This window comes from Halalkalibacter sp. HAAS-P014, assembly GCF_056619965.1.
In genome coordinates this window covers 1-114,779 of sequence record NZ_JBWQTV010000001.1, presented here as the reverse complement: position 1 = coordinate 114,779, position 114,779 = coordinate 1, and the positions used below count along the sequence as shown (strand labels likewise).

The following is a 114,779-nucleotide window of genomic DNA, read 5'->3' as shown; positions in this document are numbered from 1 at the left end:
CTGCTAAAATTTCTGTTACAATTGGTTTCTTAAAACGGTTGCTGCTTATTAGTTCCTTCTTCGACCTTTCGGCTAATTCTTTTTGATAATCATGATGATAAAAGATGGCCGTACGGTACTGTGGCCCTCTGTCATGAAATTGTCCTTCCGAATCAGTCGGGTCTATTTGAGGCCAGTATAATGTAAGTAATTTCTCAAACGGAAACGTTGCAGGGTCGTATGTAATTTGAACTACTTCATAATGGCCACTATCACCTTTCTTTACTTGCTCATACGTAGGCTTTTCAATATGTCCTCCCATAAAGCCTGATTCTACTTTTATAATACCTGGTAATTCATCAAAAGGCTGAACCATACACCAGAAACATCCTCCAGCAAATGTAGCTTTTTCAAAATTTATGTCAGTCATACTATTCCCCTTCCTTTCAAAAATATTTTCTCTCTTAATGTAAATAAAAAATCTGTGATCATTGATTCCCTTCTTCCAACCTGTCTCTTACCATTTTATTTGTTTCAACGAACCGATTTACAACGTACAAACTGTTTCTAGGCTATAGTCTAAGCAATGTGAGGGCTAATGAATAGTATAAAAGTGGATTTTCAAGTTAAAGGAGGCCAATAATATGCATTACCATCAAAATGTAAGCCATCAAGCTCAAGAACATAACCGCCCACAAATGGTGACTGGTGTCGATCCATTCATGATCCAGACCTTGCAATCATTGGTAAGTTCAAATGTAGTTATTCAAACAACAGAAGGACTTGTTCGAGGTGTCATTGCCGATGTCAAAGCTGACCATGTCGTTGTCGATGTCAAAAATTGCCCGTTTTTTGTTCGAATTCAACAAATAGTATGGGTTAAACCTTCCATTTACAGAGAAGAAGACTAATATAGGTGAGGAAAGAGGATGATTCAAAGGCGATAATTTGTCTTTTGTCATCCTCTTTTATTTTATTCCTTACTAAAAGCAACATTGTAGTAACTTTTACTAAATAACCCTATTCTTCTCTATTTTTGTTCCTCATAGACAAAATCAATCTCATCATTTTTCCGACTATACTTCACTTTTAAGTCAAGATTTTTAAAGTACCAAAGGTCCTCTTCCTCCACAAAGAAAGTAATACCATCGATTTCTTGCTTTGCACCAATAATAGTCGGAGAATCCTGACTAATCCCTAAAGAAAATCCACTTTGGATAGAACCACATCCACCATACCTGGCGAAGAAGCGTATGAATTCCCCTTTTCCTTCTAATCCAAATTCATCTTTAAACCACTGTAATGCAGGCTTAGTAATTTGTATATTCATTATGTATGTCACTCCCTATTTTCACACAGCCATTGTTCTGTATACATCACATCATATCAATTCTAATAACAAAAAGTCTACGAAAGACTTTTACTAACCTCAATATGCATGACCGACAAAAAGTTTCCTTGTGTAAACTTTTTGTCGGTCATGCATATTATATATAAAAAAGAAATGGAGGGTTTCTGATGAGTATAACAAAAAAAACGTTATATTATGCCTACATTTTCAATAAAATCGGTTTACTAACAGAGGATCAGAAATCACAATTAGAACAAACATTATTAAAAAAATAAAAACACCGTAAAAGAGGCGAATTGAAAAAAACGCCTCTTACTTTTTATGAATTCACATAACTAATTGGTCAATTGTTTCAACTAGCTCAACAATTTCTGGTTTACTAATTTGACCATTCGCTCCAACTTTTTCGCCTTTATGATATAAATCAGTTGTAATAAGAGAAGAAAACACAATAACAGGTATTTGTTGAAGTAACTGATTTTCTTTTATTCTCTTTGTTAAATGATGTCCATCCATAAGTGGCATTTCAATATCCGTGATCACCAAGTCGACTTCACTTTCAATTTCTTGAGCAGTTAACGCATCCAAAAATTCCCATGCTTGTTTGCCGTTTTCAAAAAATTGAAGACGTTCATACCCAGCTTCTGTCAATGTATCTTGTAAGAGCTTTCGAAGAATGGCAGAATCTTCAGCTATTACGATTTTTTTAGCTGAGCGTTCCCTTGGTCCTAGGGCTTTGATTTTTTCAACACTTAAACCCGACTCTGGACTAATATCCACGACTATTTTCTCGAAATCTAATAACAAAGCCATCTCCTCTTCCATTTTCACAATGCCAATTGTGTGACCTATAGTGCCTTGAGAGAGCTCGCTCGGTTTTTCAATCTGCTCCCAAGATATCCGGTGAATACGAGAAACACTGTGAACATGAAACGCAACCTTCAGTTTATTTAATTCAGCAATAATAAATTTATCTTGTTCGGGATGGTCTGATTCTGGTAAGTTTAATACTTTTGCTAGGTTTACAACGGGCATCACTTCTTGACGTAACCGAATTACTCCTTCGACATGTTCATGATCATTTGGAGTAACTGTAACCGGAAGAGGATTAATAATTTCCCGAACCTTTAACACATTTATACCAAATGTACCTTTCCCAACTTTAAACATGACAATCTCCAATTCATTTGTACCACTTTCTAATAATATATTATTCCGATTTATTTGTTCCATTTTATTCCTCCATCTCAGATCACAACTAGAAACCTATAGCTAATTACCTATATTTTATATACTAGTACCCCTTTCGGCAAGAACATTTTAAAATTGTCAAATTTACTCAAACAAAAATAAAGGTGATTCCAACACATGGAATCACCTCATTTAACTAAATATTGATTGTCACATCATTTTGTTCTCGTAAAGAAGTAATTAACTTGTCCATTTCTAACTGATACTCGATTTCATCCCGTACATCTTCTAATAATGGTAACTCTGTATTGTCCTCTTCGGCAGCTGCTACTGCCTCATCGTAAAAAGCTTGTATTTCCTCATCTGTAACTTCAATTTCTGCTACTTTTTGATCGATAAACTTACCACTTTTTACACTTTCAGAAACCATAGAACGAATCTCATCCATCTCTATACCTTGAGCTTCCATTAATTCTTCAAGTTGCTCTTCCGATTCAAGTCCATATTGCGCAACAAAATCTTCCATTCCTTGATCAACTTCTTCTTCAGATGCTTCAATTCCTTCACTTTGCACAGCCTGATTAATTAAAGTTGAGTTGATAATTTGATCAAGAACTAAACCTTTGCGCGCTTCCATATACTCCTGACCTTCAGCACTCTCTAGATCAATGCCTCTCATAACAAGTTGCATTGCTTCGTTCTCAATCATTTCTACATACATTTCTTTTTCTATCTCTTCACCGTTAACGACCGCAATTACATCTGGAATCTCATCAGTGTCAATCATTGATTCCATTTCTTGTTCTGTGCCGTCTAGCTGTGGTTCTTCTTCAGTTGTATCGTCTCCTCCACAAGCAGCTAATCCAAACGCTAGCGCACAAACTCCAAATCCCATTACTAATTTTTTCAAACCCATCAAACCCCTTTCTTTATCTCGAAAACCTTTCGCTATTGTAACATAAAAGAAATGGGATTTCACCGGAGAAGCCCGTTGTATCACACACTTGAGCTAAACATGTTTTAAATTATGAAAACTTGTGAAAGAAGTCGTCCACTTCTGCTACCGTTATTCTCAATCGTTAGCTTTCGGCACAACAACTATTTGAGAAACTATGTAAAATGAATAAAAAAAGAAGAGATTATCTCATAATTAGGGAACAAACCCATTTTTAAGACAATCTCTTCTTTTATTAACAACAATCCTGTTCACTACCTAGCATAACAAGACCTGCTCCATTTTCTGACTCTTGGTAATCAAGTGTCAAATCTTTCACCTGTTCTATAAGGTCTTTCTCTATTGCTACATTTATGCCATTTATGACTTGTTGATGATCTGATTCTGCTGGCTCATCCAGAGCTAGCCCTAATTTAGGACCTCCTCAACCCATGCCAGCAAACACTACACGGATCGTATTTAATCCATGTTCACTCATCGTTTCTTCAATTACCATTTTCGCTTGATCTGTAATCTTCAATTTGTTCACCTCTCTTTACTTGAAACTCATTATACTAGAACTACATAAAAAAATCACATGACTCGATTAATAAATTGCTCAAAATTTTCCCGTAAAAATTTATTGACTAGAGATGATGGATAATGCTTTTCTAATTCTTCTACTAAATATATATAGTCACCACTATTCCGAAGTTGCTGTACATAAGTAGATATTCCATCAAAATCAGAACCAAATCCAATATAATCACAAGCTCCAATACTACATAAATGGTCTATGTGTTTAAGTATATCCTTAGTCGTTGCATTCTCTTTACTAGTTACAAAATCAGGGCAAAATACAAGACCAATATATCCCTGTTTCTCTACTAATGCATGAATCTGATCATTGTATAAATTTCGTGGATGATCACATATATTACGAGCATTTGAATGAGAGGCTACTGGGTAATCAGCTAATTCCATTACATCCCAAAAGCCTTTTATACTTAAATGAGAAACATCAGTTAATACTTTCTGCTTATTATTAAGACGAACGACCTCTTTGCCTAAAATTGAAAGCCCAGCTCCTCGAGGTTCACCGACTCCATCTGCACAGAGGTTTGCTTGGTTCCAAGTCAGACCAACTGATAGTACTCCTAATTGATGCAAGATAGATAATTTCGTTAGGTCATCACCAATCGCATCTACGCCTTCAAGAGTTAAAACAGCACCAATTTCATCAACCTTCAAATCTAATAGATCTGACCACTGTTTAATATGACGAATCTTTGAATTAGCAGCTAGCACTTCTTCATGAAATAACTCAATTTGTTCCAAAACCACCTGAAACTTCTGATCTTGTTTAATAAATGGTTCTACAAAGATAGCAAACAACTGTACTTTTATATTCCCAGCAACTAACCTTTCGGCATTCGTATCAATTTCGGGAGAATCCTTAAAACTGCGCCCTCGATCTTCCCATAACTTTAATAATGCGTCGCAATGGGTATCAATTATCCCAGTTCTCATAAAATCCCCTCCTTGTGTAAATATAGGCCTTTGCACTGCACCATTATGATTTCTTATTCATACATATATACTAATAATTCATTAAAAAGGGGGTGACAATGTTGTCAGATCAGAATCAAAAACCGTGGTCTAAAAAATTACCTCAAGGCTATCAAGATATTTTGCAATCAATAGACAGTTTTTTTCAAAATACAATGCAACAAATTAATGAAAATCCATTATTTCTTGCACCAATTCCTACAAATATCTTTGAAACAGACAATTCCTTAGTTATTGAAGCTGAGCTCCCTGGTGTTAATAAGAAACAGATTGGTTTAGATATATACCGTCAAGCTGTTAGGATTCAGGTCACACAAGAAGAACAAACGGAATATATTGATGACAAAACTGGATTTACAGAGCGTCAAGGCCAAAGGCATATTAGACAGCGAGTAATTCCTGTACCATTTATTATTCAGGAACAGGATGTTAAAGCAACATATAAAAATGGATTACTACGAATCATTATCCCTAATAACCGTAAACAAATTCCAATTGAATAAGGAGGTCGATTAGAGATGTTTCAACCTAATCAAAATTACAATAGGCCACCGATGCCACCGCAAATGAATCATCAACAGCCCTATCCCCAACATCAACCGATGCACATGAACAACCTCATGCATCATCCACACCAAATGCAACATCCTAACCCAGGAGGTCCAAGACCACAATTTCCTGGACACAATATGCAAATGGGGCATCAGCCATTCGGTTATAAACCGAATAAACCTTCTTTCTTTAAGTCTGCCTTTACAAATGAAGAAGGAAAATTTGATATGAACAAAACCGTTAGTACAGTTGATCAAGTTGTAAAAACTGTTCACCAAGCAACTCCTATTATGAAAACCCTTGGTGGTTTCTTTATAAAAAAATAATGCTACGAGGTAGGACCAAAAGGGAAAACCACCCTTTTGGTCTTTTTTCTCTAGTTATCCTTCGCTGGCGCATTGGCTTCTCTCGTTGCGCGTATCCCTTCGAAAACCACTCAGGTATACTTAAAACCTTGCAGGCGGCTTCGCTCAATGCTACGAGCTAGTACCAAAAGGGAAAACCCCCCTTTTGGTCTTTTTTCTCTAGTTATCCTTCGCTGCGCATTGGCTTCTCTCGTTGCGCGTATCCCTTCGAAAACCACTCAGGTATACTTAAAACCTTGCAACGGCTTCGCTCAATGCTACGAGCTAGTACCAAAAGGGAAAACCCCCCTTTTGGTACTAGCTCTTTAACCGTAAGGCGTATGCTAGGGTTTGGTTGGCGTTGATCATTTTCAATCCTTGTGATGGTACAAAATCAATTTTCACAAATGCCCCGATCTCATCGACCGTTTTCTGATCGTAAACAAAGAATATTCCCTCTACACGTTTGTGTGAATCATTTTCCCTCAGCTCATCCAGAGCGAGGTCATACGCTACCATCGTACTTCATTCAAACGTATCATATGCTCTAACGCGAATAACCTTTTCTTCTATGTCTACCTTCTTAAAGAATTCTATAGCACGTTCCGTTAAAATAATATCCATTTTTTCACTCCTTTCTTACTTATTACTCTTTTATAAAACATTTCATCTCCCATTTTGACAGAATTTGAATAGATCAGTTACTTAAATTCATACTTGGTGTTTTCTTTTGAAAAATAAATAGTCCTAGCGCACCAAAAAATGCACTCAGTGCTATGACATAATACAAGATTGAAATAGATGTTGTATCAATCATATAACCACCAAATAGCGAACCTATAATACCAGCCAACCCAAAGAAAATAGTAATAAATAATACATGTCCTGTAGCTTGAAGCTGTTCAGGAATTAATTTGTTAACTAATTGAAACGCTGCAATGTAGAAAATACCAAATGTTAGGCCGTGCGCTAATTGAACAGGTATAATAAGCCATGGACTTTCAATCATTCCCATTAAAATCCAACGTACTCCATACAAGACCCCTGCAAAAATAACAAACGTTAGTGGCGTCCATTTTTTATACCAATATGCTGTAGTTGCAAATACAATTGCTTCTGCAATCACCCCAACAAACCAAGCCCAACCAATAAGGGCTTCGGGCCCACCTAATTCAACTACATATAACCCGAGGTAAATATCATTTGTCCGATGTGAAACAGAAATAAAAAACACAAATAGCAAAAACAAGAAAAGTCTACGATTCGTTGCAAGTTTCATAGCATCGATAACAGTAACTGGTTTATTCGTACCAGGAACATCTTTAATCGAAAAACCGATGAATAAAGCGATAATTGTCATCATCAAGAAAGGAAACATAATGTTCTCTACACCAATCCATGTTAACACATACCCAACAACAAGCGAAGTAATCGCAAATCCTAGCGATCCCCATAATCGTATTCGTCCAAAACTAATATTCCTATGAATTGAAGTCTTTTGAGCAAGTGAATCTCCTAACGCCGTAGTTGGTGAGACAAAGAAAAATAAAATAAACATCATAACTAAGTAACCAATGTAAGAATTAATAAAAATAAATACAATAGCTGTTAGCACTACTCCTGCTAACGCTATAAGAAGCATTTTCTTTATACTTTTATACTTATCACTCAAGTAACCCCACATCGGTTGTGCAATAATGGTTGCACATGGCCCCACTGCCATCAATAACCCAATTTGTGAACCTGTTAGCTCTTTCGCTTGAAAAAAGACAGGGAAATACCCATTAATAATTGTTATCGTTGAATGTGCAAAAAACAAGTAGGCCATTAAATAATATACAGGTCGAGAGTCCATATATTCCTCCTTACGATTAAAACACATAATAAGGTCCGACCTAACAAGAAGAAGCACAATCATATGCTACGACCTATCATTAGACCAGACCTTATTATTTAGAGTAAACCTTCTTGTTCAAATAAGTAAGTGTAGGGTATATCAAGAAACAAGAACAAATTATCAGAGATTGGATATGAGTAAGTGCGAATACGTTCATCACGTTCGATATCTGTATACAAGTCCGATAGAAATCCTCTTTTTTCAACGTTCATTCGAACAATATTCTCAAGGAAATAAGGACGCCAACTCCAGTTTTTAAATCGACCCTCTTCAATTAAAACCCATTCCTGTTCCTTGTTTTTTTCTGCATTGGAGGATTGTTGAAATCCTTGTGCATCACAAACATAAATACGGAAAGCAAATCGATCACAATCTTTTGCAACTTTTTGGATCATCTCATCGTATGTGTCTTCAGGACTAATCAATTTCATCGTTTGTTTCAATTGCGAAGTTAATTGATTAGTTAACGTAAATTGAGCTTCCATTTTTTTTCGCTCAAACACAATAAAATGTTGGAATTCCTTTTGAATTTTTTCCCTGCAACAATCAGGCTTAACAAAGGAAGCACTAGGAAATTGTAAATAATATCCTTGATAGTAACGTCCTCCATTTCTCCACGAATAATTCAATTGATTAAACGTAGAAATCCCTTCAAAAAGAAGTGTTGCTCCTATTTTCCTTGAAAGCATCGTTAAAGGTTGGTGTACTTCTGAATATAACTGTGGTAACCCATCTTCCATAAAAGAAACATCTACTTTTATAATATTTGGTTTTAACATCGCAATCAAATCTAAATTGCTGCCGTTATGTCCAACATCATCAAGAGCTAGCTTAAACCCAATACTTTGTAGATAATAAAAAAAGTGCTTATTGTCATAAAAGTATTCAACAACCTCGTCTTCCTTTAACTCCAAGACAATTTGCTGAAGTTTGAGCCCTTTTTCCTGATACTTTTCCAAACATTTAGTAAATGTTTCGCCATTATCTCTTAACAATAGCGATGTATCATAGTTAAGAAATAGAATAGTAGATTGATCGGTTTTTAAATATGCGTCAAGAGCAAGTTTCTGGACATGATCGTCAAGTTCCAATCTGTATTCATCAGGAATATTTTTATCTTGAAAAAACCAGCCCAAACTTTTGTTTCCTTCTTCCGTTTGTAACCTAGCTAATACTTCATATCCAACTACCAATTGTTTATCAGCACTCACGATCGGTTGAAAATAAGGAATGACACGTTCTTTATTCATCATGACGTCTAAAGGATCCATCGTTCAACACCTCCACTGAAAGACTTCTACATGCAAAGAACTCTTCCATGTCTAACAGCAGTAACACCGTTCATAGTAGCAACCTTATTATATCATACGTTTTTTCAAATATTGAGAAAAGACAACTAAAAATGTAGGAGCAAAACGTCACGACACACTAAAAAAATGACCATATATTCGTAAAACTTCTACTTGTATAAGATAAGAAGGTAAAACTAAAATCATGTCAAATTTCATCGAATTCTTCCCAAAAAAAGGTGTCTATCAAATGAATTACCTGACTGTTAAACACTATTTCCTGAGTCAGACTTGATAAGACACCCTGTCTACTTTATATTATCTCCCTAAATCATATGGAGTTTCCTGGTACACATAATAGTTTAACCAATTCGAAAAAAGCAAATTAGAATGCGCTCTCCAACGCAATTTCGGTTGATTTTGATCATTATTTTGTGGGAAGTAATTTTCCGGTAGATTAATATTCAAGCCTTTTTCCTTATCTCTTTCATACTCCTCTTGTAATGTACAAACATCATATTCGGAATGACCCATTACAAAAATCTGTTTCCCGTTTTTTGAAGCAACAATGTATACACCCGCTTCATCTGACACGCTCAAAACATCTAAGTCATTCACTTGCTCAATGTCTTCTCTCCTTACATCGGTATGTCTAGAGTGTGGTGCTAAGAATTCATCATCAAATCCACGCAGAAGCTTAACATTTTGCTTTTCAATCGTATGATAGAAGATTCCAAATTTCTTTTCCTCTAAGGAATACTTATTTATCCCGTAATGATGGTACAGACCAGCTTGAGCCCCCCAACAAATATGTAATGTGGAGGTAACGTTGTCAACACTCCAGTCCATAATCATTTTCAGCTCTTCCCAATAATTAACGTCTTCAAACTCAAGTTTCTCAATTGGCGCACCCGTAATAATCATACCGTCATATTTGGTTGACTTTATTTCGTCAAATGTTTTATAAAAAGTAGAAAGATGCTCATGTGATGTATTTTTTGAAACATGAGTGTTCGGATATAAAAAGGACACATCTACTTGTAATGGGCTGTTGCCAAGAAGACGTAATAATTGAGTTTCTGTAGTCTCTTTAATAGGCATTAAATTAAGAATAACTATTTTTAACGGCCTGATATCTTGTGAATAGGCGCGACTCTCATTCATTACAAAAATGTTTTCAGCATTGAGTATTTCTTTTGCGGGTAAGTGATCAGGGATTTTTATTGGCATAATGTACAAACTCCTTTTTTCAATTACATATAGCTTTTAACAATTCATTACCAAAAGTGACTTCTAACATTGTATTTATAATAGTTAATGTTACATACTAAGTTATAATAGAATCATTGCGCTGTGTGAAATTACGTAACATTGCGATAATTTAACTTATCATGAAAAGCGAATTTCTGCAATTATCTTAACACATATAAAAGGGGGGTTTTTCCATGAAAATCCGATTAGAGTGGTATTATTCTCCATTGAAAACGAATCAGGCTTTTTTTATGAAATCTGATTGGATGAGCATTTCTTCTGCGATTCTTTTAAGTGATGACTTAGAAAAAACAGGGCGTTTAAAAAATATAGACTTTTTAGATGAACATGATACAACCTGGAAAAAAAAAGAACTACAAAAATTCCTAAAGCAGTATGAGACTGAACCACATGAACTTCAAGCTTACATTGATGGTGGATACAATGTGGATTCTCGTCTAGCAGGTATAGGAGTAGCAATCTATTATAAGCAAAACCATAAAAACTGGCGTACACGTTTAAATGACACTTACGAACTTCTTGAAGATAATAACGAAGCAGAATATGCTGCTCTTTACAGACTTCTTATCCAACTCGAAGAAATGAATGTACATCATCAAACGGTGAGGATTTATTCGGATTCAATGGTCGTTGTAAGTCAAGCATCGGGAGAATGGCCTTGCTATGAAGACCACTATAATAGTTGGTTAAATCGAATTGACGAATTAGCCAAAAAGCTCGGTTTAAAATTAGAATATGAATTAATTGAGCGAAATCAAAATAAGGAAGCAGATCAATTGGCTACTCAAGCATTAGAGGGAACTAATATAGAAAGTGTGATTGAAAAAGTAAATCAACGTTAATCTCAATACACCTTATCCCTTAAAAAGCTGCTGAGAACTTTACTCTTCTCAACAGCTTTCATAATAACTTCTAAATTAGCCTTTCTGCTAGACGATTTTCTAATCTTGTAACTCCTAACGGTTCTCGTACTCTCCCATATTCTTCATGATGGAAATCCGATCCACCTGTTCGATATAACTGTTTACCAATTTGTTGTTCAATGTCATTACATAGTTTTTCATATCTTTGTACTGCTTCTTGATCATGATCACGGTGGTAAACCTCTATACCATCTAGCCCCCATTCTTTGACCCAATCAAATATATCATCATCTACATCGTAATAAACCGGGTGAGCAACAATCGCAATCCCTCCTGTACGGTGGATCCACTCAATCGCTTCTTTTACAGTCATCTCTTTTGACTTCTCAACATAACCAGGCTGCCCTTCTGCTAAATATCGTTCAAAAGCTTCGGCAACATCATTCACAAAACCTGCTTCAATTAACGCTTTTGCAACATGAGGTCTTCCAATACTACCACCATCAACATGCTTTAAGACAGATTCCGGCTGAATCGCGACCCCTACATTGGCCAAACGTTCAATGATCCTATCCAAACGTTCTCTTCGAAGCTGTTTTTGATTTGCAAGCAACGAGCTCAACTCCGTATTCTGCCAATCAAATTGATAACCTAATATATGAACACTTTTCCCTTTATACTTCGTTGAAAATTCAATGCCAGGAATCACGTGAATTCCATGCTCTTTTCCAGCTTCTAGCGCCTCAGCTACGCCTTCTACACTGTCATGATCTGTTAGGGAAACGATCTCTAAATTAACCTCTTTACACTTTCGCATCAATTCAGAAGGGCTGTACCCACCGTCTGATGCCGTAGAGTGCATATGTAAATCACTATTTTTTTGTAAAGTCATATTCATTCATTCCTTATCAACAAATACTTGCCATGTAACTTGTCCAGTTCGTAAATGATCTGTATAAACTAGCTCATACTTCTTTGAGCCTGGTACCAAAAAGGCCACTTCGCCACGATTGGTACGACCTGGATGCAATTGACCACTAAGAATCCCTTTTGTTTCAAATGAAGTGTCAACACCATAGGCAAAGTTCTCTTCGTCCACTAACGTTATTTTAAATGTTGATACTTCATATACTGAATCACGTTTATTCGATAGCGAGAGGTCTACGATCACGTATTGTTCACCTTCATTATCAGCATGTTCTGTCCGAACACCATTTAATAGGATCTCTATCCCATTTACTTCTCTTAGCTGTTCATCAGCAGATTCTTTAGCAACCGTCTGTGCTTGCGAAGGTACATGCTCCGGGCTCAAGACAACATATACACCGATCATTGAAATAAGGCCAACACATAACACAACCAATAGAAAAATTTTCCTTTTCATCTTTCTCTCTCCTTAACCTATTATCCCTTAAGTCCTAATATAGAGGGATGTAGACACTCGAATTAAGGTATGATGAAATTAGTTGAAATATGACACTTATTTTTTCCACCAAGAATCAAAAATTGTTACAGGCAGCTGCCGTTTATGCTCTGTCTTCTCATAACGGGATTCAATTTGCTTTGCAATTTCAGGATCAATTTGCTTTCCTTCTAGATAATCATCTAAATTATCATAGGTCATTCCTAAAGCAACCTCATCAGGCAATCCGGGCTTACCATCCTCCAAATCAGCTGTTGGTGTTTTTTTATAAAGATGCTCTGGAGCTCCTAGTTCCACCAACAACGATTTTCCTTGCCTTTTGGTTAATCCGTACAATGGCGCAATGTCACATGCACCATCACCATGTTTTGTAAAAAATCCAGTAATGGCTTCTGCTGCATGGTCAGTGCCAATTACTAAGCAACCATAATGGGCAGCAATATCGTATTGTGCTTTCATCCGTTCACGAGCTTTTGTATTACCCTTGTTGAAGTCTGAGAGCTGTTCTCCACCTGTTGCTTTATTAAATGCTTCTACAGACGCATCGACAGCTGTCTTTATATTAACGGTGATAGACTTTGTTGGTTCAATAAAACCAATAGCATCTTGGGCATCCTTTTCATCTTGTTGCTCACCATATGGCAGTCTTACTGAATAAAATGAATACATTTTTTCATCTTGCTCATCATTTAATTCATTAATGGCTAGCTGCGCTAATTTTCCTGCTAAAGTAGAGTCTTGTCCACCGGAAATTCCAAGTACATAACCATTTGCGCCCGTTGAGACTAAGTAGTTTTTTAAAAAATCAACCCTAATACGGATTTGTTCTTTTGGCTCAATGGAAGCTTTTGTTTGTAAATCTGAAATGACAATTGCTTGTGATACCATTTTATTTTCCTCCTATCACTTGTAATTATATTTTTTAAAACATCACATTACTGCTATTAAATGTATTGTCCTAAATTAATTAGTTGGTCCTCCATTCCTTCTTTTTTCAAAATTTCTTTTTGCCTATTGCCTAGTAAATCAAAATGCGGGTACTTATCTCGACGGTGAATCCATTCTGGCTTCAGTCCATATTGCTTTCCCCATTTTTCAAGTTTGCCCAGATCACCACAGGCTACTTTAGTAACCGTCGTACATCCCGGGAAACGTTCGTCTAACCAGAAGTGAGTCAAAAAGGCAATTTCTCCTCGTTGTGCAAGTTGTTTCCATTCTATAAGGTCTCTTCTTTTCAAACCAAACGCCATTCCCATCACCTTATATCTATCATTTGAGTTGATTATAGCATACGTTTCCATCACTTACATTTTTTTCAGACCTAGTCTCCCTAAATTTACGCAACAGTCTTGAAATGACTTGGCATTATTTTTTCAACACATCCCTAATTTCAGCTTCTAAAGAAAAAATCGCTTAGAACAACGGTTCTAAGCGATTTCTTCTTTACTGTTCATCTTGATAGCCATTTTCACGTGCTTGCATTTCATCAGCCATTTCCGCTTCAAACCCTTGAATGCTTTCTTGACGACGCTTGTTTTTGGCTTTTACTGCCTGTTTTTGCTCTTCTGTCATATCAGTGTGAGCGACAGACTCTTCAGCTGCTTCAATGTTATGTTCTGTGTTCTCTTTCATTTGTTGTAGCTTCTCAACATTATCATTGCGATTATCTGGTTTAGCCATTTTCATTACCCCTTTTCTTGTATAAAGTCACTTGCACAAGCTTAGTATGGATAACGAATAAGAGCTTATTCACAGACCCTTATTTTTTCTTTATCTCTTCATATTTCTGAAACAACTCTGGAAGTACTTTCTTGAAAGCAGTCGGTTTGAATGTTTCTTTCTTGACGATAATATGAGTGGTTTTCCCCTCCACACAAACCTCCTCATCTTCATTCACAATTGAATAGCCATAGATCGTTTTAAGACGATCATTCTCTTCAACCCATGTATTAACATACGCTCTATCCCCATAGCGTATAGGCTTTTTATAGGTTGCCGTTAAGTCATATACTGGTGCAAAATAACCTAACTTCTCCATTTCCACATAACTAAACCCTACATCTTCAAGAAATCCACCACGACCTAGTTCAAAATACTTTAAATAGTTAGCGTGGTAAATAACCCCCATCATGTCAGTATCAGCATATAATATTTGAATTTCCCTTTTTGAAATAAACATGTTTCTACTCCCCTCACAATTGCAGTAATTCCACATCTTCCTTTTTTATCGTAATGAGCTGATTTTCTTCGATTTGTTTAGAACCAATTAGTCGTAACGATTGATTTTGTACGAGCTGATCAAATACATCACTAGCAAATCGTCCATTACTAGGATGGCCATCTTTTGCGATTCGTTCTTCTAATGCGATACGTGCTTCATTTTCTAAACGATATCCTGCTTTCTCTGATCGTTTTTCGATCATTTGAATCAACTCTAGTTTTGAATAATCTTCAAAATGAATATGTTTTTTAAAGCGTGAACGTAAACCTGGATTACTATCGAGGGTAACGTCCATTTCTTTCGCATAGCCAGCCAAAACAACAACTAAGTTTTCTTCATGTTCCGTCATTTCTTGAACAAGAGTTGTAATTGCTTCTTTCCCGAAATCAACCTGACCACCCACTATAAGAGAATAAGCCTCATCTATAAATAACACTCCACCTAACGCATCTTTTATTACCTCTTTTGTCTTTTCGGCGGTTTGTCCAACATAACCAGCTACTAGGTCTGCTCTTGAAGCAACGACTAAATGGCCACGCTTAAGTAAACCAATTTCCTTTAACGACCTCGCATATAGCTTAGCAACGGTTGTTTTCCCAGTTCCCGGGTTACCTGTGAATACAGAATGAACTTGCAGCGGCAAGACTTGTAAGCCTCTTTCTCTACGTATCTGTTGGATTTGAACAAATGAGGTGAGTTGCAATAACTCTCTCTTTACTTGTTCAAGGCCTATAAGCTGATCAAGCTCTTTCTTTGCCGATAGTTCTTCAGTTAATTCCTTATTAGCTTGAAAATCTTCTGATTCAAGAAGAATAAAATCGTCTACATGAGCATTTTCAAGAGTCATTTTCGATCCCTTTTCAAAAATAGCATCTAATATAATGTTTTTAATCGCTCTAGCATTTCCAAATGACGAGTCTACTTGGGCCTTTTCAATTCGTTTTTGAAATGCTTTTTTCGCATCACCCGTTAATAGGTAATCATTTTCGATAGCAATGTGCTCTCCAATCTGGAGTAATTCTTCAATTGAATAATTTTCGATTTCAATATGGTTTTGATCAGGAAAACGACTTCGCAGTCCAGGGTTAGCTCGTAAGAAAGTTCTCATTTCTTCTGGATACCCGGCTAGAATAACGGCAAATTTCCCGGCATACTTGCCACTTGTCATTGCAGAAACGAGCGTATCTATTGCTGTTTGACCGTAATCGTTTCCTGCAGCATCCGCTCGTTTTAAGCTATATGCCTCATCTATAAATAAGACGCCACCTAGAGCACGCTCAATCGCTTTGTTTGTATTTTCTTCTGTTTGTCCCACATAAGCACCAACAAGCTGAGTCCGATCAACTTCATATACTTCATCACGCTCTAGTAATCCAAGCTCAAAATAAATTTTTGCCATTAACCTTGCTAAATGCGTTTTCCCAGTACCTGGATTTCCCGTTAGAATCATATTTAGATTGATACCATCTTTTTCATGAAATCCTTGGCGAAGTCGTTCCTTTTGATAATGTAAGAATTGGTAAAGTTTTTGAACTCTCACCTTGACATCGTCGAGTCCTACCATTCGGTTCAACTCTTCTAAAGCTGACTTTTCGTCGCGCTCTTTCTCATTAGCGTGGACGAGCTCACTCCATCTTTCACTAAGTTTCTCGATTTCATTTGTCGCTCTTGTTATTTCTTTAAATTGAGCAGACGAGTAATACACACCGGTTAAGGAATTGGCATACTCTGTTGTCGCAGTCAAAATAGTCGTAAACGGTTCCTTTAAATCTTCCATCAACTGAACGACCATTTCAGATCTATTTCTCAATTCATGATCCTTAAGATGCTCCATTGATACTTTTGTCTCGTTTGAGATTTCTTCATATTGTTCGATATACTTAAAAAACGTTTTGGCTATTTGATTGTATTCTTGAGCAGTCTTCTTTTTTGCTGAACCATGATCCGTCTCTCGAATTGGAGGGAATTTATCCGGAATCCTCACTTTTTTGAAAAAAGCAAATAGCTGTTCGACTTTTAACTCATGTGCTAGAGTATTCGTCTGATCTTCTTCTAAAGAATGATTTGTCCAGCGCTCAACTAAATGATCAACCTTTTTAACACGCTGAAACCTAGCAAGTGCCAATTTCGAAAGCACTCGCGATTTTAAGTTTCCGAATTCTTTATTTTCATTATCAGGTTGTTGAAGTTGTTCGAGTACTTCCCAAGCAGTTGCTTCATTGAATGGTTTCGCTCCTTCATCTACCATGTGAAGCCACTCATTAATGTCTTGAATTGTCCAACGTTTTTGCAACATATTTACACCACTTTCTAATCCACGTTCCTCATTTTATCATCATTGTCCCGTTTTTGCATACGCTGACTTCTCAAGCTTTTTCGCTTTACAGTCGTACCTACATACACACCTGAAATAACAAATATTGCCCCAATGACTGTTGCCATTGTTAATGTTTCATCCAGTACTAATGTTGCCATAAGTACTGCAGAGAGAGGCATTACATTGATGAAAATTGATGCTTTAGCAGCCCCAATTTTTTGGATTCCATAGTAATAAAGGATGAAGCCTATCACCGTCACAAATACACTCATATGCGCAATCGCAAGCCAAGCTGGCAATGTACTTGTAGCAACATGTTCCCAAGGTCGCTCAAACATACTAAACGGGAGTAGAAATAATGTACCAAAGCCTACAGCATATGTAGTTGTAACAATCGAGCTATATTTCCTTAACGCGACTCGCCCAAGTACGCTATACAACGCCCATGTTATAACAGCTCCTAGTAAAACAAAGTCGATTGGCTCAAACTGAAATTGAAAAAAGATCAGCATATTTCCTTCAGTAATAATCGTTACAACCCCAGCAAATGCAAGAAGGAGACCAATTATATTTCGTTTTGTGATCGTCTCTTTTAAAATCAATCCTGATAATAGCATGATCAACATCGGATTCGCTGCAATAAATAACGAACTCTTAATAACAGGAGCATGTTTGCTTGCTAGAAAAAAGCAAATATTATATATGGTAACTCCGGTTAGGCCTAGAATTGCAAACAATAACCAATCCTTTTTTGTTCGCTTTGGGATATTCTTCTCAGCAATCCACATGATCGGAAATAATAACAATGCTGCACCAAAAAAGCGCAAGAATGCAATCGTTGCTGGTTCAAAGCTTTCAATTGCAATTTTGCCCGCTATAAAAGCACTTCCCCATGTACTTGTTGCAAGGATCAACATGCCATAGATCATCCATAGCTTCTTTCTCTCCAATTTTGATTTCCCCTTTTTTCTTTCCATTTTACGCTTTTCCTTCGATAAGCGAAATACCTTTTAATAAACGAAAAGGAGTGCTGCCTTAGTGGCAGTACACTCCTTCTTCCATTACATTTCGCGCATATGTTTCAAGTACTTGACCGTTATCTGCTAGGAAGTCAATCGGATGTTGATCAGTCCAATCCTCATTTACCGACACAACATTGATAAACGTATTCTCTGTTAAAGGTGAGATATAGGAACCACCTTCATAATGAATTTGAACTCTTGCAACATCGTCCGGCTCTTGGATCATCCCAAATGTGACATACGTATTCGAGTACTGCTCATTATGCCAATTGCCACTTTGCACTCGGAACGTTCGGATTTTCTGCTTTTCACTTACAACAGATGTACCACCGATCGTTAACATTGCTGCCGGTAATCTTTTATAGCCCCCATCAACTTTTTCCACTTTTTCGGCGACTAAATCACGCTGATCAACGGTATAAACTACATGAATTTCGTCCTCTACATTTTCTGTAATAAGAACGTCGATGTTTGTATCAGAATAATAAGTTTGGGAGACAGCTTCCTCTATCGAAGTATAAACAGTCTCATCTTGTTCATATCCACCTACCTCCACACTTACCATTAGCCCTATATATAAAACAAAAAGACTTACAGCAAATAAAGAAACTGCTTTCCATAGTCTCAAAAGTTTGATCAAAGTATACATTGCAATACCAAACACAATTACAGCTAAGGCGAACAATAGTAAAGAAGAGATTGAAAACGAAAGATAAATCGCACCAATTCCGACTTGGTCACCGACAAAAAATTGGAGAAGCGAAGTAACATTTTCCGTTTGTAAGGTTTGAGCAACTTCATGAGGTGGTGTTTGTTCTGTCATTAAAGCTGAAATACCAAAAACAAAGAGTGCAATAATCGATTCAATTCGGAAAGACGTAATCACTTTGCTAGGCTGTTTTTGTCTAAAACCAAGTAGCATGTGGTGAAGTCCAAAAACAAGTATTGGTAAGAATAGTAAATGTTTAAATAGCAATAATTGGCCATAACTTAACAACCACGATTGAACATACTCAGGAACAATTGCCGCCATTAAAATAAAACCTGATAAGGTAATCGTTACAACCGCACTAAGCGCGACATAGGAAAACCAGCGATAAAATACTTTTGGTAAACTGTTTCCAACCGAAAACCAAGCGATAATAGAAAGCGTCCCAATCCAAACTGATACTGCTAATAAATGTAGTGTATTTCCCCAAAAGCCAATCCATCCACTAACAGCTGCCCCGTGACTAGCCCAACTAGATAACAAGACTAGAAGGGTAATCATCACTGGAGCAATCCACCTTCTTTTCCATTTGGTGAAAAAGACTGCAACTATTACAGAAACTATTAGAGATAATAGAAACGCATGCCCACTCGAATACTCTAATATAACCGTACTAAACGATTCAAAAAAAGGCATCTCAAATTGAGTATTAAGGGTCCAAATTAATTGAATGATTGGACCGAATGTAAGTACAGGAATAAGTATTAACAGACATCTTATCCATTTTATTGGAATTAAAATCTCAGTATAGACACTCTTTGGTAAAGCTCGTAGAAGAAAGTACCCCATTAATAAGGAGAGAGAGACATATAATAAAAGATTCACCAATGAAGTAATCATTTGCGAACTCGCTTAACCAAATATACGAATAGTGCTAAAAAGGCAATCACACCAATACTAATAACAGGTAGGAGTGACCTATCTTCCGAAGAGGTGGGAACATCTTCATTACCTTGAACCGTCTCTGGTTCTGGTTCTGTGCTGTCAAGTCCCTGTTCATCTCTTTCATTTTCTTCAGTTCGCTCATGATCTTCTTCTACATCTACCACATTATCGGCTTCATACTCCAAAACATCAAAGGTAAAATCACCTTCTGTTTGGTGTGTATCCTCTCCTAGTGCCTTCCATACAACCTGATAACTACCAGGATAAAGAGGCTCTTCTAGATTGATGACGAGCGTAGGACTATTCACAGTGATCTCCTGAATAGAAAGCTCCTGTCCAGTTTCATCAAAAACAGTTGCCGTACTAACCCTTTCAATCCCAGCATTAAATTCTAATACAATTTCCGTTATAGCTTCGGCAACCTCTTCTCCGTCTCCTGGGGTAGAAGTTTCAACGTACGAATGAGCTCCTACATAAATTGGAAAGCCCGTAATTAAAAAGATAAAAAAGATAAACCATTTAAAGGTATTCACATCGATCACCCTTTTTCCTAGTATTCCACTTTGTTTTAACTATTTTAACAGATAAACATCTCTAAGGGAAGATTCGTAATTTTTATCACGTACTCTATCAAAAGATAGGAAATTTTCATAGAAGTGACAAATAAAACAATACAACAATAGTAAAAATATGAGAAAATAGGGGGCGTACAATAGAAAGGAAGGTTCTTATGAGAAAAGGGATTGTTTTACTAAGCTATTTAGCCATAGCAGTTATTATGTACTTCTTTGGAGAAACACTTTTACAGTGGATTAGACAAGGTGGTACGGAATATATGATTATTACAGCGACATTGGCAACATTTTTTGCTTTGTTCCCTATTATTCCTTATCCACTCATCGGAGGGGTGCTTGGGGCTGCATACGGTCCCTTTGCAGGAAGTTTCATTACATGGGTTGGGTCTTCCCTTGCTTCAATTTTAATGTTTTCATTTGTACGGTATGGATACCAAGATTGGGGTAAAAAGTGGCTTTATAAATATCCACGCTTAGCAAAAGTTACGATCATGTTTGAACGCAATGCATTTATGACAATCTTTATCACTAGACTTATTCCGGTAATCCCTTCAATCATTGTTAATATATATTCAGCTTTGAGTCGTGTTTCCTTTTTAAAATATTCAATCGCTTCTTCATTAGGAAAAATTCCTTCAATGATTTTATTTGCTACTGTAGGAAATACGCTCGTTACTAATCCTAGTGACTTACTATATATTTCATTGTTTTATGGTTCATTTTTAGCAATTGTCTATATCTTCTTTCGTTTGTTCAATCGCTACGTCCCGAGAACAAAAGAAAAACTTAGCGAATCGTAAAAACACAAAAGGTTATGTAAGAGAAGGTGGTTTTCAGACACCTTCTCCATCTATGCGTGTATATAGACAATTCTTCGTTTGAACCATTTCACAATAACAAACAAAGCCATTCCAATTATCCCGCCAAGAGTATTTAAAATGAGGTCGTCTACATTGGCAACACGCTGAGTGAATAAAAATTGACTGAGTTCTATGAATAAAGAAACAGTAAAGCTAATTGCAATGACAACGAAGAACATCCGGGCTTTTGTCCAAATAGCCGGGAGCAAAAAACCTAAAGGAATGAATAAAATCACATTCCCTAAAAGAATGCGAACCGGATCTTGCAAACTGGGACTAAAAACAGCAATACGGTAAATACTACGAAATGGAATTAAATTATAGTTTCTACCTCCTGGACCCGCAGGACCGAGTGAAGCCCCATAATTCCAAGCAAATAACGTCACATAAAATAACGCTAGTAAATAACAGAGCAGTAACGATAATAAAATAACTTTCTGATGCCTCATGTTATTGCTTTCCCCCTATGACATCATCTTTCTCCATTATTCCGTTAATTGCTTCTTATGACAAGGATTTTCTATCGACAACTTTCTAATTTAGCAAAAATGGGGCTCTCTCAAAAGGTTGATTTGAGAAAGCCCCTTCAGACTCTTTTATTCTTTTGTATTATCCTTTAGGAGGAACGTAATTGGGCTGTTCAGAGCTCTTTTGCGCCATTTTCTTTCCGTTATTTGCCTTAGACTTTACAGGCTGTGTACCTAAATGATCAGGACGAAATTGAGCAAAATTTGATTTTGTACTTTTCATCAGTAACCCCTCCCTAACCATTATAGTTCCTCTTCAATACTATATTATTCACATTTCAACTTGATTCACTGTTGTTCTCTTTTGCTCCCATTTTTCTTCAAGGCGATCGAGGGCTTCCTTGTCCCTTAGTAACTTTTCTTTGTTTTCTCTAACTAATTCATCAAATGATAATTTTCTGACTCTTCTCATCATAAAACACTCCTTTGCTTTTTAGCATTTTGGTCTAAAAGGAGTGTTTTTATACAATAAAAATTTGAATCTTTACTCTACTTTAGGACTTGTATAGATTTGGCCTGATTCATCCATAGTCATTAAAAAGATCTCTTTATGATTTTTAAATCCATGTTTATGAACTTGCTCACGTAACCAGTCAAGGGTACCAAACTTCTGGACGTTTGCGTCAATAATTCGACCATCTTCGATCAGAACAGAAGTATACCCTTTTGTTGGAACATCCTTTTGCATATCCTTTAGTGTTACACTTTCATAATTTGATTTCTTTATGACACTAATTGAACCATTCATCTCTAGTATTGCGTAGTCAACCTCATTTAAGTCGCTAGCGTTATTAAGGCGTAAATCCATTAAAAAGGCCTCTAATGTAATTTTTGCTTTTCTTAATTCTTTATGCAAGATCTTTCCATGCTTCATCAATATGATTGGCTCATCTTCAATCACACGACGAAAACGTGGTGTTTTTAAAGCGAGCACTGATAATGATAAATGTAACCCAGCTGTTATAGCTGCTGCAGCTGCCGGCCCTGCAAGAGGAAGTTCTCCATCCGTTAATGGCTCACCAAGAATATCACCAATGACCACACCAAAAATGAAATCGAGCGCATCTATAGAACTCATTGACCTTTGCCCTAATATTTTTACAATAAGAAAAATATATACATATACAATAATGGCCCGAATCATATAACCATATACAGGTAATTCTTCAGCACCTTGCCAAAAGTCAAACACTTTCGACTCCTCCGTTCTTTCATCTATACGTTGTAAAAAGAGGTTGTCTCAAAGTTAAGCATCTAACCAAACAAGGTTCAATTCAAAACTATCTATGAGACAACCCCTTTTTATTGAAGATTACTGTTAATTTGATTGATTAAATTGAGGTTCTTCTTGCAAAACTTGTTGATAACGTCCTTCAAGTAGCGTTAAAATATTTTTCTGCTGTTCAGCTAAGTCATTATATAATTGTTGTGCCGACTTATTTTCAGTCTCAAGCGAAAATTGCACTAAACTTGCTTGTACACTTTGTGCTTGTGCAATAGCTTGTTGAAGTTGTGTTTGAACAGTCATCATAAACCTCCTAGGATTATTGATTACGGTTCATCTTCGCAGCTTCTTGTTCAGCGTAAGATTGATACTCTGTTTGTGGTTGGTTCTCTTTTCCATACTTTTTTGCATTATTATTTCTTTGTGCATTTGCATTCCCTCTTTTTTGTCTACCCATTTAACTCGCCTCACTTTCCTGTTGATCATTTTTAGGATGCACATGTTTAAATTCAATATTAGTTTCAGATAAGAAAATTTCGGAATTTGAAAATTTTGGATAAAAAAAAACCTTCTTTCACCAAAAGGTGAAAGAAGGTTCCCCATCATTAATTTGCTAATTTATTACGAAGTACCATTTGTAAGATACCACCGTGACGATAGTAATCCATTTCAACTTCACTATCAAAGCGAACAAGTACTTCAAATTCAGTTTTCTTACCATTGCTATCAGTTGCTACGACTTTCACCATTTCACGTGGCTGTACATCGTTTGTAATTTGAACGTCAAATGACTCTTCTCCAGTTAATCCAAGTGACTCAGCGCTATCGCCATCCTTGAATTGAAGTGGAAGAACACCCATAAGAACTAGGTTACTACGGTGAATACGCTCGTAGCTCTCAGCAATAACTGTTTTAATGCCTAGAAGGTTTGTACCTTTAGCAGCCCAGTCACGAGAGCTTCCCATACCGTAATCTTTACCAGCTAAGATGGCAAGGCCAGTACCGTTTTCTTTGTATTGCATTGCAGCTTCGTAAATAGATGTAACTTCGCCAGTTGGCCAGTAAGTAGTGAAACCACCCTCTGTACCAGGAGCAATTTGGTTACGGATACGAATATTCGCAAAAGTACCTCTCATCATTACTTCATGGTTACCACGACGTGAACCATATGAGTTAAAGTCCTTAGGCTCAACACCTTTAGAAATTAGGTATTTACCTGCAGGCGTATCTTTCCCAATCGCACCCGCTGGTGAAATGTGGTCAGTCGTCACTGTATCACCAAATTTTCCGATAACACGTAAAGCAGATAATGGTTTAATGTCTTCAGGGTCTGGTGATAAGTTCTCAAAGAATGTAGGGTTTGCAATATAAGTTGAATCAGCATCCCATTTATAAAGAGCATCGTCAGTTGTTTCAATTTCATTCCAACGAGGGTTGCTGCTAAATACATTCTCATACTCACGACGGAATAATTCAGGTGTAACTGTTTCTTGTACTACTTTAGCGATTTCGTCAGCAGTTGGCCAAATATCTGCAAAGTATACATCATTGCCATCTTGATCTTTTCCTAAAGAGTCGTTTCTAAGGTCCACATCAACCGTACCTGCAAGTGCATATGCAACAACAAGTGGCGGAGAAGCAAGATAGTTAGCTTTTACTAATGGATGAATACGTCCTTCAAAGTTACGGTTACCTGAAAGAACTGAAGTAACAGTTAAATCATTTGCAGCAACCGCTTCTTCAATTTCATCCTCTAACGGACCTGAGTTACCGATACATGTTGTACAACCGTATCCAACAATGTTAAATCCTAGTTTTTCCATGTATGGAAGTAATCCAGAATCAGTTAAATATCCAGTTACAACTTTTGAACCAGGTGCAAGAGATGTTTTAACGAATTCAGGTACTTCTAACCCTTTTTCAACAGCTTTCTTAGCAACAAGACCTGCTCCAATAAGAACATATGGGTTTGAAGTGTTTGTACAGCTTGTGATCGCAGCGATCGCAATAGAACCTGTGTTCATAACTGTTTCGCGCCCATCTTTGAAGTTTACTTTTACTTCTTTCTTGAATTCATCTTCAGATAAACCAAGGCCTTGTGTTCCTTGTGGAGCGACTACCGCCTCGCGGAACGATTTTTGCATGTCTGATAAAGGAATAAGATCTTGTGGACGCTTAGGACCTGAAAGATTAGCTTCAATTTCACTAAGGTCTACTTCTACTGTATCTGTATAAGTAGGATCTGGTGTTTCCCCTGCTACGTAGAACAAACCATTTGCGCGACAATAAGCCTCTACAAGCTTAATTTGCTCTTCAGAACGACCTGTTAAGCGCATATAGTTAAGTGCTTCAACATCAACTGGGAAGAAACCACAAGTTGCACCGTATTCCGGAGCCATGTTCGAAATTGTTGCACGGTCTGCTAGTGGCATTTCTGCAAGTCCAGGACCAAAGAATTCAACAAATTTCCCTACTACTTTCTTTTCACGTAGTACTTGCGTTACTTTTAATGCCACGTCTGTAGCTGTTGTTCCACTTGGAAGTTCTCCAGTTAATTTAACACCAATAACCTCTGGTACCGGGAAGTACGATGGTTGTCCAAGCATGCCAGCTTCTGCTTCAATACCACCTACACCCCATCCAAGTACACCGATACCGTTAATCATTGTTGTATGTGAGTCAGTACCTACAAGTGTATCCGGGAATGCTACTGTTTCTCCATCTTGTTCAACAGCATGAACAACATTTGCAATGTGCTCAAGGTTTACTTGGTGAACGATACCCGTTGCTGGTGGAACCGCACGATAGTTATCGAACGCTTTCTTTGCCCAGCTAAGGAATTGATAACGTTCTTCGTTACGTTGGAATTCTAAATCCATGTTGAAATTTAAAGAATCCATTGTTCCAGCCTTATCAACTTGTACTGAGTGGTCAATAACTAAGTCTACTGGAATTTCAGGGTTGATTTGGTCAGGATCCCCACCAAGGTCAGCCATTGCTTTACGTAGTGAAGCAAGATCGACAACAGCAGGCACACCTGTAAAGTCTTGAAGAATAACACGTGATGGTTTGAATGGAACATCAATTTCTTTCAGTTCATTCGTTCCCCATTTTGCTAAGTTCTTTACGTGCTCCTCTTTAATTACATATCCATCATATTGACGAAGAACCGATTCTAGTAAAACCTTTACTGAATATGGTAGTTTCGATACATTACCTAAACCCGCATCCTCTAAGGCTTTTAATGAGTAATAATTAATTGTCTTTCCATCCAGAGAAAAGGATGACTTTGCTTTAAACACATCATTTTTTGTTGACATTATGTATACCCTCCTTCACAAGACTATCATACCTTAAATTGTTTTTAATGTCTAAATCAGACCGACTAGACTGTCGGTTTCACAAACGCCGAAAGCGCTTTATACGTTTCGACAAAACAGGCCCTCTTAATAATATCAAAACTTGCGGGAAGAATAAATGTTTTTTTTGAAATTCTTTTAAAAGTGAATCATTTAATAAAAGCTGCTCTTGATTTGAATCAAGAGCATAAATCCTACGAATTAAACAAATCATACACCAATGGGAGGTGTTCTAATGGCAAAGCAAAGACCAAACGAAAAAGACAAACGAGTACTTGAACATAATGCAGCGCACCAAGAGGAAACAGCTAATGAACCATTAACTGAAATGGAACGTTCAAATAACAAAAAAACAAAGAAACGTCAATAAAAAGATTCAAGCTCAGGCCATCGTCCTGAGCTTGAATAAATTATTCATTAACGATTATATTTTTTCTTTTTTCTTTAAAATCTGCCTCATGCGCATTTATATTGCCTACTAATTTTCGAGCTTTCTCAACTGCTTTTCGTCCAGCTTCAATGTCTAGCTGTTTGCTGGAAATTAGCACCTTCATTCCCCCTTGATTAAGCTCGATTATAGGGTATGTTAAACAACCAGCATTATTCGTATACTATGGCCAGTTCCAGAGATACTACACATTAGAGGAGGGATACGACAATGACTGAGCGCAACACTTATAAAGATCAGCGTAGAAACCAACCAAAAAATTCAGGACAACCCGAACCTTTGAGTGGTTCTAAAAAAGTAAAGAAAAAAAATCAAGTAAGTCAATCTAATGGTGAAGGGTAATATCATTAGAAAGAGGTTGACCTTAATAGTCAACCCTCTTTACTTTGTCTTTCTTTGCGAACTTGTCTTCGCTTCTCTCGTTGTTCGAACCGTTCGGGAGCTCCTTCATAATGCCACCATTCTTCTTCAGACTCTGGAATGACTGGGGGAACCACCCTAGGCTTCCCTTCTTGATCAAGAGCGACAAATGTTAAATAGGCTGTGGATGTTAACCGCCGCTCCCCTTTTAGCAAATCTTCAGCTTCTACTTTCACAAACACTTCCATCGACGTTTTTTTCGTGTATGTAATATACCCTTCTAAACAAATAGCTTCCCCTGTCTTTATAGGTGCAATAAAATCTAAGCTATCACTTGAAGCTGTAACAATCATCGAACGCGAATGTCTCATTGCAACAATACTTGCTACCTTATCAATATAGGCCATCACATTTCCGCCAAAAATCGTTCCATGATAGTTCGTGTCTGGGGGCAGCACTAGATCGGTTAACACTGTTTTGGATTCTGAAGCTTTTTTCCCATCCATTCATTACCCTCATTTCTATTCAAATTCTTGCAATCGTTTGTATAGGTCTGCAAATTCATTTTCTTCTATTGTTCGAAAATCAAACGCAATTTGATCATCTATAATTCTCGAGACAACAGAAGGTGTTCCTGTTCTTAATTTATTATGTATCTCATGCGCTTGATAATTGTTATGAGATAGAAGCAAAACCGTCGTGTCTAACTTCACTTCCGGCATCGTTCCTCCACCTACAAAAGAAAAGGAATCTTTCGTATCGGTGGTCCAACCTGAGGATAAGTGCTGAACAAATTTATCAATACGTTGTTGTACTTCTTCTTGCGTTACGAGAATCGACTTAAGCGTTGGTAACGATTCGATGACTGAATCCTCATTCGCATATTCTTTTAGCGTAGCTTCTAGAGCTGCTAAAGTCATCTTATCAACACGTAAAACACGAGCGAGCTGATGTTTCTTTAATCGCTCAATCCATTTTTTCTTCCCTGCAATAATTCCCGCTTGTGGACCTCCTAGAAGTTTGTCACCACTAAATGTAACTAGATCTGCTCCATTTTCTAAAGCCTCTCTGACAGTCGGCTCGTTGCCAATATGATCTTTTTTCAAATCATAGATCGCTCCACTTCCTAAATCTTCATACAACAACAGTTCATGTTTATCAGCAAGTGGTTTTATTTCTGCTATTGGTACATCTTTTGTGAATCCGATTATCTTAAAATTACTTGTGTGAACTTTCATAATCATAGCAGTCTGATCTGTGATCGCATTTTCATAGTCGTAAAAATGCGTTTTGTTTGTCGTCCCTACTTCTACTAAGCGCGCACCACTTTCTTCCATAATCGAAGAAACACGGAATGAACCTCCAATTTCAACCAATTCCCCACGTGAAACAATCACTTCATGTTCATTCGCGAACGCCTTCAAAACAAGGTAAACAGCTGCAGCGTTATTGTTTACGACCATAGCAGCTTCCGCCCCACTTATTTCCTTTACAAGATCTTCAATCAGTTCGTGACGTGAACCTCGTTTACCTTTTTGCAAGTTATACTCTAGATTGGAATATGAATAAGCCGTTTCAACAACTTGTTGAATTGCCTTGTGACTTAGTCGCGCACGCCCGAGATTCGTATGTAACACTGTCCCAGTTGCATTAATCACACGTTGTAATCTAAACGTTGAATGATGACGAAGACGTTCTGTCAAACGAGTGAATATCAAATCAGGAAAAATGAGTGATTGGTTCTCGATTGAAAGTGTTCCATTTAGCACATCTGTCCTAATATCAGCAACCGTCTCTTGTAACCACTCTGTTAATTTTGATTTTGACACAATATCACTTTTTAAAAAATGCATATATCGTTCATCTTGTTGCAACTCATGTATGGCCGGTATTTGTCTTAAGATATTCTGCATATTCATGAACCACCCTTCTTGAACAAAAGGGTGACTCACTAAAGACCTTTCCTCCAAGATACTATTATTTCTTTACGAATAGAAGGAGCGTCTAATGGTGTGAGCCACCTATATTTATTCAGCCATTTCTTTCATTTTAGTAATCACTTCATTTGGGTCAGGGAATGCTCCCGTTTCTTTTTTTGAATAAATTAATTCGTTGTTAACTTTTACTTCGAAGACGCCACCACTACCTGTAAGTAGAGTAACCTCTTTCACCTCTCCACGAAAATGATCAAGAACCTTATCCGCGAAACTCACGGCTTTTGGTGCATAATTTCACATCATGCAAAATTCAACTTCAACGATGTATTCCATTTTCATCAAACTCCTTTACTTTACTTTGTTTTAATTTCTATTGTAGGATAAGATAAGGATTGATGCAAAATAGTTGTTAACCATTCGCATACTACTTGTGTACGAATGTCGAATTATAGGAGGTGTCGTCGTTGGACAAACAAGATCTTGTTCGCCTAACATCTTTCTCAACAAAAGCTGGTTGAGGATGTAAAATTGGTCCAGAAGACCTGACGCAAGTTTTGCGTCATTTACCTAAACAAACACACGATCCCAACTTACTCGTTGGACTCGATACATCAGATGATGCTGGTGCATACAAATTAACGGATGATTTAGCAATGATCCAAACCGTTGACTATTTTACGCCTGTTGTCGATGATGCTTATATGTTTGGACAAATTGCAGCAGCTAATGCTCTCAGTGACGTATACGCTATGGGTGGAAAACCTACAACCGTAATGAATATCGTAGGCTTTCCAATCAAGAAATTACCTCCAGAGATCTTGGCAGATATTTTACGAGGCGCAGCTGATAAAACGAAAGAAGCCGGCGCCATAATTGTTGGTGGACATTCCATCGATGATCAGGAGCCAAAATTTGGATTATCTGTAACAGGACTTGCACACCCAGACCGAATTTTTAAGAACGTCGGTGCAAAACCAAATGATACACTAGTGCTTACAAAGCCAATTGGTGTTGGTATTTTAACGACTGGTATCAAACGCGATGCAGTCACAATGGAACAAGAAGAAGCAGTAACCAATACAATGGCGCTTCTAAACAAACAAGCAGCCGAGCTGTTAGAAGGGTTACATCCGAATGCTGTTACCGACGTAACTGGCTTTGGACTACTTGGACACAGTTACGAAATGGCAAAAGGCAGTGACGTAACATTTGAACTCTCGTTAGATCAAATTCCTATGTTAGATGGGACAATGGAACTCGCTGAAAAAGGGATTATTCCAGGAGGATCAAAAGCTAATGAACGTTGGTTAGAAGGGTGTGTTGAGTACGCTGAGGGCGTGACAAATGTCGAAAGAAGCATTTTATGTGATGCGATCACTTCAGGAGGCTTGTTAATTAGTTTACCTGAAGAAGAAGCTACTCAATATGTTGATGCGATGCATTCAGCAGGTGCTCATGCTACGATCATTGGCAAAGTCACTGAGAAACAAGAAAAACCACTTGTTGTGAAGAAATAAAAAAACGAGGTCTACGGACCTCGTTTTTTTGAATAATCAACTTTGCGCTTGTAATTCCTTTTCAACAGTTTTGACTAATGCTTTATACCCTGACCTTGTTAAATTGTGGTCGGCGTCAATGTAATTATTCTTTACTAACGCTTGTATTGACTGTTCTTCCAAAGAGGTTACAATGGCTTTTACCTCTTCGTTTAAAGCTTGAATTGACGATTGTTGAATTTTATCTGTTTCAATTGAAGCCGCTATTTCCTTTATCGGATCTACTTTTATGAAATACTTCTTCGTTCCAACTAGAGCTTGCTGAAGTTTCGTTTTTACATCCACTAATTCTTGAATGGTATTGGAACGTTCAGATTCCTTCTTTTTAATCTTCTCACGATACGATTGTTTCTCTAACTCATCTAAATCAGCTTTTGTAAATAGCTCTTCTAATAAATGCGTGCGGTCTAGATCAATTTTCTCAAGAGCTTCTTCTTTTTCAATTAGTGCTTTTTCAAAAACCTGCGTTTGCTGTTCCTCAACCTGTTCAACGACTTGTGGCGGATCACTCGTCGGCTGTTTTATTCCTTTTATAGCACTAATTTTTTTATTAACCTGGTAAGCAAATCCTATCAAAAATAAAACAACAAACAACCGAAACATCATTTCATATTGAACAATCGTATATATAAGAACAATCCCCACTACAACCCCAGCAATCGTAAATACATAGTCCGAGAGTTTCTTTGATCGGAAGACCTGATTTACTTTTGTCCGTAATTGATTTTGATTTTGTCGCATCTCTCTTCTCCTCTACCATCTTTTGTTGTAACCTAATCCAATTATATAGAATCAAACGATATTTTATCACAACACCACTATGATAAAGGACCTATTTTTCATCCCGAAAAAGGAGAATCCTGAAAAATATAGCTCTTATTGATAGATTTTCGCAAAAACATGATCATCAACCTCTTCCGGTTCTCCGTCAAATACCAACTTCCCTTCACGAAACGCAATAATTCTTGTTGCAAACTCTTTCGCTAATTGAACATCATGCACATTTATAACAGAGAGTAATTCACGTTCTTCATGTATCCTCTTTAACAATTCGAAAATTCTCTTTGATGTGGTTGGATCCAAACTTGCGACAGGTTCATCTCCAAGCAACAACTTTGGATCCTGCAAGAGCGCTCTCGCTATTCCTACCCGTTGCTTTTGTCCACCACTCAAAGCTTCAACACGCTTGTGTGCATATTTTTCAAGGCCAACTTCAGCAAGGGCATCAAACCCACGCTTTTTTTCTTGTTCCGAAAAGATACCCATTAAATTCTTATAAGCCGGCCTTTTTCCAAACGATCCTGTTAGTGTATTTTGGTATACGGTCATTCGGGGAATTAAATTATAATGTTGAAAAATCATCACCATATCTGATCTTACTTGTCTCATTTTTGCTTCAGAGAGCGTTGTTAACTCAATTCCCTCCAAAGTAATCTGTCCAGAAGTGGGGGGCTGCAAACGATTGATTGCCCGTATAAAAGTCGACTTTCCTGCACCACTTTTTCCTAATACACAAATAAATTCTCCCTTTTTCAACTTCAAATTTATATTAGATAAGGCTTCTTCATCTGCCTTTGGATAACGCACTACTAAATCCGTAATTGTAAGCATGCTACTCCTCCTACCAAGCCCGTTAAACTAAACTGCGCTCATTGTTTCGAGTCATTCCAAAAAGGAAAATCGCCTTTTTGTGTTACAATGGCTCCTCTCGCTGCGCGGCTTCTCTGAAAAAATCACTCAGACCAGCCTTAACTAATTGCAGCGGTTTCGCTCATTGCTTAGAGTCATTCCAAAAAGGAAAACCACCTTTTTGGAATGACTCTTATATAACTCTTGCGCGGATTCGACCTCCGATGAAATCTACAATAATGACCATTATCATGATGAGAATGATATCAAGCGCTACTGCTGTATAGTAAAAACTTTGGAAATGGTTAAACAGCTGTTGTCCGATTCCTCCTCCACCAATAAACCCAAGGATAAGTGATGTCCTGATAGCCACTTCAAATCGGTAGAAATACTGTGACAATACATTCGGCCAGATTTGGGGCAAGATGGAGAAGAAGTGTCCGACCCATTTCGTGGCTCCTACAGAACGCATCGCTTCTTGAGGACCTGTATCGGCAGCTTCAATCAATTCTGATATTAGCTTTCCTAACACTCCGATATTGTGCAAAATTATAGCTAGTACCGCAGCAAATGGACCAAGTCCAAATGACGAAACAAAAATTAAGCCGAATACAATTTCCGGGATTGAACGTAACGCACTCAAGCCACCTCTAACGGAACTATACATGGCAACTGAGCCACTTGTATTTTTCGCGGCTAAAAAACTAAGGGGCAAAGCAACAAGTAATGCTAGAAATGTCCCTAAAAAAGCAATTGCAAGTGTTACAAGGCTATGGTAAGCCATTCTTGGAAAAAGGGACCACTCAATTGGAAAAAAGCGAGTGGTCACCATATCTACAATATTCCCTATTTGCAAGAGCTTTCTCCATTCAAAACCAGTAACATTCATACTCCACCATAAAGCAACAATGATCAGTAGAATATAAATGATATAACGCCTATGAAACCAAACCATAGAAAGGTACCTCTATTCTAGTGTCAGCATATCGAATTCACGAGCTGCTTCTAATACATCTGCATATTGGGTATCATCAGCTTCAACAAAACGAGTTGCACCACCGAAAGTTTCTAAAATATCTTTGTCATCAATTTCATAAAATGCCTCTTGAATTTCTTCAATTTGTTCAGCACTCATTTCACCAGGTACTACCCACGGATATTGATAAAGTTCTTCTGATTGCCAAAGGACTTTAATGTCTTCGCGTAAAGTTCCTCCTTTTTCATCGTCTTCCTTCATTAAAGATTCTAAAATCGCACTGTCAATTGCTCCTGCATCCACAGTTTGGTCCTGCACTAAATTCTTTACAATATCATGAGATCCTGCAAATTGAACTTGATTAAATTCATGGTTATCCTCACTTTCGTAGTAGCCTAGATTACGCAAATGAAGACCAGGTATTAAATGTGATGATGTAGATGAAATACTTCCGAATGCAAAATCTACCTCAGCTCGATCTTCTAACAAATCATTAAGGTCATCCCACTCATCACGATCAGAATGAGTTATGATGTATGAGTAATAAAAAGGACTGCCATCAACTTCTTGCGTAATAATCGCCTGGGCCCCACTTTGTTCATGAGCAATTAAATATGTTAATGGTCCTAGAAAAGCCAGATCAATATGGTTATAATTAATCGCTTCAACTACTGCATTATAATTCGGATATTGTTCGACAACTACCTCACGATCGAGTTGCTCTGTTAAGTATGCTTGCAATTTATCTAGACCAACCTGTGTTTCTCCTGTCGTTTGTGCAGGGATCACAGCGACTTCAAAAAGTCCATCAGCTTGTTCAGTCGCAGGCACGTCTGGTCCTTCATCAGTAGTGGGTGATTGGACAACTTCGTCAGGTTCGTCTACTGCCCCACAAGCTGTTAACGCAAATGCTAGTCCTATTGCTAAAAACCATTTTTTCATGATTATTCCACCTTTCTAAATAAACGCATTATAAATTACTATTTCAAACAATGTGCATACACTTCTAGGTATTCTTCTATCTCTTTGTCTACCGAATGCTGCTCTTTTATATAATCTGTTGCTTCTAAACGGAGCCTCTTCTGTAACATATTATCACTTAATAATTTGTTCACCTTGTCACGAAACTGTTCTGGCGAGTTGTATAATATACCCGTCTTCCCATCAGTTACCACACTAGCATTACCTGAATTTTCCCTAGCTACTACAAGCACTCCGATACTCATGGCTTCAAGGATTGCTGATGATTGACCTTCTGAGATCGATGTGTTTAAGACAATATCAGCTTTCGAATATACACTTGCCATGCTTTCAAGCGGGACTTCACGAATATAATGAAACCATTCAGCTTCACATTCACGCTTAAGAACTTCTTGATAAACACCTTCGTCAAGGTTCGGTCCGATAATAGTAAACGTTAAATTAGGCCAATCTCTTCGCAAATTTAATAATTCGTCCCATAAATAAAAAACATCTTTTACCGGACGCAATCCAGCTGGAAGTAAGAATGTAGGGGAGCCTGCACACCATTTTCCTAATGGCAGCTGCTTATGTTGTCCTAATGGTAACATTACACTTTGTGGAACAACAAAAATACGCTCAGTCAATTCTGGATACACATTACAAATTTTATTTTTCCCATCTCTGCTAAAAACCGTAATGGCACAAGAATTATCAGCAACAGAATTCATCAACTGAACAGCATCCCTGTTTTTTAAATCCTCATTAACATCTGTTCCACCGGAAGTTAAAATGTAAGGTTTTTTTAATTGTAGATGAGGGTACCTTTTTAACCAACTGGCAAATCGCTTCAGATGAATCACATGGTACAAATCTGCTTCTTCAAAGACTTCATCCCATTCGGCGTCCCACTGATCCTCTTCATACGCAAACACTTTTACAGTTAAACCAACCTTCTTCAACCCTTTAACAATACGTTTAGCAGTTGTGGAGTTACCTCGATTTTGTTTGTAATACGGTGTAAAAAAAACAATAGTGGGATTTCTAACCGAGCCAATTTTCAACTTCTTCCACTCTCCATTTTCGCTTAGTGTCGTGTCTAATCGTTAGCCCCAGCTTATCCAGTTTTTCTAGAAACGGAACTAAATACTTCCTTGATAAACCTGTTACTTCTTTTGCCTCACTCAAAGTGAAAGACTCCCCTGTTTCCGTCCTTAACTTATTAACAGCAAACTTAAAAGGTTCAGAATGTATCGAAAGCTTTTGATCTAATTGGTATAATAGCTCCTGCGAATGAAAATAGTGGATGAGCTCTTCATGTAACGACTCTGGTAATTGTTGACCAGTTAAATGATTATAAATTGAAGATACTTGAAGGCCTTCTTTCTTGATCCCACTCAAGACATGCTCCACTCGTTTCTTCCATTGTTCAGGGGGATGAGGAATATGTTGAACAAGAGCAACATATTGACCTCTCATTGCAAACCATTCATCTTGTTCACCTTTTTCAAATACCCAATCTAGTAAACGTTTTGAATAGGATTGTCGATAACTTTGGCTCAATTCTGCTTTCTTTAGCCCTTCCCGTAACGGATTTCCCTGATGATAACGGTCCAACTCTGCTTGAATCGACTCCTTTAGTGAATGAAGGACTTTCTTACTTGTTAGTTCCTCTGATGACATTTGTAACAGCTGTTCACTTTTGTTTACTAGTTCTGCTATCTCTTCTACTGATATATTTAATTCCTTACTTGCTTCTCTAACAGATAATGATTTTTTCTCTAGCAGAAGTTGCTGCAGCCTCTCAAGAGGAGTAGCATCCATTTTTTGTTCTAACATGCGCACAGTATCCTCACCAAAGCGATACTTCGCACCATGTGGATCAATGACAACCCCACCACCAATTGTTTCCGTCGGTGTCGGACGCCTTAAAATAAAGCGATCTCCTCTTCTCGTTACAACCGGCTCATCCAGACGAAGTTGGCAGACTACTTCGGCATCACCTTCTTGTAACTCATTCCTGTCAAAGAAAACTATTTTCCCGAAAACTTCAGCTGTACCAATATGTAATTTAATTGCCCCACGTTGTTTAATACGAAATTGCAGCTCTTCGACCGTCGAGAGGCGAACATCAATTGTTTGGCTTGTTTCATAGTGGCCGGTAGCAACGAGAACATCACCACGGCGTAACTCCTCTTTCGAAACGCCTCCAACATTTATCGCTACCCGCTGCCCTGCTCGCCCCCGTTTGCGAGGCTCACGGTGCACTTGAATTTGTCTAGCACGCACCGGAATATGCTGAGGCAATAATTCTAATATATCACCTTCGTTTACATTTCCTTCGTATACCGTACCTCTAACAATAGTTCCTTGCCCATGTACCGTGAACACTTGATCAACTGGAAGACGAAAGGCACCACTCGCATCACGACTAACATTGCCAGACAAAGCGTTTGCAATCCCCTCTTTAAGTTCATTGATCCCAGTAAGATCTATACTATCAACAAAAAATAGTTCACTATCTTCAAGGAATGTACCTTCAATCGCTTCTCTAATATCTAGTTCAACAATTTCCCTCATCTCATCATCAACACGGTTGATTTTCGTTACAACGATGATTCCATCTTTTATCCCTAATAACCTTAGGATATCAATATGCTCACGTGTCTGTGGCATAACACCTTCATCACAGGCAACAACAAGCATCACCAAGTCAATACCTGCCACTCCTGCGATCATTTGACGAATAAAACGTTCATGCCCCGGTACATCAATAAGAGAAACTTCCATATTATCACTTAATTTCAACGGCGCATAACCTAGTTCAATTGAAATACTTCGCTCCTTCTCTTCTTTAAGACGATCAGTGTCAATATTTGTTAATGCTTTTGTTAACGTCGTTTTTCCGTGGTCAATATGACCAGCCATTCCAACCGTATAATGATTCATAATACGATAATCCCTTTCTACATAACCAATTTCTTTTGCCATTTTTTTATCATACTATATCCAATGAAAGGAAACAAAAGAAAAGGAAACGCAATTGGTAAGGCCCACTTTACGTTTCCTTCTAAAAACTTTATATAACATCAACTACACTATTCCTTTATCCCTTCAAGCCATTCTTTGTAGCAATCATCGCAAAGTGGCTTGTCCACATGCACATTTTGATAAATAAATAACCCGTGACTAACTGTATCTGCCACATTATCATGACAATAAAAACATTGTTCATCCATTTTGACGATTCCCCCTGCACATAAGTTTACTTTTAGAAAGTACAAAAGAAAAATAAATCGGGAGGTTCATCTCAATTTTGAAAAATATTGTTAAAGAACTACTACAAAAAATTCATAGGCCGGGCATCGTTTATCATACGTATTATCCGTAGTTCTCTTACTACAAACATTGGATATCAAGGAGTGTTGCGAATGTTTCAAAACAATTCAAGAGAAAAAGCTCTGAAAGTCATGCTTAAACAAAAGAAAAAACAAGAGCAACGTGATTGGCGTGTAACCATGAAACGTTTAAAACAATTCCAAAATAATGTATTAAATAATAACACAACAAGCGAGAACAACAATTACAAATAACATGCCCAACCAACGAAGCCTTCTTCGTTGGTTGTACACTCATACATACTTCCTAATTCATTGGACAAACTGACCATACAAATAGAAGCGAGGACAACTTGATTGCCCTCGCCATTTACGCTCTATTCTCCAAAATCAACATTGTGGTAAACTTGTTGTACGTCCTCTAAATCTTCTAATGCATCGATTAATTTTTCAAACTGCGCCTGCTCTTCTTCTTGTAATGTTACATCATTTTGTGCTAACATCGTTAATTCTGCTACAGTAAAATCAGTAATTCCAACATTTGCAAATGCTGCTTGCACTTCATGGAATTGATCTGGTTCTGCATATATGATTACAGATTCATCTTCTTCAATAATATCTCGAACATCTATATCTGCTTCCATTAATAATTCGAGAGTTTCATCAGCTGTTTTTCCCTCAATTCCAATAACGGCAGTTGCATCAAACATAAATGTTACAGATCCACTTACCCCCATATTCCCACCGTTCTTTTTAAATGCCGAACGAACTTCTGCAGCCGTACGATTGACGTTATTTGTTAAGGCATCAACAATAATCATTGATCCATTAGGACCAAACCCTTCATAACGAAGCTCATCATAATTTTCTTCCGAACCACCTTTTGCTTTCTCAATTGCTCGGTCAATAATTGCTTTTGGAACACTGTACGTCTTCGCACGCTCAAGTACAACCTTTAAAGCGCGATTAGATTCCGGGTCTGGTTCTCCTTGCTTAGCTGCCACATAAATTTCACGTCCAAACTTTGCATAAATACGACTTGTATTGGCATCCTTTGACGCTTTTTTCTCTTTAATATTATTCCATTTACGCCCCATTACGAACACTCACTTTCCACTTTAATTTACATCATAATATTATACGTTACTTTTTAATTTGTTACGAGCTATAAAATCACTTTCAACTTTTAATCCTAGAGTTGTCCCTTACTGCTTCTTTCCATGACAAGACCGTAAGCATTCCTACGAAAATTACAAAAATAAGAAGGTACATAAAATTGAACTAGCTCATTCTATATACCTTCTTATTATAAAAACAATTGTTGTTTTGTTCATATCACTTTATTAAATTTTTTAAAATCTTTCTAAATCTCGTTCAGATCTCCAGGCTACTTGATTCGAGTCACAACTACTCGTTTCGTTTCATTCATACTTGCATCAACTCATTTTTTGTTTTCTTTTCACGTAACGTGCTGATAAATGTTGAGAGCTTTGTGCAGGAAAATAACAGCTCGTCTAAAATTAGTAAAGAGGACAAGAAATCCGTCTAACACTGAAAAAGAAAGGTGGTCGTTGTTCGTGAACCGTGATTTAAGCCTACAGCAAATCGCAGAGGGCATGACAAGATCAGTATTAAATGCATCCGAAAAGGATCTAGAAGGATTTCAAAAGATTATGGATGCTACGTTAGAATTAAGAGAATCACATAAAGAATTGCAGAAGATGGTTCAAAATTACTCTACGTCTACAGTTCAACGCTCTTCGTAAAAATCAATTAGTATAGCCAAAGAGGGCTGCGTATCTTGCGCAGCCCTCTTCAAGTTTGTAATCCTACTTTCACCAGATATTAAGCTGCTGCTTGTAACAATATGTTACAAGCCATTTTGGTAAATGAAATTTTAATTCTACTGTTTAATTAGCTTGTCAAACTCTTTTCGATGCGCTATAATTTGTCGTATTGAAAAGAGTTTTAAAGTTTATTGATTCTATATATGGGGCTGGCTGTGACACTGGTGTTCGCCACGGTCTTCAAAACCGCTTGGGAGGCGCGTGCCGTCTCCGGTAGGTTCGATTCCTACACAGTCCCGCCAAAAATCGCTATATGACAAGTGTTCCCGGTACTTTTAACGTCTTTTATTACGTTAATTTTATACGGTAAGTCCCTCAGTATTAATAGGCTTATAAGGCTAATACGTTGGCAACCGTTTCTGTTAAACCGTAGGCATATAATTCATAAATTAGTGATACATAGCGCATTTAATACCTCCTAAACGTATTTCATAACTAGTACCGTTTGGGAGGTTTTTATTATGGGAGGAGTACGTAACTTCCAACATGCAGCTCGTATTATGTTGGAAGTGTGCAATATCTTAACATGAGGTTAACTCTTCTTTAAAGCTATAAATGCCTGTTGGCTCCCGAGTAATGGCTACTAATAAATTAGATGGTTCTGTAAGGTAAAAACGTAAATCAAGAGCAATTCACATGAAGGAATAATTTTTACATTATTCTTTCATTCTTCATATTAATTTTTTTGAACATAAGCTTTGATCAGTTTCCCATTTTTCTTTTCCTCTAGTAAAGTATGGCCATTGTGCTCACACCATGAAGGTAGATCCCTAACAAATTGTGAATCAGTCGCTGTTACTTCTAAAATTTGTCCTTTCCCCATTTCTTTCACTGCTTTCGCTACACTCATAATAGGTCCTGGGCACTGAAGGCCACTAGCATCTATTTTTACATCTGCTCTAAACTCATTACAATCAACTCGTGCCACACCGGAGTCGTCCGTTTTCACGTCACAGTCCTTCTTTTTATTGCCATGTACTGAAGAGTAGGTTTTCCAGCCACCATCTAAATTTTTCACTTTAAACCCATTTTCCTGTAGGATACGTGTAGCTAAATACCCTCGTAGCCCTACTTGGCAATTAACATAAATCGTTTCATCTTTCGGAAGTTCTGTTAATCGCTCCCTGATGTCATCAACTGGAATATTAATGGCCCCTTCGATAAAGCCCATTTCTAACTCGATAGGTGTACGTACATCGACTAACGTAGCTCCATTTGACACGATTTCATCGATCTCGTACCACTGAACGGTATCAATCACACCTTCCACAATGTTGGTTGCTGCATACCCTAGCATATTGACAGGATCCTTTGCTGAAGAATATGGAGGAGCATAAGCTAGCTCTAAATCAGCAAGGTCTACTACGGTTAGTCCACCTTTTATGGCTGTTGCGATGACATCAATCCGTTTGTCGACGCCATCCTTACCAACTGCTTGCGCTCCATAAATTTTTCCTGTTTCTTTATTAAACACTAGTTTTAATGCAATCGGCGCTGCACCTGGGTAGTAACCAGCATGGGAGCCAGGATGAAGATGAACAACTTCATAAGGAATACCTAAGCGTTTTAATGTTTTTTCATTATTTCCAGTCGTTGCCACCGTGTAATCGAGAACTTTGGCAATGGATGTCCCAAGTGTTCCGTTATACTTTGCTTTCTTTCCATAAATATTATCCGCCACAAGTCTACCTTGTCGGTTTGCGGGCCAAGCAAGTGGAACCATTGTCGGCTTCCCGTTAATATAATCCTTTACTTCGATCACATCACCAATCGCAAAAATGTTGGGATCGTTTGTTTGTAAATAGTCATTTACTTGAATTCCTCCACGTTCTCCAACATGAAGGCCAGCGTTAACCGCAAGTTCATTTTCTGGACGAACGCCAATCGATAAAATTATGAGGTCTGTTTCAATTCGTTTACCGTTATTTGTAACAACAATCTTTCCTTCGCTTTCAAAAGACTCGACCCCATCGCTTAAAACAAGGTTGACTCCCTTTTCTTCAAGATGCGTATGAATGATGGATGCCATTTCATAATCTAGTGGGGCCATCACTTGGTTAGCCATTTCAATAACCGTGACATCTATCCCACGTTCATGAAGATTCTCTGCCATTTCTAAACCGATAAATCCACCACCAACGACAACAGCACGCTTTGGTTTTTCGTTATCCACATAAGACTTAATTTTGTCTGTATCTGGTATGTTTCTCAAAGTAAAAATAGCCTTTGCTTCATTCAATCCCGGAATTGGTGGAACGATTGGACGTGCCCCTGGTGAAAGCACCAAATCATCATAAGATTCATCATACGTTTTCCCAGTTTTATGATCTTTGACTTCGACCGTTTTTGCTTTACGATTAATACCAATAACCTCACTTAGGTTACGGATGTCTAAGTTGAATTTTTTTGACATTCCTTCTACTGTCTGAACTAATAGTTTTTGGCGATCTTTGATCGTCTCACCAATGTAATAAGGTAAACCACAGTTAGCAAATGAAATATATTCTCCTTTTTCAAATAATACAATATTTGATGTTTCATCTATTCTTCTTAAACGAGCAGCTGCTGTTGCACCACCCGCAACTCCACCAACAATAACAATTTTTTTACTCATGATTCATTCCTCCTAGTTATCAATATTACCCTATAAGGTATATACCCTACGTAGTATAATACACCGTTTTTTTCTTCATGAATGTGATTTAAATCACAATTCCTTTATTTTTATTTCATTTCAAGCACTAAAAATTAAGAAGGTAAAGATAAAAAGTTAAAAGCGAAGGTCATTACGAAAAAGAATAGCATCCAGCTTTTTAAACTTTTTTAGGACAATCCGAAACTAGACACTATACAATTGAATTTTAAAAAAGCTTGAAAAACAACCGAATCGAACATCCGGTCGTTTTTTCAAGCCCTTATTTTCTTTAGTATTGTATATCAGTGGCCGTGTTCTTCTTCAGCAGCCATGGCAATAGCTTTGGTTTCATGAATGGTTCTATATGGATGCTGAAGTGGAGCATAAATAGAGTACAGCTTTAGTCGTTGATTTCCCGTATTGGATAAATTGTGCCATTTTACCAGCGGGTATTACAATTGCATAATCATCAAATACTTTTTCTTCAAAGTCTAATTGATTTTTGCTTTCACCCAAATAGCTTTTTAGTATTTTTTGCATCAAAAAGAATAGAATAGGATCTACACCTAATCTATTCTTTAGTGTAACTACTAAAGAAAAAATCATTATTGACTTTTGAATTCACTCTGTTTTTTGTCCGATAAATTGAATAACATGAGACAAGCCATTATGTAAGTCTCCTTCATGTCGAACGACCTCTCCCATAAAAAAGTGAACAATACGCCAATCAGAAAAGACATTTAGAAATTCTTCGGGTTTGTACAGAAGTTCTAATTTTTGAGGGCCACCACTATTATATGGTATTTGATAATACGAATAGACTTCCGTAATAAAATAACCACCTGGTTTAACTGACTCTTTGACACCTTGTAGTGTTTTCTTGCGTAACACTTCTGGAAAGTGCCCAAAAATACAGACGATCTCGTCCCATTTGTTTTGTTGCCAAACAGCTTCATTTAGATCAACCAGTTGCGTATTAACTTTTACACCTTTTTCATCTGCCAATTTATTCGTTTTTGATAAGCCTGATTCAGCATAATCCCAAGCTGACACGTTCATTCCTTGTTCAGCTAAGAATACAGCATTACGCCCTTCACCTTCTGCAATAGCAAGAGCGTCACCTGATAATGGAAGTTTTCTCTGCATTTCCGCTAAAAACACGTTTGGTTCTGTTCCATATACGTAGCTCTCATTTTGAAATCGTCTGTTCCATGAGTTCATTTTCTATTCTCCTAAAATGTATTTTATAAATAGTAAAACCCTATAGTCAGAACAGAAATATAGGGTGAATAAAACGATTATCTAATCACGACAAATTGGCCTGTACCCAATACATTTTTCGTATAATCTATTTTGACATTATTGAAATAAACCTTATCTTTCTCAGAAATTATAAATTGAATACCATCCTGTGCAATGATTACATCGTTTTCTAAAGCTGACTCTTCCAGAACCAGACGAAGTTGTGGTCCTCCTCAACCAATCCCCATCGTTAAGCGGATAAAGGGTTCGACTCCTTGTTTGATTGTATCTTGAACTTCAATTAAAATCTTTTCGACTACTGTGGGTGTTATTTTAACCATCTTATATACCCTCCATTAAAAAGTTATAGTTTAATCACATGATTTAACAAATAATCGTGGGATAAAAAGAGCATGGAATATTTAATAATTGATCCCTCCACCAATCCCTAACATTCCTGAACTACTTCCTTTTAAAAGAAAAGAGGGAACCAAACCGGTTCCCTTTTCTTTAGCTTTTTTTAATCCAGAACTTTAATACACCATCTTCTTCCATATCTGATAGTAACTCATGACCGCCAGACTTCGCCCATGCTGCTAGGTCATTTTTTGCTCCTTTATCAGTCGCATGAATTTCTAAGACTTGACCTGACTCAAGTTCAGTCATTGCTTTCTTTGTACGAACGATTGGCATTGGACATGCTAATCCTTTTGCATCTAAGACTTTATCTGAATTCATCTATAAAACCTCCAGTTATTAACTTCTATTTTTTTATCGTTGTTATCTAACCGCACAACGGTTTGGTCCAATTTCCATTTCACGTTGTTTTTCTTCATCTGGAGTGATTTTTCCCATATTTGTTTCACGAATTTCTTGATACGCGTTTGGTTGTGGCGGTAAGTTTTCTGTCACCATTGATCTAAACTCATTTTCATCTTCAATATTTAAACCATGATTTTGAGCAAATAGTGTGCCTAGTTTTTCTGCAACACTTCCATCTTCATTTAACTCTTCGATGATCATAAAGTGAGCCGGTAAAACAATCAACTCTTCTGATAGTTCTCTATAACGCTTATAAAGCGACTCACGTAAATCTCCTACCCAATCTTCAGCAAGTCCTGCTAGGTCAGGTCTTCCAATTGAATCAATGAAGAGAATGTCTCCGGATAATAGGTATTTTTCATCGATAACAAATGAAGTCGATCCGATTGTGTGACCAGGTGAGTAAAGAGCATGAATGTTGATTGTTGAGTTTCCAATCACTACGTCATTCCCACCTTCAAGTGCCGCATATTCAAACACAACTTCACCTGCATCCTTTGGAGGTAACCAGTACGTTGCACCAGTTGCTTCGGCAATTTTTCTGCCTCCAGAAATGTGATCAGCATGTAGATGAGTATCAAATACGTGTGTGATTTTTGCATTGATTTCTTTAGCAAAGTTCACATACACATCTGCCATACGTGTTGCATCGATAATGGCTGCTTCCCCATTTGAAACAACCATATAAGATAGACAGCCTTTACCTAGACGGACAAATTGATATAGCTTACCACCGTCTTTTAGGTCCCCTACTTTAACTGGCTCTAAATATTCACTCCAAGTCTTCATTCCACCTTTAAGATAAGAAACATCTAGTCCTTCATCAGACAACATCTCTGCTACCATCATCGAAGAACCTTCTTTCGCACAAACGACTAAGACTTCTTTATCTGCTGGAATTTTATCCATGATTTCTTCTACACCATCTAATAGCTCAAAATAAGGAATATTAAAGTAATCAAAGTTCTCTCCTTCAATTTTCCAATCAGCGAAATCCCCTTCATTACGAACATCTAGAATAAATAGCTCTTTCTTTTCGATTACTTTTCTTGCTATTTCTTTTGAGTTCATTGCTTTTACTGTCATCATTTATACCCCCAGTAGTATATTTTTCTTTAAAAAAATTTAATTAAAAGGTTAACGTTACATCCGCATCCTTGGCGAATTCTAAGAACGTAACGGCTCCACCCACTTCAATTCCATCAACAAATGCATCTTTTTCTAGCTCCATAACATCCATTGTCATTTGACAGCCAATTAGTTTAACCCCCATTTCTTGGGCCATTGCCACGAGTTCAGGGATCGCTGGAACATTGGCTTTTTCAAAACCCTTTTGGTAATGCTCTTTCCCCTCTGGCATTGGTAATTGACCGTATGCTTCTTTATGAATTAGATTTAGACCTTCAAAGGTAAAGAATATCGCTACCTCTTGGTCTGTTGCAGCTGCAGCTGTTGCTACATTGAATACTTTGTACGCATCAAATAATCCACCATTGCTTGTGATAATTGCTAATTTTCTATTCATTTTTTCAACCTCCTATTATTTTCTCAATGCTGACATAACGCTATTGGGATCATAACCAACAACCCACTGGCCGTTTACTTCCGTTTGTGGAACCCCTAATTGACCTGTTTTTTCTACAAGTTGCTGCATAATGGCAGGATTTGTTTCTACATTCACTTCTTGAAAGGAAATGTTTTGATCTGATAAAAAGTTTTTTAACATCACACAATAACGACAGTGATTAGATGTATAAACAGTAATCTGATTCATGATTGACCCCTCCTATTTATTAAGACTATCTGTTGGATGACCCCATTCACTCATGCCTGGCACGACATTAATGACTGTTTTAAATCCAGCTTCTGTTAACTTTTGGGCGGCTAAATCACTACGGCTTCCAGTACGACACACAACATAAATATCTTCATCCTCGCTTAGTTCATTTAAACGATTCTCAAGCTCACCAAGCGGAATAGATTTTGCCCCTGGAATATGATTGAAGGCATATTCAGCTGATTCACGAACATCTAACACTAGAATATCTTCATTGTTAACTAATTTCGCTTGAAGTTCCTCGTTGTTTACAACATGTGGGTGTTTCTTCTCTTCTTTTTCTTCCCCCGTCGCCTTACGAAGATAATGTTTTAAAACATCACCCTCTTCAACGGTTCCTAAATATTGATGTCCAGTGCTCTGTGCCCACGCTTTAATATCAGCAGTTGACCCTTTATCTGTTGCTTGAATTTCTAATACTTTTCCTGGTTCGAGGTCATTCATCGCTTTTTTTGTACGAACGATTGGCATTGGACATGCTAATCCTTTTGCATCTACTAGTTGATCAAATTTAATAGTTTTCATTTACTATTCCTCCTTAGAATGAATACCTACATTGGTATAATTACCTTCAAAAAAATTTACTGAACGTTCCCTTCCCAGTTCATCATACCTCCAACCATATTAGTAGCATGAAACCCGCGACTTGATAGAAATTCGGTGGCTCTTCCACTTCTAGCACCAGAGCGACAAACGATAATATATTCTTTCGTTTTATCTAATTCTTGAAGACGAAACTCTAGTAATCCAAGCGGGATGTTTACAACCCCAGCTATACGCCCTGCTGCTACCTCATCCGTTTCACGAACATCAATAATATTAGGGTTAACGAGACGTTCTACTTCTTTTGGTGTGATTTCTCTCATAACTGATCTCCTCCTAACGTTAGTTCCAAGCGCTCATACCACCTTTTACGTTTGTTATTTTTTGAAAACCCATTTTTCTTAATACTTTTGTTGCCTTATTGCTGCGCATTCCACTCTGGCAAATAACAACAACCTCTTTCTCTTTTGATAACTGGCTTGCCTTCTGAGAAAGCTCATGAAGAGGCATATTTTTAAATGTGTTAATTTTATTTCTAGAAAACTCACCAGATGTTCTTACATCAATAAATTGAACATCTTTTCTCTTTAACTCTTTTTTTAGCTCACTCGCTGAAATTTGTTTTACACCTTTAACAGGCATGAACTTATTGATTAAGAAGAATGCTACGATAAGACCAAATAGGATATTAATAACTAAATCCAATTCAAGTACCCCCTTGGGTTAAATAAATAAGTTCACATTTCCTTCTTCAGCATCAGCTAGATATGCAGCTACTCCCGCGTATTCTAACCCATCAATTAATTCATCTTGCTGCAGTCCTAAAAGGTCCATCGTCATCGTACATGCCACAAGTTTGACTCCTTGTTCTTTTGCCATTTCAATTAGATCCGGTAAAGGCATTGCATTATGCTTCTTCATGACATGTTTAATCATTTTTGGACCCATTCCAGCGAAGTTCATGTTTGAAAGTCCCATGTTATCAGCGCCTCGTGGCATCATTTTCGCAAACATTTTTTCCAAGAACCCTTTTTTGACTGGTACTTGTTCATCTTTTCTAAATGCGTTTAATCCCCAAAATGTTGAGAAGATTGTTACTTCATGATCATAAGCTGCAGCACCGTTTGCGATAATAAAAGCTGCCATTGCTTTATCATAATCACCACTAAATAAAATAATCGTTGTTTTCTTTTTGTCTGTCATGTTGCTCTCCCCTTTGTCATTTATATTTCTCATACCCTCATAGGTATCTGCCCGATTAAAAAAATTTAACCTAGCCTTTTTTAATCCAAAACTTTAAAACTCCATCTTCCTCTACATCTGTAAGTAATTCATGACCACCTGACTTTGCCCAAGCTGCTAAATCATTCTTGGCCCCTTTATCAGTCGCATGTATTTCTAAAATTTTCCCAGCTTCTAATTCGTTGATTGCCTTTTTAGTACGCACGATCGGCATTGGACAAGCTAACCCTTTTGCGTCGAGAACTTTATCTGATTTCATATTGTTTCCTCCTAATTATCATCAATACATATACCCATATAGGTATCATATCTGATTAAAAAAATATAGTCAACCTTTTTCTTAGCTAACAACAATTTTCTTTACTTCACTAAGGGTGTACCTATAGGGGTATATTAACTTACTTTCATTCCCCCTGTCAACCCTTTAATATTTATCTTTTTACCTGCTTTTTACTAATAAATTAACAGCTTCTTGGATGAATTTTTCAGTATCTTCCCCTTTTTCGATCTGTTCTCTGACACAGTGCTCCAAATTGCTACTAACAACAACACCAATTGTCCGGTCTAGCGCATTTCTTGCTGCAGAAAGTTGAACAACGAGATCCTTACAATCCTTTCCTTCTTCCATCATTCTTAAAATAGCTTTCACTTGCCCCTCTATGCGTTTCACTCTATTTTTCATTTGATCAGTGTATTCCATGAATTTCCCTCCTATCTCTGCAATTCATTTGCTTACTATATTTTTTATCCTCTATATGATATCCAGCTACTTTAACACCTTTACTTTTTAAAAAACGAGCGCTTATCGTTACATCTAACATATCTGAACCAATAATACAAACAAGTTTCCCTTCAAGTTCACGGAAATTCCTTTTTATATATGGCAAAGGTATATTATAAGAACCGTTGATAGGCTTTTTATGAGCCTGAAGATAACCTCTTACATCGAGTAAAATCGTTTTTTCATCACTGAAGTTTTCTATATCCATACGCGCTAAACAAAGCACTGGCACAAATCTTTTATATAAAATATTTGATCCTATTAATAATAGCACAATTATGAAGATGGTCATATTGTTAACCTAAGAAGTAACTAATTTGTTACTTCCCCTTCCCAAGCAAGCATTCCACCTTTTACATTAACTAAATTTTGATACCCAAATTCTTTAAGTTTATTTAAGGCTTGTAGGCTTCTATTCCCGCTTCTACATATAATCACAATGGTTTGATCAGCAGGAATTAGATGATAATTGCTTTCTAACTCACTAAGAGGAACATTAGTCATTCCTTCTATATGGGACTCTTGAAATTCATGAGGTTCTCGTACATCAACATAGAAAACGTCATCAGATGCATACGTCATCATGTTAGCAAGTTGTTCTGTACTAACTTGTTCTACCCCTATTGTTGGAATTAACTTATAGCCAAGAAAACCGATAATGAATACAAGTGGCAGAATATAGGAACTATATTTCTTCATTACCTTAACCCCCTTCGCTCTTTATATTTCATATATTATACCCCTCAGGGTATAAAGTCAAGGGGTGTTAACAAAAAAATAATATATACCAAATAATACCAATATAGCCGTAATGATGAATGTCATATAGAAGATAATTTTATAGGAAGAATGAAACGTTTGGCTATTTATAGCCTTTCGATTTCGGTAATAAACAAATGTAGCAAAGAAAATTGTTGATAGCCCCAACAAAAGAGAAAATAAACTAATAAACATCGCAATTGTATTGTCTAAAAACTCATTCATTAGCGTATTAAAGTGTAGGGTTGTTGCTAAGAATCCTACTCCAATAATAGCAATGGCTGTTCTAATCCAAGCTAAATACGTTCTTTCATTTGCTAAGTGTTGTTGAATATATTTAGATTCATCGGATTGATTCATTTGAATAGACCTCCTAACTTGTAAAACAAGCCTCTTGCTACTAAGTTAGACTTTTCACAAGAGACTTTATATGCATCAAATGCTTTTATCGATAGCAGAAATCAGTCTTTTCTCGATATCTGCAGCTATTCCATTTAAATCTTCATCATTTACATACTGTATTAATGAAGTAGGTTTTGGCATTCCAATTTTCGTTTTTCCATTATCGTTATATACTACTATCTTACAAGGCAGGAAGTATCCAACCATTTTGTTTCTATCTAATACTCGTTTCGCTTCGTGGGGGTTACATACTTCTAACACTTTATATGGATCGTTAAATTCCAATCCTTTTTCTTGTAACTTTGCTTGGATATCAAATTCCCACAAGACTCCAAATTGCTCTTCCATCAAATTTGTTTTTAACTTCTCAATTGTTTCTTCCATTCCACTTACTGTATCGACAGTATAATCAAACATATTTTTCTCTCCTTTATGAGTTATTGGTACCAGTAAAAACAACGTATTACTTTTTGCAATGTTAACTTTTAAAAAAATAGATACCTTATTTAGAGAACAACTTTAAGAACCAATTAATTCTCATGCGGAAACACCCTTTCCAATTCCCCTGACTCGACATGAAATAAACATCCTAAAACTTCTATATCAGTCCCGTATTCCTTATAAATAGGGTGCTCCATTAATCTTTCGACTTGTTTTAAAACATTTAGCTTCGTTAATTCATCCAATGATACTGTTTCTAACGTCGTACTTTTATCAGGTAGACTAGCGCGAACTCTCGAAATCCAACCCTGTAGCTCCTGCTCATCGTTCTCTAACCAAGCGGCTTTTACGCCTCCGCAGTCGGTATGACCTTTAATGACAATCTTTTTTACCTTTAAGTGTTTCAACGCATAATATAGACTAGCCGAAAAACTTTCATCTTCCGTTACCACTTGATTAGCAATATTTCGATGGACAAACATGTGTCCTAAAGGCATTTGCGTAATGACAGAAGGACTAACACGCGAGTCACTGCAAGATAAGACAAAGAATTCTGGTGTTTGACCTTTTTTTAACTCATCAAAGAATGTTGGGTCTTGTTCTTTAATCCTTTGTATAAATTCCTCATTTTTCTTTCTTAATTCAAGTCCCTCCATCTTTGCTCCTCTCCTTCTATTTGTTAATTGCATTAAGCGCGTGCTCAACCGATAAATGCCTTAAATTTTCCCCATATTTTTCATCCCAATTCGCTTTCTTCAGTAAATCCATCACAGGACCTTTAATTCCCGCAAAAAGAAATGCAATATCCCCTTTTCTACATGACTCCATTATTTCTTCTAATGAATGTATCGCTACAGCGTCTATGGAGTTCACACCTGAAAAATCTAAAATAATCCACTTCGTCTCAGGATTTTCTCCTACACGTTCACATAGTTTATCTTCTAAAAAGGTCATATTCGCAAAGTATAATGAAGCATCTACACGGAAAATCATAACTTCTGGGTCTACTTTTGCTTCTGGGTAGCGTTTAATATTACGGAACACATTTTCTTCTTGTAAATACCCTAACTCTGCGACATGAGGATACGCACTCCGAACGATAAAAACAAGTAAGGAAAATACTACTCCAATTAATATCCCTTGCTCAATCCCAATCGTTAGCGTAGCAATAAAAGTAATTACCCACGTCCAACCGTCCACACTTTTGATTTTAAACAAATGTTTTGCTTCTTTCACATCGATTAGACTGTATACAGCAACCATAATGATCGCAGCTAACACTGCATTAGGAAGATAGTAAAAGAAACCAGTGAAAAATAATAAGGTTAGGATAATAAGAATAGCCGTAATTATTGTCGCAAGTGGTGTCTTTGCCCCAGATTGATAGTTCACAGCTGAACGGGAAAATCCTCCTGTTACAGGATATCCTGCAAAGAAAGAACCACCAATATTAGCAAGCCCTAACCCTACTAGCTCCTTATTGGGAACTACTTTATATTTTTCTTTAGCCGCTATTGCCTTTGCCATCGCAATCGATTCCATAAAACCGATGAAAGATATGGCAAGTGCGATAGGAAGAAGTGCCATAACAGCATCTAGTGTAAATACAGGTAGCGATAATGACGGCAGACCTTTTGGTACTTCACCAACAATTTTCACTCCTGCTTGTTGCAGCTGTAACACGTAGATTGCACTAATACTTAGGACGACGACCACAAGCGGACCTGGAATTTTAGGTACAAACTTTCTTAATCCAATCAATATGAGAATACTAACCAATCCAATGGTTAATGTTATTGGATTTATTTCAGAAACCCTGCTTATTGACTCGAATAAAATCTTAAATACATCTTTATCTGCTTCTAGTTTCACTCCAAGTAAATGCTTCAACTGACTTAATCCAATAATGATTGCGGCTGCTGAAGTAAAACCACTAATTACAGCATGAGATAAGAAGTTTACTAAGAAACCAAGCCTAAGCACTCCCATTAGAAACTGAATCATACCTATCATAAGCATTAAAAGTAACACCAACGAGATATATTCATCTGTTCCAGGTTCTGCAATCGTAGATACCCCTGCTAGTACTAATAATGACACCATCGCAACGGGACCAACCGCTAATTGTCTCGACGTTCCAAATAATGCATAGATAAGAAGTGGAATAGTAGAAGCGTACAACCCAATAACCGGTGGTAATCCAGCTAACATTGCATATGCCATCCCTTGTGGAATAAGCATAATCGCAACGATTAACCCCGCTGACATATCTCCGCTTAAATCCGACCGTTTATAATTTGGCATCCATTCCAATGCTGGAATTAACTTTTTAAACATAAGGTTCCTTCCTCTCTTTTTATTTATTATATACCTATACCCCTACACCTATTTTAGGTTTATTGAGCTAATTTGTCAATAATTTAAATTTTATGTATAGATTAGACCTAAGAGGAGATACCTGTTAAAGACAACTAGAGGCATTTAACAATGTCCTTACTTTGTTTAAAATCCTACTATGAAGAGTAATCCTCATAGTAGGACGAAGGTTAAGACTTTTTAATATAAAAAGTGAACACTCCGTCTTCTTCTTTATCACTTAACAATTCATGACCACCCGAATTTACCCAAGCAACAAGGTCGTTTTTAGCTCCCTTATCGGTAGCCTGTATTTCCAACACTTCTCCAGACTGTAACTCATCCATTGCCTTTTTCGTCTTCACAATCGGCATTGAACACGCAAGACCTTTTGCATCTAAAACTTTAGTCACTTCCATCTTGTCATTCCTCCTTAACGTACTGCACAGCGATTTGGCCCAATCTCCATCTCCCGTTGTTCCTCAAGATCAGGATTGACCTTGCCCATATTCGTCTCTCGAATTTCCTGGTAAGCGTTTGGTTGTGGTGGTAAATTTTCTGAAACGGTTTTTCTAAATTCATTTTCATCATTGATGTTCAACCCATGATTTTCTTTATACAACTTACCTAATTCTTCTGATACGCTCCCATCTTTGTTCATTTCATTAATTCCCATGTAGTGGGCAGGTAGGACAATCAGATTATCTGCTAATTGTTTGTACCGGTCATAAAGGGTTTGTCTAAGATCTGCCACCCAATCTTCAGCTTTTCCCGCTAAATCAGGGCGCCCAATTGAATCAATAAATAAAATATCTCCAGTTAAAAGATATTGATCATCAACAATAAAGGACGTACTCCCTATCGTATGTCCAGGCGAATAAATAGCTTTGATTAACACTTTCCCAACCTTGATCTCATTTCCATCTTCGAGCTTCGTATATGAATACGTTACTTCTTCAGCATCCTTTGGTGGTAAGTGATACTCAGCACCTACCTTTTCAGCTAAAGTTCGTCCGCCGGAAATATGATCAGCATGAAGGTGCGTATCTAGTAGGTGAGTTAGCTTCAAGTTATGTTCGCTAATAAATTGTTCATAAGGTTCAATCATACGTGCTGCATCAATGATAGCTGCTTCTCCATTTGATTCAACTAAATAGGATAAACACCCCTTACCAATTCGAACAAATTGATGAATAGTACCGCCACCTGTTAAATCACCTATTTTAATGGGCTCTAAATATTCACTCCAAGCTTTCATTCCGCCTTCAATAGAATAAACATGATCATACCCAGCTTCTGCAATTTGTTCAGCGACAAATTCAGACGAACCTCCCTTCGCACAAATAACATAGATCGGCTGATCTTTAGGCAGTTGATCCATAATCGGATCAAGACTGTCAATTAAATCAAAGTAAGGCTTGTTAATAATATGGACGTTTTCCCCTTCAATTTTCCAATCGTCAAAATCACCTGTGTTTCTTACGTCTAAAATAAATATTTGATCGCCATTAAGAATCTTTTTTGTTAACTTTTTAACATTGATTCCTTTCATCGCAGTTGTTGTCGTCATGGTTTCCCCTCCTATAGTTCTTTATTAAAATGTCAGGGTCACGTCAGCATCTTTTGCATACGTCAAAAATGTCACGGCACCACCAACATCAATTCCCTCAATAAAATGTTCCTTCTCTAAACTCATGACATCCATTGTCATTTGACAAGCAATCATTTTTACACCCATTTCTGTTGCCATTGAAACAAGTTCATCAACTGGAGGGACATTGTTCTTCTTAAAGCCTTCTTGGAGATGTTCTTTTCCTGTAGGCATTGGAAGGTTTTTATTTGCCTCTTTATGAATTAAGTTTAATCCTTCAAAAGTGAAAAATATTTCAACCTCAGCATCAGTTGCAGCGGCTGCTGTTGCGATATTAAAAACTTTGTAAGCATCAAATATTCCACCATTTGCAGCGATAATTGCCATTTTCAATGATACTCTCTCTCTCCCTGTTTAATGAAGTTTATTTGTTGGGGCCCGTCCATTCTTTCATACCAGGTACCACATTTCTCACATGATTGAATCCTTTTTCAGTAAGCTTTTGTGCTGCGAAATCACTTCTTCTACCAGTGCGACACACAACATGGACTTCACCATTTTTATCTAACTCTTCAAAGCGCTCTTCAAGTTCTCCTAACGGAATATGAACAGCTCCCAGAATATGCCCAAAAGCGTATTCTGCAGATTCTCTAACATCTAAAATGGTGATTTTTTCATCACTTTCTATTTTTTAGAAAGTTCATCAAGCGTCACAACATGAGGATGTTTGGTTTCTGTTTTTTCTTCTTCTGAGCTTGCTTTTCGAAGATAATGTTTTAACGTATCTCCCTCTTCAATCGTTCCAAGGTATTGATTACCTGTACTATCTGCCCATGCTTTTATATCAGTGGTTGAACCTTTATCAGTCGCTTGTATTTCCATGACTTGACCGGGTTCAAGCGTATTGATTTCCTTTTTTTGTTTTAACAATTGGCATTGACACGCTAGACCTTTTGCATCTAACGTTTTATTTACTGTTACTTCCAAATTCTTCACCTCCCTAACATCTTTATTTTCTTTCTAGATCGCCTTCCCAATCCAACATTCCACCTACCATATTCTTCACCTTAAATCCTTTGCCTTTCAAGAATTCAGCAGCTCTTCCACTTCTAGCACTAGACCGACAAACTAAGATATGTTCTTTGCTTTTATCAATTTCACTAAGTCGATCCTTAATCTCTCCAAGTGTGATATGGTGAATGCCAGAAATGTCTCCTTCTGCTATTTCTTCAGGTTCATGAACATCAATGATGCTATCCTGCTTGCCTTCATTTATACGGTGTGATACTTCGTTTGGTGTAATTTCTTCAATTGTGTATTTATTGACATATTGTATATTTCCCTCCTCTAAGTGCAGATAAAAAAGAGTGGTACATAGTTATCATTTCAAAAAAATACATTTTTCCTTCTTCAAAAAAACTTTGCTAAATTCAGTTAGTTAACCCAAAAATTTAATTTCGCTTGGCGATTAGCTTTTGTCAATTAGTGTAAAATGAGATTAATGAGGAACACAATGCGTTAAAATCTCTTTTACAAATTAAATAATTATAAAGGACCTCAAACAATGTTTAAGGTCCTTTACGATAAATTAGAAACTATTATGGTTTTTTATAACCAGCTCAATTTTTTTAGTGCCGTATGAGTGTAATGTTTGTTGTAGACACCTTTTCATCTTGTACGCGTTACCTTCTGAAATTGTTTTTTCCTCATGGTTAATATAAACTCGTGCTAAATCTTCTTCAAACTCAACTAATTCTAAAGTAGCACTATCTGGAAACGGGTTCATTAATGGTTGAAAATCAGCTTCTAATAACAAGTTGATTGCTGTGATACGAGGCGTTTTAACTGCTGTTGGATTAGCAAACTCTATGTCAACCGCTTCAAGTCCGTCACCATTAAGCAAATAGATAGTATAAGATTCTACACTTTTCTCTCGTTTGGCTCCTCCACTTGGTAAGGTTGTATGATTTTTTTTAGTTTTAATGAGTTGTATGACCTCGTCTGTTTCCTTAAATCCCTCAACCCGATTAACTTCTTTTCCATATTTATCTCGAAACAACGTAGTAGGATTATGAATGATCCGTGCCTCATTCGTTACCTCAGGTTCTTGATCAATAAACACAATCGAAAATGTTAGCTCAGGTAATAAGGCAGTAATCTCTTCCAAAACATGCCTCATCGTTCTACCTAAGGGACAAGCTGACATCGTAAATAGAGTGATGTTAGTTATTATCATGCGTCCTCCTCCTTGTTCTCTGTCGGTAACGTAAACCAAAAGGTATGAACATTTTGACTCGTTTTTAGGCCTACTTCTCCGTTATGACTTTTAATAATCTCTTTGACGATCGATAGTCCTAACCCAGACCCTCCTAAATTACGATTCCGTGAAAGGTCAGCTCGATAAAAACGTTCAAAAGGTTGGTTCGGATCTTCAATTGGGATAGGGAGTCCTTCATTTTTTACTTGAATTAGATATCCCTTCTCACTCATAAAACCTTTGATTTCCATCCATCCCCCTTTATCATAATTAAGGACGTTTTCAATTAAGTTTGTTACGACCTGTTTCAATCCCTCTTTATCAGCATGTAACTGTTTATCTTCTATGCTAACCTTGATTTGGATCGATTGTTTCTGAAATTCCAAGCGAAAAATTTCAACTTGGCTTTCAATAAGTGGACGAATAGATAAGCACTCATAATTTACAGAGCTGCCATATTCATTTTTCCAAACATTAAGTTGTTGCATTTGTTCAACAAGACTTGTTAGCCTCTTCGACTCTTCGAAAAGAGAATCGTATAGATCTTGATTTCCATTTATTACTCCTGACCTTAACGCCTCTAAATAGCCATTGATATTTGTTAAAGGAGTTCTTAATTCATGAGCAACATCTTGAGTCATTTTCTCACGTGATTCCTCTACTTTTTTTATTTTCCTTACCATTTCATTAAAGTGCCTTGTTAATTGACCGACTTCATCAGAATTTTTGTTATAAATAATCGCTGGATCGTTCCCTTTTGCAATCTCTTTTGTCGCCTCCGTTAATGTACTTAATGGGTATAATAGCGAACGTATAAAATAGAAATGAACAACCGCTGCAATGAAAATTGAAAGAATAACAGCATATACGAGGTAAGAATCCAATTGATTTGTAAAATTCAACCTTTGTTCAGCTGAGAGAGCATTTTCTTGTTCTATTAAATAGCAAGCAAAATCTTTTACAGATACACCAACAATCCAAATGACCAATCCGACAACGATGCTATTAATTACCGTTAGCTTCAACATAAGGTTCATTTTTAACATTCTTTTTACGATTTGTTTAAAAGGCAACAAACTGATACCCCATGCCCCGAACTGTTTTAATACAATCTGGAGCGTCTACTTGCTCTAGTTTTTCCCTAAGATTTCGGATGTGGACATCAATTGTCCGATTCGTAATATCTTTCTCAACATTTGGATAAAGTTCCTCGATCATCTGTTCTCTAGATAGGATTTGATTTGGGTGCTTCATGAACATATATAGTAATTTGCTTTCATTATTTGTTAAAGGAAGTTTCGTTCCATTAAAATTCACTTCTCCCTTTAAAGGCTTCACTGTTATCCCTTGATAACTAATTTTATGACAACGATTCTCTGTTCGACGCAACACAGTTTCGACACGAGCAACAAGTTCATTGGGACTAAATGGCTTTGTTATATAATCATCAGCCCCCATTCTGAGTCCATTAATCCGATCCTTTTCTTCCACCTTAGCTGTAACCATGATAATCGGACTATCACTTTTCTTCTCTGTCCTAATCCATTTACAAACCTCTTCTCCACTGACCTCAGGAAGCATTAAATCAATAATCGTAAAACATGGATCGTACCGTTCAAACATGTCAATGCCTTCTTTTCCGTCTCTTGCTTCCCGCACATCATAACCTTCTTTTTCAAGATAGATCTTAATTAATTGTCTAATTTTATGATCATCTTCTACAATTAAAATAGATTTGCCCTTAGTGTTCACTCCGAACCTCCACATCTCGTATTAATTAATATTGTTTATCATTGTTTCCATCATTTCAAAAGACATGGGTCCAATCACTTTATTTTGAACGAACCCCTCCGTATCAATGACATAAGTTGTTGGTATAGAATAAGCTTGATACATCGCTCCGATCTCACCATCCACATCTAATACAACTGGAAATGTTAATTGAAATTCTTCATACACAAAAGGCCTTACCGCATCTTTATTTCGCTCTTGAGTTGTTAAATTAACTGCCAATATGGTAACTCCATCATTCTTATATTTCTCATAGTAGTCTTGCATATGGGGCATTTCAGCTCGACATGGTGGGCACCAAGTTGCCCATAAGTTTAGGATTACTTTTTCCCCTCTAAAGTCTGATAACTTCAATGACTCTCCTTCTAATGTTTCTAATTCAAAGTCCGGTGCCAAATTTCCTTGGTTTAATCCTACTTCAACATCTACTACATTCGTTTCACTATTCGGTTCATTCCCACTTTCTACACGTAAATCCATTAACCCCCATCCTATTAGACCAACTAAAAGGAGGATCACAATCACATTCTTTTGTTTTTTCATCTTTTATTTTCCTTTCCTCAACCATAATAGGTGAAAGTTGCAAGCCATGCACTAATCCTTTGAAATTGACCTGTAAATAGAAGCAAACCTAAACCGATTAAAATCCAACCATTAACTACACTTAATTTAGGTAAAATTGAATTAATATTTTTTACAACTTTCAATGAGTAGGTCACAAGTATCGATACCATTAAAAAGGGTATCCCTAATCCTAGTGAATACACTGACAATAAGATCACACCACTACTTACTGTTTCTAGCGAAGCAGCTAATAGTAAAATAGAAGATAACACAACACCGACACATGGAGTCCATCCAAATGCAAAAGCCATTCCAATTAAAAAGGAAGGTCCTGCACCAGCCCTTTTAGATTGCATATGTATTCTTTTTTCCCGCATGAGGAATTTAAGTTGTAAAAGACCTACCATTTGAAGTCCAAAAATGATAATAAGGAGTCCACTTATTTTTTCAACAATATTTCTATTTTCCATGAACAATTGACCTATGAAACTTGCGGATACTCCTAAAAGTACGAAGATGATACTAAATCCCAAAATAAAGCTTATTGATCTAGTAAATACTAGTTTCTTATCTACATTGACCTTATCAGAGACTGTAGAACCTGTTAACGTAGCAATGTAAGCAGGAAGTAACGGAAATACACAGGGTGAAAAGAAAGAAAGAAGTCCTGCAGTAAGGGCTACTAAAATGGATAAATTATCGATTCATCTCACTCCTTTTACTTTTCTGTACGATTAGCATAAGTAGAACCAATAGGATAAAACCAATTTGGAGATTTGTGAACCCAAATATAACTGGTTTTATATGAGTCAAATAACCTAAAAAGATTTGACCTAGACTATAAATTAATAGGCTGTTGGATAACTCTTTTCCATAATCTACTTCTTTATTCTTCGACATAGAAAATATTAGCCACCCAGCTAAAATAATCTGACCAGAGTAGTAACTATAATTTGTATGGAATAGATAAATAAAATACGTTGCGCTCCCTGCAAGCCAGCCAATGAAAGTAAGATTCACATAAGTTACTATTCCTATGCTCTGCTTAGTAGATTGAAAGTAAATATAAATGAAGCCCATTAGAACTCCTAACAACATTCCTTTCTGACCACCATCAAAATATAGAATCCCTATTGGATAGGCAAAGGCATGAACCGGATTGAACAATACATAACTTAGTTTCCAAACGATAAAACCATAAAATAGCGCATTAAATACCGTATCTAATAGTGGGGTTTTTTCTAAATTTAACCGACTTAAACGAATGTTCATTGCTAAATATGCTGCTACTAGTGCAACGCCAATAAAGATCCATTTGATAGGCAAACGTATCGAACCAATAATTAAAAACTCCTCCATAAAGCTCCTCCTTTATCTCAAGTTATACTTTGTGAATATTAAGAAACGTTTAAGAAAACAAAAAAAGTGCATTTTCACATGCACTTCTCCATTGCTATATAGCTAAAGAAAGAACCTTTCTTAGTTCACGATATCCCTCTAAAAAATTGAGAATACAGTACCCATAATACTATAGATAATAAATATAGCTCCTACCAGGAACCAAAGGTATACAGCTGGTCATATTGGAGGTGACACTTTAGCCTTTTTACCATCTGTTGTCCCTTTATTAATTCCTCACTGGTTATTCGAACAACGTTTTTCTACATTCTTCATTTGAGGTATACTCCTCCCCACTAAGATACCCTAATAGGTACACTATATACCTATTAGGGTATCTAGTCAACTTCATATTACCTTCTTAATGAAAAATTCACCAATATTGTGAACTAATTCCTGGCGATAAATAAGAGCTATCCATTTCTATTCTACTTAATGGCTTCTAAGGGGAACAGGCGTGAATGAATGAAAAGAGAGAAGTGGCCTGATTTATTGTCTGATGACTCGACACGATTTGAAGAAGTCCGTTAGTTTACAATAAAAGCTTAAAGCCCATTATTAAAAGTTATATAACTACCAAAAAATAACCCTTTACCAATACCTGTATACTTTAAAAAAGAAAGCCAACCATTTATACTAAATAGTCAGCCTTCATTTTTAAATATTTCAACCTATCAACAAGTTCTTACAATATTTGAGGAGTTCCTGGCACCGCATGACGGTCAGGCAAATAAAACTACTTCACCAATTCCAACTCCACCGGAATATTCTCCTCAACCTCTTCCCCATTTAACACTCGTAACGCTGCTTCAATGGCAGATGAACCTATAAGGATAGGTTGTTGTGCAACTGTACCTGCTAAACGACCATCTTCCACGGCAGCAACTGCATCGTCTGTTGCATCAAATCCAATCACGACAATATCGCTTCCTTTTCCAGCTGCTTCAACTGCTTCTAAAGCACCTAGAGCCATTTCATCATTATGAGCAAATACGCCAACAATATCAGGGTTACTTTGAAGAATGTTCTCCATTACATTTAATCCTACAGAACGGTCAAAGTTTGCTGTTTGAGAAGAAACGACATCAAGCGATCCTCCCGCAACAATGTGGAAACCTTCTCCACGTTCACGTGCAGCGGAACTACCTGGGATGCCTTCTAATTCAGCAACCTTCGCTCCCTCTCCTACTAATTCAACTAAAAGTTCTGCAGCCATTTCTCCACCAGCTATGTTATCAGAAGCAATATGAGTAACAATTTCTCCTGAATCAGCCCCACGGTCTACAGTAATAACAGGGATGCCTGCGCTGTTCGCCACTCCAACTGCTGCCGCTACTGAAGCAGAATCTGTTGGATTAATTAAAATGATATCAACGCCGCGTTGAACTAAGTCCTCCACGTCACTTACTTGTTTCGCATCATCATCTTGTGCATCAAGCACAACTAAATTGACGTCTAGCTCTTTTGCCTTCGCATCCGCTCCCTCTTGTAGAGTAACGAAAAATGGATTATTTAACGTCGAAATCGAAAAGCCAATCGTGTATTCTCCGTCTCCACTATCTTTTGAACCACTCTCTGATTCGGAGTTGCCTGCTGGTGATTCCATTGAACAAGCTGTAACAAAAGCTAACATTAATAATGATACGAACATGACCCATTTCTTCATGATACACACTCTCCCTTAATTTTTATGTTTTTCCTTAAACCTTCTGCCTAAAAGATAGGACCACGTATCACGCTTCCGTGATCCTTATTTCTTTTAAGCATTCTTTTTGCGATCCATTAGTACCGCAAGTAAGATAACCCCACCTTTAACGACTTGCTGGAAGAAGGAACTGACTCCCAACAGATTGAGCCCATTGTTTAAGACTCCTATAATCAAGGCCCCAATAAGAGTACCTACGATCCAACCTCTACCACCCGTTAAACTAGTTCCACCTAAGACAACAGCCGCAATCGCATCTAATTCATACATAGTGCCTGCCGTCGGCTGTGCGGAGTTCAATCTTGACATGAGGATGACCCCAGCAAGCGCGGATAAAAATCCAGTTAACGAGTAAACATAGATTTTAATTCGATCCGCTTTAATTCCCGATAATATAGCGGCTTCTTCGTTCCCACCGACTGCGTACACCCGGCGACCGAACGTTGTCTTTTTCAAAATCAAATATAAGATAACAAAGGAGATCATCATCGTTATAGCCGGTACAGGAATACCCATGAAATACCCTTTACCTAACATTTGAAAGAAGGTAGAATCACCTAAACCGGTAACCGGTTTTCCATCTGTAAACATTAACGTTAAGCCTCGAAAAATGGTCATCGTTGCAAGCGTGGCAATAAATGGTGCGACTTTCCCTTTTGAAATAATCAATCCATTAAAGGCTCCCAAAATGGCTCCAACCGCTAAGCCCGCTGCAACAGCCAATACAGGATCTACTCCGGCCGCTAGCAAAGTGGCTGTGACCGCCCCTGACAACGCGAGAATCGATCCGACTGATAAATCAATTCCACCCGTTAAAATAACAAAGGTCATTCCAAATGCAATCAATGCGTTAATGGATACTTGTCTTAAAATATTAAAAATATTTGATACCGATAGAAAACTTGGATTTAATATCGTAATGATCACAACAATAACAACCAAGCCGATAAGTGGCCCTAATTTTGCAAAATTAGCTGAAAATTTCCCTTTACCCAACATGTTTATCGCCTCCAGTGGCGTAATGCATAATATGTTCTTCACTTAATTCATTTCGATCTAATATCGTTTGCATCTGTCCTTCAAACATCACCATGACTCTTGAACTCATACCGATGACTTCTGGAAGTTCGGACGAGACCATAATAATGGCTACTCCTTGTTCGGCTAATTCTTTCATTATCGTATAAATTTCTTTCTTAGCCCCAACGTCTACCCCGCGTGTTGGTTCATCTAAAATGAGAATACTTGGACTGGTTCCAAGCCACTTTGCAATGACCACCTTTTGCTGATTTCCCCCACTCAGGGATTTGGCCTGTTGCTCCGGACTCGCACACACAACCCTTAATCGTTTAATCAGACTTCCCAATAAAGCTGATTCCTTCTTTTTCGAAATCAAGCCATTAGTAGAGATAGACTTTAAGTTGACTAGACTAATGTTTTCGCGAATGGAGAAGTCTGTGATGAGTCCTTTTGTTTTTCGATCCTCTGTGATCAGACCCAAGCCATTTCTTATAGCCTCAATTGGAGAAGAAATTTGGACTTCTTTTCCATTGATCAAAATCTGCCCACTATCAGCCTTCCGATAGCCAAATAAGGTCTCCACCACTTCTGAGCGCCCAGCTCCCATCAAACCTGAGATCCCTAAAATTTCACCTGATTTAACCGAAAATGAAACATCTTTAAATTCACCCATTCTAGTTAAACCTTTTACTTCGAGCTTCACATCTCCAGCCTCATGTGTTAACTCAGGGAACCTTCCACCTAACTGTCTTCCTACCATCATACTTACGATTTCGTCAAAATTCGTTTCTGGAATGTTTTTCACCCCAACATATTGACCATCTCGTAACACGGTAATCCGATCACATAAAGAAAAGATCTCTTCCATTCGGTGCGAAATATAGATAAAGGAAACCCCCTTTTTCTGCAGACCACGAATGGTTTTAAACAATGTTTGAATTTCTCGATCCGTTAAAGCTGCTGTAGGTTCATCCATGATAATGACGTCGGCATTGGTCATAAGCGCTTTCGCTATTTCAATCATTTGCTGCTTTCCAACGGATAAATTTCCCGCTCGCTCTGTTGCCTTTACATCTAAGCCTAAATCACGAAGCGTCTCTTCCGTCTTCCGGTTCATCTCTTTGGTTTTCAGCCAGGCTGTCTTTCCTACTGTCTGTTCATTTCCTAAATACAAATTCTCTGCCACCGTCAGTTCCGGTAGAATATTTAACTCCTGATGAATAACAGCAATTCCATCTCTTTCCGCATCCTTGGGACCTTTATAGACGACTTTCTTTCCTTTTACTTCCACTGTGCCACTATCGCGAGCATAAATGCCTGTTAGGATTTTCATCATCGTTGACTTCCCGGCACCGTTCTCCCCCATTAGGGCATGAATCTCACCTTTTTCTAAGGAAAAAGCCACCTCTTTTAACACTTGGTTTCCACTAAATGATTTTGAAACCCCTTCCATTTGAATAATCATAAAGACACCCCTTTTAGAAAATCACACCAGCCTGAAGAATGATATTCGCGTACGGTGTGACCTCGCCTGTTCGGATAATTACCTTAGCCTGTTGTGTTTCTTTTTTAAAACGTTCATGACTCATAAACTGAATCGGAAATATATGTTTACACAGTCCACTGTAAACTTTTTCATTCTCCTGTTTGATTTCTTCTGCACAAATAGCACTTTCGACTTCCATATCATTCACTACTTCTTCCAACACATCTAAAAAAGTAGGTACCCCTTTTTTCAAGGAGAGGTCAATATATCTCACATTCTCAGGAATCGGAAGACCACAATCTCCAATCACAATCGTATCTGTATGTCCAAGCTTTGCGAGAACCTCCGCAATATCTCTATTTAGTATTCCATGTTTTTTCATCAAGCTACCTCCGCTTTAATATGAATTCCTCTAGTTCCTCCCGTGTAGGCATCCCACCTGTTGCGCCAAATCGTTGAACAGAGAGCGCTGCAGCTGCATTGGCGAACTCAATTGCTTTTGAAAGAGGCATTTTCTCACTAATAGCAACCGCCAACGCTCCATTAAAAGTATCCCCCGCCCCCGTTGTATCAACTGGTTCTACTTTGAAAGATGGGATCGTATGGGTGGACCCGTTTTCCATAAACGTCGCCCCTTTATCTCCCATCGTCACAATAAGTTTCTGAGCAATCTCTTCGTGCTCATCCAAACGTAATTCTTTTTCCTCGGTCTCATTAGGAGTAATATACAGAGCTTTTCTCCAAAACTCTTTATCTAATGTTCTAGCCGGAGCTGGATTCAAAATGATAGGAATTCCTGCTTCATGACAAAGATTTAAACAATAGCGAACGGTTTCTAACGGAATTTCAAATTGTAATAATACCAGATCACTCTTCAGGAGTTTCTCTTTATGTTTTTCCACGTATTTAGGAGTGACTTGTTCATTGGCTCCTGGGATGACAATAATGCGATTATCATTATCCGATACAAGGATAGTCGCTACACCTGAACTTGAATGTGTAACCGGTTCCACATTTGTTACAGAAACCCCTTCCTTTTGTAAACCCTGTCGAAGCTGCACTCCAAAAGCATCATCCCCCACTCTCCCAATAAATTGGACATTCCCTCCTAATCTTGCAGCAGCAACAGCTTGGTTGGCTCCCTTTCCACCCGGAATCGTCTCAAAACGTTCTCCAAACGTCGTTTCTCCTTGGACTGGGACCTTTTTTGTGATGGTAACCATATCCATGTTGATACTTCCAACGACTGTAATAATCGGTTGCTGTTTCATTCGATCTCCTCCTTCCTTTTTGTTGTTTCACGAACGATTAAATTCGTTGATAGTTCAAAGTAAGATCCTTCTATTGGTTGTTTTTCGATAAGCTTGATTAATAGTCTTGCAGCTGTTGCACCCATTTCATAAATAGGTTGTGCAATCGTTGTTAGTGACGGGATTAGCATTTCACCAAAAGGTATCCCATCATACCCAATAATTTGAATGTCTTCTGGAATACGTTTCCCCATTCTGTTTACAGCCTTCATGGCACCTGCTGCCGTTACATCACTACTAGCAAAAATACCATCAATGCTTGGATACTGCTCGAGTAAGTCTCTAGTAACCTGCTCTGATTTCTCGAAGTGAAAATCAGCTTCTTCTATAACACTGGCAATTCCTACTTTCTCAACCACTTTCCTGAAACCATGTAAACGATCGTCAGCAGTCGCTAACCCCTTTGGGCCACGAAGATGAGCAATAAATTTACACCCACTTTCAATTAAATGGGTTGTGGCCATTTCTGCCCCTTCTTTATTAGCTGAAACGACAGTTGGAATCTGATCACCTATAATTCGATCAAGTGCGACCATTGGTACACCCACTTTATCAACTTCCGCAAAAGAGAGTTGGTTCGTTGTTAGAATAATGCCATCGACATATTTCTGCTTCAATGCTTCTAAGTAATTACGTTCCTTTTTTATATCTTCATCTGCATTACATAGGACAACCGTATATCCATAAGTAAGAGCAATATCTTCCACAGCCCGAGCTAATTCTGGGAAAAAGGGATTTGTAATATCCGGTAAAATCAAACCAATCATTCGAGATGATTTGTTATAGAGCGTTCTAGCTACTGCATTAGGTCTGAAATCTAACTCTTTAATCGCCGCAGCTACCGCTTCTTCTGCTTGCTTACTTACATACCCTTTTTTATTTAACACTCTTGAAACAGTTGCCACTGAAACTTGCGCATATTTTGCGACGTCACGAATTGTTGTCATAAAATCTCCTCAACTTCGATTAATCTGTAACCGGTTACATAGATATTAATATATTTAATATCATTTGTCAATAAGGAAGCAACGGGTCAGTTCCTGTGAGAATATCCATTTACAATATATTTACCAAAAACTTTACATACATCTTACTTTCCTTTATCATTTAAATCGTAATGATTATGATTATCGACGAAAGGTGGATGCAACATGGCTAAAAAATCAAAGGTTGCTAAGGAAATGAAAAGACAAGAGCTTGTAGCACGTTATGCAGAAAAAAGACGCGAACTAAAGGAAAAAGGAGATTACGTCGGCCTCAGTAAACTTCCGAGGGATTCAGCACCAAGTCGGTTAACAAGAAGATGCGAATTGACAGGTAGACCTCGTGGTGTTCTTCGTAAATTCAAACTCTCTAGGATTGCTTTTAGAGAGCTCGCTCACAAAGGTCAAGTGCCAGGTGTAAAGAAATCAAGTTGGTAAAAATTAAAGACATATAGGATGTGTTCAGATTGGGAAAACAAAAAACTCTAACAGTTATAACAGGCTTTTCTTTAAAAGATAAATGTGATGTAATTCGAAAAATACAAGAAAAGAATCCGAACAACAGTAAAGTGATTCTCTTTCGCCCTACCGATGTTCAGTTAATATATCATTCAGAAGAAGATCCTTTTTCACTTACACACTTTATTAGTGAGGCTGTTCATCACTTGGAGATAAATACGATAACCAATCTGATTCATACACTAGAAGAGGAATTTCACATCAAACAAATCGACGAGATTATATTAGATATCTATCCAATCTCAAATGTTGATTCTCTTTTTGCCCACATAGCCTCTAAAAGTGAAGCGCTAAATTACTCGATAAAGTCCCATACTCACATAATAAACGCTAGAGACTTTTGGTTTACTTATTTCTCTGAACACGCCATTCAAATGAATGAATTCGATTCAGCACTTTCACTTGAATATACGTTTGGTGAGACACTTATTCTTCAGCTAGAGCATGCTGAAACGATTTATTTGACAAATACAGATGAGCTTTCACATGAGCGATTAGCTGAATTAACCGTGTTTATACAAAACTTGCAACCAAACGCAGTTATAAAAAGCCTTAAGGAAGTAGAGTACCAAAAAGAGAATAAGGGAATGTTCTATAATATAGAGGAAGCGGCCGATCAATTATATAACGACCAAATCAAGCTTTTCTCATCAAGGAGATCCTTGAAAGTAATCGGTCAATATGGGATTGATACGCTTGTTTATAAGAGTGTTTTACCTGTCGACTTTAGATGCTTAGAACAGTTTTTCACTAAGCTTCCTAATGAAGTGTTTCGTATGAAAGGAAGGTGCTATAATCCCTCAACACAAGAATTACATTCCATTTCGCAAGTCGGATCATCGATACAAGTTGACACAACTAAGCTCTATCCCAATAAAGGAATGGATGTTCTAACAGAGTTCCTCTTTATTGGGTCTGAAATCAATTATGAAGATATTGAAAAATTATTGAATGACTGTTTACAAATAACATATGAAAATAAAATAGCATACTGAAGCATTGGAAAAAGGTAAATATTTACCTTTTTCCCTAATCTCAATCAGTCATTTTAGCAATCATGGATAGATATATGGTTCCTTAGGAGTTTGAATCTCCTGCCAACTGTTTACTTTAATAATAGGAATCAACACGTGACTACTACTTTTTTTCACATCTAATTCTCCTCTCACACGAATCCAAGTGTTCTCTTCAATTCCTAAATCTCCTCCTCTCTCGATGGCAAGCCCAACTGCATGAGCATCAGCTACACAATGAGTCACAAGGAATCTACTAATAACCATTAAGTTATTAGCTTGCAAATCATCCTCTAGTATGAATCCTTCTAATTCAATTGGTTTACCCTTGAAATTTGTAGGATATGAAGTTACAGCCCCTATATAGCTTGCAAAATTCTCATTATCAACTTTAAGAACTGGTTCCTTTAACATTCTCTGTATTGGCCTATATTGATCTTGTAACTCCCCATGCTCATCTATATGGCAATCATCATGGCTAGAATAAATAACTCCCCGATTTAATGCTTCTGTGGCACCTAAGTCTTTATAAGGGAAAAGAAAGCCTGTCAGAAGTGGTAGTATTATTATTCCGTAAGCCATTATCGTTTTTACTGTTACTCCATCCTCATCATTTTCATGACTACACCCCCAAGGACCACATTGACTATGGTCGTGTTCAATGTTTCGTGGAGTCAAAATCCTAGGTACTTGAATAAAAAATAAAAAAAGAAACAGAACTGAAGCTACTTGACTAAAAAAAAGATAATTAGGGTTTATAAATCTAGTAATTTCCCCTGTTTCATGCAGAATAAAGATAAAAACTGCAAAAAGAAGTAGCACGATTGCTTTAATCATTTGCCTCACTTGTATATATATAATAACCTCCCCCCTTACATCCATGGATGAACGATTAGTAAAACTCCAAGAACTGTACCAGTAATGATGACCATAAGAACTAGTACAAAACGTATTTTAAAAACGGCCATCATCATTATGGTATTTTTCAAATCTAACATGGGTCCATAAATTAAAAACCCAAGCAGGGAGGTTTGCGGAAAAAGGTGACGGAAGGAAGCAGCTATAAACGCATCGGCCTCAGAACACAAAGACAATAAATAAGCAAGTCCCATCATGACAAGTGTGGAAGCAAGAATCCCTTCGCCTAAACCAAGGATGGACTTAGTTGATATATACGTCTGAACAAACGCTGCTAACATAGCCCCCATTATTAAAAATTTCCCCATATCAAAAAATTCATCAATAGCATGCTCAAGCATAGCCTTGAAGCGACTTCCAATAGGTTGCTTTTGGGTAGATAAGTCTTCACTTGTACTGCCTTTTGTTCTTTTTAACTGATTGGTATGAAAAAGAACTAAAATGAATGCTGTAATAATAATCGCTATCCCTAGCCCTAAACTCATTCTTAACATAGCCATTCTAAGATCTTCTCCAAAAGCCATATACGTTGAAAACAAAACTATTGGATTAATTAATGGACCTGTAAGTAGAAAACCTACTCCAGCAAAGAGAGGAACTCCTTTTGCTATTAAACGGCGGACAATTGGTACAATTCCACACTCACAAGCAGGAAACAAAGCCCCAAGTAAGCAACTTGTCAAAACAGCTAAAAATTGGTTTTTCGGTATTAACTTCTTGAGATGTTCTTCGGTAACAAATATCTGAATAATACCAGCGATAAAGACACCGATTAATACAAAAGGAATGGCTTCAATTAATATACTAAGAAATATCATATTAAATGTTAACAAAGATTCAGGTAGTAAGAGATTTGTAAAAGTAAAGCGATCGTTAAATGATATCAACAAAATCGCCATTCCAATCAAGATAAAGCCGATTAGTTCTGTAGAATTTTTTTGGATCCGCATATATGTTACCTGTCCTCCATTTTTTTGTTTATTTAATGTATATGCGGACAAGTGGTCTTAATGAGGACAAATAATAATAATTACGATTTATAGTAAATAAAGGAGCTTTAGGCACAGCTCCTTTATTTACCGTTGTTACATCTTAACTTTTTGAACTAGGTGTTTCCATTCCTCTTTTATATCATCCTCATTTAGATCCATCCCAATCAAGACTAAATAGTGATCACCATGATAAGTTGAACGATCCCAGCTTACACGTTTCATCGCATGTTGCATAAGGTATGTGCCATCCTGAAGTTTTAAATAGCCTTTTGCTCGTAGCAGGTTTTGTTTCCACTTTTTTAAAAACTTTTCAATTTCTAACGAAGTTGTAGTATTGAAGAGTGGCAAGGTAATGCTTTTAATTCTAGAATAGGAGTTATGTGTATGCTCGTGATGATGACCTTTTAGTTCAGCTTTTTTTATTCTTACGGTAACCCTTACTGATGAAGATTTTAAATGGTCAAATAAAGGAGCTAATTCGACGTTACTATATGTTGCAAAAGAAATCTTAGATGTAGGGTTTTGTTTAATAAGAACCTTATTTATCTTTTGCTTTTTTGCTTCAGAAACTAAATCAGTTTTATTAACGATAAGTAGATCAGCAACCTCGATTTGCCTTCTTGTTGTTCTTACAAGCTCACGATCAGATTCAAATACACTATTATAAGAAAGAATATGTTCTGCATCAATTAATGAAATCACTTTTTCTAAATAGACTTGATTAATTAGTTCGGGCTCCGTTAATGAATCGGCTATCTCTTCTGGATTGGCAACACCTGTCAATTCAATAAAAATAACATCAGGCTTTAAACTAAGCAATTTATCCATGCATTGAACGACTTCACTTTTTTTACTGCAGCAAATACATCCATCCAATAACTTTTCAATCATTTGACTTTTTCCCAACAGAATTCTGCCATCCGTATCCGTTTTTCCAATTTCATTTATTAAGACAGCCGTTTTCAGATTTCGATTAACAGCCTCCTCTAGTAAACGTTCTAGGAGCGTTGTCTTACCACTTCCTAGGAATCCACTTAAAACAAACACAGGTATTTTAGACAATGTTATTCCCCCTATTATCATTTCTTCCTTTAATCTTATTAGATATAAATCGTAATTATTCTTATTTAAAGTTTTTTTGCAAAAAAAAGAACTCGTTAAATCGAGTTCCATTTTCCATACGTCACATAATATCTTTAAATATTTCGCTTGATGTTGCACCACTTTGATTAAGGTATTTACCTTTATATGGTTCTGCTTCTTCATTAACTTCTGCAAAGACAAGCTGACAGATTCTACGCCCCATTTGTAATTCAATTGGAATACGATTCGCATTAAAGAGCTCTAGCGTTATTTCCCCTTTAAAACCTGGGTCAACCCATCCTGCATTTTGAATAAATAGTCCAAGTCTTCCTATTGAACTTCTTCCTTCTACAAAAGCAGTAACATTATTTGGTAATCTAATCGTTTCGACTGTCGTTGCTAAAATAAAAGTTTGTGGTGGGAGAATGATTTTCCCCTCGCTCATTGCAATTCTTCTATATGCAATAGGCTCATTAAGAGTGATTAAACTTTCATTGTAATCATCCATGGTTATAAAGTGATTTCCAAGTCGTAAGTCAACAGAAGCTGGTTGAATCTGCTCATTAGTAAGAGGAGAAATTTCAAGCTCCTTATTATTTATTTTTGATAAAATACTTCTTCCAGATAAAATCAATATTTATTCCCTACTTCCTCTTATGCCTTTTGCAAATTCCAATCGAATGGATCCTCCATTGATTTCCAATCTGTTGTGAATTCAGTATCCGTTAAGAGACAACTATCTAATTCCTTCGTTATTTCATCTTTGTCTAGATCCGTTCCTATGAAAACCAGTTTGGTATGCCTGTCACCAAACTCTACATCCCAATCTTCAAGCAAATGAGGGTTATCTTTTAGTATTTGCTTTTGTTCACCAGACGGAAGACTTGCCACCCAGTAAGATACAGGTTCAATTGTAACCGAAGGTCCTGCTTGTGACATTAATAGCGCTAGGTTATTTCTTGTTGAACACCATGCAATTCCTTTTGCCCTGACAATATTACTAGGCATTGCCTGAACCCAATTTTGAAAACGCACTGAGTGAAATGGTTCTCTTCTCATGTACACAAAAGAGGAAATACCATACTCTTCTGTCTCAGGTGTATGTTGTTCATGCCCTTCGGTTAACTCACGAATCCACCCTGCTGAACTACTCGCTTCTTCGAAATTGAATAAATGTGTATTCAAAATTTCTTTTGGATCGACCTCTGCATTTATAGACCGAATCATTTTGGCTTTTGGTTGCAATGTCCTAAGTACTTGTTCTAATTTTTGTAATTCTTCTTCTGATACTAGATCACATTTATTCAAAATTAGTACATCACAAAATTCAATTTGATCAATAAGTAAGTCGGCTATCTCTCTAGTATCATCCTCCCCTAATGATTCTTTTCGATCAAGCAAGCTATCTCCTGAACGAAAGTCATGCCAGAATCGATTCGCGTCCACTACAGTTGCCATCGTGTCTAAACGGCAGAATTTTGTTAAATCAATATTTAATTCTTCATCTATATATGAGAATGTTTGGGCAACGGGAGTAGGTTCACTAATACCTGTTGATTCAATCACAATATAATCAATATTTCCTGCCAAAGCTAACTTCTCAACTTCTATTAGCAAATCTTCTCTAAGCGTACAACAAATACACCCATTAGACATTTCAACTAATTTTTCTTCGGTTCTAGATAATTCCCCACCTTGTTTAACTAGTTCGGCGTCAATGTTTACCTCACTCATATCGTTTACAATTACAGCCACTTTAAGCCCTTCACGATTTTTCAGAATATGATTAAGTAATGTCGTTTTACCAGAACCAAGGTAGCCACTTAGAACAGTTACAGGGATTGTTTTATTCATAAAATACCTCCTACGTCCACAAATCGTAATGATTACTATTTTCATATTTTACCCCTCTTGCTATTCTTTGTCAAAATGTTTTCCCCTTGTTCAGCAAACCGTTTAACGGACAATGTATTGAAATACGATGAACACTATTCAAGGAGGGAATTAAATCAAAGAAACCGTACAAAAACTCGCCAAACTATGACTAAAAGGAAAGAAGAAACAACGGATGTTACGGCTTGTTTTGCAGCAATTTGAAGAGCAACAGACTTGCTGACATCTTTAGCAATGGCTAAAAGTGTTACAAGACAAGCTGACAACGTAGAAGCTACATAAACAAGAATAAACAATTCCATTGAAGTTAGTCCTAAAAGTAGTTGCCCATTCCCTTCATTAAACAGTAATATTCCATCTTTTCTAATAATGGAAAAAAGAATGCCTAGACTTGCATCTGCTGGTAAAGAAAAAGGCTAAAACAGGCCCGACTTTAGCCGAGAGAACGTTAAGTATTTTAAAGTGATGAAGTGTAGCAGCTATCATACAAATGACTAGAAAAATAGGCATAGCCTGATAAAAAAATTGTTTTATCGCATCACGGACAGTGAAGAGAACAAAAACGGAATTCCCCCACTTAAGAGATTGATCTTTCCCTCGATAATCACTCTCATGTCGTTGCTGTGGGTACCATAACTTTGTATGAATGATAACATACGGAAAAAACAACCAAGGCTTCCCTGCCACACTAAATAAAGACAAGGTTGCCCCGATTTGATAACTGCAAGCTGAACTAAATGATATCATTGAAAGGCATTGCTTCCTTGTACACACAGAGCATCCTTTGCTTTGATAAACAGCTACAACATTGCACCCGTATCCAGTTATGAGTGGAATTATATCTCTTCCCGAAAGACCCATCTTCCTAAGTAAAGGATCTACTGCAATAGTAAGTTTGTCTTTAAGCCCAACATTAGTCGTGATTCCAATTGAGAGACTTATAAGGACAACAACCGGAAAAGCCCATACAAACGAGTACATTCCTAAGGTTACCAATCCAAATCGACCAACTACGATTTCCACTACTATCGGGGGAGCTTGAAGAAACAATTCTTCTAACTGGAGAATAAAATAAGTCTCAACAATCGGTTCAAAAATGCTCGCAATTATAAACGCCACATACACAGGTAAACCATATATTGCGAGAATAATAAGTAAGCTTGTAATCACCCACCAAACATCTTTAATAGATGTTTTTTTTTTATTTCTGGCTTCTCTAGTTCTATCATCACTTTAACAAATACACTCATTTCCACAACACGACAAATCATCTAAGTACATATTTGACTGCCGATAAAAATTAATCAACTCGTCACTTACCTTTATGCCTAGTCGATCGCAGATCTCTTTTGCTACAACAGCAAACCGTTGTCTGAATTTATAAATAAAACAAAAAATGACTTTTTCATGACGAACTTGAGGTCCTATTAAAAACAATCCTTCTGAAACTGTTGATTCATCAACCTCATTCAACTGAATATCATTTTGGTCATCCCAATAGAAATGTTCTATAATAAGTGAGAGACTATTTTTAAAACCTGTTGCCAAAATCGGCTGGGTAGAGCTTTCTAACGTTTCTCCATTAGAAAGATGGATTTGATAGGCTCCTTCTTCTTTTTCTACCTTTATCACTTCTACATTTCCTCTTAGGACTAGTTGGTCAGAATCCTGTATTTCAGCAAGGCGATCACACGTAAAAGGAGAGAGTGATATACTTGGGTCAGGGTGATATCGAGTCCAAGTATCCTCTCTAGCCAATACTGTTACATCCTTCTCTAGATGGCTCAGGTGAATAGCCGAATCCATCCCACTTTCATAACCACCTATAATGAAAAACTCCTCTCCTACTAAGTCCTCCCAAGAGTGAACGTTACTATTATGGAGACATAGTTCTCCCCCTTCGAATGGTTGTAAATTAGGATACTGGAATTCTCCACCTGCCCAAATAACATATTGACAATGTATATCTCCTTTGTTTGTATCTAAACAAAATCCGTGTGATGTTTTATCTATACTTTTCACATCAATACTTAATTCAATTGGTAGTTCAAAATGATTAGCAACCTCTTGAAGATACTCAGCATATTCCTCACCACTTAAATGCTCTGATTGAAACGTAAACCCAGGAGAAGTTTCTGGCACTACAGCATTTAAATCAAGAAGACCGAATCCATGGCCAGGAAATGATGGTGTTAATAATCTCATTTCTTTAGGCCAACCTTTAAAAGTACTTCCTACAGAATTCCTCTCTAAAATGCAATAATTATGTAGACCCATTTGTTTCATAATGGTGCCAATACCAATTCCTGCTGGACCTGCTCCAACAATGACGACATCGAATTCTTTTTTCATTTTTCTACTTACACCTCTTTAAACAGTTTAATAGAAGCCACTTAAAATAATAATTTCTACAGTTTTATTCTCTATTAACTGATGGCTTCTTTAAATCCTTTCTAATTTCTCTTATAACATGTGCTAATTCAGAACTAATCAATTTATTCATGGCTAATTTCACTGCACCACTTGAGCCAGGCATAGCAAAAATAGCTGTGTGTTTACTAACACCTGCAATCGCACGACTTAACATAGCTGCCGCTCCAATATCTTCTGTGTAGCTTAGCATTCTAAATAATTCTCCAAATCCAACAATCTCTTTATCCAATATTTCTTTAATTGTTTCAATGGTAACATCTCTGTCCGCTATTCCCGTTCCACCATTTAACAGGATTGCATCAATCTCAGGAGCTAGAATGGCCTTTTCAATAGCTTTACTAATTGAATGTTTTTCATCTCTTACAATCTCATAATCTTTGATTACATGCCCCTGTTTTTCTAAAAAATCTCGAATTAACATTCCACTTTTATCCGTGTCTGTTGTACGGGTATCGCTTACGGTTATGATTTTACAATTGACTTGTTTCGGTGCTTCTTGTTTATGCTCCATTACACTCATTGTATAGACACTCCTTTTATTAGTTAGCTTTTTTAAAATTAAATCTCTGTATCTTTCAAGACCTTTCTTCGGTATAGACCACCTAACATAAAATCCCTCCCCTTGCTTGTTTTTTAAACCAAGCCCTTATGATAATCGTAATCATTACGTTTAATATTCTAATGTAATAACGCGAAATAATCAAACTTAGCATAAAAACGAGACTGCATGTTCTTTTGACAACTAGAAAAGGGCATATATAAATTTACACTATGGGACTAACTTTTTCGTTAGTCCCTATTCCTAAAATTAGTACTAAATTTCCAAATAACCTTTTCCTATTTATAAATAATGTAATAATGATGTAGCAATAGAGAAATAAATGAACAATCCTAAAATCATTAATGGTTGTAATAAAGGGGCCAGATGCTACAGCAGGATCGATTTTTAACTTATTGATAACCAGAGGAATAACAGCTCCAGTTAATGTTGAAAAAAGAATCGTTACAAACAAAGACGTCCCAATAATAAAACCAAGTACTATACTTCCTTGTGGGATAAGTAAAGCAATCACCGAAACGAGTACACCACATACTACACCCATCATAAAGCCAGTAGCAGCCTCTCTTTTGATTAGACGAAAAACAGCTTTTTGATCAAAGTTATCAAGTGCTAGCCCCCGAACAACAACGGCTAACGATTGAGTTCCTGTGTTTCCTGCCATATCAGCAATTAGAGGAATAAACACTGCTAACATTGCCACCTCAGCTAATGTTGCTTCAAAGGATCCAATCAACCCTGCTGTAAACATTCCAATAAATAATAAAAGAATAGCCATGGTAACCTTTTTTTCGTTGCTGTCAGTGAGGTCACGTTTAAATCAAGAGCACCTTTTACAGCTGCGAACTCTCCTAAATCTTCTGTAATTTCTTCTTCCATTACATCCATAACATCATCGACAGTTACGATTCCTATGATTTTGTCCTCTAATGTAATAACAGGTACAGCCAGAAGGTTGTAGTCTTTAATAATAGCAGAAACTTGTTCTTGATCGGTTGTCGGAGAAACTGAAACGACCTGTTCCTTCATCACTTGATCAACAGTCTTATCTGGCGAAGTCGATATTAACTCACGTAATGAAACGACACCACTAAGCTTATCTAACTCATTAATCACATAAATATAATAAATGGTTTCTGCTTCCATGCCTTCCAAGCGTAGTTGCTCCATTACTTGTGATACCGTAACATTGGGAGAAACCTTAATAAACTCAGTCGTCATAAGGGAACCAGCAGAATCTTCCTTATACGTTAGGAGCAACTTTATATTTTCAGCTTCGGCCTTATCCATTTTATTTATTAAATATATTGCAATATGTTCAGGAATTTCATTTAAGAAATCAGTAATCTCATCAGCTGGTAGTTCCCTAACATTTCAAGCGCATAGTTATCCTCAAGTTCTGTAAAGATCTGTTTTTGTTCGTGTAATCTAAGCCCTATAAATAACTCGGCAAACTCGTTAGCTGTTAAATAATGATAAACTCTTTTCCGTTTGTCTTGAGTCATTTGTTTAAAGATCTCAACTTGATCTGTTGGATGCAAATCTAAAAACTATTCCTAAATAAATCTTTTTGTTTGTTCTTTAAATACATAAATAGATAATACGTATATTCTTCGCGATTTTTCATGCTAATTTTTTTCATAAACCAAACCTCCTTCCCTACGAAGGGCAATCAATGTTCAATCTCAACCGAAATGACATGATCTATTTTTTTAATCAGATAATAAATTTCTGTTGTGTACTGTTTTTCTGGAGCAGATAATTTTAAGTCAATTTGTTGATTACCATTATCAAGATCTTTCAACTTTAAATTTCTAATAAGAATATCGCTTTTTTCGTGTTCATTAAGGCCCTCTCCTTTTCGTTCAATGGCTTTAATTAGCTCGGTTATTTTAAAATTAGGTTCCATCACAACTTTTACAAGAACATCTCGTTGACTTAATGCTGCTGGCCCTAGTATTTTGATGACAGTTGGAATAAAATTAATCGCTAATATAAATAGAATGACCGCTATAGATGATAATAAATAAAACCCCGCACCAACAGCTATACCAAGTCCAGATGCTGCCCAGATTACCGCTGCACTTGTTAATCCTGAAATGACATCATTATTTCTACGTAGAATCACACCCGCCCCTAGAAAACCAACCCCACTTACAATTTGCGCAGTTAGTCGCATCGGGTCCATTGCGTGATACGTAGGCGTAGCAAATTTATGAAACGATTCGATTGATACGATTGTTACCATACAACTAGCAACGCAAATGATCATACATGTTTTTAAACCGAGTGGTTTGTGTTTTAATTGACGATCTACTCCGATTAAAATACCAAAAAATAGTGCGAGGGATAGTTTTAGAACTAATTCTAATTCATTCAACATTGTATTCACCTACTTTACTTATTACCTTTTTAGATTACCCATAAAAGAGAAAGGCACCCAAAACGATCGAGGGTGCCTTTCTCAAAACATTAGCTATCAACTTCAACGCCCCAGTTTTAGCAATGCATGACATAGGAAATGTCCAGCTAAATGGTTTCTGTTGACCCATTGACGCTTTAGCGTTTTAAGGCAACAACAAATCTCCAGCACAGGATCTCACCTAACGTGGTATGCAGTAAAAAACACGGTTTAATGTGCGATTTTGAGGGAGACCTCGGCAAGCCAATTGACGAAACTTTGTTGAGAAACGTCGTTTATTGCCTTACCTACCCATAAAGTAAAAAACAAGAGCAACTGCAAATAGTTGCTCTTGTTTTTTCTAGACAGTATTTCTACCACCTATGTATGAATCCAATCTTTAAAAATGGGTTGGTAGCCTTTTTTGTAAAGAGCATCGCAAATGTCTCTTACTCCACGTTCATCGGAAATTTGAAATTGATTTGTTCCTGGATTTTCAAGAGAATAGCCACCAACCTCTGTTGATGCTCCTGCTGACATTTTCGTGATTCCAAGAGGTACTAAGTGATCTCTAAAGACCGCACTTTCACGAGTAGATAATGTAATACCCGATCTAGGTAAAAACAATCTTAATGCAATCAGACTTTGAACAAAAGCTTTATCGTTCACCGCTGAGCGTGGATTGAAACTACCTAAATGAGGTCGGATTCTTGGAAGTGATAGACCAATTTCTGTATCTATGTATTTATTCTGTAAATAATTAGCGTGCTTCCCAGTGAAAAACACCTCTTTCCTCCAGTTATCTAAACCAAGTAATGCACCGATATTGACACTACGAAGTCCTGCTTCACAACCTCTTTCAGGTGTATCCAGACGATAACGATAATTGCGTTTTGGCCCTTTCACATGAAAATCTCGATATACCTCTTCGTTGTATACTTCTTGGTACACGGTAACTCCATCAACACCACTTTCCTTTAATTGTTTGTACTCTTCTGTATCTAGTGGGTTAATTTCAATCGAGATAGAAGAGAAGTATTTTTTTAGAACTTCCACTGTTTGCATAATATATGATACAGAAGAATGTAGTTTCGATTCCCCAGTCAAGATTAGAATATGTTTGATCCCAGTACTCGCTAAGTTTTTCGCTTCTCTGTCGACTTCCTCCATCGTAAGTTTTTGTCGTTTAAATTGATTAATAACACTAAAGCTACAATAGGTACAGTGATTAACGCAATGATCTGATATATATATAGGGTTAAATAACTGAATCGTTTTTCCGAAGTGTTGTACCGTTACACGATGAGCTTTTTGCGCCAATTCCTCTAAGTATTCCTCTGCAGCAGGTGATAATAACATTAAAAAATCTTCATCATTTAGCGAATCTTTATGTACTATTCTTTTTATATCAGTACTAGTTACTGAATTGAGAAAGCCTTCAAAATCAAGCAACTTTAATTGCTTATACACGTGATAAAAACTCACAATCTATGTCCCCTCCCTAATCACAATCCATTTTTGGTCGTTATTCTATGATAAAAAGCCTGTTAATGGAGAGGACGCCCTTGCCTCTAGAGTACTAGTACCCAACCCACTCAAATAAGCTGTTCTGCCTGCTTTGATGCTATTTGCAAATGCAGCTGCCATCTCAATAGGATTGCTTGAAGTCGCAATAGCTGTATTGACTAGCACAGCATCTGCTCCTAGCTCCATCGCCTCACAAGCTTCAGACGGCCTTCCAATTCCTGCATCAACAATAATTGGAACCTTACTCTCTGCAATCATAATACGGACTAACTCTTGAGTTCTAAATCCACGATTAGAACCAATTGGTGAACCTAATGGCATAACTGCAGCTGCCCCAACTTCTTCTAATTGTTTAGCTACCATTAAATCAGGACTCATATAAGGTAAGACAGTAAATCCTTCTTTTGCTAAACGTTCCGTTGCTTTTAACGTTTCGTAGTTATCAGGGAGTAAATATTTTTGATCCGTAATCACTTCAATTTTCACCCAGTTTCCAAGTCCTGCCGCCCTAGCTAGTTTCGCAATACGCACTGCTTCTTCAGCAGTCCTTGCGCCTGAAGTGTTTGGAAGTAGAATCATATTTTTTGGAATGAAATTCATTATATTTTCCTCTGTTGAACTTAGATCGACACGACGCATGGCTACCGTAATGACCTGCGCCATAGAACTTTCTATGACGTCTGGAACCAAACTATCATTATGAAATTTTCCAGTACCAATAAAAAGTCTACTTTTCAACTTAATACCACCTATAGTTAACTCGTCTTTCATCTTTTCTCTCCCCTCCTGCTTAAAAAGAAATCATTGAAATCGTATAAAGAATTGATTGCTTTCTCTATCCTGTAAGCAAAACTCTTTTTGAGTAATCGCAATAAAAAGACTTTTCCAAAAACATCATTGCAGCAGAAATTTTATATTCTTCTCACCTTTATTGTTTTAGGTGACTGCCTATACCCTAGCAAACCTTTTGTGCCAATACGATGATTCATATCACACATCATTCTTTTTTTGTAATTTTAATCGCAATCAGCCTTTTAGATAGTTGTTTTTCACACCAATTCCTCAGCTTAAAACTAAAAAAGCACTGTCCTCAGGTAGACAGCGCTTAAAATAACCTTATTGAGAGCATTTTGCATATTGAGACAACCACTCATTACTATTACACTCGTAAATGCTGAAACAAAAACGAAAAGGCTTCCCAGCCGTCTTCATCTGGCAATTCCTCTGCAATTAGAGCGATCGCCTCTCTACATGTTCCAAAAAACAACAACCGACCTTGATGCAAATAAGCAACCTTATCACATAGTCCATGAATCTCTTGCAGGTCATGACTAGAGAAAATCAATGTTTTCCCCTTCAGACTTACAGCTTTCATAAAATTCATAATCTCAAGCTTTGATTGAATATCGATACCAACAGTTGGTTCATCGAGTAAAATCAATTCAGGGTCATGAAGAAGCGACACAATAATATTTAATTTTCGCTTCATCCCTCCTGATAGCTGCTCAAGACGTTGATCATATTGTTCCGTTAATCCGACGACATCGACGAGTTCCTTGATTCTTGCTTTTGTAACGTTTCTTGGCGCCATTTCTGCCCAAAACGAAAGCTGCTCTTTCACCGTCAGCTTAGAGAAAAGTGTTAACTCCTGTGGGACATAACCAATCACTTTTCGAAACTCCACTTTCTTTTTTGAAATTGGATTTCCGTTGTAAGTAAGCTCCCCTTGATCAGGTTGTGACAAACTTGCCATAATTTCAAATAACGTCGTCTTCCCAGCTCCATTGGAACCTAACAAAGCGATGCGATCGCCTTTTTCCACAGTGAAGCTAACGTCACGCAAAACTGTTTTTCTTTTATATGATTTCGTAATGCCATTAAGAGCGATGACCATATTTCCACCTCACTGTTACAAAGCTTAAGAAAAAGAAACCTATCATCATTACGACCATTGGATAGATATCCGTTCCACTGAGCTGACCCGTTATTCCATTGATGAGCCAATACTGAGGTACAATCCATTTTCCACTCAAGTCCACCCAGCTACTCGCAAGTACCGTCGCAAAAAAAACAAAAATGACATTAGCGAGTAATGCATACTTTTTCATAGAGCAAATTGTAGCCATGGACAGACCAAGAAAATGACAGCATAAAACGAACCCACCTAAAAAAATGATGATCGAAGACGCATCTGACACAAAACTCGGTACATGATAGAATAGCAAACCTATCATTAGGCTCATTTGTACAAACCCTATTAGCAGAATCGCAAAACTGTTTCCTAAAAAATAAGTAAGAGAGCTCACCCCACTTACTACAAATCTGTTTTGAATGTGCTGTTCTTTATCTTCAATAATCCAATGGTTACATAAAAACAAAAACAACATCAACATCGCTGTGATTGCTAGCAATAGTCGTTCCGTGGAATCTTCTTGTTCGACTACCTCGAGACGATACGAATGCAACTCAGTAGATTGTACCGTTAGCAGTGGAACTGGCTCCCACTGTTGATCGGTATGCTCCCATGCTGCTCTCCACGTCCCCTCTTCAACAGGCAAGCCATACTGAGTGCGAAGAGCTATCACACGATCAGCCGCAGCGTGATTACTCATATAACGCATCACTTCTGCTGCAACTACTTCTCTGACAAATGGCGTTGCCATAGAAGCTTCCGAATACAAGAGATCAATTCCTCCATTTGCCGTTCCCCGAGCGATTTCTTCCGTAAATCCATCTTCAATTACAAACGCTGTATCCACTTCATTTCTCAATACAAGCTGATTGACTGTGCTCTCTTCAGCTTCAATTAAGCGAATGGAGGGATGCTGCTCAAGTTTCTGTTTCACCTTACTTGAATACTCACTTTGATCCAAATCGACAAAAGCTACTGGAATCTGCGCTTCTTCTAAAGCCGTTTCATAAAAGAAAGGGAGAAACAAAAGGAATAGCAAAGGAACAACAAAGAAGGAAACCCAGCTACTCTTGCTTGCTAAGAGAAAGGTTAGCCGAAGTTTGGTTATCGACAACAATTGCTTCATCATCCAACCCTCACCTTCTTACTCTCATTTAAGCAAGCTCCGATAAAGAGTGCCATAACAAGCAGACCCATCCCCATACTAGTAAGGCCGATGATCTTGCTGTCATATATAAACGCAGCATGCATCAAGCCTTCGCGCATCCAGAATGACACCATGTATCCTCCTACCTCTTGCACCCAGCTAGGATAAAAGGAAAGAGGCACAATGCAACCACCGAAAAGAATGAGGATGATCACAATACCAGCTCCAAGCAATAGCTCCGTCAAAGGTTGAAAAGAAAACGAAGCAAGAAACGTGAACAGCATACTTACAACGGCAGTCATACAAAGTAAAATTAAAAAAAGTGGCCACCACTCCCCTGTCATTACGCCGTCCATCGCAAAAAAGTAAACCGCAAGAAACATGGCGACTTGAAGAAACAACAAGAATAAGCTAATTAGAAACTGACTTAGCACCTTGACAACCGGAGAATATCCGACCAGCATCAGGCGTTTTTCCATAGAATTCGTAAAATCATTACGATTTACCATTGCCAAGAAGAACCCCATAACAAACGTGAGCACAACCACCACAGCAGCCAAATAATATTCCTCTAACGTAAATGAACCCGTTTCAGTTAATTCAATCGTTTCGAATACCTCATTTCTCCCTAACGATTGAAAGGTGAAATCGATAATAGCTTGTTGAACTTCTTCACGCAAAATGGTAGGGTCCACTTCTTCTTTTAAGAAGAAGTGGACCGTATTGACACCTGATTGAGCTGCACTAATTAAGTCGGCCCCACTTTTCATCATTGCTAAAAACAATTGATACTGAAGAGGATATTGTGGGCTCCCTACAACTTCAAGAGGCGTATTTCTCCCGACCCGTAAATCTTGACTAAAGGACTCCGGAATCACAACCATCGCAGCGACTTGTTCACCCTCAAGCAAAGCCAAACCTTTCTCTTCATCGACACGAACAAATTGGACTACTTCGCGGAACCCTTCTGTCGCCGACAACTGGTGAATGATCGCCCTCGTCTCAACTGATTGTTCAAGATCGACTAAAGCAACATCGAAGGAATCAACATACGCCTCCCGTTCAAATAAAGGGGTTAGCGCAAGCATAAGAAACAAACTTCCTACGAGAGGGAGTCCAACCATACAAAAAAGAACGGCTGGTTGCTTAAACATTCTTTTTGCTTGCAGGAGGATGAGTGCTTTTACTTTCCTCATGAATATCCCCTCATTTATCGTTTAATACATCGTTTCGAATAGAATGTTTTGAAGGTTATACTCGATTTCATCCATGATATTCATCCACTCAAATTCACTAATTTCAACGACATTTCTTGCTGTATCTTCATTTAGCTCAGGGAAAGAAAGCGCGTCCGTGAACTCCGTTTGACTATCAATAGCCAAGTTCAAATTCACTTCTTGATATCCATAATAGAAATCATCCATTCCCATATTTAGAGTGATATCTAGATCACTATTTGAATAGCCCCTGCTTATGTTTTGATCGGTCGTTCGCTTTACCGTGCCACTAACCTCAGGCACATCATTGCCAAATTCATAACCACCTAGTGCCAAATCAAAATCTGTAACCTTTGTGTTTTCTTGTTCAGTCGTATTCATGTTTAACTGAACATCAAACACGACACTGCCATAATTAACTAAATTCGCTCCAATATTGCTCACGACTTTCTCAGAATCGGTAGATGTATTCCAGACAGCTCTAAATTCTCCTTCAGCTACATCTTCAGGAGCAATTGTAACAGCTCTCGTTAGCTCATGCGTATCCCCATCATCCCAATTTGTCGATTCATACATGAAGTTCATTCCATAACTCGGATAATTAGCATCAACGACTTTCATCGCTACGACACGACTAAGTACATTATCGTTACGATCAATTATTAACTCACTCGTAAATCCTTCAGGGAAACCGACATTACGTAACCCATCTTTCATATCTGTAATCGCATATTGTAACTCTTCTTTTAAATCTTCTCTTGAATATTCGGGGTCGACTGAACCTGCAAATGAAGACTCGATTTGATCAAGAAATAAATCTTGCAACTCATCATCAGCTTCAAACTTCTCAATTAAACCTTCTAAAAGAGAGAATATCTCTTGTTCTGAAAGCGACAAAGTCACCTTTTGGAACGTTCCATCCTTAAATGCCACCCCGTCTTCTACCGTGAAATTCTCATCGGTCAACTCAGACGTCAAATACGTCACATACTCTAATCCATGACGAAGAAATTCGTCCTCTAAGTCGACAGAATTCGTCATATACTCCGTAAAGTTTTCTAATGTATCTGGACCCATATAATAAGGATCCATCCCACTCATAAATTGACCAAATTCTTCATTGTTTAAATAAAAATATTGATCATATAGCAAAGGAATGCTTAACCCTGTTTCATCATCAGATTGAAAGACTTCTGCTTCAAACAAGTTCGAACCATTTACTAAAATAGATAATGAAGCCATGCCCTTTGCAAGGTTCGGATCTTGACTTGTTACAATTTCAATTGCACTATTGTCTAAATTGAACATCTGTAATTCAGGGATATTTCCACCGACGCCACCAGTGATCGTCACTTGATTTCTGTATGGATTCTCACTCAAATGTTTATTTAGCTCAAACTGCTCCCCGAAACCCTCATCAAACTGGGCTTTTATCGCTGTGTAACTATTCAGTTCTGCAGCTAAATACATTTGCTTCGGTGACTTATTAAAGAAGCCATAGGAAATCCCAGCAATTGCAATAAGCAAAACAGCAACGCCTGTAAAAATATATAATTTCTTCTTTGACCTAGGCGTTTTCCGTTTCACCTCTGCCTCTTCATTTACCACTGCATCAGCAGCAGCTGTAGTCTCCGCTTCTGACATATCGTTTGGTTTTTCGCTAGCATTTGCCACACTAGCTCCACAGCCAACACAAAACTTCGCTTTAGCTTCAACCTTTTCACCACATTTCGAACAAAAATTCATGGAGCACCTCCAAATATATTTTTGAATTAGTAGTTTTTGGGACAACTTTCGTCACAAGGTCCTATAATTCTCACATTAAAAATAGTATCATATTTAACCATATTTTAGACTGATAACTTTTCTTAAATAGGTTGTCTATTTAAGTGATTGGTTTATTTATAGAGTTCTCAACAAAAAAAGCGCAATAGAGAAGACCGGTTCCTTTCTCATTGCGCTTGCTTTCTTTTATATATTGAATTCTTATTTGTACTCGCCGTTTTTGTCCTCTAAAGACGGGATACTACCGGAACATTAAAGAAAAGTTCAATGAAAGTCCCCATGGCCGAACTTGTTACCTCTGCTACCTTTATCGTTTTTCTTCTGCAACCGAAATAATCTGAGTTTCTGCTCCGTATTCTGCTCGAATGGTTTTTCTTACATCAATCGTCGTTCTTGCGGTGACGGTTTTAGTTTGTTTTTCTCCCTTTACTTCCATCTCCACAAGAAAGCGCTTTGATCCACATCTCATGGGGTCCCCTCCTTATCTAATAACGCTGGTTTAAGAAAGTGGCATCATCATGCTATCAACAACTTGCTTACTATAAGTACGATCAATGGTTCTCCAATAAATATACCACAGTATGTGATTAAAGCTGGCGCGATGTCTGTTAAAAAATCCCATTCTGTCTCTGTCAATTTATCATGATTCTTTAAGAAAGGTTTTATAATTGATTTATTATTCTTACAGTTATCCCAGTCGAACGGTGCGGGGCCGCAATGGAAATGGTGAGACTTGTTATTATGTTTGCACCGGCCATTGGACCGACTGTTTCAGGTCTTATTGTTGAAAATTTCACATGGCGTTGGTTATTTTATTTTATTCTTCCAATTGCACTTCTTTCGTTATTGTTTGTGATGAAAGTTCTGACGAATATTTCAGAGGCGTCTAAACCGAAACTCGATGTGTTTTCCTTTATTTTATCAACACTTGGATTCGGTGGGATCGTCTACGGCTTTAGTGCAGCAGGCAAAGCGGACGCTACATTTGCTGACCCTATCGCCTTATTTATTTCCGTCATGGATACAGGCCAGCAACGATATTTGACTAACAATGGCATTGAAAATCCAACCGGCGAAGAGGTAATCGCTGCACTTACTTATGGATCTCAGCAAAGTTTTTCAACTGGTTTTTATTTGGCACTGGCAGCAGTCGTCCTCGCCCTCTTTGTCCACAGAAGTAAGCAAGTCGCATAAGTTTGGAGAATGAAGGAAGTGTATAAGGTTAAAAGCATCCCAATTATTAAAATTAATTGGGATGCTTCATTTTATTAGAGATGTTCCACTTTTTCTTACTAATTTACAATTGAAGTTTTACAACCTCTCACAATTGTTGAATACATTTTAATATTGTTTCTCTGTCGTTACGTGTGTTATAACGGTACACTTCTTTATAATTTTCCGGTCCTTTTCCTGTAATAATCATTCCGTCGTCTTTTTTTAATAGAGATAAAACATGTGCTATCGCTTCTGTTCTATCGTCCATAATAAAGATATTTTGGTACGGCTTGCTAAGTTCTCTTAATTCAGCCAACATCGTTTCTTTTTTTGTGCCATTCAAATCATCCAGTGTTAGATATACATAATCACTTATCATTTGGCTAATTTCAACCATTTTCTCTCTTTTCGAACAATCTCGATTCCCTCTAAAACCAAAAATATGATAAAGATTTCGCTCTGTGCATTCTTTTGCTGTTTTTAACGCATAATGAAGACCATCGGGCGTATGCGCATAATCTATGAATGCTTTTGCACCATTTGTAAACGCCATTTTTTCAAATCTTCCAGGGACACCTTCAAATGTTTCTAATGCTCCTATTACTTCTTTAGGAGAAAGACCTATCTCTCTTGCACATATATAACTGCCAATTGCATTATAAACATTGTGTTCACCTTGGATGTTCATTTTTATGATGTGCTCATTCCCATTGTCTTCAATCACTAAATTCACATTGGGAACAGTTTGATAAGATTTTAAATAAATTGATTCCTCACAGCTTGACTGACCAAACGAAATGGAAGGGATCAATTCATCGGCTAACTCTTCGTGCAACCTCTTACCCCATGAGCCATAAGTTCCAACGATTCCTTTGCCTTTCTTTTTTAGACAACGAAATAATTTTTTCTTTGTTCGATAATAGTTTTCTAAGTCTTTATGATAATCTAGATGTTCGTGGCTCAAATTCGTGAAAATGGCATAATCAAACATCGGACCGTTTACACGAGATTGATCTAAACCGTGAGAGGAAACCTCCATAACCACATATTCATCTTCACTTTCATGAAGCATCTGTTGTAACAAAATGGCATCCGGTGTCGTCAAATTGGATTCTCTCATGACTCCATTTAACACATATTCAACCGTTCCTAACCTTGTAGCATTTTTGCCATTATGTCTCAATATATGATGTAACAAATAAGAGGTTGTCGTTTTTCCGTTTGTCCCGGTAATGCCGATCATTTTATGTTTGTTATGTGGCATACCATAGAAATAATTAGCCAATATTGAGACTGCTTCTCTGGAATCACGTACTTGGATATATGGAACAGGCAGTTCTTTCTGGAGGTTCTTCTCCCCAATCACAGCAGCAGCACCGTTTTCTATCGCAGTCTGAATGAACCTATGCCCATCTGATTGATATCCAGAAATCGCAATAAATAAATTTCCTTTTTTTATATTTCTAGAATCGAGTTGTATCCCAGTTATTTCAATATCCTCGTCAGCTTGTAATTCTAAGGGTTCCAGCAAATCAGTTAACGTTTTATTCATAAATTTATACCCTCGATAATAGTATTTTAAGAGTGCAAGCTTTATTTAGTGTGGACAAATATTCAATAACTTACTCGAAACTAATGATTTTTCTTGACATATTATCTACTTTTTTGGGATAAAAAATAAACAATTCCCATGGTCGTCCAAAGAACTGAGATCGACAGGATTCAAGGAATTGCTCAAGACAACTACCTCTATTGGTTTCTATGACTAAACTAGCATTTGACCTTAATTCAAAATTCTACACATGAGCATTGAAATGTACGTTTATTGATGATGATATTAAATACGCTTTCTTGATAAGGTAATCATTTTGTATTATCTACCGGAATATTGCGATATATAAAATTAGGCTGTTAAGAATATTCCCTTAACAGCCTGTTCTAATTAATTAGAGATTTCATGACTATTCTCGTTCTTCTTTTTTAAGCTTCGTTTTCTGTCATATAAAGCAATCAAAATACTAATTTCGTAAAGCAAGAGTAAAGGAATAATAACTAAAATATCTGACGTAATATCTGGAGGTGTTATTAAAACTCCCAATACAATTAAGATAAAGTAAGCAAATTTCCTAGATTTTTTTAAGTTTTCTGGACTTAGTATACCTATTTTTGTTAAGAAAAGGATGACTAGTGGAAGTTCAAACAATAACCCAAAAGGAACTACGACTGAGAAAAGAAAACTAAAGTATTGAGATATTCCTATAATTTCTTGAGCACCAATAGTATGTGTCATAGAAATCATAAATTTATTAATTAATGGAAAAACGATGTAGTAGCCAAATGATAGTCCCATAAGAAACATAAAAAAGGAAATGGGAATCAGTCTTAATGTTAATATTTTTTCCTTTTCCGTCAAACCTGGCTTTACGAATAGCCAAGTTTGAAAAAGAATAAATGGTAAACAAATTATAATACTAATTAAAAATGCTACTTTTACATACACTAGTAACGCATCTGATAAATGAAAAACATGCCAATCAAAAAAGTTTGCAGCTGGGTCGTTTTTCAAATGATTTACAATGGATGGAGCCATAATAAAGCCAATTATTATGGTTATTATAAAAGTCACAAAAATAAAAATTAAATGCTTTCGCAGTTCTTCTAAATGACCTAAAATTGGCATCTCTTTGTCCATGAATCTCTCCCCTATAAGAATTTTATAAACTGTGAATAAAAGTACTAATAACTTTTATTCACAGTTTTAAACTACTAATTTATATGTTCTACCTTAGCTTTTTCTTCATTTTTGTTAGAATCAATAATATCTTCATCAATGTCTTCAGTTAATTCTTTCGTCGACTTCTTAAACTCTCTTAATGTATCGCCAAACGCCTTACCAATTTCAGGAAGCTTCTTTGGTCCAAAGATCACTAAAGCTATAATCAAAATTAAGATCAACCCTGGAACTCCAATATTGGAAATCATAAACATTACTCCTTTATCTTCATTTTATTTAGTGTAGCTGCATCCCACCGGTAACATTAATTCCTTGTCCCGTCATATTCTTTGCAAGGTCTGACGACAAATATAGAACCATATTTGCAATATCCTCAGGATCTTGTGGTCTCTGTAACGGAATTCCTTCAGTAAATTCTCTAAAAGCTTGTTCTTCTGATATTGATTTTTCTCTTGAAATTTGTTTAAGGAGAGGTTCCCATAAAGGCGTACGAACCACACCTGGACAAACAGCATTTACGTTTATATTATATTCTGCTAATTCCTTAGCTAGGCCCTGTGTTATGCCGAGAACTGCAAATTTACTAGAAGAATAGTGCACAAATAATGGAATTGCTTCCTTTCCAACCATTGAAGAAATATTAACTATCTTTCCGCTATTTTGCTTAACCATGTGTGGGACTGCAGCCCTAGAGCATAAGAAAACTCCTTTTACGTTCACATTAAACACGCGATCCCACTCTTCTAATGTTATTTCATGAAAAGGTACGGCACGACTCACACCTGCATTATTTACTAAAATATCTATCTTTCCATATTCCTTAATCGCTGAGTCTATTAAATGATTAGCATCATTCTCATTTGAAACATTACTTTTTACAGCAATCACGTTCTTATTCATATGTTGTATTTCATCTCTTACTTCTTCTGCGCTTTTTATATTAATATCAGAGACTACTAATGAAGCACCTGCATTGGCTAATGTTAGAGCTATTTGTCGTCCCATTCCATTCCCAGCACCTGTAACAATTGCAACCTTACCGTCTAAATTAGTTGTATACATGGGGATTCTCCTTTCATCATTTTTAATGTAGCTCTTTCCCCCCAGAAATCGTCATGGTCGCACCTGTAATATAGTTAGATTTTTCACTCACTAAGAACGCTATTAACTCCCCTATTTCCTCAGTTTTCGCCATTCTCCTTAGAGGGACATTTGCTAGTAGTGTTTCTTGATATTGTTCAGCTGTCATCCCTTCTAGAGGTCCACGCTTTGTAAACACATCTTGCATAATATCAGTATCTGTATATCCCGGACAAACAGCATTCACATTTATGTTATAAGGGGCTAGTTCCAATGCGTAAACCTGTGTTAACATGTTAACAGCTGCTTTTGAAACACAATAAACTCCATTCCCAACTTCCCCAGTTTTTGAAGCAATCGACGATATACTAACGATCTTCCCTTGATTACGTTTTATCATACTTTTTGCAACTGCTTGAATACATAAAAAAACTCCCTTAGCATTTACATCCATAATCTTATCCCAATTGTTCTCTTCTAGATCAACTAGTAAACTTGATGAAATGACCCCTGCACAATTGACTAAAATATCAATCTTATTAAATCTATTTAGTACTAATTTTACTCCTTCTTCTACAGAACCCTTTTTACTTACATCTAATTCAATTGTCATATTTTTAATTTGTAACGAATCCAGTTCTTTCCCCGTTTTAGTTAAGTTTTCTTTATTAATATCGGCTATAACCACTGTGGCACCGTAATTACCTAACAATAAAGCAACTGCTTTCCCTATCCCTTTTCCTGCACCAGTAACTATCGCAACACGATTATTTAAGTTCAACCCTTTCACCTCGTTTTAGTTTCAGAAGTGTTGAAAACGCTTTCATTCATTCGTATTTATGAAACTCATTAAAATTCATAACAGAACTTAACTTGTATAAAATACCTTGATAATAGACAATATCAATTTGCTTTAATTTCTCATTATTTTTTACCAACATTTTTTTATTAGGACCTTCGTTAGGTGTGGTGAACTGAAAGAGGGTAGCTTTATGAACGCTCCTAATCACCTCGTCTATTTTTTCTCCATGAATTTGACTTTTTTCTGCTATTATAATTTCCATTCCTTTTTGAGCAAGTAGCAAAGCAACTTGCCTACCAATTCCATAACCACCTCCAATTACTAACGCCACTTTTCCCCTCACAATCTCCCCCCCCTTTTACCACTCCCTCTAGTAAATTGAAATGCAAAATTTATGCCAATCTCTTTTTATATATAAGTCGCTCTTTTAAGGCTATCTAAGATTTGTTCAATTTTAGTTAACTGCTTATTTTCTATACACTTTTAATAAAATAATTACTTTTTATACATTTACTTCTTTTATTTTTCTTGATTATAGTATTATATAATCAAGAAAAAACAAGGGATGCCTAGCTTGTTTACAAGCTAGGCACCCCTTGTTACTAAAGGATATAATTGCTGTTTATTGCAGAATAAAAGTGCTAAAACAAAGAAAATTTTTATTATAATACGTAAAATTATAGCTTAATATTATTCGCATTATAAATTTTTACGAAGAAGCTAATTTGAATACTCAACACCTTTATTTTCATTTAATTTATATTGTTTCATCTTGTTATACAACGTATTTCTAGTTATTCCTAGTGCCTTTGATGTTTTCGAGATGTTACCATTGAATAACTTTAACGTTTTTATAATGGACTGCATTTCAATTTTATCAAGGATTTTCAAATCAGTCGTCCCTTCTAAAATAATATCTTGTAATATATGCTCTGGAAAATGATGTATTTTCAGTTTGCCACCCTGTGACATTATAACGGCTCTCTCTATATAATTTTCTAACTCCCTAATATTACCTGGCCATTTGTATAATTGTAATGCAGAAATTAGGTCTTCATCGAAACCGTCTGTTTTCAGTCCTATTTTATTTTCAATCTTTTGTAGGAGTTTTGAAAACATTAAAGGAATGTCTTCTGGCCTTTCACACAAAGGTGGGATTTTCAAAAGCACCACACTTAAACGGTAAAATAAATCTCTTCTAAATTCGCCCTCTTCTACTAATTTATTTAAAGGTTCATTTGCTGCTGTTATTACACGTACATCTAGTTGAATTGAATTATTTCCACCAATTCTTGTTACCTCATTCTCCTGTAACACTCTAAGAAGCTTAACTTGCATTTCCATCGGCATACTATTAACCTCATCAAGAAAAAGGGTCCCTCCCTTTGCTAATTCAAATTTACCAACTTTCCCACCTTTTTTCGCTCCAGTAAAAGCCCCATCCTCATAACCAAATAATTCACTTTCTATTAACTCTTTAGGTAAAGCCCCACAGTTGATCGCAATAAATGGTTGATTTTTCCTATTACTAAAATTATGAATGGCTTGTGCAAATAACTCTTTTCCCGTCCCACTTTCTCCTTCTATTAATACTCTGGAGTCAGTTTTTGATACCCATTTTGCTAAATTTAAAATTTCTCCCATTTTCGAACTCTTATATAGAATATCTTCAAATGTGTAACCTATCTTTTCTTTTTGATTCCTGATTTCTTTATTTTTTTCAACACTTTCATAAGTAAGCGCTTTCTCAATAGAGCGCACTAAAGTGTTAACAAATCCAAGTGTATGTTGATGCGCAAGTGAAAAGTGACCGGAGAGATTTAGAACCCCAATTATCTTGCCTTCGTGATCATGGATCGGTGCTGCTGAACACGTCCATTCATGAAATAAAACTTTATAATGTTCAGGACCAAAAATTTGAACTGGTTTATCTTCTACTAATGCAAGTCCAATTGCATTCGTTCCGGCAATTCTTTCAGAACGATTAGCACCACGAACAAACCCACGTGTTTCCGCTTTTTTTAAGGTCTCTTTCGCTCCTGTTATTTCCAATACAAGACCATTTTTATCGGCCAACACACAAATAAATTCCGATTGGTCAATAAACTGTTTAATTTCAATGATCTGTTTTTCTACAGCGTGGATAAGAGGCTGGTTTTGTTTATTGCTTTTTACATACTCATTCTCTAGTGGAAATAACTTCTCATATGGGTCGATTTTCGCATCACGACACCTTTTCCATGACCTGGAAACAAAGTCTCTAATATGACTTAACTGGGTTGATTGTTTACTAGTGAATTTCTCCCAATCGGAAAGAATTTCATGAAATTTTTCCATTCAACATCCCCCTTACTTTTTACAAGAGCTCTTTTAGTTCTAAAAAGTGGTCACGTATTAGTTTTTCAGCTTGAACAACATCCTTTTCTTTAAGAGCATAAATTATTGGTAAATGTCTCGGAACTAAATTCCTTTTTTCTTTTCTATATAATAATGTGCCAAAATATGTCCAATATGGAACACAGATTTTTTCCCATGTTCTTAATAAGATTTTGTTTTGTGACAACTTAACTATGACTTTATGAAACTCATTATCTAGATTTATCTGTACTAATAAATCATCTGATAAAGAAGCCACATCCATCTCATCATAAATATCTTCTAATTGTTTGATATCTTCCTCTGTAACAAAATTAATTGCTGTACGAATTGCTAAACCTTCTAGCTCGGCACGGACACTATAAATGTCTTTTAGATCCTGTGTCGTAAACTTTTTCACAAATGTACCTTTATATGGTTCAATTTCAAGTACACCTATTTGCTCTAAATCTATAAGAGCTTCTCTAACTGGTGATTGACTTACGCCAAGATCCTTAGCTAATTTGGTTTCTACTAAACGTTGACCTGCTTGCACATCTCCTTTCATAATTAATTCAGATATGTACTTTTTAACTTCTTCCTTTAACATTGTTTTTTTAGCTAACAATGAAATCGCCTCAACTTCCCTTTAATCGATTATCGATTATTCTAATTGTAAGTATTTTCTGACTCTTTTTCAAGTAGATTTTCAACTTTTTATTAATTCGATAAAAAACCACCCCAACTTGGGATGGTTTTCAACATTTAGTCCAAATGCTTAAATCGTATTTTCCAGGACCAAGCCCTTTCGTATTGTTCTGGGGAATCTATATTAACTCGAAGTTCATCGGCAGCAGTTCTTGGCCAATAAGGGTTACGTAATAGCTCTCGACCTATGAACACCAAGTCAGCCCTTCCATTTTTTAATATTTCTTCCGCTTGTAACCCATTAGTTATTAAACCTACTGCACCAGTCATCAGTCCGGCTTCTTTGCGAATTTTTTCAGCGAACTGCACTTGATAACTAGGAAAAACTTCTGGTCTAATATTTAAAACTGCTCCAGATGAACAATCTACAAGGTCAACACCTTGTTTTTTCATTAATTTCACATATTCTACATAATCTTCGACTTTATTCCCTTCAGGGTGGTAGTCTGTAGCGGAAATTCTAACAAACAAAGGACCTTCCCAAACTTCCTTAACTGCTTGAATGATTTCCTCTAAGAAGCGATAGCGGTTTCTACTTGTACCACCATACTCATCTTTTCGAAAATTTGATAGAGGAGAAAGAAATTCATTTATAAGATAGCCGTGTGCTGCATGAATCTCAATGAGGTCAAATCCAGCTTTTTTTGCTCGAACTGCACCGTCTTTAAATGCTTCGATAGCTTCTTTAATCTCCTGCTTATCCATTTCTTTAGGCGTTTTCATATTTTCAAATGGGACTGCTGATGGAGCAACAATTTCTCCCTCTACAGTTGCTTTCCGACCTGCATGAGCCAGTTGTATTCCAATGTGTGTATCATTTTCATGTACTAAATTAGTAAGCATTTGTAGACCTTCGATATGTTCATCATCCCAAATTCCTAAATCTTCATCGGAAATCCTTCCTTGTGGTGTCACGGCAGTGGATTCTACAATAATTAACCCTACTTGCCCAACGGCTCGACTCGTATAATGAGTGAGATGCCAGTTTTGAATTTTCCCATCCTTCTTATGACATGCGAATTGGCACATTGGAGACATGACTATACGATTTTTCAACGTAATATCTTTCAACTGAAAAGATGTAAAAAGTGCTGTATCCACTATAGTTCCTCCTATTAAAATTTACTTACAGCATGAACAAGCTTCACCAAAACACCCAATTAAAGCCTTTTCTAAATCATTTGATAACATTTTGGCTGCGTTTGGTGTTAGATGAATGACTTGCTCTTCTTTTTGAAGCTCCTCCGAACTTTCTACTACTTCAACTTTACTAAAATTACCAAAAGTTGTTATTTTCACAAATTGTTGAGACATGTACATTTCCTCCTCTTTATTGGTGAATTCCTCTGCCCAACCATGAGTTAGCAACTTCATATAATCCTTCAGATAAACTTGGATGAGGGTGAATCATCTCTCCTAACTCTTCAACAGTTCCTTCTAACTTCATAAAGGCAGCAGCCTCTGAAATCATCTCAGTAACATGGGGACCAACCATAACAACACCAAGAATTTCACCATACTTTTTATCTGCAATTAGTTTTATAAACCCAACTCGTTCATCCATTGCTATCGCTTTCCCGTTTCCAACACTATGATAGATTTCACTTTTCACTTCATAACCCTTTTCAATTGCTTCTTGCTCTGTCATCCCTATACTGGCAATTTCAGGCATCGTATAGATGCATCTCGGGACAACATGATAATCAACTTCTCTTTGAGTAGAAGAACATGCATTTTCAACAGCTATTAAACCTTCATAACTAGCAACATGGGCCAATTGCCAACCACCAATTAGGTCCCCAATTGCGTAAATAGAAGGAATGTTTGTCTCTAAAAATTTATTAACCTTAACATTAGTTCCATCAAACTCTAATTCTAATTCCGAGAGTCCTGTTATGTTGGGTCTTCTACCAACTGAGACAAGAACTGTTTCACTTTGTATTTGTTGATCTGCACCTTTATCATTATAGTAGTAAATCGTTTTCTTCTTTTCAGAAGTTATTTCCTTGACTTGAGCATTTGTAATGATTTTTACTCCCTTTTTTTCCAGGTAGTCCTCTAACGTTTTTGAAGCAAGTTTATCCTCTGTCGAAGCTATGCGATCTGCCATCTCGATAATCGTTACCTCAACTTCTAGACTTGCAAATATACAGGCAAATTCGACTCCGATCACTCCTCCTCCAATAATTGTTATTGAAGAAGGAATTTCTTCTATAGCAAAGATCGTATCACTGGTATAGGCATGCTCTACCCCTTTAATTTTCGGCAAGGAAGGGACTGAACCTGTTGCTAAAATAATTTTTTCACCCTTAATTTCTGTATTGATGTCATTTTCCTTATTTATTTTTACAATGTTAGAAGATGCAATTGTACCTGTTCCATTGTAGAAATCAATCTTATTACGTTTCAAAAGCGAAGAAATACCTAATCTTAATGTATTAATGACCTTTCTTTTGCGACTCATCATCTTTTCAAATGATATTTGAATATCACCTGTATGAATTCCCCACTCTTGAGCTTTGTGCATCAATTCAATCACTTCAGCATTCCTCAATAAAGTTTTTGAAGGAATGCAACCAGTGTTTAAACAAGTTCCACCTAATTCCTTTGCCTCAATTAAAGCAACGGATTTCCCGAAATTAGCTGCACGTAATGCTGCAACATAACCTCCAGGTCCTCCACCCAAAATGACGATATCGTATGTCTTCATCTTCATATCAATTAAACGGCCCCCCTCAAATTAATAGTTTTATTGGATTCTCCAATGTTCGTTTTAATTCAGTTAAAAACTCAGCAGCTGGGGCGCCATCTATGATGCGATGATCGAATGATAAACTCAGTGTTATCATTGGACGCAATTCAATTGAACCATTCACTCCAACTGGCTTTTCCAAAATTCTACCTACTCCTAAAATAGCCACTTCAGGTTTATTAATGATTGGAGTAAAACTATCAATCTCATACATTCCTAAATTACTTATAGTAAAAGTACCTTCCTTCATCTCATCAGGAGACAGCCTTTGTTCTCTAGCATTCTTAATAAGATGTTTGCAACTAGTGGTTAACTCAGTTAAATTTTTTTGGTCAACGTTTTTAACAACAGGAACAACCAGACCATTATCTAGAGCCACCGCAATTCCAATATTTATTTCTTGATTTAAGACAATCAGATTATCTTGAATCGATGAATGTAACATTGGAAACTTTTTTAGTGTGTGAGCAGTAATCTTCATTAATATTTCAGTAACCGATAAACGGTAACCTGTTTGCTTTTCTACCTGTGGGAGTAATTGCTTACGTAAGTCTATTGCCCTTGTCATATCTGCTTCACTTATTATCGTCACATGAGGGATCGTACTAGCACTTTCTGTCATCTTTTCAGCAACTACTTTTCTAATTCCTTCAAGTTTCTGCGACTTCTTTTGTGACTCATAAGAATGTTCATCAACATCCTTTTTCATGATTTTGTGGCGAACACCGGTGCCTTTTACTTCCGCTAAATCAATCAACTCTGATTTTGCCACTTTCCGTGCTAATGGGGTTGCTAAGACCTCCTCCGAATTAGAAACGCCTTCTACGTCTATTACATGAATGCGCCCTTTTGGACCTGAACCGTTTAAAGTGGATAAATCAATTCCTCGTTCCTTTGCCATTTTTTTTGCAGCTGGTGTCGCTCTAATTTTATCGAAGGTAACCGTTGATGATTGTTTAGGATTAACAGGGCCTGTTTGATCAAGTTTCTCGTGGTTTTTTTCACTTTTCACCTTAATCTCATTATCTGGTATAATTTCGCCTTTATCACCAATAAATCCGATGACTTCATTTACCGGAACCACCATATCGACTTCGAACTTTTTTTTCAACAAAACACCACTCGCATTTGCTTCTATTTCCAATTCAATTTTATCTGTTAAAATTTCTAAAAGAGGTTCTCCTTTCTCAACTAGCTCTCCCTCTTCTTTGAACCACTCTAGGATTGTCCCTTTTTCCATAGTTGCACCTAGTTTAGGCATTACTATTTTTTCAGCCATTTCTCCCCCCCCTTACACGTTACAAGTCACAATTGACTTCGCTGCATTAATAATGTCCTTTATTTGAGGAACTGCGTGCTTCTCTAATTCAGGATTATAAGGAATTGGTACAGGTAATCCTCCAAGACGAACTATAGGAGCATCTAAATAATCAAACGCTTCACTTTCTTGAATAATGCTGGCTATCTCTGAACCAAAACCACCTCTTTGAACAGCTTCATGTACAACAATGACTCGACCAGTTTTTTTCACGGAATCAATAACGGTTTCTTTATCAAAAGGTACTAAAGTCCGAGGGTCAATGATTTCAACGCTAATTCCTTCCTTCTCCAGCTCTTCTGCAGCCTTAAGTGCTCGATGCACCATAATAGATGTTGCGATAATTGTTACATCATCTCCTGTCTTTTTCACTTCAGCCTTCCCTAGGGGGATTGAGTACATTTCTTCTGGCACATCTCCCTTAACACCATATAATAATTTATGTTCATATATTAACACTGGGTTATTGTCGGCAATTGCGGCTCTTATTAGCCCCTTTACATCATATGGAGTAGACGGTTGAACAACCTTTAGACCGGGAATATGAGCCATCCAAGCTTCCAAACTTTGAGAATGTTGTGCGGCAAATCCCGCCCCTGAACCAGCAGGTGTCCGAATGACAACAGGAACTTGCCCTTTTCCTCCGTACATGTATCTTAATTTTGCTGCTTGATTTACAATTTGATCCGTAGCAATTGTTATGAAGTCAGAAAACTGCAACTCTAATATCGGTCGCATTCCTGTTAATGCGGCTCCGACTGCACAGCCACTTATTGCAGCTTCGGAAATTGGTGTATTCCGAACCCGTTCTGGACCAAACTCTTCTATTAATCCTTTTGTAACCCCGAAAGCCCCACCATATATACCGATATCTTCACCCAAAATAAAAACATCTTCATTTCCTCGCATTTCTTGACTGATTGCTTCATTAACAGCTTCTAAATAAGTAATTTCTCTCATCATCCATTCCTCCATTCTACTGTCTATTAGTCGGCATACACATCTTCTTCAAGCGTCCCTAAATCAGGAACTGGACTATTTTCTGCAAATTGCACAGCTTCTTCTATAGTCCTCTTCACTTCCTTTTTGATCTCTTCAATTTCCCTTTGAGTTACAAGGCCATCTTCCAGCAAACTTTCTTGAAATAATTTTATTGGATCCCTATTCGTTTTCCATTCATTTTCCTCTTCACGCGTACGATACTTTCTTGCATCACTTTTGGAATGACCTTTCCAGCGATAGGTTTTTGCTTCGATTAACGTAGGACCCAACCCTTGTCGTGCTCGTTGAACAGCCTCCTCTGTTGTTTCAAGGATATGGATAAGATTACTTCCATCTACAATCTTTCCGGGAATACCGTAAGCACTTGCGCGGTCTGCAATATTTTCTACATTTACCATTTCTTTGATAGATCCACTCATTCCGTATTGATTATTCTCACAGAAAAATACAACCGGTAAGTTCCAAATAGAAGCTAAATTTAATGCCTCATGAAAACTACCTTCATTAGAAGCGCCATCTCCAAAAAAACAAACGACAACATAATCTAAATTTTTCATTTTAGAAGTAAGTGCCGCCCCACAAGCTAAGGGGTGTCCACCAGCTACAATTCCATTAGCCCCAAGATTACCAACTTCTAAATCTGCAATGTGCATTGATCCACCTTTGCCTTTGCAATAACCAGTAGACTTACCAAGTAGTTCTGCCATCATTTTATTTACATCACTACCCTTAGCAATGCAGTGACCGTGACCACGATGTGTACTTGTAATTTTGTCTTCTGTTGTTAAAGCAGCACAAGCTCCTACTGCAGTAGCTTCTTGCCCTGTACATAAGTGCATCGTTCCATGGATTTTCCCCTGCATGAAAAGCTCTTCTACTTTATCTTCAAAATCACGAATCAATATCATCTGTGACAATAAACCTAAGAGCTTATCTTTATTCCGTTTTATTTCTACTACTTTTTGTGAATGAAGCATAAAAATTCCTCCTCTATTAGAAAATATAAGATTCTATCTTTCCCTACGCCAGCTAAAATGTATCTATCACTCCTTCTATACTTTTATACAAATATGTCATGCAAAAAACATGCCAGTGAAAACTCCTTGTATAATAAGAATTTTTGAAAAAATTTATGGTTAAATCATCAGCATTGTAGCTGAATTGTGTATTTTTTTATCAACAGCGATTACTCTAATGAGTGCTTTTTATGCCTTTTATTTCTAGTATTTTTAAACACTAACTACTTATTGTGTCTAGAATGTAAAAACTGCTAACTGAAGAAACGTAAAATTATTGATAAGCTCTCAATTAAAAGGAATTCATCTTCATCATATTTAAATGTTGGACTACCAAAACGACTAAACGGCCTCACCCCTTTGAAATTGGGGCTAAGGCCGTTTATAGCATATTTTTTATGTTTCATTGAAAACGACAAGCTTCATTTCTGTCATTTCTTCTACCGCATATTTAATCCCTTCCCGTCCAATTCCACTATCTTTTATCCCTCCATAAGGCATATGATCGACTCTAAAAGTCGGTATATCATTAATAATTACTCCACCAACTTCTAACTTTTTTGACGCCTCAATTGCTGTTCTCAGATTATTTGTATAGATACCTGATTGGAGACCATACCTTGATTCATTACTTAATGAAATTGCTTCTTGAATCGAAGAGACTTTCTCTATTACGACAACTGGGGCAAATATCTCTTGACTACTTATTTTATCTTCCTTGTGCACATTTAAAACGACAGCTGGCTGTAGGATATTTCCTACTGTATCTCCTCCACATGCTATGGTTGCACCGTTGTCAACAGCCTCTTGAATCCATTCTTTTACTCGCATTACATCTCCCTTTGATATTAGAGCTGCGATATCCGTAGATGGATCAGTGGGATCACCCTTTTTTAATTGTTTTGTTTTATTTACAAAACTCGTAACAAATTCCTTATAAATATACTCATGAACATAGATTCTTTGAAGTGATATACATATTTGACCTTGATTTGAAAATGCTCCTGTCACACACTTTTCTACAATTGAATCGATTTCTACATCTTTATCAACTATTAAACTAGAATTAGAACCGAGTTCAAGCGTTACCTTTTTCAATCCCGCTATGCTGCGTAATTCTAAACCAACTTCGGGACTTCCGGTAAACGTTAACATTTTAATTCTTGGATCTCTCACTAGACGCTCACCAATCACACTACCTTTTCCAGTAACAACATTTAAAACTCCCTTCGGCAAACCAGCTTTCTCAGCCATTTGAGCTAAAAAAAGAGCTGATAATGGGGTTTGAGAAGCTGGCTTTAAGATAATTGTATTGCCAGATGCAATGGCAGGGCCAATTTTATGCGCTACTAAATTCATAGGAAAATTAAAAGGCGTAATTGCAGCAATCACCCCGATTGGTTCTCGAAGCGTATAGGCAATCCGGTTTTCCCCTCCTGCTACTGCATCCATGGAAATCATTTCACCATGAATTCTTTTCGCTTCCTCTGCTGCAAATTTATACGTTTCAATCGTTCGTTGTACCTCAATTCTCGCGTATTTAAGTGGCTTAGAAGCTTCCTTGGCTATTATTAAAGCTGCCTCTTCAAAATGAGATTGAAATAATCGTGAGAGCTCTTCTAATATTTCAGCCTTCTGATAAGATGGCATTGAGGACATAACCTCTTTGGCTTGTTCCGCTGCTATAATAGCTAATTCTATTTCATGTTCTCCTGCTTGTGCAATATCAGCTATTTTTTCTCCATCATAAGGGGAGTGTAATGGTGAATAGCTTTCAGTCGATAACCATTCACCATTAATAAATAGTTGCTCCTTACTACTTTTTTTAATCATACTCTTCCTCCTATTTTTTCTACTTTACCATTTTTATTTTCTTACGATCTAGACCAACCGCAACTGCAACAATGACTACAATACCTGTTATAACTATTTGTAAGTAAGGATCAACCGAAAGAATGTTCATACCATTCCCTAATACAGCCATGACTAAAACACCGATTAGTGCTTTATGTGGTCCACCAACCCCACCTGTTAAAGCTGTACCACCAATCACTACAGCAGCGATCCCGTCTAACAGTAATCCTTCACCCATACGAGGAGCCGCTGCACCAACCCTTGAGGCAAGTAATACCCCGGCTATACCTGCTAAGAAACCGGAAATAATAAACCCATATATTTTATACTTAATAATATTTACTCCCGACATTTTTGCGACAATTTCACCACCACCAATCGCATACATATATCTCCCAAACTTCGTTTTAAAAGCAATAAATATTGTAAGGAGATAGATTAATAATGAAATTAGAACGATATTTGGTATACCAAATAACAACGTCCCTCTAGTTAGACCTAAAAACTCCATATTATTAATAGGAATAGGGCTTCCTCCAAGCAACATTAGCGCAATTCCATCTAACGCAAACATCGTACCTAGCGTTACTAGAAAGGATGGAACTTTACCGATGGCAAATATTAAACCATTAAGCAAGCCACAAACGATCCCAATGATAGCACCAATAAAAAGGCTTGTAATAACTGACGATCCGGTAGAAACGACAACCATTGTGCCAACCACACCAGCTAATGTAACTATAGACCCAAAGGATAAATCTATACTTCCCATTAACAAGATGAAGGTGATTCCACACGCAACAATTAACAGTACTGCAGATTGACGTAATATATTAAGAAAATTGCCTACTGTTAAAAAGCTATCACTAGCGATTGAAAAGAAAGTAATCAAAATAATTAATGATATGACTGGTAAAAAAGCCATAAAAATTTCTTTAGTACTTACATTTTTATATTTATCTGATAAAAACTTAATCCTTTTTTTGGGTTCAGGTTGTTGTTCTTCCTCATTAGAAACTTTCTTTGGCTCCATACTCATCGAACATCTCCTCCTTTTCATAAATAAGACTGAGTTAAACCATATAACTGATCAATTGTTTTTCGGAAGGTTTATTTTCAACTGAAGCATCGACTTCAGAAGTGATTAACCGATCCTTCATCACTAAAATCCGGTTAGAAATTCCAATTAGTTCCAAAAGTTCATCCGAAATGATAATAATGGACAAACCTTCTTTTGTTAATTCGCGAAATAATGAGTAGATCTCTTCTTTAGCACCAGGGTCTATCCCCCGAGTTGGATTATCAAGGATGAGCAGTTTTAAATCCCTCATTAACCACTTAGATAACACTACTTTCTGTTGGTTACCACCGCTCAAATCACCACAATCAACAGTCTCATTCGGGGCTTTTATTGATAACTTCTTCAAAAACTTTTTCGAAGTTTCTCTTTCTTTCTTTAAATTAAGCAAACCGAATTTATTGCCGATTAGATCGCCTAAGCTAGACAAAGATATATTCCAGTTAATTGAAAATCCTTCAATAATCCCTTCAATGTTCCGTTCCTCAGGTATATAACCAACTCCAAGTTTAATAAACTCTTCTAATCCTTTGTTCGTCATGGTATTACCTGAAAAAGAAATCGTTCCTCCATCCACCTTCAATGCACCAGCTAGCGCCTTTCCTAGATCTGCTTTACCAGAGCCAATAACACCACCAATGCCAAGAATCTCTCCTTCCCGAATTTCAAGGTTAATGTTTTCAAAGCTATTTTTTAATGAAAGATCTTTAACAGTTAACACTGGGGTACCAAATGTGGACAACTGTCTGTCTTCCTTATAATAATCTTCATCCCGAATTCTCCCTACCATTAGTTCATGGAGAACCTTTTCGTTTACCTCTTTCGGGCAAACTTTTTCGACAATTTCCCCATCCTTCATAACGTAAATACTATCACTAATATTTAAAATTTCTGATAAGCGATGAGAGACAAAGAGAAAAGATGCTGAAGGTTTTAATTTCTCAATAATTTTATAGAATTCTACAATTTCTTCTTGAGTTAGGGATGAGGTAGGTTCATCTAATAAAATGAGTGGGATTTCAATATCGAATAATTCTGATGAAATCGAGCATGCCTTCGCTATTTCAATAGCCTGTTTTGTTGAAAATGGATAAGACTCTACGGGTTTAGCAGGGTCTACATCCAAATTTAATTTTGCAAGTATTTCCTTTGCTTTATTTATCATTTTGTTTTTATCAAGGTAAATTCCAGCTTTCTTAAAAAGGTTTTCATGTGATAAAAAAATATTCTCATAAACTGTTAAATTTGGTACCAGAGCAAGCTCTTGGAAGACCCTTGCAACCCCCTTTCGAGTCGCATCATGGTAATTTTTCGGCTCATATTTTTCCCCTTTAAGAAACATTTCACCACTGTCAGGCTCGAATAGGCCACACATAATATTAAATAACGTAGATTTACCGGCGCCATTTTCTCCTACTAAACCAACAACTTCCCCTATTTTCACCTGGATACTAGCATCAGTAAGTGCCTTTACACCACGAAAGTGTTTTGTTAAGTGTTTTGCTTCAAACAATATTTCGGACATTCACTCTCCCCCTTTTTAAAAAGGAGGTTAGAATAAACTAACCTCCATCCAGTTACTCATTAATCAGGTGTAATTTAATACAATTTTTTGAGGTGTTGGCCATTTTAAACGCTTCTATGGCTTTCTCTAAAGGAAATTCATGCGTAACAATTGGAGACAAGTCTATCGAATTGTTCTCTAAAAAGGCCATTGCTCGACTCCATACATAAGGAGAACCGACTACTCCCTTTACATTAAGGCCTTTAATTTGGATTTTTCCGAGCTCAACTGTTACTTCCTGACCTATATTAATACCAGTAAAAGAGATATTGCCATTATTTTTCGCTAAATCAAAAGATGATTTTAATGCTTCTTTATTACCTGATGCTTCGACAACTACATCGGCACCTAGTCCATTTGTCACTTCTCTAATTTTTTGACCGACATTTTCATTTATAGGGTCAATAGTTATATCAGCACCTAGTTTTTTACCAATTTCCCTTCTGAACGGGATAGGTTCAACTAGAATCGTTTTTGAACCCATTCCAACAGCAGCAGCAAGTGTACATAAACCAATTGGGCCACCACCTAAGACGACCGTCCAATCTCCAGCGTCTACACCACCATGAACATGTAAGGAATAATAACCTACACAAAATGGTTCGATTAATGCACCTGTTCTATAGTCCAATTTTTCAGGTAATTTATGAAGCCATTCAGGTTGGGCAACAAGGTATTCTGCGTCGGCTCCGTTTAGAGTGAATCCAAAATGATCTGAATTTGGACAATAGGAAAAGTTACCTGATTTACAAATTGAACATTTTCCACAACCAATGACACACTCTCCTACTACTCTATCACCAACTTTGAATCCAGATACATCACTTCCAACTTTCACAACTTCACCAGACCATTCATGGCCAGGAGTTATCGGATAGCTAAATGGGATAATATATTGCCCTTCAATTAATTCATAATCTGAATGGCAGATTCCACAAACTTTCATTTTGATCAGTACTTCCTTAGAGGAAATAATAGGGGCAGGAACTTCTTCTAATCTAAGGTTATTCGGACCTGTTATTACAACCGCTTTCATTTTTCCCCTCCTCTAGTCTTAATGGAATTCTACACCACCATTTACATTTAAAGCTTGACCAGTAACGTACGAACCGTTTTTAGATGCTAGGTAAAGAATAGCTCCAGCGATATCTTCTCCAGTACCATGTCTTTTTAATGGAATGGAATCTATGACCATTTCTTTCATTTCTTCAAACGTAATTCCTCTTATCACAGCTTCATCTTTTAGTGCTTTCCAATGCATTTCGGTTGCCATATTACCAGGCGAAACTGAGTTAGCAGTGACTCCATAGTCAGCTAGTTCTAAAGATAAGGCCTGTGTAAAGTTAATGACTGCTGCCTTTGATGCACAATAACAAGCAAAGTATTTATGCCCTGTTTTACCATAGAATGAACCTGTATTTACAATCGTACCGAATTTTTGTTGTTTCATTTGTCTTGCAGCATATTTAGACCCTAGAAAAACTCCACGTAAATTAACATTTAAAATTTTATCTAGTACATCAGTTGGTGTCTCAGCAACTTCAAGCATATCTTGAACAACACCAGCATTATTGGCCATGATGTCTAATCGTCCAAACTTTGAAACTGTTTGCTCTACTAAGTTCTTAACTTCATCTTCTTTGGACACATCTGTTATAAGGCAAAAACCTTGGTTCTCTGGAAATTCCATTTTAAATGTTTCAAAAGACTCTTGAAGCTTTGGGGATTTATCAGCTAGGACTACTTGAATTCCTTCCTTTGCTAATGTCCGACAAATGTTAAGCCCTAAACCTCCTGCTGCACCTGTTACAATGGCTACTTTATCTTTAAGTTCACTCATTTTCCAAACCCTCCATTATAGTATCTTTTTCTTATAGTGAGACGCATACAAGTTAGTAATTTCTTCAAATTCACCGCTATCTAGTGATTTTCTATAAGCTTCATTTTCATTGTACCCAGCTGGTTTTTCCCTCGTCCCCCACATTTCCTCTAGCTCAATAGGCCATAACTCGTTTTGAGGGTCCCAATCATCTGGATGTAACACCCTTGACATTAGTTCCCAATCAAGAGGAAGTTTTTCATTCGCATAAAACTTATTATAATAATCGTCCACATTATTTTTATCGATAATTGCACTACCTGTAAACATCATTCTCTCAGGCACCGTTGGTTGCCAACCGTGAAATGCATCAAAAACTCTAACTGCACTATATCCTGCTTGCCAAAAAGGATGACTTGTAACCGTAGCTGTAAACCTTCCCTCTTTAATTAGTCCCATCGTTTCTTCGTTTCCATCAAGTCCAATAATTGGTACCCCTGTTATTCCTCTTTCCTCCATTGCCTGCATACATCCAATTCCAGTATCATCGTTCTGAGCAAAAACTCCATCAGGTTCTGGGTGAGCCGTAAGAATATCTTCCATTACTTTACGAGAATCTAAGCGATTCCAATTTCCAGGTTGCGAGGCAATTAACTCGATATCTGGATACTCCTTAAGGGCACGTTCCAATCCAACAGTACGTTGCCAATCAGCCGTACCTCCTGGGAATCCAGACACTTGAACAAGTTTTCCTTTCCCACCCATTTCTTCAAATAATACTTTTGCAATTTGATATCCGGATTCAATCGAACTAGGTGTAAAGTAGGTAATATAATAGTCACCTGCATCAAATGGTGTCGTCCAATCAGGCATATCCCAAGTGTGAGTAAGGAATTTTTGATTTTCATTAGCCATACGAGCTAGCGTTAATATATTTCCAGCTCCTGGTGTTGTAATGAAGAACATCTTATTTTCTTTTTGTGCTGATAACGTTTCAAAAGTAGATAACTGCGTTGTTGCATCATTATCATCAATGAATTGACTATATGCCATTCCAAGCGCAGCAACTGCTTGTTCTGCTCCTCTATTCCACATTTTGTAATAATCATTATCTAATGTACTAAACATCGCAACCATTGGCTCATCTTTTTTAATAGCCATCCCAACCGTTCCAGGTTCATTCGGTGAAGCTCCTTTGCTAGCCATTTCCTCGGCTGCATTATTACATGCTGCAAGTAGTGGACCAAAGGCAGCTACACCACCTGCAGCAGTAATTGCCTTAAGAAAGTTTCGCCGGTTTACATTGATACTTTGAATTTTACTTAAGAAATCTTGATTGTCCTTTTTACTCATGTTTTATCCCCCTAACTTATTGGATTGTAACCAGCCTTTTTTAATGAAGGTGAACCACCATAAACCCAAACTGTCTCAAGGTCTTCCGTTGGATGCGTATTTTTAAAGAAATGTCGATCCCCTTTTGGTACAAAGACGAGATCTCCTGGCCCGATTTCAAATTCTTCATCGCCACTGATGGCTATACCCTGTCCTTTAATTACGTAGAGAATCTCTTCTGCATTTGGATGTGTATGGAGTTCATGAGCTCCTCCACCTGGGCCAAAAATCGTATGACCAAACACGGTATGTTCAGCCCCTGTTTCTTCAGAGCACGCCCATTTCACATCCATTTTTACCCAACCTTCATCTGCCTTTAATTCATTATCCTTTTTGAGTTCAAAAACATTCACTTTTCTTCTAATCATCTAAGAAAACCCCTTTCAATATTCGTTTTAATAGGCTAAGTTTCCAGGTAGACCACAACTGATGAGAACATCCGACGGGAACTTTGTAATAACCTCACAACCATCTTTGGTTACAACAACTTCATCTTCAATCCGTGCTCCACCTTTTCCATCTGCCGATGGACAATACGTCTCAAGCGCAAAAACCATTCCTTCTTTTAATTCAAATGGTTTATCCATAAATAGTCGTGAAATAACTGGCTTCTCCCAAATACTCATTCCAATTCCATGCCCAAACTGTAGGAGATAAGCTTCCTTCTCATCTTTCAATCCTATCTCTTCTGCAGTAGGCCAACATTTCGCGATATCAGCAGTTGTAGCTCCTGGTTTTACCGCATTAATAGAAGCCTGCAACCATTTATAAGCCTTATCATATGCTTCTTGTTGTGCTTGTGTTGGATTGCCACAGACAAATGTCCGATAATAACAAGTTCGGTATCCATTAAAGGAGTGCATAATGTCTAAATACACCATGTCTCCTGGACGGATCATACGATCAGAGAATACATGAGGATGAGGTTGGCCTCTTGATCCAGAAACACTGTTAACACATTCTACTAATTCTGATCCCATTGCATATAAGTTTTTATTGGCAATGGAAACTAGGTCATTCTCTCTCACGCCTGGTTTAATTGCTCTAACAATTTCTCCATAGGTTGCATCGACCATTGCAGCTGCCGTTTTTAAGAGTTCAATCTCATCTGGCGTTTTAATCATTCTTGCATCAAGCATAGCTTGTTGCCCATCAACAACATCGATCCCCTCGTTTTCTAAAGCACGAATTAAGGGAATATCCATTATGTCTACACCAACTGGCTTATTCTCAATTCCAAACTCATAAAGAACTTTCTTAATCTCACTGGCGATTCTCTCTACGTTTCCATACTCACTTGGTACTGCCCCACGCATTGAACCCACTGATGGATGGACACTATCGGCAATCCATGGACTAGAAATCCTTTTTGCTGGAGTAGCAGGATCATAGAGCTGTGGACTGCCGTCTTCAGGAAGAATGGCATAACGTGTCATTTTATTTCGTGCCCACTCCCCAATATGAGTCCCTGTAATATACCGAATGTTATCAAAATCATAACAAAGTAATGCACCCAAGCCGTGAGCTTTCACTTGTTCTCTTGCTTTCTCTAACCTTTCTTTTCTTAACCTCTCATAGTTGACTCGATCTTCAAAGTCTACACCCATTAATCCATACCTCATGTTCTCACCTCTATTGATTTGATAATTTCCATTTCATAAACTACTATTGCAAAAATTGTGCCAAACTATAAATTGATAAAAAACGTACTAAACTAGGAATTTAGCTACCTTATATGTTTAGTTTATTGTGCTTAAATCATTAACATAATTAATAGGGTGCTCACTAATTAAACAAATATTCAGAATTTATAGTATTGGCTGAAATAAAAAAGGCATGTCCAAAATTTTGACATAACCTTTTTTGAAAAACACTAGTAGGGAAAATTTAAAAAGAGTAGGGAAGATCTCCTTCCCTACTCTCACAAAATATAAAAACGCATATAGTTTAAAGTTACGCTAATAAATGTAATTTAATGCAATCCTTTGAAGTGTTAGCTAGTTTAAATGCTTTTTCTGCATCTTCAAGACCAAATTCATGTGTAACAATTGGTGATAGGTCTATTGAATTGTTCTCTAAAAAAGCTATTACTCGATTCCATACATATGGAGAGCCAACTGTTCCTTTTATGTTTAATCCTTTTATTTGAACTTTCCCTAATTCAACCGTAATTTCTTGACCAATATTAATTCCTGTAAAAGAAATCTTACCATTATTTTTTGCTAAATCGAAGGTTTGTTTCAAAGCGTCTTTATTACCTGACGCTTCTACTACAACATCTGCACCTAGTCCATTAGTTGCATCGCTAACTATTTCATCCACATTCTCAGTTAGTGGATTAATGGTAATATCAGCACCTAGCTTCATACCAATTTCTCTTCTAAATTCCATTGGCTCAATTAAAATCGTTTTTGAACCCATACCTTTTGCAGCAGCAAGCGTACATAATCCAATTGGTCCCCCACCGAGGATCACGGTCCAATCTCCAGCATCGACACCACCATGCACAAATAACGAGTAATATCCCACACTAAACGGTTCAATCAAAGCACCTGTCTTATAGTCTACATTTTTTGGCAATTTATGAAGCCATTCAGGTCGAGCCACTAGATATTCTGCATCTGCTCCATTTAAAGTGAAACCAAAGTGATCTGAATTAGGACAATACGAGAAGTTACCTGATTTACAGATAGAACATACTCCACAACCAATTACACATTCACCCGTTACCCGATCACCCTCTTGAAAGCCAGATACATCACTTCCTACTTTCACGATCTCTCCTGACCATTCATGTCCAGGAATAATTGGATATTCAAAAGGAATAATATATTGTCCATCAATTAATTCATAATCTGAATGACAGATACCAGATACCTTAACTTTAACTAATACTTCTTGAGAAGAGATTTCTGGTGTAGGAATTTCTTCAATCTGATATTTATTAGGTTCTCTTATTACAAGCGCTTTCATTTTATTCCTCCCTCTATAATAAACTCATGAAAGAAATCTACCTATCAAAACAAATTTTAAAATTAGTCCAAAGGATTATAGCCAGCCTTGTTTAACGAAGGAGCTCCACCATAAACCCAAACTGTTTCAAGGTCTTCCGTTGGATGCGTATTTTTAAAGAAATGTCGAGCCCCTTTTGGTACAAAGACGAGATCTCCTGGCCCGATTTCAAATTCTTCATCGCCACTGATGGCAATACCCTGTCCTTTAATTACGTAGAGAATCTCTTCTGCATTTGGATGTGTATGGAGTTCATGGGCTCCTCCGCCTGGGCCAAAAATCGTGTGACCAAACACGGTATGTTCAGCCCCTGTTTCTTCAGAGCACGCCCATTTCACATCCATTTTCACCCAACCTTCATCCGCCTTTAATTCATTGTCCTTTTTGAGTTCAAAAACATTCACTTTTCTTCTAATCATCTAAGAAAACCCCTTTCAGTATTCGTTTTAATAGGCTAAATTTCCAGGTAAACCACAACTGATAAGAACATCCGACGGGAACTTTGTAATAACTTCACAACCATCTTTGGTTACAACAACTTCATCTTCAATCCGTGCACCACCTTTTCCATCTGCCGATGGACAATACGTCTCAAGCGCAAAAACCATTCCTTCTTTTAATTCAAATGGTTTATCCATAAATAGTCGTGAAATAACTGGCTTCTCCCAAATACTCATTCCAATTCCATGCCCAAACTGTAGGAGATAAGCTTCCTTCTCATCTTTCAATCCTATCTCTTCTGCAGTAGGCCAACATTTCGCGATATCAGCAGTTGTAGCTCCTGGTTTTACCGCATTAATAGAAGCCTGCAACCATTTATAAGCCTTATCATATGCTTCTTGTTGTGCTTGTGTTGGATTGCCACAGACAAATGTCCGATAATAACAAGTTCGGTATCCATTAAAGGAGTGCATAATGTCTAAATACACCATGTCTCCTGGACGGATCATACGATCAGAGAATACATGAGGATGAGGTTGGCCTCTTGATCCAGAAACACTGTTAACACATTCTACTAATTCTGATCCCATTGCATATAAGTTTTTATTGGCAATGGAAACTAGGTCATTCTCTCTCACGCCTGGTTTAATTGCTCTAACAATTTCTCCATAGGTTGCATCGACCATTGCAGCTGCCGTTTTTAAGAGTTCAATCTCATCTGGCGTTTTAATCATTCTTGCATCAAGCATAGCTTGTTGCCCATCAACAACATCGATCCCCTCGTTTTCTAAAGCACGAATTAAGGGAATATCCATTATGTCTACACCAACTGGCTTATTCTCAATTCCAAACTCATAAAGAACTTTCTTAATCTCACTGGCGATTCTCTCTACGTTTCCATACTCACTTGGTACTGCCCCACGCATTGAACCCACTGATGGATGGACACTATCGGCAATCCATGGACTAGAAATCCTTTTTGCTGGAGTAGCAGGATCATAGAGCTGTGGACTGCCGTCTTCAGGAAGAATGGCATAACGTGTCATTTTATTTCGTGCCCACTCCCCAATATGAGTCCCTGTAATATACCGAATGTTATCAAAATCATAACAAAGTAATGCACCCAAGCCGTGAGCTTTCACTTGTTCTCTTGCTTTCTCTAACCTTTCTTTTCTTAACCTCTCATAGTTGACTCGATCTTCAAAGTCTACACCCATTAATCCATACCTCATGTTCTCACCTCTATTGATTAATATAATTAATTACATCTCATATGTAACTTTGCAATAATCGTGCCAAAAATAAATCTAAGAAAATATGAATATAATAGGGTTTTCAATTAACCTTAATGTTTAGTAGATTAGCAATTTTAAAAATGTGTAATTTTTTTAAACAAAAACTAATACTTATTATTTCTAGGTTGAGTTTGCTTTCCCTTTTCTTAACCACCTTCTTTTTTGATACTTTTATATTTTTTTATAACGTTTTTGTTATTTTATGCCATTTATTTTGTTTTATAGACAATTAATATTCGATAAACGAACAGTAAGAGAAGTCCTAATTTTTCATTTTTAAAAAAGTAACTTCTTTCACCCCTAAAATCGAGATCGCTTTCCTTCATGTGCTGCCAAAGGAGCTTTTTCTTTTTCATATTTAACAGTAAAAATCCCACTTAGTATCAATGTAATTCCCAAAATTGAGATTATGGTTAGTGTCTCATCGAGAAACAACCAACCTGATAGCACACCAAAAACAGGTATTAAAAGTAAACTAATAGAACTTTTGCTTGCTTTTGTATTTGAGAGTATATGGAACCATAATAAAAATGTTAATGCTGTTGCAAATACCCCTGAAAAAAGTAATACCAAAATTGAGTTCATATGCCAGACAATAGAGTTATATGGTTCAAACAAGAAAGCACAAATAAATAAAAGAAAAGTTCAAAAAAACATTTGATACGTCGTAAATTGAAGTACATTAACATCATCTAAATAATTCTTGTATATTAAATTAGAGATTGCCCATACAATTGAGGAAGATAAGACTAACAACTCAGGCAGAAACATAAATGAATTAATGGACTCTGGTCTTAAACCAAGTATAAAAAACAGCCCAGATATACCAAGAAATAGTCCAACAGATCTTCGAATTGTTAGTTTTTCATTTGGAGTGAAGAAGTGTGCCAGTATATTCAACCAAAATGGCATCGTATAGTAAAGCAATGATGTTAATCCTGTATCAATATATTGAATAGCAATTTGTAAGGCTAAATGAATATAAAATGTTTGTAAAAAACCACATAATATAAACCATTTAATTTTTGATCTTGAGGGATAGGGGATTTTCTTATAAAGACAAATAATGAATAAAACACTAACTCCTAATAAAAACCTAAGTGCGGAAAACATAATTGGTGGAAAATAGAACATCGCTACCTTCATAAATACCCAGTGAACTCCCCAAATTAAGCACATTATGATATGGATAGGCTACACTAAGTTGGACAGATGAAATAAGGGCTTGTAAACTTAGACTATTAAATTAAGGGAGCGTGCTACTATGACACGTCAACGTCGAACTTTTACACCCGAATTTAAAC

Annotated in this window: 131 protein-coding genes, 1 tRNA gene and 4 pseudogenes (1 of these 136 running past the window's edge); 14 read left to right on the top strand and 122 right to left on the bottom strand. The window is 37.0% G+C overall.

What is annotated here, in order from left to right:
* A protein-coding gene (msrA, locus tag AC1FXZ_RS00680; protein WP_480049994.1) for a peptide-methionine (S)-S-oxide reductase MsrA crosses the window boundary here: on the bottom strand, window positions 1-409 show its 5' portion. 119 nt of this gene lie to the left of the window's left edge; only the first 409 of its 528 coding nucleotides appear in the window; it begins with the start codon at window positions 407-409; its stop codon lies beyond the left edge, outside the window.
* Window positions 410-623: 214 nt separating this feature from the next.
* Here msrA and AC1FXZ_RS00675 point away from each other — a divergent pair, with 214 nt between their 5' ends.
* On the top strand, window positions 624-890 hold the full coding sequence (locus AC1FXZ_RS00675; RefSeq protein WP_480049992.1) for a YuzF family protein: 267 nt from the start codon (window positions 624-626) through the stop codon (window positions 888-890).
* A 119-nt stretch (window positions 891-1,009) separates the two neighbouring features.
* Here AC1FXZ_RS00675 and AC1FXZ_RS00670 read toward each other — a convergent pair whose 3' ends face one another.
* From AC1FXZ_RS00670 to AC1FXZ_RS00650, 5 genes are all read right to left on the bottom strand, one after another.
* Window positions 1,010-1,309 (bottom strand): HesB/YadR/YfhF family protein, encoded by a 300-nt coding sequence (locus AC1FXZ_RS00670; protein WP_480049990.1) that lies wholly within the window; start codon window positions 1,307-1,309, stop codon window positions 1,010-1,012.
* A gap of 348 nt (window positions 1,310-1,657) precedes the next feature.
* On the bottom strand, window positions 1,658-2,563 hold the full coding sequence (locus AC1FXZ_RS00665) for a chemotaxis protein (protein ID WP_480049988.1): 906 nt from the start codon (window positions 2,561-2,563) through the stop codon (window positions 1,658-1,660).
* A gap of 154 nt (window positions 2,564-2,717) precedes the next feature.
* Window positions 2,718-3,431 carry a SurA N-terminal domain-containing protein gene (locus tag AC1FXZ_RS00660; RefSeq protein WP_480049986.1) on the bottom strand — a complete coding sequence of 238 codons (714 nt, stop codon included), beginning with the start codon at window positions 3,429-3,431 and terminating at the stop codon, window positions 2,718-2,720.
* A gap of 280 nt (window positions 3,432-3,711) precedes the next feature.
* The gene (locus tag AC1FXZ_RS00655; protein WP_480049984.1) at window positions 3,712-3,996 is read right to left on the bottom strand and encodes a HesB-like (seleno)protein; all 285 of its coding nucleotides are present in this window, start codon (window positions 3,994-3,996) and stop codon (window positions 3,712-3,714) included.
* Between the two features lie 53 nt (window positions 3,997-4,049).
* Window positions 4,050-4,985: a dipeptidase gene (locus AC1FXZ_RS00650; protein ID WP_480049982.1), complete on the bottom strand. Its 936-nt coding sequence runs from the start codon at window positions 4,983-4,985 to the stop codon at window positions 4,050-4,052.
* A 101-nt stretch (window positions 4,986-5,086) separates the two neighbouring features.
* On the opposite strand from AC1FXZ_RS00650, the gene AC1FXZ_RS00645 reads away from it, so the two are divergent.
* Both AC1FXZ_RS00645 and AC1FXZ_RS00640 read left to right on the top strand, forming a co-directional pair.
* Window positions 5,087-5,527, top strand: coding sequence for an Hsp20/alpha crystallin family protein (locus AC1FXZ_RS00645; RefSeq protein ID WP_480049980.1), 441 nt, complete (start codon window positions 5,087-5,089; stop codon window positions 5,525-5,527).
* 15 nt (window positions 5,528-5,542) lie between these two features.
* Window positions 5,543-5,902 (top strand): YppG family protein, encoded by a 360-nt coding sequence (locus tag AC1FXZ_RS00640; RefSeq protein ID WP_480049978.1) that lies wholly within the window; start codon window positions 5,543-5,545, stop codon window positions 5,900-5,902.
* 336 nt (window positions 5,903-6,238) lie between these two features.
* On the opposite strand, the gene AC1FXZ_RS00635 is transcribed toward AC1FXZ_RS00640, so the two are convergent.
* The 4 genes from AC1FXZ_RS00635 to metA form a co-directional block, all read right to left on the bottom strand.
* Window positions 6,239-6,439 carry a hypothetical protein gene (locus tag AC1FXZ_RS00635; protein WP_480049976.1) on the bottom strand — a complete coding sequence of 67 codons (201 nt, stop codon included), beginning with the start codon at window positions 6,437-6,439 and terminating at the stop codon, window positions 6,239-6,241.
* Window positions 6,440-6,617: 178 nt separating this feature from the next.
* A complete protein-coding gene (locus AC1FXZ_RS00630) occupies window positions 6,618-7,775 on the bottom strand; it encodes an MFS transporter (protein WP_480049974.1) in 1,158 nt (385 codons plus the stop codon).
* A 98-nt stretch (window positions 7,776-7,873) separates the two neighbouring features.
* Window positions 7,874-9,088, bottom strand: coding sequence for an EAL domain-containing protein (locus AC1FXZ_RS00625; RefSeq protein WP_480049972.1), 1,215 nt, complete (start codon window positions 9,086-9,088; stop codon window positions 7,874-7,876).
* Window positions 9,089-9,424: 336 nt separating this feature from the next.
* Entirely contained in the window at window positions 9,425-10,336 is a 912-nt protein-coding gene (gene metA / locus AC1FXZ_RS00620; protein WP_480049971.1) for a homoserine O-acetyltransferase MetA, read from the bottom strand.
* Between the two features lie 215 nt (window positions 10,337-10,551).
* Between metA and AC1FXZ_RS00615 the strand changes: the two genes are divergently transcribed.
* Complete coding sequence (locus tag AC1FXZ_RS00615) at window positions 10,552-11,220, top strand: reverse transcriptase-like protein (protein ID WP_480049969.1); 669 nt, start codon at window positions 10,552-10,554, stop codon at window positions 11,218-11,220.
* A gap of 70 nt (window positions 11,221-11,290) precedes the next feature.
* Here AC1FXZ_RS00615 and AC1FXZ_RS00610 read toward each other — a convergent pair whose 3' ends face one another.
* The 10 genes from AC1FXZ_RS00610 to AC1FXZ_RS00565 all read right to left on the bottom strand — a co-directional run bounded on the left by AC1FXZ_RS00610 (window position 11,291) and on the right by AC1FXZ_RS00565 (window position 20,411).
* Window positions 11,291-12,133: a PHP domain-containing protein gene (locus AC1FXZ_RS00610; protein WP_480049967.1), complete on the bottom strand. Its 843-nt coding sequence runs from the start codon at window positions 12,131-12,133 to the stop codon at window positions 11,291-11,293.
* 6 nt (window positions 12,134-12,139) lie between these two features.
* Window positions 12,140-12,625 carry a DUF4352 domain-containing protein gene (locus AC1FXZ_RS00605; RefSeq protein ID WP_480049965.1) on the bottom strand — a complete coding sequence of 162 codons (486 nt, stop codon included), beginning with the start codon at window positions 12,623-12,625 and terminating at the stop codon, window positions 12,140-12,142.
* Window positions 12,626-12,721: 96 nt separating this feature from the next.
* Window positions 12,722-13,552, bottom strand: coding sequence for an ammonia-dependent NAD(+) synthetase (gene nadE / locus AC1FXZ_RS00600; RefSeq protein ID WP_480049963.1), 831 nt, complete (start codon window positions 13,550-13,552; stop codon window positions 12,722-12,724).
* A 56-nt stretch (window positions 13,553-13,608) separates the two neighbouring features.
* Complete coding sequence (locus tag AC1FXZ_RS00595; protein WP_480049961.1) at window positions 13,609-13,914, bottom strand: hypothetical protein; 306 nt, start codon at window positions 13,912-13,914, stop codon at window positions 13,609-13,611.
* 193 nt (window positions 13,915-14,107) lie between these two features.
* Window positions 14,108-14,344, bottom strand: a complete 237-nt coding sequence (tlp, locus tag AC1FXZ_RS00590; RefSeq protein WP_480049959.1) for a small acid-soluble spore protein Tlp — start codon at window positions 14,342-14,344, stop codon at window positions 14,108-14,110.
* Between the two features lie 79 nt (window positions 14,345-14,423).
* A complete protein-coding gene (locus AC1FXZ_RS00585; protein ID WP_480049957.1) occupies window positions 14,424-14,843 on the bottom strand; it encodes an acyl-CoA thioesterase in 420 nt (139 codons plus the stop codon).
* A gap of 13 nt (window positions 14,844-14,856) precedes the next feature.
* A complete protein-coding gene (locus tag AC1FXZ_RS00580; protein ID WP_480049955.1) occupies window positions 14,857-17,181 on the bottom strand; it encodes an AAA family ATPase in 2,325 nt (774 codons plus the stop codon).
* A 14-nt stretch (window positions 17,182-17,195) separates the two neighbouring features.
* Window positions 17,196-18,179, bottom strand: a complete 984-nt coding sequence (locus AC1FXZ_RS00575) for a DMT family transporter (RefSeq protein WP_480049953.1) — start codon at window positions 18,177-18,179, stop codon at window positions 17,196-17,198.
* Window positions 18,180-18,237: 58 nt separating this feature from the next.
* Complete coding sequence (locus tag AC1FXZ_RS00570; RefSeq protein WP_480049951.1) at window positions 18,238-19,833, bottom strand: copper resistance D family protein; 1,596 nt, start codon at window positions 19,831-19,833, stop codon at window positions 18,238-18,240.
* The gene (locus tag AC1FXZ_RS00565; RefSeq protein WP_480049949.1) at window positions 19,830-20,411 is read right to left on the bottom strand and encodes a copper resistance CopC family protein; all 582 of its coding nucleotides are present in this window, start codon (window positions 20,409-20,411) and stop codon (window positions 19,830-19,832) included. The genes AC1FXZ_RS00570 and AC1FXZ_RS00565 overlap by 4 nt, the downstream gene beginning before the upstream one ends.
* A gap of 197 nt (window positions 20,412-20,608) precedes the next feature.
* Here AC1FXZ_RS00565 and AC1FXZ_RS00560 point away from each other — a divergent pair, with 197 nt between their 5' ends.
* Window positions 20,609-21,253 (top strand): TVP38/TMEM64 family protein, encoded by a 645-nt coding sequence (locus AC1FXZ_RS00560; protein WP_480049947.1) that lies wholly within the window; start codon window positions 20,609-20,611, stop codon window positions 21,251-21,253.
* A gap of 50 nt (window positions 21,254-21,303) precedes the next feature.
* Here the strand turns inward: AC1FXZ_RS00560 and AC1FXZ_RS00555 are convergent, their stop codons facing one another.
* The 7 genes from AC1FXZ_RS00555 to acnA all read right to left on the bottom strand — a co-directional run bounded on the left by AC1FXZ_RS00555 (window position 21,304) and on the right by acnA (window position 26,385).
* Complete coding sequence (locus tag AC1FXZ_RS00555) at window positions 21,304-21,762, bottom strand: VanZ family protein (RefSeq protein WP_480049945.1); 459 nt, start codon at window positions 21,760-21,762, stop codon at window positions 21,304-21,306.
* Window positions 21,763-21,922: 160 nt separating this feature from the next.
* Complete coding sequence (locus AC1FXZ_RS00550) at window positions 21,923-22,063, bottom strand: acid-soluble spore protein N (protein ID WP_480049943.1); 141 nt, start codon at window positions 22,061-22,063, stop codon at window positions 21,923-21,925.
* Window positions 22,064-22,111: 48 nt separating this feature from the next.
* Window positions 22,112-22,252 (bottom strand): FbpB family small basic protein, encoded by a 141-nt coding sequence (locus AC1FXZ_RS00545; RefSeq protein ID WP_480049941.1) that lies wholly within the window; start codon window positions 22,250-22,252, stop codon window positions 22,112-22,114.
* Between the two features lie 72 nt (window positions 22,253-22,324).
* Window positions 22,325-23,032 carry a DUF421 domain-containing protein gene (locus tag AC1FXZ_RS00540; RefSeq protein ID WP_480049939.1) on the bottom strand — a complete coding sequence of 236 codons (708 nt, stop codon included), beginning with the start codon at window positions 23,030-23,032 and terminating at the stop codon, window positions 22,325-22,327.
* 126 nt (window positions 23,033-23,158) lie between these two features.
* The gene (locus AC1FXZ_RS00535) at window positions 23,159-23,368 is read right to left on the bottom strand and encodes a DUF1657 domain-containing protein (protein WP_480049937.1); all 210 of its coding nucleotides are present in this window, start codon (window positions 23,366-23,368) and stop codon (window positions 23,159-23,161) included.
* A 16-nt stretch (window positions 23,369-23,384) separates the two neighbouring features.
* The gene (locus AC1FXZ_RS00530; protein ID WP_480049935.1) at window positions 23,385-23,522 is read right to left on the bottom strand and encodes a hypothetical protein; all 138 of its coding nucleotides are present in this window, start codon (window positions 23,520-23,522) and stop codon (window positions 23,385-23,387) included.
* A 148-nt stretch (window positions 23,523-23,670) separates the two neighbouring features.
* Window positions 23,671-26,385 (bottom strand): aconitate hydratase AcnA, encoded by a 2,715-nt coding sequence (acnA, locus tag AC1FXZ_RS00525; RefSeq protein ID WP_480049934.1) that lies wholly within the window; start codon window positions 26,383-26,385, stop codon window positions 23,671-23,673.
* A gap of 274 nt (window positions 26,386-26,659) precedes the next feature.
* Between acnA and sspO the strand changes: the two genes are divergently transcribed.
* Window positions 26,660-26,794, top strand: coding sequence for a small acid-soluble spore protein O (gene sspO, locus AC1FXZ_RS00520; RefSeq protein ID WP_480049933.1), 135 nt, complete (start codon window positions 26,660-26,662; stop codon window positions 26,792-26,794).
* 40 nt (window positions 26,795-26,834) lie between these two features.
* On the opposite strand, the gene AC1FXZ_RS00515 is transcribed toward sspO, so the two are convergent.
* A complete protein-coding gene (locus AC1FXZ_RS00515) occupies window positions 26,835-26,972 on the bottom strand; it encodes a hypothetical protein (protein ID WP_480049932.1) in 138 nt (45 codons plus the stop codon).
* 110 nt (window positions 26,973-27,082) lie between these two features.
* On the opposite strand from AC1FXZ_RS00515, the gene AC1FXZ_RS00510 reads away from it, so the two are divergent.
* Entirely contained in the window at window positions 27,083-27,214 is a 132-nt protein-coding gene (locus AC1FXZ_RS00510) for a small acid-soluble spore protein P (RefSeq protein WP_480049930.1), read from the top strand.
* 29 nt (window positions 27,215-27,243) lie between these two features.
* Here AC1FXZ_RS00510 and AC1FXZ_RS00505 read toward each other — a convergent pair whose 3' ends face one another.
* From AC1FXZ_RS00505 to AC1FXZ_RS00495, 3 genes and pseudogenes are all read right to left on the bottom strand, one after another.
* Window positions 27,244-27,738 carry an acyl-CoA thioesterase gene (locus AC1FXZ_RS00505; RefSeq protein WP_480049928.1) on the bottom strand — a complete coding sequence of 165 codons (495 nt, stop codon included), beginning with the start codon at window positions 27,736-27,738 and terminating at the stop codon, window positions 27,244-27,246.
* A 15-nt stretch (window positions 27,739-27,753) separates the two neighbouring features.
* Window positions 27,754-29,145 carry an L-seryl-tRNA(Sec) selenium transferase gene (selA, locus tag AC1FXZ_RS00500; protein WP_480049926.1) on the bottom strand — a complete coding sequence of 464 codons (1,392 nt, stop codon included), beginning with the start codon at window positions 29,143-29,145 and terminating at the stop codon, window positions 27,754-27,756.
* A gap of 114 nt (window positions 29,146-29,259) precedes the next feature.
* Window positions 29,260-29,451 (bottom strand): annotated as a pseudogene (locus AC1FXZ_RS00495) (Rdx family protein); the annotation flags it as partial.
* 182 nt (window positions 29,452-29,633) lie between these two features.
* Between AC1FXZ_RS00495 and selD the strand changes: the two are divergent.
* Window positions 29,634-30,686, top strand: a complete 1,053-nt coding sequence (selD, locus tag AC1FXZ_RS00490; RefSeq protein ID WP_480049924.1) for a selenide, water dikinase SelD — start codon at window positions 29,634-29,636, stop codon at window positions 30,684-30,686.
* A 36-nt stretch (window positions 30,687-30,722) separates the two neighbouring features.
* Here selD and AC1FXZ_RS00485 read toward each other — a convergent pair whose 3' ends face one another.
* The 7 genes from AC1FXZ_RS00485 to AC1FXZ_RS00455 form a co-directional block, all read right to left on the bottom strand.
* Entirely contained in the window at window positions 30,723-31,466 is a 744-nt protein-coding gene (locus AC1FXZ_RS00485) for a hypothetical protein (RefSeq protein WP_480049922.1), read from the bottom strand.
* A 135-nt stretch (window positions 31,467-31,601) separates the two neighbouring features.
* Window positions 31,602-32,336, bottom strand: coding sequence for a phosphonate ABC transporter ATP-binding protein (phnC, locus tag AC1FXZ_RS00480; RefSeq protein WP_480049920.1), 735 nt, complete (start codon window positions 32,334-32,336; stop codon window positions 31,602-31,604).
* Between the two features lie 211 nt (window positions 32,337-32,547).
* Window positions 32,548-33,309 (bottom strand): phosphonate ABC transporter, permease protein PhnE, encoded by a 762-nt coding sequence (phnE, locus tag AC1FXZ_RS00475; RefSeq protein ID WP_480049918.1) that lies wholly within the window; start codon window positions 33,307-33,309, stop codon window positions 32,548-32,550.
* 12 nt (window positions 33,310-33,321) lie between these two features.
* Window positions 33,322-34,272 (bottom strand): phosphate/phosphite/phosphonate ABC transporter substrate-binding protein, encoded by a 951-nt coding sequence (gene phnD / locus AC1FXZ_RS00470; RefSeq protein WP_480049916.1) that lies wholly within the window; start codon window positions 34,270-34,272, stop codon window positions 33,322-33,324.
* A gap of 38 nt (window positions 34,273-34,310) precedes the next feature.
* The gene (locus tag AC1FXZ_RS00465; RefSeq protein WP_480049914.1) at window positions 34,311-35,354 is read right to left on the bottom strand and encodes a glycosyltransferase; all 1,044 of its coding nucleotides are present in this window, start codon (window positions 35,352-35,354) and stop codon (window positions 34,311-34,313) included.
* Window positions 35,335-37,281, bottom strand: coding sequence for a selenocysteine-specific translation elongation factor (gene selB / locus AC1FXZ_RS00460; protein WP_480049912.1), 1,947 nt, complete (start codon window positions 37,279-37,281; stop codon window positions 35,335-35,337). The genes AC1FXZ_RS00465 and selB overlap by 20 nt, the downstream gene beginning before the upstream one ends.
* Before the next feature lie 107 nt (window positions 37,282-37,388).
* Window positions 37,389-37,529: a hypothetical protein gene (locus tag AC1FXZ_RS00455; protein WP_480049910.1), complete on the bottom strand. Its 141-nt coding sequence runs from the start codon at window positions 37,527-37,529 to the stop codon at window positions 37,389-37,391.
* A gap of 192 nt (window positions 37,530-37,721) precedes the next feature.
* Between AC1FXZ_RS00455 and AC1FXZ_RS00450 the strand changes: the two genes are divergently transcribed.
* On the top strand, window positions 37,722-37,883 hold the full coding sequence (locus AC1FXZ_RS00450; RefSeq protein WP_480049908.1) for a hypothetical protein: 162 nt from the start codon (window positions 37,722-37,724) through the stop codon (window positions 37,881-37,883).
* A gap of 122 nt (window positions 37,884-38,005) precedes the next feature.
* Here the strand turns inward: AC1FXZ_RS00450 and AC1FXZ_RS00445 are convergent, their stop codons facing one another.
* Window positions 38,006-38,725 carry a YebC/PmpR family DNA-binding transcriptional regulator gene (locus AC1FXZ_RS00445; RefSeq protein WP_480049906.1) on the bottom strand — a complete coding sequence of 240 codons (720 nt, stop codon included), beginning with the start codon at window positions 38,723-38,725 and terminating at the stop codon, window positions 38,006-38,008.
* 480 nt (window positions 38,726-39,205) lie between these two features.
* On the opposite strand from AC1FXZ_RS00445, the gene AC1FXZ_RS00440 reads away from it, so the two are divergent.
* Together AC1FXZ_RS00440 and AC1FXZ_RS00435 are read left to right on the top strand one after the other, a co-directional pair.
* Window positions 39,206-39,394, top strand: a complete 189-nt coding sequence (locus tag AC1FXZ_RS00440) for a hypothetical protein (RefSeq protein WP_480049904.1) — start codon at window positions 39,206-39,208, stop codon at window positions 39,392-39,394.
* Between the two features lie 226 nt (window positions 39,395-39,620).
* Window positions 39,621-39,717, top strand: a tRNA-Sec gene (locus AC1FXZ_RS00435).
* Window positions 39,718-40,151: 434 nt separating this feature from the next.
* Here AC1FXZ_RS00435 and cdr read toward each other — a convergent pair.
* The 36 genes and pseudogenes from cdr to AC1FXZ_RS00255 all read right to left on the bottom strand — a co-directional run bounded on the left by cdr (window position 40,152) and on the right by AC1FXZ_RS00255 (window position 66,603).
* Window positions 40,152-42,089, bottom strand: a complete 1,938-nt coding sequence (gene cdr, locus AC1FXZ_RS00430) for a CoA-disulfide reductase (protein WP_480049902.1) — start codon at window positions 42,087-42,089, stop codon at window positions 40,152-40,154.
* A 323-nt stretch (window positions 42,090-42,412) separates the two neighbouring features.
* Window positions 42,413-42,614, bottom strand: a pseudogene (locus AC1FXZ_RS00425) (cupin domain-containing protein); the annotation flags it as partial.
* A gap of 117 nt (window positions 42,615-42,731) precedes the next feature.
* Window positions 42,732-43,331 (bottom strand): class I SAM-dependent methyltransferase, encoded by a 600-nt coding sequence (locus AC1FXZ_RS00420; protein WP_480049900.1) that lies wholly within the window; start codon window positions 43,329-43,331, stop codon window positions 42,732-42,734.
* Window positions 43,332-43,862: 531 nt separating this feature from the next.
* Complete coding sequence (locus tag AC1FXZ_RS00415; protein ID WP_480049898.1) at window positions 43,863-44,090, bottom strand: sulfurtransferase TusA family protein; 228 nt, start codon at window positions 44,088-44,090, stop codon at window positions 43,863-43,865.
* Window positions 44,091-44,132: 42 nt separating this feature from the next.
* Window positions 44,133-45,260, bottom strand: coding sequence for an MBL fold metallo-hydrolase (locus AC1FXZ_RS00410; protein WP_480050031.1), 1,128 nt, complete (start codon window positions 45,258-45,260; stop codon window positions 44,133-44,135).
* A 43-nt stretch (window positions 45,261-45,303) separates the two neighbouring features.
* Window positions 45,304-45,699, bottom strand: a complete 396-nt coding sequence (locus AC1FXZ_RS00405; RefSeq protein ID WP_480049896.1) for a DsrE/DsrF/DrsH-like family protein — start codon at window positions 45,697-45,699, stop codon at window positions 45,304-45,306.
* 15 nt (window positions 45,700-45,714) lie between these two features.
* A complete protein-coding gene (locus AC1FXZ_RS00400; RefSeq protein WP_480049894.1) occupies window positions 45,715-45,948 on the bottom strand; it encodes a glutaredoxin family protein in 234 nt (77 codons plus the stop codon).
* 12 nt (window positions 45,949-45,960) lie between these two features.
* Window positions 45,961-46,536, bottom strand: a complete 576-nt coding sequence (locus AC1FXZ_RS00395) for a sulfurtransferase TusA family protein (protein WP_480049892.1) — start codon at window positions 46,534-46,536, stop codon at window positions 45,961-45,963.
* Window positions 46,537-46,592: 56 nt separating this feature from the next.
* Complete coding sequence (locus tag AC1FXZ_RS00390; RefSeq protein ID WP_480049891.1) at window positions 46,593-46,877, bottom strand: rhodanese-like domain-containing protein; 285 nt, start codon at window positions 46,875-46,877, stop codon at window positions 46,593-46,595.
* Between the two features lie 19 nt (window positions 46,878-46,896).
* Window positions 46,897-47,259 (bottom strand): rhodanese-like domain-containing protein, encoded by a 363-nt coding sequence (locus AC1FXZ_RS00385; protein ID WP_480049890.1) that lies wholly within the window; start codon window positions 47,257-47,259, stop codon window positions 46,897-46,899.
* 18 nt (window positions 47,260-47,277) lie between these two features.
* A complete protein-coding gene (locus AC1FXZ_RS00380) occupies window positions 47,278-47,757 on the bottom strand; it encodes a DsrE/DsrF/DrsH-like family protein (protein WP_480049888.1) in 480 nt (159 codons plus the stop codon).
* A 70-nt stretch (window positions 47,758-47,827) separates the two neighbouring features.
* A complete protein-coding gene (locus tag AC1FXZ_RS00375) occupies window positions 47,828-48,055 on the bottom strand; it encodes a sulfurtransferase TusA family protein (protein WP_480049886.1) in 228 nt (75 codons plus the stop codon).
* A gap of 180 nt (window positions 48,056-48,235) precedes the next feature.
* Window positions 48,236-48,496 (bottom strand): metal-sensitive transcriptional regulator, encoded by a 261-nt coding sequence (locus AC1FXZ_RS00370; protein WP_480049884.1) that lies wholly within the window; start codon window positions 48,494-48,496, stop codon window positions 48,236-48,238.
* A complete protein-coding gene (locus tag AC1FXZ_RS00365) occupies window positions 48,483-48,869 on the bottom strand; it encodes a rhodanese-like domain-containing protein (protein ID WP_480049882.1) in 387 nt (128 codons plus the stop codon). The genes AC1FXZ_RS00370 and AC1FXZ_RS00365 overlap by 14 nt, the downstream gene beginning before the upstream one ends.
* A gap of 20 nt (window positions 48,870-48,889) precedes the next feature.
* On the bottom strand, window positions 48,890-49,276 hold the full coding sequence (locus AC1FXZ_RS00360) for a rhodanese-like domain-containing protein (RefSeq protein WP_480049879.1): 387 nt from the start codon (window positions 49,274-49,276) through the stop codon (window positions 48,890-48,892).
* 57 nt (window positions 49,277-49,333) lie between these two features.
* Entirely contained in the window at window positions 49,334-49,696 is a 363-nt protein-coding gene (locus AC1FXZ_RS00355) for a YidH family protein (protein ID WP_480049878.1), read from the bottom strand.
* 75 nt (window positions 49,697-49,771) lie between these two features.
* Complete coding sequence (locus AC1FXZ_RS00350) at window positions 49,772-50,155, bottom strand: DUF302 domain-containing protein (protein WP_004427608.1); 384 nt, start codon at window positions 50,153-50,155, stop codon at window positions 49,772-49,774.
* Window positions 50,156-50,268: 113 nt separating this feature from the next.
* A complete protein-coding gene (locus AC1FXZ_RS00345) occupies window positions 50,269-50,835 on the bottom strand; it encodes a carbonic anhydrase (protein WP_480049875.1) in 567 nt (188 codons plus the stop codon).
* Window positions 50,836-50,851: 16 nt separating this feature from the next.
* Window positions 50,852-52,516, bottom strand: coding sequence for a SulP family inorganic anion transporter (locus tag AC1FXZ_RS00340; protein ID WP_480049873.1), 1,665 nt, complete (start codon window positions 52,514-52,516; stop codon window positions 50,852-50,854).
* Between the two features lie 209 nt (window positions 52,517-52,725).
* On the bottom strand, window positions 52,726-52,953 hold the full coding sequence (locus AC1FXZ_RS00335) for a sulfurtransferase TusA family protein (protein ID WP_480049871.1): 228 nt from the start codon (window positions 52,951-52,953) through the stop codon (window positions 52,726-52,728).
* A 14-nt stretch (window positions 52,954-52,967) separates the two neighbouring features.
* The gene (locus AC1FXZ_RS00330) at window positions 52,968-54,104 is read right to left on the bottom strand and encodes an MBL fold metallo-hydrolase (protein ID WP_480049869.1); all 1,137 of its coding nucleotides are present in this window, start codon (window positions 54,102-54,104) and stop codon (window positions 52,968-52,970) included.
* Window positions 54,105-54,128: 24 nt separating this feature from the next.
* Complete coding sequence (locus AC1FXZ_RS00325; protein ID WP_480049867.1) at window positions 54,129-54,518, bottom strand: DsrE/DsrF/DrsH-like family protein; 390 nt, start codon at window positions 54,516-54,518, stop codon at window positions 54,129-54,131.
* 31 nt (window positions 54,519-54,549) lie between these two features.
* Window positions 54,550-55,112: pseudogene (locus AC1FXZ_RS00320) on the bottom strand (rhodanese-like domain-containing protein).
* Window positions 55,113-55,134: 22 nt separating this feature from the next.
* Entirely contained in the window at window positions 55,135-55,437 is a 303-nt protein-coding gene (locus AC1FXZ_RS00315; protein ID WP_480050029.1) for a rhodanese-like domain-containing protein, read from the bottom strand.
* Between the two features lie 276 nt (window positions 55,438-55,713).
* On the bottom strand, window positions 55,714-56,361 hold the full coding sequence (locus tag AC1FXZ_RS00310; RefSeq protein ID WP_480049865.1) for a thioredoxin family protein: 648 nt from the start codon (window positions 56,359-56,361) through the stop codon (window positions 55,714-55,716).
* On the bottom strand, window positions 56,358-57,455 hold the full coding sequence (locus AC1FXZ_RS00305; protein ID WP_480049863.1) for a sensor histidine kinase: 1,098 nt from the start codon (window positions 57,453-57,455) through the stop codon (window positions 56,358-56,360). The genes AC1FXZ_RS00310 and AC1FXZ_RS00305 overlap by 4 nt, the downstream gene beginning before the upstream one ends.
* Window positions 57,445-58,134 carry a response regulator transcription factor gene (locus tag AC1FXZ_RS00300; RefSeq protein ID WP_480049861.1) on the bottom strand — a complete coding sequence of 230 codons (690 nt, stop codon included), beginning with the start codon at window positions 58,132-58,134 and terminating at the stop codon, window positions 57,445-57,447. The genes AC1FXZ_RS00305 and AC1FXZ_RS00300 overlap by 11 nt, the downstream gene beginning before the upstream one ends.
* Before the next feature lie 21 nt (window positions 58,135-58,155).
* Window positions 58,156-58,716, bottom strand: a complete 561-nt coding sequence (locus AC1FXZ_RS00295) for a peroxiredoxin family protein (RefSeq protein WP_480049859.1) — start codon at window positions 58,714-58,716, stop codon at window positions 58,156-58,158.
* Window positions 58,717-58,733: 17 nt separating this feature from the next.
* Window positions 58,734-59,426, bottom strand: coding sequence for a cytochrome c biogenesis CcdA family protein (locus tag AC1FXZ_RS00290; protein WP_480050027.1), 693 nt, complete (start codon window positions 59,424-59,426; stop codon window positions 58,734-58,736).
* Window positions 59,427-59,433: 7 nt separating this feature from the next.
* Complete coding sequence (locus AC1FXZ_RS00285; RefSeq protein WP_480049857.1) at window positions 59,434-60,096, bottom strand: hypothetical protein; 663 nt, start codon at window positions 60,094-60,096, stop codon at window positions 59,434-59,436.
* A 775-nt stretch (window positions 60,097-60,871) separates the two neighbouring features.
* Window positions 60,872-61,801, bottom strand: a complete 930-nt coding sequence (gene rbsB / locus AC1FXZ_RS00280) for a ribose ABC transporter substrate-binding protein RbsB (RefSeq protein WP_480049855.1) — start codon at window positions 61,799-61,801, stop codon at window positions 60,872-60,874.
* A 93-nt stretch (window positions 61,802-61,894) separates the two neighbouring features.
* Window positions 61,895-62,839 carry a ribose ABC transporter permease gene (rbsC, locus tag AC1FXZ_RS00275; protein WP_480049853.1) on the bottom strand — a complete coding sequence of 315 codons (945 nt, stop codon included), beginning with the start codon at window positions 62,837-62,839 and terminating at the stop codon, window positions 61,895-61,897.
* Window positions 62,829-64,325 carry a sugar ABC transporter ATP-binding protein gene (locus AC1FXZ_RS00270; protein WP_480049851.1) on the bottom strand — a complete coding sequence of 499 codons (1,497 nt, stop codon included), beginning with the start codon at window positions 64,323-64,325 and terminating at the stop codon, window positions 62,829-62,831. The genes rbsC and AC1FXZ_RS00270 overlap by 11 nt, the downstream gene beginning before the upstream one ends.
* A gap of 13 nt (window positions 64,326-64,338) precedes the next feature.
* Window positions 64,339-64,728, bottom strand: a complete 390-nt coding sequence (gene rbsD, locus AC1FXZ_RS00265) for a D-ribose pyranase (protein ID WP_480049849.1) — start codon at window positions 64,726-64,728, stop codon at window positions 64,339-64,341.
* Window positions 64,729-64,732: 4 nt separating this feature from the next.
* Entirely contained in the window at window positions 64,733-65,617 is an 885-nt protein-coding gene (rbsK, locus tag AC1FXZ_RS00260; RefSeq protein WP_480049847.1) for a ribokinase, read from the bottom strand.
* On the bottom strand, window positions 65,614-66,603 hold the full coding sequence (locus AC1FXZ_RS00255; protein ID WP_480049845.1) for a LacI family DNA-binding transcriptional regulator: 990 nt from the start codon (window positions 66,601-66,603) through the stop codon (window positions 65,614-65,616). The genes rbsK and AC1FXZ_RS00255 overlap by 4 nt, the downstream gene beginning before the upstream one ends.
* Before the next feature lie 204 nt (window positions 66,604-66,807).
* Between AC1FXZ_RS00255 and rpsN the strand changes: the two genes are divergently transcribed.
* The gene (gene rpsN / locus AC1FXZ_RS00250; RefSeq protein ID WP_480049843.1) at window positions 66,808-67,077 is read left to right on the top strand and encodes a 30S ribosomal protein S14; all 270 of its coding nucleotides are present in this window, start codon (window positions 66,808-66,810) and stop codon (window positions 67,075-67,077) included.
* 29 nt (window positions 67,078-67,106) lie between these two features.
* The gene (locus tag AC1FXZ_RS00245) at window positions 67,107-68,153 is read left to right on the top strand and encodes a GTP-binding protein (RefSeq protein WP_480049841.1); all 1,047 of its coding nucleotides are present in this window, start codon (window positions 67,107-67,109) and stop codon (window positions 68,151-68,153) included.
* A 60-nt stretch (window positions 68,154-68,213) separates the two neighbouring features.
* Here AC1FXZ_RS00245 and AC1FXZ_RS00240 read toward each other — a convergent pair whose 3' ends face one another.
* From AC1FXZ_RS00240 to AC1FXZ_RS00145, 20 genes and pseudogenes are all read right to left on the bottom strand, one after another.
* Complete coding sequence (locus AC1FXZ_RS00240; RefSeq protein WP_480049839.1) at window positions 68,214-69,008, bottom strand: TIGR03943 family putative permease subunit; 795 nt, start codon at window positions 69,006-69,008, stop codon at window positions 68,214-68,216.
* Between the two features lie 35 nt (window positions 69,009-69,043).
* Window positions 69,044-70,039: a permease gene (locus tag AC1FXZ_RS00235; protein WP_480049837.1), complete on the bottom strand. Its 996-nt coding sequence runs from the start codon at window positions 70,037-70,039 to the stop codon at window positions 69,044-69,046.
* Between the two features lie 135 nt (window positions 70,040-70,174).
* Window positions 70,175-71,143, bottom strand: coding sequence for a CobW family GTP-binding protein (locus AC1FXZ_RS00230; protein ID WP_480049835.1), 969 nt, complete (start codon window positions 71,141-71,143; stop codon window positions 70,175-70,177).
* A gap of 121 nt (window positions 71,144-71,264) precedes the next feature.
* Window positions 71,265-71,798, bottom strand: coding sequence for a dCTP deaminase (gene dcd, locus AC1FXZ_RS00225; protein WP_480049833.1), 534 nt, complete (start codon window positions 71,796-71,798; stop codon window positions 71,265-71,267).
* A gap of 20 nt (window positions 71,799-71,818) precedes the next feature.
* Window positions 71,819-73,018: a GTP-binding protein gene (locus AC1FXZ_RS00220; protein ID WP_480049831.1), complete on the bottom strand. Its 1,200-nt coding sequence runs from the start codon at window positions 73,016-73,018 to the stop codon at window positions 71,819-71,821.
* A 155-nt stretch (window positions 73,019-73,173) separates the two neighbouring features.
* Window positions 73,174-73,359: a hypothetical protein gene (locus AC1FXZ_RS00215; RefSeq protein WP_480049829.1), complete on the bottom strand. Its 186-nt coding sequence runs from the start codon at window positions 73,357-73,359 to the stop codon at window positions 73,174-73,176.
* Between the two features lie 61 nt (window positions 73,360-73,420).
* Entirely contained in the window at window positions 73,421-74,227 is an 807-nt protein-coding gene (locus tag AC1FXZ_RS00210; RefSeq protein WP_480049827.1) for a nucleoside recognition domain-containing protein, read from the bottom strand.
* Between the two features lie 63 nt (window positions 74,228-74,290).
* A complete protein-coding gene (locus AC1FXZ_RS00205) occupies window positions 74,291-75,409 on the bottom strand; it encodes an NAD(P)/FAD-dependent oxidoreductase (RefSeq protein WP_480049825.1) in 1,119 nt (372 codons plus the stop codon).
* A gap of 64 nt (window positions 75,410-75,473) precedes the next feature.
* Window positions 75,474-76,010: a MogA/MoaB family molybdenum cofactor biosynthesis protein gene (locus tag AC1FXZ_RS00200; RefSeq protein ID WP_480049823.1), complete on the bottom strand. Its 537-nt coding sequence runs from the start codon at window positions 76,008-76,010 to the stop codon at window positions 75,474-75,476.
* Between the two features lie 244 nt (window positions 76,011-76,254).
* Window positions 76,255-76,827 (bottom strand): magnesium transporter, encoded by a 573-nt coding sequence (locus tag AC1FXZ_RS00195; protein WP_480049821.1) that lies wholly within the window; start codon window positions 76,825-76,827, stop codon window positions 76,255-76,257.
* Entirely contained in the window at window positions 76,782-77,270 is a 489-nt protein-coding gene (locus AC1FXZ_RS00190; RefSeq protein ID WP_480050025.1) for a CBS domain-containing protein, read from the bottom strand. Before AC1FXZ_RS00190 ends, AC1FXZ_RS00195 begins: the two co-directional genes overlap by 46 nt.
* Window positions 77,271-77,345: 75 nt before the next feature.
* Window positions 77,346-77,554, bottom strand: a pseudogene (locus AC1FXZ_RS00185) (magnesium transporter MgtE N-terminal domain-containing protein); the annotation flags it as partial.
* A 167-nt stretch (window positions 77,555-77,721) separates the two neighbouring features.
* Window positions 77,722-78,432 carry an MgtC/SapB family protein gene (locus tag AC1FXZ_RS00180; protein ID WP_480049819.1) on the bottom strand — a complete coding sequence of 237 codons (711 nt, stop codon included), beginning with the start codon at window positions 78,430-78,432 and terminating at the stop codon, window positions 77,722-77,724.
* Window positions 78,433-78,831: 399 nt separating this feature from the next.
* Window positions 78,832-79,935: a 2-iminoacetate synthase ThiH gene (thiH, locus tag AC1FXZ_RS00175; protein ID WP_480049817.1), complete on the bottom strand. Its 1,104-nt coding sequence runs from the start codon at window positions 79,933-79,935 to the stop codon at window positions 78,832-78,834.
* 45 nt (window positions 79,936-79,980) lie between these two features.
* Window positions 79,981-80,748 (bottom strand): thiazole synthase, encoded by a 768-nt coding sequence (locus AC1FXZ_RS00170; protein WP_480049815.1) that lies wholly within the window; start codon window positions 80,746-80,748, stop codon window positions 79,981-79,983.
* 388 nt (window positions 80,749-81,136) lie between these two features.
* Window positions 81,137-81,871, bottom strand: a complete 735-nt coding sequence (locus AC1FXZ_RS00165) for an ABC transporter ATP-binding protein (RefSeq protein WP_480049813.1) — start codon at window positions 81,869-81,871, stop codon at window positions 81,137-81,139.
* Window positions 81,855-83,018 carry an ABC transporter permease gene (locus tag AC1FXZ_RS00160; RefSeq protein ID WP_480049811.1) on the bottom strand — a complete coding sequence of 388 codons (1,164 nt, stop codon included), beginning with the start codon at window positions 83,016-83,018 and terminating at the stop codon, window positions 81,855-81,857. The genes AC1FXZ_RS00165 and AC1FXZ_RS00160 overlap by 17 nt, the downstream gene beginning before the upstream one ends.
* The gene (locus tag AC1FXZ_RS00155; protein ID WP_480049809.1) at window positions 83,015-84,232 is read right to left on the bottom strand and encodes an ABC transporter permease; all 1,218 of its coding nucleotides are present in this window, start codon (window positions 84,230-84,232) and stop codon (window positions 83,015-83,017) included. Before AC1FXZ_RS00155 ends, AC1FXZ_RS00160 begins: the two co-directional genes overlap by 4 nt.
* Window positions 84,233-84,253: 21 nt before the next feature.
* Complete coding sequence (locus tag AC1FXZ_RS00150; RefSeq protein ID WP_480049807.1) at window positions 84,254-85,999, bottom strand: zinc-ribbon domain-containing protein; 1,746 nt, start codon at window positions 85,997-85,999, stop codon at window positions 84,254-84,256.
* A gap of 346 nt (window positions 86,000-86,345) precedes the next feature.
* The gene (locus AC1FXZ_RS00145; protein ID WP_480049805.1) at window positions 86,346-86,507 is read right to left on the bottom strand and encodes a hypothetical protein; all 162 of its coding nucleotides are present in this window, start codon (window positions 86,505-86,507) and stop codon (window positions 86,346-86,348) included.
* Window positions 86,508-86,755: 248 nt separating this feature from the next.
* On the opposite strand from AC1FXZ_RS00145, the gene AC1FXZ_RS00140 reads away from it, so the two are divergent.
* Window positions 86,756-87,232, top strand: a complete 477-nt coding sequence (locus AC1FXZ_RS00140) for a hypothetical protein (protein WP_480049803.1) — start codon at window positions 86,756-86,758, stop codon at window positions 87,230-87,232.
* A gap of 127 nt (window positions 87,233-87,359) precedes the next feature.
* On the opposite strand, the gene AC1FXZ_RS00135 is transcribed toward AC1FXZ_RS00140, so the two are convergent.
* The 27 genes from AC1FXZ_RS00135 to AC1FXZ_RS00005 form a co-directional block, all read right to left on the bottom strand.
* On the bottom strand, window positions 87,360-88,805 hold the full coding sequence (locus tag AC1FXZ_RS00135) for a UDP-N-acetylmuramoyl-L-alanyl-D-glutamate--2,6-diaminopimelate ligase (RefSeq protein WP_480049801.1): 1,446 nt from the start codon (window positions 88,803-88,805) through the stop codon (window positions 87,360-87,362).
* A 390-nt stretch (window positions 88,806-89,195) separates the two neighbouring features.
* Window positions 89,196-89,945, bottom strand: coding sequence for a twin-arginine translocase subunit TatC (gene tatC / locus AC1FXZ_RS00130; RefSeq protein ID WP_480049799.1), 750 nt, complete (start codon window positions 89,943-89,945; stop codon window positions 89,196-89,198).
* A gap of 74 nt (window positions 89,946-90,019) precedes the next feature.
* Window positions 90,020-90,235: a twin-arginine translocase TatA/TatE family subunit gene (gene tatA, locus AC1FXZ_RS00125; protein WP_480049797.1), complete on the bottom strand. Its 216-nt coding sequence runs from the start codon at window positions 90,233-90,235 to the stop codon at window positions 90,020-90,022.
* Window positions 90,236-90,263: 28 nt separating this feature from the next.
* Window positions 90,264-91,049: an SDR family NAD(P)-dependent oxidoreductase gene (locus tag AC1FXZ_RS00120; RefSeq protein ID WP_480049795.1), complete on the bottom strand. Its 786-nt coding sequence runs from the start codon at window positions 91,047-91,049 to the stop codon at window positions 90,264-90,266.
* 22 nt (window positions 91,050-91,071) lie between these two features.
* Window positions 91,072-91,848 carry an SDR family NAD(P)-dependent oxidoreductase gene (locus AC1FXZ_RS00115; RefSeq protein WP_480049793.1) on the bottom strand — a complete coding sequence of 259 codons (777 nt, stop codon included), beginning with the start codon at window positions 91,846-91,848 and terminating at the stop codon, window positions 91,072-91,074.
* Window positions 91,849-91,894: 46 nt separating this feature from the next.
* On the bottom strand, window positions 91,895-92,212 hold the full coding sequence (locus AC1FXZ_RS00110; RefSeq protein WP_480049792.1) for an SDR family NAD(P)-dependent oxidoreductase: 318 nt from the start codon (window positions 92,210-92,212) through the stop codon (window positions 91,895-91,897).
* 377 nt (window positions 92,213-92,589) lie between these two features.
* Complete coding sequence (locus tag AC1FXZ_RS00105) at window positions 92,590-94,206, bottom strand: sigma-54-dependent Fis family transcriptional regulator (RefSeq protein WP_480049791.1); 1,617 nt, start codon at window positions 94,204-94,206, stop codon at window positions 92,590-92,592.
* A gap of 19 nt (window positions 94,207-94,225) precedes the next feature.
* Window positions 94,226-94,852 carry a GntR family transcriptional regulator gene (locus tag AC1FXZ_RS00100; protein WP_480049790.1) on the bottom strand — a complete coding sequence of 209 codons (627 nt, stop codon included), beginning with the start codon at window positions 94,850-94,852 and terminating at the stop codon, window positions 94,226-94,228.
* Between the two features lie 137 nt (window positions 94,853-94,989).
* A complete protein-coding gene (gene namA / locus AC1FXZ_RS00095; protein ID WP_480049789.1) occupies window positions 94,990-96,033 on the bottom strand; it encodes an NADPH dehydrogenase NamA in 1,044 nt (347 codons plus the stop codon).
* A 21-nt stretch (window positions 96,034-96,054) separates the two neighbouring features.
* Window positions 96,055-96,246, bottom strand: coding sequence for a hypothetical protein (locus tag AC1FXZ_RS00090; RefSeq protein WP_480049787.1), 192 nt, complete (start codon window positions 96,244-96,246; stop codon window positions 96,055-96,057).
* Window positions 96,247-96,262: 16 nt separating this feature from the next.
* Window positions 96,263-97,642: a dihydrolipoyl dehydrogenase gene (gene lpdA / locus AC1FXZ_RS00085; RefSeq protein ID WP_480050023.1), complete on the bottom strand. Its 1,380-nt coding sequence runs from the start codon at window positions 97,640-97,642 to the stop codon at window positions 96,263-96,265.
* A gap of 25 nt (window positions 97,643-97,667) precedes the next feature.
* Entirely contained in the window at window positions 97,668-98,963 is a 1,296-nt protein-coding gene (locus AC1FXZ_RS00080) for a dihydrolipoamide acetyltransferase family protein (protein WP_480049785.1), read from the bottom strand.
* A gap of 12 nt (window positions 98,964-98,975) precedes the next feature.
* Complete coding sequence (locus tag AC1FXZ_RS00075; RefSeq protein WP_480049783.1) at window positions 98,976-99,962, bottom strand: alpha-ketoacid dehydrogenase subunit beta; 987 nt, start codon at window positions 99,960-99,962, stop codon at window positions 98,976-98,978.
* Window positions 99,963-99,988: 26 nt separating this feature from the next.
* The gene (locus AC1FXZ_RS00070) at window positions 99,989-100,981 is read right to left on the bottom strand and encodes a thiamine pyrophosphate-dependent dehydrogenase E1 component subunit alpha (protein ID WP_480049781.1); all 993 of its coding nucleotides are present in this window, start codon (window positions 100,979-100,981) and stop codon (window positions 99,989-99,991) included.
* A gap of 435 nt (window positions 100,982-101,416) precedes the next feature.
* Window positions 101,417-102,853, bottom strand: a complete 1,437-nt coding sequence (locus AC1FXZ_RS00065; RefSeq protein ID WP_480049779.1) for an aldehyde dehydrogenase family protein — start codon at window positions 102,851-102,853, stop codon at window positions 101,417-101,419.
* 19 nt (window positions 102,854-102,872) lie between these two features.
* Window positions 102,873-103,913: an ABC transporter permease gene (locus AC1FXZ_RS00060; RefSeq protein ID WP_480049777.1), complete on the bottom strand. Its 1,041-nt coding sequence runs from the start codon at window positions 103,911-103,913 to the stop codon at window positions 102,873-102,875.
* A gap of 34 nt (window positions 103,914-103,947) precedes the next feature.
* On the bottom strand, window positions 103,948-105,477 hold the full coding sequence (locus AC1FXZ_RS00055) for a sugar ABC transporter ATP-binding protein (RefSeq protein WP_480049775.1): 1,530 nt from the start codon (window positions 105,475-105,477) through the stop codon (window positions 103,948-103,950).
* Window positions 105,478-105,529: 52 nt separating this feature from the next.
* Window positions 105,530-106,552 (bottom strand): zinc-dependent alcohol dehydrogenase, encoded by a 1,023-nt coding sequence (locus AC1FXZ_RS00050; protein ID WP_480049773.1) that lies wholly within the window; start codon window positions 106,550-106,552, stop codon window positions 105,530-105,532.
* Window positions 106,553-106,570: 18 nt separating this feature from the next.
* The gene (locus tag AC1FXZ_RS00045; RefSeq protein WP_480049771.1) at window positions 106,571-107,356 is read right to left on the bottom strand and encodes an SDR family NAD(P)-dependent oxidoreductase; all 786 of its coding nucleotides are present in this window, start codon (window positions 107,354-107,356) and stop codon (window positions 106,571-106,573) included.
* Window positions 107,357-107,371: 15 nt separating this feature from the next.
* On the bottom strand, window positions 107,372-108,688 hold the full coding sequence (locus AC1FXZ_RS00040) for a sugar ABC transporter substrate-binding protein (protein WP_480049769.1): 1,317 nt from the start codon (window positions 108,686-108,688) through the stop codon (window positions 107,372-107,374).
* An 11-nt stretch (window positions 108,689-108,699) separates the two neighbouring features.
* Window positions 108,700-109,095 (bottom strand): cupin domain-containing protein, encoded by a 396-nt coding sequence (locus AC1FXZ_RS00035; RefSeq protein ID WP_480049767.1) that lies wholly within the window; start codon window positions 109,093-109,095, stop codon window positions 108,700-108,702.
* Between the two features lie 27 nt (window positions 109,096-109,122).
* Complete coding sequence (locus AC1FXZ_RS00030) at window positions 109,123-110,349, bottom strand: M24 family metallopeptidase (protein ID WP_480049761.1); 1,227 nt, start codon at window positions 110,347-110,349, stop codon at window positions 109,123-109,125.
* A 331-nt stretch (window positions 110,350-110,680) separates the two neighbouring features.
* Window positions 110,681-111,700: a zinc-dependent alcohol dehydrogenase gene (locus AC1FXZ_RS00025; RefSeq protein WP_480049765.1), complete on the bottom strand. Its 1,020-nt coding sequence runs from the start codon at window positions 111,698-111,700 to the stop codon at window positions 110,681-110,683.
* 62 nt (window positions 111,701-111,762) lie between these two features.
* Complete coding sequence (locus tag AC1FXZ_RS00020) at window positions 111,763-112,158, bottom strand: cupin domain-containing protein (RefSeq protein ID WP_480049763.1); 396 nt, start codon at window positions 112,156-112,158, stop codon at window positions 111,763-111,765.
* Window positions 112,159-112,185: 27 nt separating this feature from the next.
* Window positions 112,186-113,412, bottom strand: coding sequence for a M24 family metallopeptidase (locus AC1FXZ_RS00015; RefSeq protein WP_480049761.1), 1,227 nt, complete (start codon window positions 113,410-113,412; stop codon window positions 112,186-112,188).
* Between the two features lie 363 nt (window positions 113,413-113,775).
* The gene (locus AC1FXZ_RS00010; protein ID WP_480050021.1) at window positions 113,776-114,105 is read right to left on the bottom strand and encodes an EamA family transporter; all 330 of its coding nucleotides are present in this window, start codon (window positions 114,103-114,105) and stop codon (window positions 113,776-113,778) included.
* A 15-nt stretch (window positions 114,106-114,120) separates the two neighbouring features.
* The gene (locus AC1FXZ_RS00005) at window positions 114,121-114,654 is read right to left on the bottom strand and encodes a DMT family transporter (protein WP_480049759.1); all 534 of its coding nucleotides are present in this window, start codon (window positions 114,652-114,654) and stop codon (window positions 114,121-114,123) included.
* Window positions 114,655-114,779: the final 125 nt, after the last annotated feature.

Excerpts from the sequence above, each read along its gene's own strand:
- AC1FXZ_RS00415 (WP_480049898.1), bottom strand. The coding sequence starts at position 44,090 with ATGAATTCAGATAAAGTCTTAGATGCAAAAGGATTAGCATGTCCAATG.
- rpsN (WP_480049843.1), top strand. The coding sequence starts at position 66,808 with ATGGCTAAAAAATCAAAGGTTGCTAAGGAAATGAAAAGACAAGAGCTT.
- AC1FXZ_RS00025 (WP_480049765.1), bottom strand. The coding sequence starts at position 111,700 with ATGAAAGCGCTTGTAATAAGAGAACCTAATAAATATCAGATTGAAGAA.
- AC1FXZ_RS00335 (WP_480049871.1), bottom strand. The coding sequence starts at position 52,953 with ATGGAAGTGACTAAAGTTTTAGATGCAAAAGGTCTTGCGTGTTCAATG.
- AC1FXZ_RS00585 (WP_480049957.1), bottom strand. The coding sequence starts at position 14,843 with ATGTTTATTTCAAAAAGGGAAATTCAAATATTATATGCTGATACTGAC.
- AC1FXZ_RS00530 (WP_480049935.1), bottom strand. The coding sequence starts at position 23,522 with ATGGGTAGACAAAAAAGAGGGAATGCAAATGCACAAAGAAATAATAAT.
- AC1FXZ_RS00395 (WP_480049892.1), bottom strand. The coding sequence starts at position 46,536 with ATGAAAACTATTAAATTTGATCAACTAGTAGATGCAAAAGGATTAGCA.
- AC1FXZ_RS00015 (WP_480049761.1), bottom strand. The coding sequence starts at position 113,412 with ATGAGGTATGGATTAATGGGTGTAGACTTTGAAGATCGAGTCAACTAT.
- AC1FXZ_RS00195 (WP_480049821.1), bottom strand. The coding sequence starts at position 76,827 with ATGGCTATTCTTTTATTATTTATTGGAATGTTTACAGCAGGGTTGATT.
- AC1FXZ_RS00105 (WP_480049791.1), bottom strand. The coding sequence starts at position 94,206 with ATGGAAAAATTTCATGAAATTCTTTCCGATTGGGAGAAATTCACTAGT.
- AC1FXZ_RS00545 (WP_480049941.1), bottom strand. The coding sequence starts at position 22,252 with ATGAGAAGAGTCAGAAAATTATCATTTGATGAATTAGTTAGAGAAAAC.
- AC1FXZ_RS00370 (WP_480049884.1), bottom strand. The coding sequence starts at position 48,496 with ATGGAATACACTGATCAAATGAAAAATAGAGTGAAACGCATAGAGGGG.
- AC1FXZ_RS00155 (WP_480049809.1), bottom strand. The coding sequence starts at position 84,232 with ATGAGGAAAGTAAAAGCACTCATCCTCCTGCAAGCAAAAAGAATGTTT.
- AC1FXZ_RS00345 (WP_480049875.1), bottom strand. The coding sequence starts at position 50,835 with ATGGAGGGACTTGAATTAAGAAAGAAAAATGAGGAATTTATACAAAGG.
- AC1FXZ_RS00035 (WP_480049767.1), bottom strand. The coding sequence starts at position 109,095 with ATGATTAGAAGAAAAGTGAATGTTTTTGAACTCAAAAAGGATAATGAA.
- AC1FXZ_RS00595 (WP_480049961.1), bottom strand. The coding sequence starts at position 13,914 with ATGGCGTTTGGTTTGAAAAGAAGAGACCTTATAGAATGGAAACAACTT.
- AC1FXZ_RS00365 (WP_480049882.1), bottom strand. The coding sequence starts at position 48,869 with ATGACCATCTTCATAATTGTGCTATTATTAATAGGATCAAATATTTTA.
- AC1FXZ_RS00065 (WP_480049779.1), bottom strand. The coding sequence starts at position 102,853 with ATGATTAAAAAAAGTAGTAAGGAGCAACTATTTATTAATGGTGAATGG.
- AC1FXZ_RS00445 (WP_480049906.1), bottom strand. The coding sequence starts at position 38,725 with ATGGGGCGTAAATGGAATAATATTAAAGAGAAAAAAGCGTCAAAGGAT.
- rbsK (WP_480049847.1), bottom strand. The coding sequence starts at position 65,617 with ATGAAACAGCAACCGATTATTACAGTCGTTGGAAGTATCAACATGGAT.
- AC1FXZ_RS00665 (WP_480049988.1), bottom strand. The coding sequence starts at position 2,563 with ATGGAACAAATAAATCGGAATAATATATTATTAGAAAGTGGTACAAAT.
- AC1FXZ_RS00535 (WP_480049937.1), bottom strand. The coding sequence starts at position 23,368 with ATGACTGTTCAAACACAACTTCAACAAGCTATTGCACAAGCACAAAGT.
- AC1FXZ_RS00240 (WP_480049839.1), bottom strand. The coding sequence starts at position 69,008 with ATGATTAAAGCAATCGTGCTACTTCTTTTTGCAGTTTTTATCTTTATT.
- AC1FXZ_RS00285 (WP_480049857.1), bottom strand. The coding sequence starts at position 60,096 with ATGGAGGAGTTTTTAATTATTGGTTCGATACGTTTGCCTATCAAATGG.
- phnE (WP_480049918.1), bottom strand. The coding sequence starts at position 33,309 with ATGGTTTGGTTTCATAGGCGTTATATCATTTATATTCTACTGATCATT.
- AC1FXZ_RS00215 (WP_480049829.1), bottom strand. The coding sequence starts at position 73,359 with ATGGAATTGTTTATTCTTGTTTATGTAGCTTCTACGTTGTCAGCTTGT.
- phnD (WP_480049916.1), bottom strand. The coding sequence starts at position 34,272 with ATGAAAAAATGGTTTTTAGCAATAGGACTAGCATTTGCGTTAACAGCT.
- phnC (WP_480049920.1), bottom strand. The coding sequence starts at position 32,336 with ATGCTTACAATTACGGATTTAGTAGTGCGTTATCCAAAGGCAGATGAA.
- AC1FXZ_RS00640 (WP_480049978.1), top strand. The coding sequence starts at position 5,543 with ATGTTTCAACCTAATCAAAATTACAATAGGCCACCGATGCCACCGCAA.
- AC1FXZ_RS00355 (WP_480049878.1), bottom strand. The coding sequence starts at position 49,696 with ATGAATCAATCCGATGAATCTAAATATATTCAACAACACTTAGCAAAT.
- AC1FXZ_RS00390 (WP_480049891.1), bottom strand. The coding sequence starts at position 46,877 with ATGAGAGAAATCACACCAAAAGAAGTAGAACGTCTCGTTAACCCTAAT.
- lpdA (WP_480050023.1), bottom strand. The coding sequence starts at position 97,642 with ATGAAGACATACGATATCGTCATTTTGGGTGGAGGACCTGGAGGTTAT.
- cdr (WP_480049902.1), bottom strand. The coding sequence starts at position 42,089 with ATGAGTAAAAAAATTGTTATTGTTGGTGGAGTTGCGGGTGGTGCAACA.
- AC1FXZ_RS00120 (WP_480049795.1), bottom strand. The coding sequence starts at position 91,049 with ATGTATACAACTAATTTAGACGGTAAGGTTGCAATTGTTACAGGTGCT.
- tatA (WP_480049797.1), bottom strand. The coding sequence starts at position 90,235 with ATGATTTCCAATATTGGAGTTCCAGGGTTGATCTTAATTTTGATTATA.
- AC1FXZ_RS00190 (WP_480050025.1), bottom strand. The coding sequence starts at position 77,270 with ATGACGACTGAGTTTATTAAGGTTTCTCCCAATGTTACGGTATCACAA.
- AC1FXZ_RS00560 (WP_480049947.1), top strand. The coding sequence starts at position 20,609 with ATGAGAAAAGGGATTGTTTTACTAAGCTATTTAGCCATAGCAGTTATT.
- AC1FXZ_RS00375 (WP_480049886.1), bottom strand. The coding sequence starts at position 48,055 with ATGAAATCAGATAAAGTTCTCGACGCAAAAGGGTTAGCTTGTCCAATG.
- AC1FXZ_RS00580 (WP_480049955.1), bottom strand. The coding sequence starts at position 17,181 with ATGTTGCAAAAACGTTGGACAATTCAAGACATTAATGAGTGGCTTCAC.
- AC1FXZ_RS00205 (WP_480049825.1), bottom strand. The coding sequence starts at position 75,409 with ATGAAAAAAGAATTCGATGTCGTCATTGTTGGAGCAGGTCCAGCAGGA.
- AC1FXZ_RS00090 (WP_480049787.1), bottom strand. The coding sequence starts at position 96,246 with ATGTCTCAACAATTTGTGAAAATAACAACTTTTGGTAATTTTAGTAAA.
- AC1FXZ_RS00360 (WP_480049879.1), bottom strand. The coding sequence starts at position 49,276 with ATGAAGAAATATAGTTCCTATATTCTGCCACTTGTATTCATTATCGGT.
- AC1FXZ_RS00550 (WP_480049943.1), bottom strand. The coding sequence starts at position 22,063 with ATGAAAAGTACAAAATCAAATTTTGCTCAATTTCGTCCTGATCATTTA.
- AC1FXZ_RS00575 (WP_480049953.1), bottom strand. The coding sequence starts at position 18,179 with ATGGAAAGAAAAAAGGGGAAATCAAAATTGGAGAGAAAGAAGCTATGG.
- selB (WP_480049912.1), bottom strand. The coding sequence starts at position 37,281 with ATGGCAAAAGAAATTGGTTATGTAGAAAGGGATTATCGTATTATGAAT.
- AC1FXZ_RS00050 (WP_480049773.1), bottom strand. The coding sequence starts at position 106,552 with ATGAAAGCGGTTGTAATAACAGGTCCGAATAACCTTAGATTAGAAGAA.
- AC1FXZ_RS00030 (WP_480049761.1), bottom strand. The coding sequence starts at position 110,349 with ATGAGGTATGGATTAATGGGTGTAGACTTTGAAGATCGAGTCAACTAT.
- AC1FXZ_RS00380 (WP_480049888.1), bottom strand. The coding sequence starts at position 47,757 with ATGACAGACAAAAAGAAAACAACGATTATTTTATTTAGTGGTGATTAT.
- AC1FXZ_RS00450 (WP_480049908.1), top strand. The coding sequence starts at position 37,722 with ATGTTTCAAAACAATTCAAGAGAAAAAGCTCTGAAAGTCATGCTTAAA.
- AC1FXZ_RS00420 (WP_480049900.1), bottom strand. The coding sequence starts at position 43,331 with ATGAACTCATGGAACAGACGATTTCAAAATGAGAGCTACGTATATGGA.
- AC1FXZ_RS00330 (WP_480049869.1), bottom strand. The coding sequence starts at position 54,104 with ATGACGACAACAACTGCGATGAAAGGAATCAATGTTAAAAAGTTAACA.
- tatC (WP_480049799.1), bottom strand. The coding sequence starts at position 89,945 with ATGGACAAAGAGATGCCAATTTTAGGTCATTTAGAAGAACTGCGAAAG.
- sspO (WP_480049933.1), top strand. The coding sequence starts at position 26,660 with ATGGCAAAGCAAAGACCAAACGAAAAAGACAAACGAGTACTTGAACAT.
- tlp (WP_480049959.1), bottom strand. The coding sequence starts at position 14,344 with ATGGCTAAACCAGATAATCGCAATGATAATGTTGAGAAGCTACAACAA.
- AC1FXZ_RS00080 (WP_480049785.1), bottom strand. The coding sequence starts at position 98,963 with ATGGCTGAAAAAATAGTAATGCCTAAACTAGGTGCAACTATGGAAAAA.
- AC1FXZ_RS00005 (WP_480049759.1), bottom strand. The coding sequence starts at position 114,654 with ATGTGCTTAATTTGGGGAGTTCACTGGGTATTTATGAAGGTAGCGATG.
- selA (WP_480049926.1), bottom strand. The coding sequence starts at position 29,145 with ATGCAGAATATCTTAAGACAAATACCGGCCATACATGAGTTGCAACAA.
- AC1FXZ_RS00040 (WP_480049769.1), bottom strand. The coding sequence starts at position 108,688 with ATGAGTAAAAAGGACAATCAAGATTTCTTAAGTAAAATTCAAAGTATC.
- AC1FXZ_RS00060 (WP_480049777.1), bottom strand. The coding sequence starts at position 103,913 with ATGAGTATGGAGCCAAAGAAAGTTTCTAATGAGGAAGAACAACAACCT.
- AC1FXZ_RS00020 (WP_480049763.1), bottom strand. The coding sequence starts at position 112,158 with ATGATTAGAAGAAAAGTGAATGTTTTTGAACTCAAAAAGGACAATGAA.
- AC1FXZ_RS00340 (WP_480049873.1), bottom strand. The coding sequence starts at position 52,516 with ATGTTTAAAAAGTTAATTCCAGCATTGGAATGGATGCCAAATTATAAA.
- AC1FXZ_RS00055 (WP_480049775.1), bottom strand. The coding sequence starts at position 105,477 with ATGTCCGAAATATTGTTTGAAGCAAAACACTTAACAAAACACTTTCGT.
- AC1FXZ_RS00610 (WP_480049967.1), bottom strand. The coding sequence starts at position 12,133 with ATGACTTTACAAAAAAATAGTGATTTACATATGCACTCTACGGCATCA.
- AC1FXZ_RS00160 (WP_480049811.1), bottom strand. The coding sequence starts at position 83,018 with ATGATGAAGCAATTGTTGTCGATAACCAAACTTCGGCTAACCTTTCTC.
- AC1FXZ_RS00045 (WP_480049771.1), bottom strand. The coding sequence starts at position 107,356 with ATGAGTGAACTTAAAGATAAAGTAGCCATTGTAACAGGTGCAGCAGGA.
- AC1FXZ_RS00510 (WP_480049930.1), top strand. The coding sequence starts at position 27,083 with ATGACTGAGCGCAACACTTATAAAGATCAGCGTAGAAACCAACCAAAA.
- AC1FXZ_RS00070 (WP_480049781.1), bottom strand. The coding sequence starts at position 100,981 with ATGCTTCATTCACAAAAAGTAGTAGAAATAAAACGGAATAAAGATAAG.
- nadE (WP_480049963.1), bottom strand. The coding sequence starts at position 13,552 with ATGGTATCACAAGCAATTGTCATTTCAGATTTACAAACAAAAGCTTCC.
- AC1FXZ_RS00405 (WP_480049896.1), bottom strand. The coding sequence starts at position 45,699 with ATGAATAGAAAATTAGCAATTATCACAAGCAATGGTGGATTATTTGAT.
- AC1FXZ_RS00135 (WP_480049801.1), bottom strand. The coding sequence starts at position 88,805 with ATGAATAAAACGTTAACTGATTTGCTGGAACCCTTAGAATTACAAGCT.
- rbsB (WP_480049855.1), bottom strand. The coding sequence starts at position 61,801 with ATGAAGAAATGGGTCATGTTCGTATCATTATTAATGTTAGCTTTTGTT.
- AC1FXZ_RS00410 (WP_480050031.1), bottom strand. The coding sequence starts at position 45,260 with ATGACAGTAAAAGCAATGAACTCAAAAGAAATAGCAAGAAAAGTAATC.
- AC1FXZ_RS00270 (WP_480049851.1), bottom strand. The coding sequence starts at position 64,325 with ATGATTATTCAAATGGAAGGGGTTTCAAAATCATTTAGTGGAAACCAA.
- AC1FXZ_RS00615 (WP_480049969.1), top strand. The coding sequence starts at position 10,552 with ATGAAAATCCGATTAGAGTGGTATTATTCTCCATTGAAAACGAATCAG.
- AC1FXZ_RS00075 (WP_480049783.1), bottom strand. The coding sequence starts at position 99,962 with ATGAGAGAAATTACTTATTTAGAAGCTGTTAATGAAGCAATCAGTCAA.
- AC1FXZ_RS00150 (WP_480049807.1), bottom strand. The coding sequence starts at position 85,999 with ATGAATTTTTGTTCGAAATGTGGTGAAAAGGTTGAAGCTAAAGCGAAG.
- rbsD (WP_480049849.1), bottom strand. The coding sequence starts at position 64,728 with ATGAAAAAACATGGAATACTAAATAGAGATATTGCGGAGGTTCTCGCA.
- AC1FXZ_RS00485 (WP_480049922.1), bottom strand. The coding sequence starts at position 31,466 with ATGCGACAAAATCAAAATCAATTACGGACAAAAGTAAATCAGGTCTTC.
- rbsC (WP_480049853.1), bottom strand. The coding sequence starts at position 62,839 with ATGTTGGGTAAAGGGAAATTTTCAGCTAATTTTGCAAAATTAGGGCCA.
- AC1FXZ_RS00455 (WP_480049910.1), bottom strand. The coding sequence starts at position 37,529 with ATGGATGAACAATGTTTTTATTGTCATGATAATGTGGCAGATACAGTT.
- AC1FXZ_RS00350 (WP_004427608.1), bottom strand. The coding sequence starts at position 50,155 with ATGTTTGATTATACTGTCGATACAGTAAGTGGAATGGAAGAAACAATT.
- AC1FXZ_RS00670 (WP_480049990.1), bottom strand. The coding sequence starts at position 1,309 with ATGAATATACAAATTACTAAGCCTGCATTACAGTGGTTTAAAGATGAA.
- AC1FXZ_RS00605 (WP_480049965.1), bottom strand. The coding sequence starts at position 12,625 with ATGAAAAGGAAAATTTTTCTATTGGTTGTGTTATGTGTTGGCCTTATT.
- AC1FXZ_RS00310 (WP_480049865.1), bottom strand. The coding sequence starts at position 56,361 with ATGATAATAACTAACATCACTCTATTTACGATGTCAGCTTGTCCCTTA.
- AC1FXZ_RS00675 (WP_480049992.1), top strand. The coding sequence starts at position 624 with ATGCATTACCATCAAAATGTAAGCCATCAAGCTCAAGAACATAACCGC.
- AC1FXZ_RS00235 (WP_480049837.1), bottom strand. The coding sequence starts at position 70,039 with ATGCGGATCCAAAAAAATTCTACAGAACTAATCGGCTTTATCTTGATT.
- AC1FXZ_RS00255 (WP_480049845.1), bottom strand. The coding sequence starts at position 66,603 with ATGACAACAATTCGTGACGTCGCAAAATATGCGCAAGTTTCAGTGGCA.
- AC1FXZ_RS00295 (WP_480049859.1), bottom strand. The coding sequence starts at position 58,716 with ATGAAAAAACAAAAGAATGTGATTGTGATCCTCCTTTTAGTTGGTCTA.
- metA (WP_480049971.1), bottom strand. The coding sequence starts at position 10,336 with ATGCCAATAAAAATCCCTGATCACTTACCCGCAAAAGAAATACTCAAT.
- AC1FXZ_RS00165 (WP_480049813.1), bottom strand. The coding sequence starts at position 81,871 with ATGGTCATCGCTCTTAATGGCATTACGAAATCATATAAAAGAAAAACA.
- AC1FXZ_RS00400 (WP_480049894.1), bottom strand. The coding sequence starts at position 45,948 with ATGAATCAGATTACTGTTTATACATCTAATCACTGTCGTTATTGTGTG.
- AC1FXZ_RS00635 (WP_480049976.1), bottom strand. The coding sequence starts at position 6,439 with ATGGTAGCGTATGACCTCGCTCTGGATGAGCTGAGGGAAAATGATTCA.
- AC1FXZ_RS00505 (WP_480049928.1), bottom strand. The coding sequence starts at position 27,738 with ATGGATGGGAAAAAAGCTTCAGAATCCAAAACAGTGTTAACCGATCTA.
- AC1FXZ_RS00180 (WP_480049819.1), bottom strand. The coding sequence starts at position 78,432 with ATGTTGAATGAATTAGAATTAGTTCTAAAACTATCCCTCGCACTATTT.
- AC1FXZ_RS00140 (WP_480049803.1), top strand. The coding sequence starts at position 86,756 with ATGGAAATGGTGAGACTTGTTATTATGTTTGCACCGGCCATTGGACCG.
- AC1FXZ_RS00145 (WP_480049805.1), bottom strand. The coding sequence starts at position 86,507 with ATGAGATGTGGATCAAAGCGCTTTCTTGTGGAGATGGAAGTAAAGGGA.
- AC1FXZ_RS00630 (WP_480049974.1), bottom strand. The coding sequence starts at position 7,775 with ATGGACTCTCGACCTGTATATTATTTAATGGCCTACTTGTTTTTTGCA.
- AC1FXZ_RS00650 (WP_480049982.1), bottom strand. The coding sequence starts at position 4,985 with ATGAGAACTGGGATAATTGATACCCATTGCGACGCATTATTAAAGTTA.
- AC1FXZ_RS00220 (WP_480049831.1), bottom strand. The coding sequence starts at position 73,018 with ATGAATAAAACAATCCCTGTAACTGTTCTAAGTGGCTACCTTGGTTCT.
- acnA (WP_480049934.1), bottom strand. The coding sequence starts at position 26,385 with ATGTCAACAAAAAATGATGTGTTTAAAGCAAAGTCATCCTTTTCTCTG.
- AC1FXZ_RS00570 (WP_480049951.1), bottom strand. The coding sequence starts at position 19,833 with ATGATTACTTCATTGGTGAATCTTTTATTATATGTCTCTCTCTCCTTA.
- AC1FXZ_RS00200 (WP_480049823.1), bottom strand. The coding sequence starts at position 76,010 with ATGAGTGTAATGGAGCATAAACAAGAAGCACCGAAACAAGTCAATTGT.
- AC1FXZ_RS00555 (WP_480049945.1), bottom strand. The coding sequence starts at position 21,762 with ATGAGGCATCAGAAAGTTATTTTATTATCGTTACTGCTCTGTTATTTA.
- AC1FXZ_RS00625 (WP_480049972.1), bottom strand. The coding sequence starts at position 9,088 with ATGGATCCTTTAGACGTCATGATGAATAAAGAACGTGTCATTCCTTAT.
- AC1FXZ_RS00170 (WP_480049815.1), bottom strand. The coding sequence starts at position 80,748 with ATGAAAGACGAGTTAACTATAGGTGGTATTAAGTTGAAAAGTAGACTT.